Here is a 97028-nt window from a genome sequence, read left to right on the forward strand (position 1 = left end):
TCGAGCGGGAGGCGGCGGTGCTGCGGGTTTGATCGCGTCCCGTGTTAACGGCCGACGACGCACTCCTTCCCTTTCAGCCCCGGCGGGTTTCGTCGGGGCGGGTCCTTAGAACACACCTGCCGTGGAAGAGCCGCTCGTCTCCGACGAGATCGGCGACCGTTCCTCGCGCTGCATGGGGCCGATGTAGTTGCCCTTGCGCACGAACGGCCGCGGATTGAGAAGGGTGTGCTCGATCCGCTTGTACAGAACGTCCGCCGAGACCGGCTTTCCGAGGAACTCGTTGATGCCCGCGTTGCGGGCCTCCTTGACATGTCCGAGGTCCGAGTAGCCCGAAATCATGATGATCGGGATCTCGGGATTACGGATCGACGTGTCGCGCCGCACCATGCGGGCGAACTCGGCACCGTTCAGGGGCGTCATCTCGTAGTCCAGCAGGATCATGTGCAACGGATCCTGTTGAAGCCGCTTGAGCCCCTCGACCCCGTCGCCGCACTCGGTGACGTCCCGAATGCCATAGTTGGCGAGTTGCGTGACCAGCAATGATCGAGAGAACTTGTTGTCATCAATGATGAGAACACGCAACGCTTGAAGGCGGTCGCGCATTTTTTCAGTGATATGATCGTTCCTATCAACCAATGCACACCTCCGCGCGGTCGCTTCCATGTTGCCGTATCAGAGGATGTCCGACCTGGTCCGGCCGATCCCCCCCGCCGTCAAGCGTCGCGCACCATCACCGTCCGTCGAAGTCCGGCCTCCGGCGTGATGCACGACCCAAGCGCTCGCGGTCATGCGGGATACAACCACCCGCTACGTATCGAAGTATGCGCCTTCGACCGTCCGACTGTAAACGGGACAGAAGTTATGGTCGTGCAGCCCTTTCGCTGAAGCGGGTGGCCCCGGTGCCCGGACTTCTCTCTACGACAGGGTCAAAGTCTATGCCGTCTGTCGTATGTCGTATCTTCTTGAATTTTATGAAAAATAAGAATGCAGGACGATGAATCCGGTTGCGGATGACTGGGATCCGAATGGAGGGCGACTGGCTGTCGGTCAGCCGCCGCGCAGCCACAGGATCGTCGCACCTCAGGCAGCTGTCCTCCGGCCACCCGCCCGCCGGTCGAACACAGTGTCATGGGAACCGATCATCCTGATTCACACGCCTCTACTTTTGTTCGTCATGGCGAGGAGCGCAGCCCAAATTAAAACATGGGGCAATCCAGGGCGGGTACTTGCGTTTTGTGCCCTGGATTGCTCCACCCTCGTCTTGCGACGAGGGTTCGCAATGACGAGTCAAGATGTCGCGTGAGCGAAGAGCCGCCGCTTCGGCGGGACGACCTGTGAATATGATAGCCCCGACGGGGGGAGGAGTCCGAGCGGCGCTGTTCGGTCCTTGGTCGTCCAGCCAAAATGAGAGCTGCTGGCATCGCGGCGGTCGCGTTCACCCTCTACCGTGTTTCCGTGCCGACCCTCGCGGACCGTGGTGCCGCGTCAGCGGCGCCACCAACCGCGCCGATTGCTGGATGACACCTCCTCCGACACGTCGGGTTCGGACGGTGCCTCATCGGGGTCGGTTTCCGCGCTGGTATCAACATTGGCGTCAGCATTGACGTCAACGTCGGCGTCCCCGTCCCCGTTCCCGTCCGTATCCATGTCGCCTTCGGCCTGATCCGCTTCCGCAGCGGCCTCCGCGTCATCGGAGGCGGTCACCGCCTCCTCCTCCGTTGTGGTGTCGGTCGGAGCATCCGCGACGCCCGTGTCGTCGTCCCCGGAGCCAGAAGTGTTGGCGGTCTCGGCCTCGACGGCCGTGTTGTCGTTCGCCGTCCCGCCGGACTCCCTGTCTTCACCGGCCTCGCTGGCCTCACCGTCGTCTCCGTTCGCGGTGTCGCTGTCCGAGCGGCGCGTGCGGCGTCCGCCGCGCCGCCGCCGGGAGCGCCGCGAACGGCTGGACCGCGATCCGTCCTCGTCATCGGACGGCGCGCCCTCCTCACCGTCTTGCGCTGAATCCGGGCTTTCATCGTCGGAGGACTCCGGGGATTCGGTCTCCTCGGCGCCTTCGCCCTGGTCCTCGGCGCCGGATCGGTCGGAGTCCCGGCGCGGCTTGCGCCGCCGCCGCCGCTTCTTACGGCTGCTGCGGCCGTTGGCCTCCTCGTCGTCGCGGGTGTCGTCCGCGCGCGCCGTGTCGTCATCGTCGGCTTCGGCCGGCGCCTCCGCGACCTCCGGGGGCGGCACCACGGTCCGCTCGACCTCCCCGGACTCCGCCCGGGCGTCCGCGCGCACCCGGTCCATGGTGTAGGCGGGAATGATGAGATCATCATCGCCCTGGATCAGCACGCGGAAGTCGTACCGGGCCTCGATCGCCGTCAGCATGGCGCGCTTGTTGTTGAGGATGTACAGCGCCACCGGCGTCGGCACGGTCAGGGTCACCTCCGCCGAGCGGCGGCGCACGCCCTCCTCCTCGATCACTCGCAGCATCTGGATGGCGGTGGATTCGATGGAGCGCACCACGCCGGTGCCATGGCAGTGCTGGCAGGTGTGGAACGCGGTTTCCATCAGGCTGGGCCGCAACCGCTGGCGCGACATCTCCAGCAGGCCGAAGGGGCTGATCCGGCTCATCTGAATGCGGGCGCGATCCTGCTTCAGAGCCTCCTTCAGGCGCCGTTCGACGGCCGCGTTGTTGCGGTTTTCGTCCATGTCGATGAAGTCGATCACGATCAGCCCGGCCAGATCGCGCAGGCGCAACTGGCGGGCGATCTCGTCGGCGGCCTCAAGGTTGGTCTTGAGCGCCGTTTCCTCGATATGCCGCTCCTTGGTCGAACGGCCCGAGTTGACGTCGATGGCCACCAGCGCCTCAGTCTGGTTGATGACCACCGTGCCGCCGGAGCGAAGCTGCGCCGTCGGGCTGTGCATGGCGTCGAGCTGGCTTTCCACCTGGAAGCGGTGGAACAGCGGCATGTCCTGATCCCGGTACGGCTGCACCTTTCGCGCGTGCGACGGGGTCAGCATCTTCATGAAGTCCTTGGCGGCGCGGTAGCCGTCATCGCCGTCCACCAGGACTTCCTCGATGTCCCGGGTATAGATGTCGCGGATCGCCCGCTTGATCAGGTTGGCTTCCTCGTGGATCAGCGCGGGGGCGACGGAGGCCAGGGTGGTCTCCTTGATCTGCTCCCACTGCCGCATGAGGTATTCGAAGTCGCGCTTGATCTCGGCCTTGCTGCGCTCGCCGCCGGCCGTGCGCAGGATCACCGAGCCGCCGGGTGGCCCTTGCAGGTCGGCCAGGATGCCCTTCAGCCGGCGTCGGTCGGTTTGGCTGCTGATCTTGCGCGAAACCCCGCCGCCGCGCGCGGTGTTGGGCATGAACACGCAGTAGCGGCCGGCCAGCGACAGATAGGTGGTCAGGGCCGCGCCCTTGTTGCCGCGCTCTTCCTTGACCGCCTGGACCAGGAGGATCTGGCGACGCTTGATGACCTCCTGAATCTTGTAGTTGCGCAGGGCGTTGGCCTGAAGCTGGGGCGAGGCGGCCGCGACCGTCTCCTCGCCGCCGACGTCCTCGACATCGTTGCCGTCGCCATCGTCGCCATCATCGCCTTCGTTGCCCCGGCGGCGGCGCCTGTGGTCGGTCTCGCCCTCGTCGCTCTGGTCGCCGTCCCCCGGGTCCCCATCGGCCCGGCGCTCTTCCTCCGCCTCGGCCGCCTGCTCGCGTTCCCGCTGCTCGGCGATCAAGGCCTGACGGTCGGCGACGGGGATCTGATAGTAGTCGGGATGGATCTCGCTGAAGGCCAAGAAGCCGTGGCGGTTGCCTCCGTATTCGACGAAGGCCGCCTGAAGCGATGGTTCGACCCTGACCACCTTGGCCAGATAGACGTTGCCCTTGATCTGCTTCTTGGTGCTGGTCTCAACGTCGAATTCTTCAAGCCGGGTGCCATCCAGAACGACCACCCGGGTCTCTTCCGGGTGACCGGTGTCGATCAACATTCTCTTGGTCATGCAAAACTGCACTCCGTGGGGCCACCGGTGCCGCTCCCGCCTGGGTGGGAAGGGTGGGGCCTGATCTCGCCAAGAGGCCGGAGTCCGACAGGCCGGGACGGGTCGCGCGCGCGCCGCGCCACGCCGCGACAGCGGCACGGGCGGAACCGATCCCCCGGCCGACACCTCTGCCGCCAGCGGCGCGATGCGTCGCGGTCGGAACGGACCGCGGCACAAGCCGGAACGACAGCAAAGGGACGGCGAGGGACATGGCGACGGATCCTCTGGCCCGGGCCCGCCGGCCCGGCCTCGAATTCGGGTTGTAACCTTCGGCCGATCACCGGGCGGCCACGCGCGTTTTGGCGGCGTCGGCACCATGAGCCCGGAGCCGATACACCGCTCCGGGACTGCCGGGAGACGCCATCGCATCGCGGCGCCCCGACCAATCGGCCTTGGCGGAGCCGGATGCCGCGTGTTCAGTGTCTCGGCGGATCCAACCCCGGAGTCGCAGCCGCCCAAGCGGCGACTGAATTCCACTTGAGACAATAGTCATGCCGGCCCCCGGGGACAATACGTTATGCTGGAGGTCATATTGACGCCGTGGGGCGATCACGCCGATGTCCACCGCGCGGGACCGGATGGGTCGCCACGCGACGGGCGGTGATGATCCACCAGCGGCGTGGCGCGAGACGCAGGGGATGAAATCCAGAGTGCATCCCTGAAGTGCCGAAGCTCGTATGGGTGCGTAATTTTTCTTTTGTTCTTGTAGGCTTGCATGTATGGGCGTATATCTTGGTCGAAGACTGGGCGAACTGGGGATCGGGTCTTGCCATAGGACGGACGGAATGCGGAGTGGGATGCGCGACGACACCGGGCCTGATGTGCCGGCAGACGGCGGCGCAAACCCGCCGTCGCGCCGGCTCCTGTTGCGGGTCGGAACCGTGGCCGGCGCAACCGGCATGGCGTTCGGTCCGGGTCTGGCGGCGCGGGCGCTGGCCGCCAACCAGGCCACCGGCTTCCGCCTGGGCGAGCACAGCAGCAAGACCCGCGTGGTCGTCGATCTGGCCGAATCCCCCACCTACCGCGTCTTTACCCTGACCGACCCGATCCGGCTGGTCATCGACCTCGCGGAGTCCGACTGGCAGGTGCCGGCCGGCGCCCTGCCGGGCGCCACCGGCCACATCGCCGCCGTGCGCTACGGTCTGCTTGAGGGCGGGCTGACCCGGGTGGTCCTGGATCTGACCCAGCCGGCGCGTCTTGACGCCGTGTTCGCCCTGGAACCCAGCGACGGCCACGCTTGGCGCCTCGTCATCGATCTCGTGGACAGTTCCTCAAGCGCGTTCCGGGCCTCCGCCGGCCACGAGCATGCGCGTATGGGGGGCGCGCGCCGGGCCGTGGCCTCCGCGCCCGAACAGCCCAAGACGCCGGAACCGCTATCGTCCCCGCCCGCGGCGGTCGCCGAGCCCGCCCCGGTCCCGCCCGCCCCGCCGCCCGCGTCCCCGGTCGTCGCGGGGCCCGTCGAGCCGGCCCCCCAGGAGTTGCCGCGCCCGCTGCCCTCGATCTTCGCCGCGCCGGCGCCTCCGTCCGGTGTCGGCGGGGGCGGTGCCGCCAGCACGTCGAGCATGACGCAGGTTGCCTTCGCGCCCGTCCCGGCGCGCAAGCCGCCGCCGCCGCACAAGCCGCTCATTGCCCTCGATCCGGGGCACGGCGGCCGCGATCCCGGCGCCATCAGCGTCCACGGCATCTACGAAAAAGACATCACTCTGGCCATGGGCCGGGAATTGCGCCGCGTCCTGGTCGACACCGGACGCTATCGCGTCGTCATGACCCGCGAAAGCGACGTGTCCGTGCGCCTGCGCGAGCGGGTGCGGCGGGCGCGTCAGGCCGGGGCGGACCTGTTCCTGTCGATTCACGCCGACGCCATCGGGAATCCGAGCGTGCGTGGCCTGTCCGTCTACACGCTCTCGGAAAAGGCCTCCGACGCCGAGGCCGGCGCGTTGGCCGAGCGCGAGAACAAGGCCGACATCATCCTGGGCATGGACTTCAGCCACGAATCCCAGGACGTCACCAGTATTCTGATCGATCTGGCGCAGCGCGAGACCATGAACCGCTCGGTGTCTTTCGCCAACACGCTGCTGCGCGAACTGCCGCCTGACATCCGCACCCTGAACCACAGCCGACGGTTCGCCGGCTTCGCCGTTCTGAAGGCCCCCGACGTGCCGTCCGCCCTGCTGGAGATGGGATATCTGTCGAATGCGACGGACGAACGGCTGTTGCGCCAGCGGGCTTACCGGGTCAAGCTGAGTCAGGCCGTCGTCAGGGCGCTGGACCAGTTTTTCACCGTGGTGCAGGGCGCGCGGCTGCCGTGATGCCCGGTGGCCTTGACCGCGCCACATTCCATCCCTACCACGACGATGACGCGGCGCGAACGGCGCCGCCGCACGGTTCGGTCCCTTGATGGCAGACCGACCGGTCCTTTTCCTGGCGAACGCGCGACGGCCCCTATGCTGAAACTCTTCCGGCTGTTCCTGAGCAGTGTCATCGTGCTGTCGGTGGTGGGCTTTGCCGCCGCCGGGTACATGTTCTGGCACTTCAGCAAGGACCTTCCCGGCTACAGCCACCTCAAGACCTACGAGCCGCCGGTCACCACCCGGGTGTACGCCTCCGACGGCCGGCTGATGGCCGAGTATGCCATCGAAAGGCGCGTCTACCTGCCCATCGAGGCGATTCCGCAGACCGTGCGCAACGCCTTTCTCTCGGCCGAGGACAAATCGTTCTACACCCATCCCGGCATCGATGCGCAGGGGCTGGTCCGCGCCATCATCACCAACGTGCGCAACCTCAGCACCGGCCGCCGGCCCGAGGGGGCCTCCACCATCACCCAGCAGGTGGCCAAGAATTTCCTGCTGACCAACGAAGTCTCGATTGAGCGCAAGATCCGCGAAGCGCTGCTCGCCTTCCGGCTGGAGCAGGCGTTCAGCAAGGATCATATCCTCGAGCTGTACCTCAACGAGATCTACCTGGGCTTCGGGTCCTACGGGGTCGCCGCCGCCGCGCTGAACTACTTCAACAAGTCGGTGGACGAACTGACCATCGCCGAGGCCGCCTTCCTGGCCGCGCTGCCCAAGGCGCCCAACAACTATCATCCCATCCGCCGGCCGCGCGCCGCCTACGCCCGCCGCGACTGGGTCATTGGCCGCATGCTGGACGACGGACACATCACCCCGGAACAGGCCGAGAAAGCCCGCGCGGAATCGATCATGGTGCGCGAGCGTGACGAGACCCAGGCGGTCTACGGCGCCGGGTTTTTCTCCGAGGAAATCCGCCGCTCGCTGGCCGAGAGCTATGGCGAGGACGCCCTGTACAAGGGCGGTCTGGCCGTGCGCTCGACGCTCGATCCACGCCTGCAGAAAATCGCCGGCCGGGTGCTGCGCGAGGGACTGGTCGCCTATGACCAGCGCCACGGCTGGCGCGGACCGGTCGCCACCCTGCCGGACGAGCCGGGCTGGATGACCCCGCTGGAAGCCATGGAACGGCCGGCCGGCGCGCCCGACGACTGGCTGCTGGCGGCGGTGCTGGAGATCGGCGCCGACGCCGTGACCATCGGCCTGCCCGGCGGCAAGAAGGCGAGCATGCCGTTCGAGACCATGACCTGGGCCCGCCCGTGGCTGGAGGACCAGCGGGTCGGCCCGGAGCCGAGCCGTCCGGGCGATGTGCTGGCGGTCGGCGATGTGGTGTTCGTTGAAGAGGTCGTTGACGAGGACGGGGCGCCCACCGATACCTACGCTCTGCGCCAGATCCCCGACGTCGAGGGGGCCCTGGTGGCCCTCGATCCGCACACCGGCCGCGTGCTGGCCATGATGGGCGGGTTTTCCGCCGAGCGCTCGGAGTTCAACCGCGCCACCCAGGCGTTGCGTCAGCCCGGCTCGGCCTTCAAACCGTTCGTCTACATGGCGGCGCTGGAGAACGGCTACACGCCGGCCTCGATCATCCTGGACGCGCCGTTTGTGTACGATCAGGGGCCGGGGCTGCCGACCTGGAAGCCGAAGAACTACTCCAACCGCTTCTACGGTCCCTCGACCCTGCGCATGGGGGTGGAGAAGTCGCGCAACCTGATGACCGTGCGGCTCGCCCAGGCGGTCGGAATGGATCAGGTCGCCGATGTGTCGGAGCGCTTCGGCATTTCCGACGACATGCCGCGCAATCTGGCCGCCTCGCTGGGATCCACCGAGACCACGGTGCTGCGCCTGACCACCGCCTACGCCATGATCGCCAACGGCGGCAAGCGCATCGATCCCACCCTGATCGACCGCATCCAGGACCGCCACGGCCGCACCATCTATCGCCACGACGGCCGCCCCTGCGCCCGCTGCCGGGAAGTGGGCTGGACCGGGCAGTCGGTGCCGGACCTGCCGGACCCGCGCCCGCAGGTCACCGACCCGCTGACCGCCTATCAGATGATCTCCATCCTGGAGGGCGTCGTGCAGCGCGGCACCGGGGTGCGCGTCGGCCGCATCGTGGACAAGCCGGTGGCCGGGAAGACCGGCACCTCCAACGAGTCCGTCGACACCTGGTTTGTCGGCTCCTCGCCCGACCTGACCGTCGGCGTGTTCGTCGGCTTCGACAATCCGCGCACCCTGGGCAGCCGCGAGCAGGGCGCGCGCACCGCCGGCCCTATCTTCGGGCACTTCATGGCGGCCGCGCTGGAAGGCACACCGGGCCGGCCCTTCCCCGTGCCCCCCGGCATCCAGTTCGTCACTATCGACCGCCAGACCGGCGTGCGCGCCAGTGGCGGGGGCGAAGGCACCATCACCGAAGCCTTCAAGCCCGGGCAGGGGCCCGAACGCAATCCGACGGTCCTGGACGGATCGGCTATGGGCGCCTATGACGACGGAGGCGGCTATTCCGATTACGGCTCCGCCTATTCCGTGCCGTCCACCCAGGGTGTCGGCGTGGTGCCCATGCCCGGCACGGCGGGTGGCGTCTGGACGGCCCAGCCGGGCCAGCCGGTTCCCCCCGGTGGCGGTCAGACCGGCACCGGCACCGGCACCGGAGCGCTGCCCCCGCCGCCGCCCACCGGTGGCGGAGGCGGCGCCGCGCCCCAGGCGGGCGGGTTGTACTGAGGCCGCCTTGCCGTAGGTTGGGGTGAGGTGCGAGGCACCGAACCCCAACGGATCCGGCCCACAGATCCGAATGATGTTGGGGTTGGCTCCGCTCACCCCAACCTACGATCTTGTTCGCCGGACTGCGAACGATTCAACCGGTTTCCGTCTCAATCATCCTCCGCCAGCGCCGCCTTGGGGTCCGCGCGGGTGACCTCGCTGGGGAACGTCCGCATCATCCACAGCAGCAGCACCAGCCCGGGCACGGCGGCCAGAGTGGTGACCAGGAAATACGTCACCCAGTCCACCTGATCGGCCAGCCAGCCGCCGCCGGCCGAGAAGAACGTCCGCGCGAAGCTCATCAGGCTGGAGACCAGCGCGTACTGCGTCGCCGTATAGGCGATGTTGCACAGGGACGACAGGTAGGCCACGAACGCCGCCGTGCCCATGCCGCCGGTCAGGTTCTCCACGCTGATGGTCACCACCAGCCAGCCGATGTCCGCGCCCACGTACGCTTGCCAGGCGAACACGAGGTTTGACCCCGCCTGCGCCACGCCGCAGATCAGCAAGGCCTTCATGATCCCCAGCCGCGCCACCATCAGGCCGCCGAGCAGGCCGCCGACGATGGTCATCACGACCCCGTAGCCCTTTGAGATGACGCCGACCTCTGTCTTGGTGAAGCCGATCTCCTCATAGAACGGCATGGCCATGATACCCAGCAGCGCATCGCCGTACTTGTAGAGCGCGATGAACACCAGGATCCAGATCCAGTGCCGCCGTGTCATGAAGTCCACGAACGGGCACACGACCGCGCCGTACAGGAATCCCAGGGTCTCGCGCGCCCAGCCCGGCAAATGGGCCGTGCGCTCCAGCAGAGCCTCGACCCGCGATTCCTGCTCGCGCACGCTGGCGGTGGCGGCGGCGCGGTCGGGCTCCGGGCTCAGCAGGGCGGTCAGGATGCCGATCCCCATCAGTCCGGCCATGACGGCATAAGCCCAGAACCATCCCGCAAAGTCGGCGATGATCAGCGCCCCGCCGCTGGCCACCACCATGCCGAGGCGGTAGCCCAGAACGATGGTGCCGGCCCCGGCGCCCAATTGGTGCTCCTCCAGGCTTTCCACGCGGTAGGCGTCGATGACGATGTCCTGGGTGGCCGAGGCGAAGGCCAGAAGCACCGCCCACAGCGCCGTCCACCACAGGTCAACGGCCGGGTCGGTCGATCCCAGCCCGACCATGCAGCCCATGATGAGCACTTGCGCCAGCAGCAGCCAGCCGCGCCGCTGCCCGAACAGCGGGGTGAGCACGGGCAGCCGCAGGCGGTCCACCAGCGGAGACCACAGGAACTTGAAGCCGTAAGCGGTGCTGGCGAAGGCGAACAGGCCGATGGTCGCCTTGGAGACCTCGGACTCGGCCAGCCAGTACGACAGCGTCGAGAACACCAGCAGCAACGGCAGCCCGCTGGCGAAGCCCAGGAACAGCACCCGGATGACGCGGATATCGCGATAAACGGCGAGGCTGCGCCACCAGTCCGAAAGGCTGGGGAATGTGGTTGCCACGGGAGGGACTCACCTGTGTCGGAGGGACGGGCGGATGCGGAAACGCGGGGCCCATGATCGGGATCCCGGTTCCGCCATGCAAGCCCGCCGCGACGCAGGCCCCGCCCCGCCCCCCGTCAGTCCCGCCGGTCGGGGCCGGTGTGGAACTCCGGCCATTCGCGCGCCACGATGGGACCGTCCGAGCGCAGCGCGTAGCAGGTGTCCAGGATGGGCGGCCGCTCTCCGGTGTTGGCGGCCTTGCGCTTCTCCTCGCGGCGGAAGTGCAGGGTCTGGTACGCCGTCGCCGCCAGCGGCTTGAGCAGGTCCACCATGTGCGTGCAGCCCTCGCCCCGCCCCAGCGCCTGCTTGACCCGCCCGGAAAAGCCGGCGCCGATGCTCATGCCCACCAGCCGCTGGAAGTTGGGGGTGACGTCGCCGCAGATGGTGAAGGGCGACGATTCGGTCACCGCCTCCACCGCGCGGATCACCAGGTCATCGTCCACCGTCACCCGCAGGACCATGTCGTGCAGCGCCTCGCCGGCGGCGATGTGGCCGCGCTCGTGGTTGGAGAAGGTGTAGCTCTTGGTATCGACGATACGGGCCTCGATGTCCCACAGCCCATCGTCGCGCTGGTAGCCCTGGCAGTCGATGCGACGGGTGTGGATATGCGTGCGGGGCAGGGGCGGCGAGAGAGGCATGAGGGGGCACCGTCGCGGAAGGAGTGAGGACACGGTCATTAATATACGCAACCGTATGGCACGTGTCCAGCGTGGCCCGTCCGTCGGCCCTCAGCAGTTCTCAGTTTGGCTGGACGACCAAGGACCGAACAGTGCCGCTCGGACTCCTTCCCCCGTCGGAGGGAGGGTGGGAGATCCGCGCGTGGGGCTCCTGTCAGACACCCAGCGAAAGCCGGCTGAACGGTGACAGGTCCAAAATGAGAACGTCTGACCGGCCCTTGCCCGCCTTCCGGCGGCGCCCTATAACCCGCGCCATGGAGCAGAGTGGCCTGACCTTTCGCAAGATGCATGGCCTGGGCAACGACTTCGTGGTCGTTGATGCCCGGACCCGTCCGTTCGACCCCACACCGGCCCAGGCGCGGCGCCTCGCCGACCGGCGCGTCGGGGTGGGCTGCGACCAGATCATCACCATCGAGCCGCCGCGTCCCGAGCACCCGGGCAGCACGGCCTTCATGGGGATCCGCAACGCCGACGGCGGCACGGTCGAAGCCTGCGGCAACGCCACCCGCTGTGTGGCCCGCCTGCTGATGGACGAGGCCGGGACCGACCGCGTGGTTCTGGGCACCCTGGCCGGCCCGCTCATCGCCGAGCGTGCCGACGGCGACTCGGTGCGGGTGGACATGGGACGGGCGAGCACCGACGCGGCTGTCCTCGACCTCTCTCATCCGTGCGACCCGCTGCATCTAGACCTGCGCTTGCCGCCATTCAACGACGCCGTGGGAGTCTCGGTCGGCAACCCCCATGTGGTGGCCCTGGTGCCCGACGCGGAGTCGGTGGACCTGCGCGGCACCGGCCCGATCATCGAGCATCACGACCTGTTTCCCGACCGCGTGAATGCCGAGGTGGTCTCCGTCCGCCCCGACGGGTCCCTGCGCATGCGGGTGTGGGAACGCGGCGCCGGCATCACCCGGGCCTGCGGCACCGGCGCCTGTGCCGTGGTGGTGGCGGCGGTGATCCGGGGGGCGATCCCCAGGCAGCCGACGACCGTCATGCTGGACGGCGGCCCGCTGCGCATCGACTGGCGCGCCGGGGACGATCATGTGCTGATGACCGGCCCCGTGGCCACGGTGTTCACCGGCACCCTGCACGAAAGCCTGCTGTCATGACGGCGCGCGATCCCCAAGTGGTGACCTTCGGCTGCCGGCTGAACGGCTATGAAAGCGAGGTGATGCGTGAGCATGCCCGCGCCGCCGGGCTGGACGGCGCCATCATCGTCAACACCTGCGCGGTGACGGCCGAGGCCGAGCGTCAGGCCCGCCAGGCCATCCGCAAACTGCGGCGCGAGAACCCGGACGCCCGCTTGGTCGTCACCGGCTGCGCCGCGCAACTCGATCCGGCGCGCTACGCCGCCATGCCCGAGGTGGACCGCGTGCTCGGCAACACCGAGAAGCTGGAGGCCGAAAGCTACCGTGACGGCGCTGACGCCCTGCTGGTGACCGACATCATGGAGGCGCGCGAGACCGCCGGCCACCTGCTGTCGGGGTTCGACAGCCGGACGCGGGCCTTCGTTCAGGTGCAACAGGGCTGCGATCACCGCTGTACGTTCTGTGTCATCCCGTTCGCGCGCGGCCCCAACCGCTCGGTGCCGCTGGGGCGGCTGGTGGAGCAGGTGCGCATGCTGGTCACGGCCGGGCTCCGTGAGGTGGTGCTGAGCGGCGTGGACATCACCTCGTACGGCGGGGATCTGCCGGGACGGCCCTCTCTGGGACAGGCCGTCCGCCGGCTGCTGGAGCAGGTTCCCGACCTGCCGCGCCTGCGGCTGTCGTCGCTCGATCCGGCGGCGGTGGACGATGAGCTGTTGCGCCTGGTGGCGGAGGAGCCGCGCCTGCTGCCGCACCTGCACCTGTCGGTCCAGGCCGGTGACGACCTGATCCTGAAGCGCATGAAGCGACGCCACCTGCGCCGCGACGTGGTGGATCTGGCCCGGCGGCTGCGCGACCTGCGCCCTGGGGTGGCGCTGGGGGCCGACCTGATCGCCGGCTTTCCGACGGAGACGGATGAGCAGGCCGCGCGCGCGCTGGCCCTGGTGGACGAGGCCGACCTGACCCATCTGCACGTCTTCCCGTTTTCGCCGCGCCCGGGCACCCCGGCGGCGCGCATGCCGGCGGTCCCGGGTCCGGTCGCCAAGGCCCGCGCGGCGGCGCTGCGGGCGGCCGGTGACCAGCGCATGGGGGCGCGGTTGGCGCGGCGGGTCGGTGGCACGGCGGACGTGCTGGTGGAAACGCCCGGCTTCGGCCACAGCGAGGACTACCTTCCGGTCGATCTGGCGCCCGACCTTGACGCCGCCCCCGGGACCGTGGTTCGGGTGCGCCTGACCGGCGCGGGCGAGGGGCGCCTTGCCGCGACCACTGACGAAAGGATGTCGGCGTGATCTGGGGCTTCGGCAAGAAGAAGAAGGAACAGCAGGCGCGCGAGGAGGAAGAGCGCCGGATTCGGGAGGAAGACGAGGCCCGCGCTCGCGCCCGTGAGGAGCGCGCCCGCGCCGAGGCCGAGGCCCGTGCCCGCGAAGAGGCCGAGCGCCAGGCGCGGGAAGAAGCGGAGGCCCGCGCCCGGGCGGAGGCGGACGCCGAGGCGCGCGCCGAGGAGGAGGAGCGCGCCCGGATCGAGGCGGCCGCGCGCGAGGCCGAGGCTCAGGCGCTCGCCGAGAGCATGTTCGGCGGCAAGATCCCCCGGGTGGACGAGGAGGAGGAGCGCCGCCAGCGCGAGGAGGCCGCGCGTCTCGCCCGCGAGGAGGAGGAGCGCCGCCAGCAGGAAGAGGCCGCGCGCCTCGCCCGTGAGGAGGAGCGCGGCCAGCGCGAAGAAGAGGCCGCGCGTCTCGCCCGCGAGGAAGAAGAGCGCCGCCAGCGCGAGGAGGCCGCGCGTCTCGCCCGCGAGGAAGAAGAGCGCCGCCAGCGCGAAGAAGAGGCCGCGCGCCTCGCCCGTGAGGAGGAGGAGCGCCGCCAGCGCGAAGAAGAGGCCGCGCGTCTCGCCCGCGAGGAGGAGGAGCGCCGCCAGCGCGAGGAGGCCGCGCGTCTCGCCCGCGAGGAGGAGGAGCGCCGCCAGCGCGAGGAGGCCGCGCGTCTCGCCCGCGAGGAGGAGGAGCGCCGCCAGCGCGAGGAGGCCGCGCGTCTCGCCCGCGAGGAGGAGGAGCGCCGCCAGCAGGAAGAGGCCGAACGTCTCGCCCGTGAGGAGGAGGAGCGCCGCCAGCGCGAGGAGGCCGAACGTCTCGCCCGTGAGGAGGAGCGCGGCCAGCGCGAGGAGGCCGAACGTCTCGCCCGCGCGGAGGAGGAGCGCCGCCAGCGCGAGGAGGCCGAACGTCTCGCCCGCGCGGAGGAGGAGCGCCGCCAGCGCGAGGAGGCCGAACGTCTCGCCCGTGAGGAGGAGGAGCGCCGCCAGCGCGAGGAGGCCGCGCGTCTCGCCCGTGAGGAGGAGGAGCGCCGCCAGCGCGAGGAGGCCGAACGTCTCGCCCGCGAGGAGGAGGAGCGCCGCCAGCGCGAGGAGGCCGCGCGTCTCGCCCGCGAGGAGGAGCGCGGCCAGCGCGAGGAGGAGGAGCGCCGCCAGCGCGAGGAGGCCGCGCGTCTCGCCCGCGAGGAGGAGGAGCGCCGCCAGCGCGAGGAGGCCGAACGTCTCGCCCGCGAGGAGGAGGAGCGCCGCCAGCGCGAGGAGGCGGATCAAAAGGCCCACAAGAAGGATCGGGGCCGGGAAGAACCACCCCCCGAGGAACCGGCCCTCGACCCCAACCTCCACCACATCGAATGGGGCGAAAGCCCACGCAAGAAGAAGAAAGACGGCGGCGGCGGCTTCTTCGCCCGCCTGCGCCAGGGCCTGACGCGCTCATCGACCAAGATTTCGCGCGGCATCACCGAGCACATGGTGACCGCCCGCCTCGACGACGAGGCGCTGGAATACCTGGAGGACGTGCTCATCCAGTCCGACCTGGGCGTCAAGACGGCCAGCGACCTGATCCAGTCGCTGTCCCGCGCTCGCTTCGGCCCCAATCCGACCGAACAGGAGGTGCGCGAGCACTTCGCCGGCGAGCTGGCCACGCTGCTGGAACCGGTGGCCGTTCCGCTGGCGATCCAGAAACAGCCAAAGCCGCATGTGGTGCTGGTGGTCGGCGTCAACGGCTCCGGCAAGACCACGACCATCGGCAAGATGGCGCGGCAGTTGACCGACTGGGACATTCAGGTCTCGCTGGCGGCCGGCGACACCTTCCGCGCGGCGGCGGTGGAACAGCTCCGGATCTGGGGCGAACGCACCGACTGCCCCGTGGTCGCCCGCAAGACCGGGGCCGACGCCGCTGGACTGGCCTTCGACGCCATCCAAGAGGCCCGCGCGCGCAACGACGACGTGCTGCTGATCGACACCGCCGGCCGGTTGCAGAACCGCACCGAACTGATGGACGAACTGAAGAAGATCGTCCGCGTGATCAAGAAGCTGGACGAAACCGCGCCGCATACGGTGCTGTTGGTCATCGACGCCACCGTCGGCCAGAACGCCGTGCAGCAGGTCAAGGTGTTCCAGGAGATGATCGGTGTGACCGGCCTTGCGGTGACCAAGCTGGACGGCACGGCCAAGGGCGGCGTGGTGCTGTCGCTCGCCGAGCAGTTCGGCCTGCCCATCCACTTCGTCGGCATCGGCGAGGCGGTGGAGGACCTGCGCCCCTTCCGCGCCGACGAGTTCGCCAGCAGCCTGATGGGGCTGTGAATTTTCGCGAGCTTACGCCTTGGATGCGCTTTTCATCGTTGTGGCAAGCCGTCGCATTGCACAAAAAAAAGGTCAAGCAAGGCTTGTTCTGGTGTTGAAGGCGACATTATCGTTAGGAGGCGAACGTCCGTGCCGTGGCAATTCGCCCCATCCACGTGGAGCGGGGGCTGCCTGACCCAGCGTCCTCGCGGTCAAGGTGACCTCCGAATGCAATGGTTTCTCGGTCACGCCCCGTCAGTCTGAAAACCCGGCTCGCCATCGCCTTGGCCCTGGCGGCCATCGCGCCAGTCGCGTTCTACACCAGTATCGTCGAGCAGCGCACGGCGAACGCCCTTCAGACGAGCATCTCCCGGTCCCTGACCGCCACCGCGTCCCACATCGCCGACTCCCTGGACCGCTACATGCAGGCCCGCCAGGTCCAGATTTCGCTGTTGTCCCAGCTTGCCCCGCTCAAAACCCTCGATGATCCTGAAGGGGTGCGTGAACTTCTCGACTCCTTGCAGACCAGCGTCCCCAGTTTCGCCTGGATCGGACGATTGGATGCCGACGGTACGGTCGTCGCGGCCACCGGCGGCATTCTCGAAGGCGTCAACATCGCTCATCGCCCGGTCTTCTTCGGCGCCCAAACAGGGCCCTACGTTGGCGATGTCCACGAAGCGGTCATGCTCGCCAATCTGCTGCCCGACCCGTCCGGCGAACCGATGAAGTTCGTCGATGTCGGCATCCCCGTGATTCCTGGCGGCGACGGACCACCGAACGGCGTGCTGGCTGCTCATCTGAGTTGGACCTGGGCCGACGAGGTGTTGCAAACGGTTCTGAAGACAGAAGGCGGTTCGGAACTGGATCTTTTCGTGGTCAGCGGTTGGGGCGATACGGTCTTGTTGGGGCCGAAGGATGCCATCGGTCAGGTGTTCGCGCTCCCCGGCCTGCAACTGGCCAGAACCTACGGAACCTATGGCGGCATCGAAACCTGGCCCGACGGCAAAGCCTATCTGACTGGATATGCGGTCGGCTACGGCCACAAGGACTATCCGGGGCTGGGCTGGACGGTGGTGGCGCGCCAGCCCGTCGCGACGGCGCTTGCCCCGGTCGCGACCGTGCAGTGGATCCTGCTGGCGTGGGGGGCCGGGGTCGCGGCCGTGTTCGCGGTCTGTGGCCGGTGGATGGCGCTTTGGATCACTCGACCACTCAGCCGCATCGCGGCGGTGGCCGATCGTCTGCGCGAAGGCGAGGCCGCGGACATCCCCTGCAACAGCGGCGTCACCGAAATCGACAGCCTCTCGACGGCGCTGGACGCGTTGATCCGCAGCCGCACCCTAATGGAGACGGTCGCCCACCACGACACATTGACGGGACTGACCAATCGGGCCGGCCTTGACGGTCACCTTTCGCTGATGTCGGCCCGGGCCACACGCGAGGGCGCCGCGCTGGGGTTCCTTTGCCTCGATCTGGACGGGTTCAAGCCGGTCAATGACCAGTTCGGCCACGCCGCCGGCGACGAATTGCTTGTCGAGGTCGCCCAACGGCTGCGGCAGGTCGTCCGGGGCGGCGAGGTGGTGGCACGCCTCGGGGGCGACGAGTTCATCCTCGTGCTGCACATGGAGACGGACCAATGGAGAGCCCATGCCTCGATCGTGGCGGATCGGGTCCTGGCCAAGTTCGACCAGCCGTTCCTGGTCGGAGAGACCCCCTGCACGGTCGGTTGCAGCATCGGCATCGCCCGTTGGGACCCGTCGAGTGGCGGAACCACGGCGCAAGCCATGCACGAAGCCGATCAGGCGCTCTATGCGGCCAAACGGGCCGGCAAGCACCGCGCATGTTTCTTCGAGCAAGACGTTGCCACGATCGGCGGCACACCGGACGAGTCGGCGACATGACGTGGGCCTGTCGCCCTGCCCCGGCTGTCAGGTCGCCCCTCGGGTGCTGATCGTGCGGCACGTTGTCGCGGTACGGGAGCAGCTTGGAGTGCGACGCGGCCCGCGATTCAGACGTGCTGTACAAGACCACGCAGACCATTGGCGATGCGGCCGACTTTCGGGACTTCGACGGCATCCGAGCGCTTGGCGCCCGCTGGCCGTGCCTCAATGTCGCGATCTTGACCGATCGTGTTGCCCCGCAAGACCTGGACGTTCTGCCCAGCACGGACATCCATTGGCCTGAGTGGATTGATCGGATTCGGTTCCGCAGGGCATAACCGACGCCACACGGACGTCCGCCGTGAAACGCCGACGCCCGCCTTGTCATATTGACCGAGATCGCGCGTCAATGTGACGACCTGCCGGTCGAGGTGGCGGCGTTCTTCCAGAATGACACGATCAAAGAGGGCTTTGGGAAGTTTTGGCCCTTTCAGATGGCGGATCCCGTGCCCCGGTTTCCGCTCCACAGGGGTCGAAACCCGATCACCAGCGTTTGTTATAACACATAAAGGATCACAGCGAACGCCCGCGCGAAACATTATGACCCGGCCGGCGATTGTCGCCGGGCGCGGGCGGGATCTGGCACGGCGCTTGAAATCTTCGGGGCATCATCCCACCCGACAGCGCCGGCCCCGGCTTCCGCGCCCCGCCCTAGGAGACCCGTTCATGTTCATGCCCGTTCAGACTGATCGTGAGACTCCGATGGGCTCCGGCGGAGGCCAGCCGGCCGGCCCGGTCTTCTCCATCATCGTCGCGGGTCCGTCCGAGCCCGCCGCGCTGCACGAGACCCTGGCCTCCATGCTCACCCTGACCGCGCCGGCGCACGAGGTGATCGTGGTCGATACCGACACCGACGCGGAAACGACGCGGGTGCTGCGCGGTTTCACGGTCATCGATCCCTCCCTGCGGCCGCTGCGGGCGCCGGGCCTGACCGCCAAATCCGCCCGCAACGCGGGCGCTCTGCTCGCCCGCGGTCCGCTGCTGGCCTTCGTGACCCCGGGGACCCGGCTGCGGCCCGACGCGCTGACCGTCTGGCAGCAGCAGATGACGGCGCACGGGCAACCCGTGGCCGCAGTCCTTGGGTCGCCTGGATGCCCTGCGGACGACGGCGCCGCGCCCACCCCGCTGACGCCGACGGCGTTGATGCGCGAGGCCTCGCCGGATCCGACGGCGCCGCTGATCATCTCCCACGCCGCCTGGACCCGGATCGGCGGCTTCGACGAGACCATGCACCATGCCATGGTCGAGGACTGGCTGCTGCGGGCCATTTCCGGCAACGTGGGCATCACGCTGGGCGCCAGCGCCCCAGTGTCAGATGGACGCCCGGGCTCCGTGGCCGGGTCGCCACCCTCCCTGCAAACGTGGGACCGCCTCTGGACGCGCGCGGTCGCCGAGGACCCGGATCTGTGGACGCGGCGGCACGCGGTCCGGGCGCGTCACCGGCGCGCGCTGGCCGTCGCCGCGCGGCGCGACGGCGCGCCCCGGACCCTGGCGTTCGCCCTTCTGGCCCAGGCGGTGGCCGAATGGCCCGCCATGATGTCCCGGGAAACCCGCGCGACGTGGCGCGCCCTGCGGCGGGTGGTGGGGCGCGGGTAGGCGGCTACGGCTCGGCCGCCTCAGCGGTTTCCAGCGCCTCCTGAGCCTCCATCCAGGCCGTTTCGGCGGCCTCGATGTTTTTGGTGATGGCGCCCAGATCCTTCTGCAGCGCCGTCAACCGGTCGGTCGGGCCGTCGTAGAGCGCGGGGTCGGCCAGCTTGTCCTCGATCCGGGCCTTTTCGGCGGTCAGGCGCTCCAGGTTTTTTTCCGCCGCCTGGATGGCCTTGCGCAGCGGCGCGGTGCGCTGGCGCATCTCGGCGGCGGCGCGACGGTCGTCCTTGCGGTCGCGGGCCGTCGCGCCCTTCGGCGCCTCACTGTCGGTCTTGGCCTCGCGCCGCTCCTCGCGGGCACGCTCCAGCAGCAGGCGGCGATAGTCGCCCATGTCACCCTCGAACGGCGCCACCGTGCCGCCGTCCACCAGCCACAGCCGGTCGGCCGCCAGCTCCACCAGGTGCGGGTCGTGGGTGATGAGCACCACCGCGCCCGAGAACGCGTTCAGCGCCGCCACCAGGGCCTCGCGGGTGTCGATGTCCAGGTGGTTGGTGGGCTCGTCGAGGATCATCAGGTGCGGCGCCTCGCGGCTCATCAGGGCGATGAGCAGCCGCGCCTTCTCGCCGCCCGACAGGTTGCCAACCGTCGTATCGACGTGCCGGGCGGTGAAGTCGAACCGGCCCAGATGCGCCCGCAACTTGGTGTCGTTGGCGTCCGGCATGGCCCGGCGCAGATGCCACAGCGGCGTCTGCCCGAACACCAGTTCATCAAGCTGATGCTGGGCGAAGTAGCCCACCGTCAGCTTGTTCGACGCCTTCAGCGAGCCGGACATCAGGTCCATTCGCCCGGCCAGCACCTTGGCCAGCGTGGACTTGCCGTTGCCGTTGGCGCCCAGCAGGGCGACGCGGTCGTCCATGTCGAGGCGCAGGTTCAGCCGCCGCAGCACCGCCGTCTCGCCGTAACCCGCCACGCCGTCCTCAATGGCCACCAGCGGCGGGGCCAGCGGTTGCGGTTCCGGGAAGTCGAAGGAGATGGCGTGATCCTCGACCACCGGCGCCACCATCTCCATCTTTTCCAGCAGCTTGACGCGGCTTTGCGCCTGCCGGGCCTTGGTGGCCTTGGCGCGGAAGCGGTCGATGAACGACTGAATCTTCTGGCGCTGCGCCTGTTGTTTTTCGTAGGCGCGGGCCTGGAGGTCGAGTTGCTCGCGGCGCGTCTTCTCGAACGTGTCATAGGCGCCGCCGTAAGCGGTCAGCTTGCAGCCGTCCAGGTGCCAGATGCGGTTGACCGCCCGGTTCAACAGGGCGCGGTCGTGGCTGATGATCAGCACCGTGCCGGGATAGGTGGCCAGGTGCCCCTCCAGCCACAGTGTCGCCTCTAGGTCCAGGTGGTTGGTGGGCTCGTCCAGCAGCAGCAGGTCCGGCCGCGCGAACAGCACGGCGGCCAGGGCCACGCGCATGCGCCAGCCGCCCGAATAGTCGCCCACCGGCCGACCGTGGGCCTCGGCCGGAAAGCCCAGGCCGGACAGGATGCGCGCGGCGCGGGCCTCGGCGGTGTGGTGGTCGATGGTCGTCAGGCGCTCGTGGATCTCGGCGATGCGGTGGCCGTCGGTGGTGCGCTGTTCCTCTTCGAGGAGCGCGGCGCGTTCGGTGTCGGCGGCCAGCACGCAATGAATCAGCGGCGTGTCACCCTCCGGCGCCTCCTGCGCCAGCCGGCCGACGCGGGCGCGCGGGTGGACCTCGATGGCGCCACCGTCCGGCGCCGCCTCGCCCAGGATCAGGCGCAGAAGCGTCGATTTGCCGGTGCCGTTGCGGCCCACCAGCCCGACGCGGGCCCCGGCGGGCAGGGTCGCGCTGGCGCCGTCGAACAGCACCCGGCCGGCGATACGGTATGTGAGGTCCTTGATCTGAAGCATGACGGGGCGGGTGATAGCACGCGGCGGCGGGCGGGGACAGGGGCGACGGCGATCCGGTCGCCGTGCTCACCACACCAGGGCGGGGATGGCGGCGATGGGGGCCACGCCCTCGGCGGCGCACAGGGCGGCGACGCGCTCCGGGTCGGGCCGCTCGCCGTGGCGGGTCAGGCCCAGCGGTTCGGCGTACAGCCCGCCGGTGACGAACACCGCGTCGATGCCGGCGGCGGCCGCACCCCGGATGTCGGTGTGCAGCCCGTCGCCCACGGCCAGCACCCGGCGCCGGTCGGTCACGCCCAGACGTGCCAGCGCACGGTCATAGATGGCCGGATCGGGCTTGCCCCGGTCGATCACCGCGCCCCCCATCTCGGCATAGCGGGCGGCGAGTGCTCCGGCGCAGATCACCTTTCGGCCCTCGCGGATCACCACGTGGTCGGGGTTGGCGCACACCATGGGCAGGCCGGCCGCGCGGCAGCGGTCCAGGCGCGCCTGATAGTCGGCCACGGTCTCGTCGAACGACCACGGCCCGGTGTTGAGCACGAAGTCGGCGGCCTCGGGGACCTCGACCACATCAAGGTCCAGGCCCTCGAACACAGTGCGGTCGCGCTCCGGCCCCAGGTGCCAGAGCCGCCGGCCCAGCGCGGCGAAGGCCGGATCGGTTCGGTCGCGAAGCTCCTGGTGGACCGCGTCCCCAGACGACAGGATGCCGCCGTACAGGTCGCGGGGCAGGCCCATGCCTTCCATGGTCTCGACGATCGGTCCCGACAGGCGCGGCGCGTTGGTCAGCATCACGGTGGCCAGGCCGGCGTCGCGGATGCGGGCCAGCGCCTCGGCCACGCCTGGATAGGCGCTGTGGCCGTCGTGGATCACGCCCCACAGGTCGAGAATCAGGCCGTCGCGGCCGGCGCACAGCGTCTCCAGGCCCGGCAGCACCGGAACGGCGGGGGTGGTCATGCGGCGACCGCCTTCAGGTCGGTGCCGATGGCGTCCTGAAGCGAACCGATGCCCTGCTCTTCCATGAGGGCCAGCAGATCGGTCTTCAGCTTGGGGACAAGGCGCGGGCCGGCATAGACCAGCGCGGTGTAGATCTGGACCAGACTGGCCCCGGCGCGCAGCCGCGCCAGGATGTCCTCGGCGCTGTCGACGCCGCCGACCGACACCAGCGGCACTCGCCCATACAGGCGCGCCGCCATGAAGCGCAGCACCTCCATGGAGCGCGCCTTCAGGGGCACGCCGGACAGGCCCCCAGTTTCCTGACGGGCCGGATGGGTCAGGCTGTCCGGCCGCGCCGTGGTGGTGTTGACGCAGACCAGCCCGTCGAGCGGATTGTCGGCCTCCAGCGCGATGGCGGCCACGGCCTCCATCTCGGCGTCGGTCAGGTCGGGCGAGATCTTGGCCAGCAGGGGCACGGTGACCCGCGTCGGCAGGGCGGCCCGCACCCGGCGGATGACGCCGCGCAGCAGGTCGGGTTCCTGAAGCCGCCGCAGCCCCTCGGTGTTGGGCGAGGACAGGTTGAGCACCAGCAGATCGGCGTGCGGCCCCAACACGGCGGCGACGGTGGCGTAGTCGTCGGCGGCGTGTTCGATGGGCGTGTCGGCGTTCTTGGCCAGATTGACGGCGACCAGCCCCCGATTCTCCCAGCGCGGCCGGCGCGACAGGCGGTCATAGGCGACGATCATGCCCTCGTTGTTCAGGCCCATGCGGTTGATGATGGCGCCGTCGTCCGGCAGCCGGAACAGACGCGGACGCGGGTTGCCGGGCTGGGGCAGGGGGGTGATGCCGCCCACCTCGACGAAGCCGAAGCCCATGCGCAGGCAGGCATCCGGCACCAGGGCGTTCTTGTCGTAGCCCGCCGCCATGCCCAGCGGATTGTTGAAGCGCCGGCCGAAGACCTCCACCGCCAGGGCCGGGTTGTCCGGGGGCGGCAGGGTCGGCCCCAGCCCGCGCGCCAGCGTGCGAACGCTGAGGTCATGGGCCTTTTCCGGGTCCATGCCGTGCAGCAGGCTCAGGAACATGGGCTTCATGGGGCCAGATCTCCGAGTCTGTCGGACAGGGGCGGCAGCATCATTCGGTTCTCGCGATCATCCGGCAAAGGCAGGGCCGCCAGCACCGCCAGCATGGGAATCGTGCCGTAGAGGTGCGGGAACGGGGCACCGCCGCGCGCCGCCTCCCACCGCACCTCCCCGTCAAGCCGCGCGCCGTCCAGCGTGAGCAGGATCAGCGACGGCACCCCGGAATAATGGGTGGTCAGCGTCCGTTCGACCTGATCGGCGGCCGACAGGTGGATGAATCCGTCCGCCCGGTCGGTGTCCGAGCCGGTGAAGACGCCGGCCGAGACGGCCGCGCGCCAGTCCTGTATCTGGCACACCCGGTACAGCAGGCGGCGGGGTGGGGCCTGAGAGTCGGTGTCGATCATGGCGGAAGACTATCCCATTTCCCGCGCCGGATGAAACCTTTCCGGCGACCGTTGCGGAGCCGTGGCAGCGGGGGCGTCCGTCGCGCGATTATTCAGGGCAATCGGGTGGAAGAGGGTGTGGTCGCAAAGACGCGGCAATTAAGACGTGTGGATCCTATGCCTTGTGACGGAACGCCCCACCATCATTTATCCAGGTAGGGCGGATTCGGCCCGCGAAGCGGGGCAATCCGCCGCGTGGCGGTGATGCGGCGGGTTGCGCCTTCGGCGCGAACCCGCCCTACAAAGTCTCGCGTTTCGCCAAAGGTGCATTCACCCGATTGCCCTGCGCGATTATGGCTTGACGGTGCGGACATACCCACCTTGAATCGCATAATGGCTCACGCTCTGGAACAGTCGTCCGCGCCGGTCGCGGACTATGGCTATCTTGAAGCCCTCACCCGCCAGCATCGGCAGGTGGACGAGATTCGCGCGCTGTTCAAGGAACACACCGATCAAACGGCTGCGTTGATCCGCAACACATCCACGGACTTCAGGACAGTGGCGCAGTCGTGTCTGGAGCGGTGCAACGCAGGCGAGACCGTTGAAAGCGATGTTCTGGACGCGCTGGTCGATGGCATCACGACGTGGGAATCGACCCTGTCTCAGGATCAGGACGAACTGGCGCGGGCGCTGGATATCGCCGAGCAGGCAGCGCGGGAAGAGAATCCGGCCGTTCTGCCCGTCCTTGCCGAGGCCGGGCGCGAACTCGCCGGCATCAACACCGAGAATGCAGAAATCTGCCGCGACGCCCGATGGACCCTCATGGCCGTCAGGGCCCGGTGCCAGCCAGGCGCGCCGGTCGGACCCATCCAGGGACAGCCGATGGACCTGGACGCCTACGAGCGTTCGCTTGGCTGATGGCACGGTGGGTCAAGGGCGACAAATACGACAAGCGCGCCGCCAAACAGCTTCGGCCGGAGGATCGTTGCCGGGCTGACCGCTCCCTGGAAAAGCTGTCCAAAACACCGCCAGGCAGGTCTCTGAGCCTGAAGCCGATGGAAGGGCACAACGGCGAACTCTGGGAAATGAAAGCGGGCGGGCAGAACAGGTTCATCTTGAGGCGCGTGCGGGATGACGCAGGCGGATATTTCGTGGTCGAGGACGTCGGCCCGCACGACATCTACAAGGGATACAACAAGCGCCGGTGATCCCCTGCGGCCACCCTAGACCGACCCGGGGTGTCGGTGCGTCTGCGCTGCCGAGGCCACCGGCACCGAGCCCGCGTACAGGGTTTCCGGCGCCACATCGATCGCGCCGGGCTTGGCGACCGTGCCGTGTTCCGCCCGCACGGACTTGAAGAGCGATGGCCCGGGACCCCGGGAATTCTCCATTGACAGGGGGCCGTCGGATGGGTAGAAACCCGGCCTCCGGTGCGCGACCGCACCGCGCCCCTGCCCAGGTGGCGGAATTGGTAGACGCGCAGGTTTCAGGTACCTGTGGCCGCAAGGCCGTGGAAGTTCGAGTCTTCTCCTGGGCACCATCCCATCAGGCCGACGGCAGTTTTGCTCCCCTGTTCGCGCACGCGGAAGCCGGTGCGGACCATAGCGTTGGTCACGCATGGACCCAGTCGGCCATGCCGATCCGGGTTTGTTATCACGAACAAGGCGGTGCGGTGGTGCCCTATGGGCGGCGGCCCGCTGATCGGCACCCCCGCTGATCGGCACCGAAGGGCAGCGCGCCTCCGATTGCGGCGGATCGAGTCTGTCCGGATGCTGTCACGCATCACGCCCCACGTCTCAACCCGTGTCCTGCGGTGCCTGCGGCTCGTCGCTTCCGATCCGCGGGGCCTACACCCCCATCAGCGCGCGCACATGGGCGTTCACGCTGCCGGCCAGCGCCCGCAGATCATAGCCCCCCTCCAGGACCGAGATCACCCGGCTGTCGCAGAACTCATCCGCGATGGCCATCATGCGCTGCGTGGCCCAGACGAAATCCGCCACCTGAAGGCGCAGATGCGCCAGCGGATCGCGGGCGTGACCGTCGAACCCGGCTGAGATCATCACCAGTTGCGGCCGGAAGGCGCGCATCGCCGGTTCGATGGTCTGCTCCACGGCCGCCCGGAAGGCATCGCCGGTGGACCCGGGGGGCAGCGGGCAGTTGACGATGTTGCCGGCCACGCCGCGCTCGCTCGGAAAGCCGGAGTTGGGGAAGTTCCCGGCCTCGTGGGTCGAGGCATAGAACAGGCCCGGATCCGTCTGGAAAATGTCCTGGGTGCCGTTGCCGTGGTGAACGTCCCAGTCGAATACGGCGACGCGTTCCAGGCCGTATTCCGCGCGGGCGTGCAGGGCGCCGACGGCTACGTTGTTGAACAGGCAGAAGCCCATGGCGCGCTCCGCCTCGGCGTGGTGGCCCGGGGGGCGCACGGCGCAGAAGGCGTTGGTGACCTCACCGCGCATGATGGCATCCACGGCCACCACCACGGCGCCGGCGGAGCGCCGGGCGGCCTCTCCGGAGCCCGGCGAGACCAGGGTGTCACCGTCGATGTGGCGCAGGCCTTCCGCCGGGATGGTGCGGAACACACGGTCAAGATGCGCCTGGGGGTGGACACGCAGAAGCTGTTCGTCGGTGGCCGCCGGCGCCTCCTGCCGGTGCAGCAGCATGAAGTCCTCGGCTTCCAGAATCCGCTGCACGGCGCGGAGACGATCTCCGCTTTCCGGATGAAAGTCGCCCGTGTCGTGGTCGATGCAGGCGTGATGAGACACGTACAGCGTGGGCATGGTCCGCCTTCCTCCCTGGTTGATCGTTTTTGTCGCACCGGCCCCGCCGTCGTCGCAACGCCTTTTTCCGCCGGTCAAGGCCAGCCGGCGGTTTGTCACACTTTGTCACAGTCCTCGACCCGAACCGTCATCAACGGGTCACCAGAGCGATGTTGTGTTGCGCCCGACCGCAATCGACATCAAGGACCCCGACCATGTCCCCCCAAACCAAAACCGCGACCCGCGACATCGTCACGCCCGTCACCATCGTTCTGTTCGTCGTATCCACCGTCACCGGAATCATGCTGCTCTTTCACTGGCAGTCCGGTCTGGTGAAGTTTTCCCATGAATGGCTGAGCTTGGTTTTTTCCGCGATCGCCATTTGGCATCTGGTGAAGAACTGGCGGGCCTTTACGGCCTACCTGAAGCGGCGCCTGCCCCTGGCGGCCTTCGGCCTCAGCCTCGCCGTGTCCGTCATCGTCACCGGCATGACGGGTATGCCGGACGGGGGTGGCCCGCGCGCGGTGTTCGCGGCGCTGTCCGGCGCAACCGTCGCCGACGCGGCGCCGGCGTTCGGGCTGGCCCCCGATCAGGCGCTGGCGATCCTGGAAGCGCAAGGCGCCGCCGGCGCGGCCGACGAGACGCTGTCCGTGATCGCGGCCCGGGCCGGCATGCGCGGGGCCGAGGCCGTGATGCTGCTGGCGTCCCGCAGCGGCGAGGGCGCGCTCTGAGATGGTCATGCCGTCACGGCGCGACGTTCAAGGGCCTCGCGTCGCGCCCATGTGTTGACCCGGTCCGGCGGGCACTTGATATATGGTCGAGTGCTTCGCCGCGCGTTCGCGACCCCCTTCCCTGAGGAGACGACCCTTGCGCCATGAGACCCGCCCGTCGCTCCGGCGGGCCGCTGTTGTCGTGATGCTGTTTGCGGCGCTCGCCCTGGTGGCGTCACCGTCGGCGCGGGCGCAGCAGGGCGACGGATCGCCGGCCACGCCCGTGGGCGTCGCCGAGGTGGGTGAACGCGAGACCTCGCAGACGGTCCCCGTGGTCGGCCGCCTGGTGGCGCGTCGGGCCGGCGTGGTGGCGGCGAAGGGAACCGGCGCCGTGGAGCAGATGGCCGTCGATGTCGGCGATGTGGTCGAGGCCGGGGACCTGCTGGCCCGCCTCGATACGGAAAGCGTCAGCCTGGAGGTGGACCTGGCCGCCGCCGAGGTGGAACAGCGCGAGGCCGCGCTGGAAGAAGCCCGCTCCCGCTTGGCCCTGGCCCGGCAGGAACTGGAGCGCTTGTCCGACCTACGGCGCTCCGCCGCCTTCAGTCAGGCACGCTATGACGACAAGAGCGAGGAGGCCACCGGGCTGGGGCATGCCGTCTCCGTCGCCCAGGCCACCCTGACCATTGCCCGTGCCCGGCTGTCGCTGGCCGAGGTGGCTCTCCGCGATGCCGAGATTCGGGCGCCCTACCCGGGCGTGGTCACCGAACGGCATACCGAGGTGGGGGCATTCGTCACCAAGGGCGCGCCGGTCGTCGCCCTGCTGAACAACCGCGATCTGGAGGTGGAGGCCGACGTCCCCTTCGATTTGGTGGACGGGCTGACCGCAGGCGACAGCGTGGACGTGGTGCTTGACGACGACACCCGGAGCGTCGCCGTGCTGCGGGCCCTGGTCCCGGCGGAGGATGCCCGCACCCGCACCCGGCCGGCGCGCCTCACCCTGCCCGACGCGGCGGCCGCCGGGCACGATCTGGCGGCGGGGCAGAGTGTCACGCTGTTCCTGCCCGAGGGACCGGCGGAAACGGTGGTCGTCGTGCCCAAGGACGCGGTCATCAGCAACCCGTCCGGCGCCACCGTGTTCGTGGTCACGAACGGCGTGGCCCAACCGCGCCCGGTCACGCTGGGCAACGCCGTGGGCGACGCCTTCACGGTCGAGGGCGGATTGCGGCCCGGCGATGTGGTGGTGACACGCGGCAACGAGCGGCTGCGTCCCGGCCAGCCGGTGCGGGCCACGGTGCCGCCCAGCGCGCGCGGCGGCGACGCCGGTCCTCAAGGTTGATCGGCGGGAGCACACATCATGGATCCCATCCGGCTGGCCATCGCCCGCCCGACCGCCGTCATCGCCGCCGTTCTGATGGTGGTCCTGTTCGGCCTCGTCGCCCTGACCACGATTCCGATCCAGATGACGCCCGACGTGCGCCAGCCGGTCATTTCCGTCAACACCAGTTGGCCCGGCGCCGCCCCGGCCGAGGTTGAGCGCGAGATCGTCAACCGCCAGGAGGAGGCTCTCAAGGGCCTGGAGGGCCTGCGCGAGATGACCAGCCAATCGCGCACCGGCCAGTCCGAGATCACGCTGGAATTCGCCACCGGCCAGAACATGGACCGCGCGCTTCTCCTCGTGGCCAACCGGCTGGATCAGGTCTCCAACTATCCCGAGGAGGCCGACGAGCCGACGCTGGAGACCTCCGGCTCCGACGACCAGCCCATCGCCTGGTTCACGCTGCGCCGGGTGGAGGGCAACGACGAACCGATCCATCACTACGGCGATCTGCTGGACGATGTGGTGCGCGACCGGTTGGAGCGCGTCGAGGGGGTCTCCCGCATCAACTACTTCGGCGGCAGTGAGCGCGAACTGCGGGTCACCGTCGATCCGGTCAGCCTGTCCAAGTACCGCCTGACGGTGCCGGAGGTGGTGGGGGCACTTCGGGCGGCCAACGTCTCACTGTCGGCCGGCGACGTGGAGGAGGGCAAGCGCCGCTACGTGGTTCGCGTCGAGGGGCGGTTCTTGACCGCCGAGGATGTCGAGGCGGTGGTGGTGCGCTCCGCCCAGGGGGGCGGCCAGGGCGGGTTGGCGCGGGTCACGGTGGGCGATGTCGCCGACGTGGCCTTCGCCTACAAGGATCAGCGCGCCCGCATCCGCTATCGCGGCGAGGCGGCGCTGGCCATGAACGCCGTGCGCGACACCGGCGCCAACGTCATCGAGACCATGGAGGGCCTGCGCGCCGCCGTGGCCGAACTGAACCAGGGACCGCTGGCCGAGTCGGGACTGTACCTGGGGCAGGTCTATGACGAGACGGTCTACATCAACTCGGCCATCGATCTGGTGATTTCCAACATCTACGTCGGCGGCGTGCTGGCGGCCATCGTGCTTCTGGTGTTCCTGCGCGCGCTGGGGCCGACCGTCGTGGTGTCGCTGGGCATTCCCGTCTCGGTGATCGGCGCCTTTGTCGGCATGGCCGCCCTGGGCCGCTCGCTGAACGTCATTTCGCTGGCGGGCATCGCGTTCGCCGTCGGCATGGTGGTGGACGCCGCCATCGTCGTGCTGGAGAACATCTACCGTCTGCGCGAACAGGGCTACAGCCGCGCCGCCGCCGCCTATCAGGGCGCCAAGCAGGTCTGGGGCGCCATCCTGGTCTCGGCCCTGACCACGGTCATGGTGTTCATCCCCATCCTGACCATGGAGCAGGAGGTCGGCCAGCTCTTCCGCGACATCGCGGTGGCCATTTCCGTGGCCGTCATGCTGTCGCTGATCGTCGCCGTGACCGTCATTCCGGCGCTCGCGCGGCGGCTGTTGGGGCGCGTCAAGCGCAAGGACGAGGCGCACGCGGTGCCGCTGCCCGGCATCGACCAGTTCGGGCGCGGCTTCATGTGGCTGATGACCCGCCTGACCGATCTGATGATCAAGAGCAAGGCTCTGAGCCTGATCGTGGTGGTGACCATCACGCTGGCCGCCGGGGTGGCCACCTGGGTTTTCCTGCCCAAGCTGGAATACCTGCCCGAGGGCAACCGGAACCTCGTGTTCGGGATGATTCTGCCGCCGCCGGGCTACAACCTGGACACCACGACGGCCATCGGCCGGTCCATCGAGGACGCGGTGCGCCCGTTGTGGTCGGAGCGTGAGGGCGCCCGTCGCCACGGCCTGGAGTCGGAGGACGGCGGCGGGTCGGAGACCGCCGGGCCGCTGTCCGGTCTGATCGACGGGGTGACCGGCCTGTTCGCCGGCGACGGGTCGGAGGCGGAGACCGGCGAGCAAACCCGCCCCGCCATCAGCAACTTCTTCTTCGTCGCGTTGGAGACACGCGCCTTCGTCGGCGCCGCCGCCGAGGATCCGGCCCGGGCCAGCGAGTTGATTCCCATTCTGCGCGGCCCGGTGTTCTCGGAGCCGGGCACCTTCGGGTTCGTGTCCCAGCCGTCGCCGTTCGGTCGCTCGGTGGGGGGCGCGCGTGCCGTCAATCTGGACATCTCCGGCCCGGATCTGGAAACCATCCTGGGCGTGGCGCTGCGCGCCGCCGGTAAGGTCGGCGAGGTCCTGCCCCGGGAGCAGGGCAACCAGCTCCGCCCCATTCCCGGTCTGGAACTCGGCGCGCCCGAGGTGCGGGTCGTGCCGGACCTGCTGAAGCTGGCGGACAACGGCGTTTCCGTGCTGACCTTCGGCCAGACCGTGGACGCCTTCAACGACGGCCTGCGGGTCGATGAAATCACCGTCGGCGGCGAGCGCATCGACCTCACCCTCGCCGGCCGTGCCCAGGAGGTGACCCGTACCCAGGACATCGGATCCCTGCCGGTGGTGACCGGCTCGGGCACCATTCTGCCGGTGGCCGCGCTGGGCGACGTTCTGGTGACCGCCGGGCCGACGGAAATCCGCCACCTGGAGCGCGCGCGCACGGTCACGCTGCAAATCCGGCCCAGTCAGGCCATCGCCCTGGAACGGGCCATGGAGATCATCGAGGAGCAGGTCATCGCCCCCCTGAAGGACGAGGGCGTCCCGCCCGAGGTGTCGCTATCGCTGTCGGGCACCGCCGACAAGCTGACCGAGGCCTGGGACGCCATGGTCTGGCAGCTTCTGCTGGCGCTGATCATCGTCTATCTGGTGATGGCCGTTCTGTTCGAGAACTTCTTCTATCCCCTGGTCATCATGGTCACGGTGCCGCTGGCGTCGGCCGGCGCGGTCTTGGCGCTGGGTCTGCTGAACACGGTGAGCTATCAGCCGCTGGACATGCTCACCATGATGGGCTTCGTGATCCTGATCGGCATCGTCGTCAACAACGCCATCCTGCTCGTCGATCAGACCCTGTACGGCCGCCGTCAGGAGGGCCTGAGCCCCGGAGACGCCATCCGCCGGGCCACCGCCAACCGGGTGCGCCCGATCTTCATGTCCACGCTGACCAGCATCATGGGCATGTCGCCCCTGGTGCTGTTCCCCGGCGCCGGGTCGGAACTGTACCGGGGCCTGGGCACGGTGGTGCTGGGCGGGCTGGCCATGTCGGCGCTGCTGACGCTGATCATCATTCCGGCGCTGATGAGCTTGGTCATGGGCCTGATCGAGGGAGGATCCGCGCGGCAAAACCGAAAGGGCCGATCCGGCCGTGGTCGCCGCCTCGCCCGCGCCGGCCGGGCGTGATCCGGACACCGTCTGTCGCGGGCGCCCCGAGCCCGAAGGGCGCTGGCCTCAATTCTCGACCGGTTCCAGACGAAAGCCGTCCGGACAGGACGGCTCTCCGGACAGGCTCCACGCCGGCTCCCGCTTCGCGGCGGCACCGAACGGAATCACTGTGTCCTCGATGCAATGGCATTGCGTTGTCTGGCAATATAACGACAACCGCTCGGCCTCGTCGCCGCCGGAGCCGCAGCCGGTCAGCGCCGCGCCAGCCAGGACGATGGCCGAAGCATGGAATCGAGGCGGGATCATGTCTGGAGACTCCGAATGTTACGGGAGGGTGACCCAACGATCCATCATGGATGATCTGGACGGGCCGTGGGTGGGGTCCATCCCTGTCCGGACCCCCGAATACCATGGACACCGCTCAACCGCCACTGGCGCAACCGCCGCGGCATGTGGCCGTTTCGCAACACCTGACACACTTTGGGGCTTCACGCCCTGATCGCAAGCCTGCCCCGGATGACAGACCACGAACGAAAACGGTATGGTCGGACCGTCTTTGTCCAGACCCTGCAGACCAGTCGGGACACACGGACGCAGGCCTGCCTGTGGGCATCGGGGGGCTTTGTAGAGGCAAAGTGCCGTGGAGCGCGGCTCGCTCTCCGTCAGGGATCCGACAGCCTGGACGGATCGGAAGCGAATGTCGCCCGGCATTGAGACGTGATGGGTTGAGAGACGGCAAGCAAGGAACAGAGACAATGAACAGGCAAACACTGCACAGGGTCCTGCTGGGTACGGTGTCGATGGCGGTGGCCCTTGGCGCCTTTGGCACCACGGAAGCCTGGAGCCAAAGCTCGGAAAGTCACCACTACTCCGAAAACTCCGAACACTACGTGTCCCCGACGGACCAGGAGAAGGCGACCGAGTCTTCGGCGATGTCGAGCAACCGCATTTCGGGGCGGTACATCGTTCGCACCGTCGGTGCTCGCGCCGTGACCCTGAGTTCCGCCGGCGGCGCCCCCGAGACCACCCGTCTGCGAGCCAACGGCGACGGCGAAATTCGCGGCCTGTCCGGCGGCGACGGCGGGGACTGGACCACCGGTAAGCTCGCCATTTGGTCGGCCGCCACCGGCGACCTGTTCTACGATGAAAAGCCGGCGATTGACCTCTCCGGCCTCCAATACGCCGCCACGCTGGGTGCCGATTACCGCTTCTTCGACGCATTTCTGGCGGGTGTCGCCGTCGGATACGAGCGGCTCGACGTCACGTTCCACGGAAACGGCGACTTTCAACGCGACGCCGATTACTTCGTGACCACGCTTTACGGCGCCTACCAGTTTACCGACAACTGGTCGGTGAACATCCTCGGCTCCTATGGTCTCGGTCTGAACGACATCATTCCGGCCGGAGCCAATTCGGGCCAGGGCAACGGTCACCATTCGCATCGCTTCATCACGTCCGGCAACGTGGCCTATAGCAACGTGTACGACCGGATCACCGCCTACGGATCCGGCGGCATATCCTACGCCCACGAAGGGTTCGACGCGTACTACGACAGCGTCGGCGCCAAGGTGTCTCCCGACGCGGTCGAGTTGGGGCAACTCTACACCGAAGGCGATGTTGGCTACATTTTCCAGATGAGCGACGAGAACAACGATATTATTGAGCCGTACGTCTCCGCCCGGTTGGAGTACGACTTCATCAGCAACGGCATGAACGACCGCTTCGGCGCCGTTCTGGGGGGTGGTCTTCGGGCCTTCGTGAACGACAACCTGTCGCTGGAAATGTTCGGCAACACGGAAGTGGCGCGATCCGACGAGGCGACGACCAGCTTCGGCATGAACGCCCGCCTGCAGTTCTGATCACCGATCCGGGACCGGGCGGCCGTTCGTGGTCGCCCGGGTCCCACGTTCCCCCGGCCCATGTGTCGCCCGAAGGGGCTTGGCATGCTTTTGCGCGCCGACCGATCTGTTCTCATTGTCATCGACGTTCAGGAACGGCTGTGCCCGGTCATGGATAATCCACGCCGGGTTCTGTTCAACGGGGCCCGGCTGCTGCGGGGCGCCGCGCTGCTGGACGTGCCGGTGCTGTGTACGGAGCAGTACCCCAAGGGGCTGGGTCCCACCATGATCGACCTGCGGGACCTGTTGCCCGAAGGCGCGGTGATGGAGAAGACCGCCTTCGGCTCCATGGGCGAGCCCCGATTCCGCGCCGCCTTGGACGCGCTCGGCCGCCCCCAGGTGGTTCTGTGCGGGACCGAGGCCCATGTGTGCGTGCTTCAGACCGCGCTCGGCCTGCGCGAGGCATCGTATGACGTGTTCGTGGTGGCCGATGCCGTCGGCTCGCGCCATCCTGACAGCGAGCGCGCCGGACTGGAGCGCGCCCGCGACGCCGGATGCTCCATCGTGACCACCGAAATGGTTCTGTTCGAGTGGGTGGCGGACAAGGACCATCCGGCCTTCCGCGACATCAGCGCCCTGGTGAAATAATACGGTTTCCGCATCACACCGGCCGACGAAAAGGACTGTCTTTTCGTCGGCCGGCGTGAGTTCAGGCGTCTCGCGGGACGGAATGGCTTTCCGATCCCCTCACCCATTCTCCAGCATGGCCCGGCGGCGTTCGACCACCTGTTCGGCGTCACGCCCGCTCAGTTCCTGAAGGTGGTCGAAGGTCCACGAGAACGTGCCCACCCCCATGGTGGAGGAGCGGATCTCGACGATCAGGTCGTGCATTTCCGACTGCGGCAGCATGCCGTGGACCACGTCCCAGCCGTCCCAGCCCTCCTTCTGGTCGAAGCCCAGGATCTGACCGCGCCGCGTGGACAGGGCCCGCTGCGCCTTGCTGGTGGCGTCGTTGGGCACGCTGATCTCGACCTTGAGGATCGGTTCCAGAAGGACCGGGGCGCAGGCCTGAATGCCCTCGCGCATGGCCATCTGCGCGGCGGTCTTGAACGCCTGCTCGGAGCTGTCCACGGTGTGGAACGAGCCGTCGTAGAGCGTCACCTCGAAGTCCACCACCGGGAAGCCCAGCGGCCCCTGCCGCGACCATTCGCGCACGCCCTGCTCGACCGCCGGGATGTACTGGCGCGGCACCACACCGCCGGTGATCTTATCGTGGAAGGCGAAGCCGGCACCGCGCGACAACGGCCCGATCTCCAGGTGGACATCCCCGAACTGGCCATGGCCGCCGGTCTGACGCTTGAAGCGGCCCTGCTGCTGGGTGCGCTTCTTGATGGTTTCCTGATAGGGCACCAGCGGCTTTTCCGACTGAACCTCGACGTTGTACTGGCGCGCCAGCCGGGCCAGTGCGACCTGAAGGTGAATGTCGCCCTGCCCCCACAGCAGAAGTTCGTTGGTCTCGGCGTTCTGCTCCATCTTGAGGCCCCGGTCCTCCTCGCACAGGCGGGCGAGGGCGCCGGACAGCTTCACGTCGTCGCCGTGCTTGGCCGGCCGCACCGCCAGCGCCGCCAGAGGCGTCGGCGGGGTGGGCCAGTCGGTCTCGAGCGTGCCCTTGGCGTCGAGCAGATGGCCGGTGTTGATACCCTCCAGTTTGCCCAGGCCGACGACGGCGCCGGTGGGGGCCTCGCTGGCTTTGGCGGGCTGGCCGGGGGAGGTCAGCGTGAACAGGCCGGCAATCTTCTCGCCGCCGACCTGGGCGCCGTCCTTGACCGGGCCACGCCAGACGCGCGCCAGCGACATCTTGCCGGTGTGGGCGGCATGCACGGTCTTGAACACCTGGACCAGGGGCGCGCTGGCGCCGCTGTCCACCAGTCGCCGCTCCAGGGTCTCGTCTACCGACGGGGTTTCATGGCGCAGCGCCTTGAGCAGGCGGACGACGCCATTGTCCTCCAGCGCGCCGCCGAAGAAGACGGGCACGACACGGTCCTCGGCCAGATCCTTCGTGAGGGTGTCGTAGATCTCGTCCTTGGCCGGAACGATGTCCTCCAGTATTTCCTCAAGCATGGTGTCGTTGGTGTCGGCGAGGCTTTCCAGCAACTCCTGGCGGGCCTCCAACTCTCGGTCCTTCACCTGCTCCGGGAGGTGGATCAGGTCGGAGCGCTCGCCCGGCTTGTAGCGATAGGCTCGCTCGCTGACCAGATCGACATAGCCGGTCACCTTGCCGTCCTCGCGGATCGGGATTTCGCGCAGCACCAACGGCCGGTCGGAGACCTCCTGCATCGCCTCCATCAACTCGCGCAGGGTGACCTGGGCGGTCTCGACCTTGTTGATGAAGATCATGTGCGGGATGGCGCGCTGATCCAGGAATTTCAACAGCGGCATGGCCATGCGCACGCGGGCCGGATCGGGATCGCACACCACCACGGCAACGTCCGCGACCATCAGCGCATTGACCGCATCCTGCTGGAACTCGACCGAGCCGGGACAGTCCAGGAAGGTCCAGCGGTCGCCCAGATAGTCGGCCTCCACCACGTTGATTTCGATGGTCATGCTGCGTTCGCGCGCCTCCGGGCTGGCGTCGCCGACGGTGTTCTGATCCTCCACGCGCCCCTTGCGGTGGATCGCCCCGCAGGCCATCAGCAGGCTTTCGAGCAGGCTGGTCTTGCCGGACAGATAGGGGCCGACAAGGGCGGCGACCCGGGGCGACGCGACGCGGTCGGGCATGGTTCAGGTCCTCTTTGGTCTTGGTTCGATGGACGGACGGGAGCAATGGACGAGACACGGACGGCACGCCACATCGCGCGGGATCCCCGCGCGGGCGCGCCTTTGCATGGTCAGCAGGGAGAGGGAGTGTTTCAAGGGCAAAGCGACCCGGAACGGGCGGAGACTCCAAGGTCCAGACAGAATCGCACAGCCCGCGCATCGCCCTCAACCCCTTCAAAGGAGGGAGGTGTGATCCCTTCAGACGGGGGGATCCACCAGACGATGCAGGCGCTCCGCCGCCGTGTGGGCGAACCGCACCGTCAGCGCCCGCCGCCGCGCCGGGTGCAGCGGGGCCAGGGCCATCGGCCGTATGATCTCCGCCCCCCACGGATCGGCGATCATCAGGCCGCAATCGTCCGGTAACACCGTGATGGGAAAGGTCTCGGACACGGCGAAGGCGAAGGCATCGCAGTACCCCAGGTACTCGCGCCATTTGCCGTCGGCGCGGTAGTCGGCCAGCGCGCTCTTGACCTCGACGATCACCACCCGGCCATCCGCATCAAGCGCCGCCACGTCGGCGCGGCGTCGGTTGGGCAGCTTGAATTCGGTCAGGACGGCGTGCCCGGTCTCGGCCAGATGGCGGCACACCCCGCGTGTCAGGCCGCGCGTCATGGCGGCGGCGTCGCCCTCGGGCAAGCGGTGCCGTCCGGCCGCGGCGGGAGTCAGCAAGGACGGCGGCATGGCTCAAGCCCTCCGGCCTCCGGTTCCGGTGGTGGTCCACCGTTCACCGTAGGGCGCCGGCGCGGCCCCCGCAAGCGCGCGCCGGATCGGGGACCTCAAGGTGGCGCCGCTCACGGCGTCGGCAGCGGCGGCCGCCCCCAGCCGGCGGCGAGGGCCTCGTCGTCACTGCAATAGCGGGCTTCGACGGCGTCATCAGACACGGCGGCGTAGCCCGCATCCAGGGGCACCAGAAACACGCCGTCACCGCCCTCGGGGGTGTAGGCCTTGATCGGGCACGGCGGCGGATCGACGACCGGGTCGTCCGGCAACCGTCCGCCCCGGCGCCAGTCCCACGGACGCACGAAGTCGGTGCGCCACAGGCCCAGGCCGGCCGCCTTTGCTTTCTCCTGGGCCTCGCGATAGGCGCCGGGCGCATCGGGGGCGGTGATGGCGAGCCCTTGGGTGAGCAGTACCATCGCGATATCCTTGTGGCCGCTGATGGCGCAGGTGGACCTGTGCGCGCCGCCAGCCTCGACCGCCGCGCCATCCAGTGGTGTGCAGACAAGCGGCTCCAGCGACAGGCTCAGGACCCGGTGAAGCGCGAAGGCGGCATCCTTGCCGCAGTGAATCCAGCGCCCGGCCTGACGGCAGCGCTGGCCGAGTTCCGGCGCGTCGATGCCGGCGAGATGATGGATGCCTTCGGTCGTCTGGATCGTGTCACCGTCGATGACCGCCGGCATGACGGTCTCCGACAGGGCGGGAGCGGTCGGGAGGCCGAACAGCAGCGCGCCGACACAGAGCGCAAGGACGGCGGCGCGAACGGTCGCGCGGAACCAGAGCAGATTTCGGACCGGCGTGGACGGCACACTGAAACCAAACACAGACTCTTCCCCTCGCAAACCACCAAGACGCGATCCCCTCATCGCCCTTCACGGGGACGCGCGGACCCCGTGTCCGCGTCGCGCCAGCATTCTTTGCTTCCGATCATGGTCAAAATAGGTCGAAGCGGGACCGTCGTCCATCCTCGGCCGCCGGCCGTTCGGGGACGACACGAAAAGGGCCGGCGCCCCACGGCACCGGCCCCCTTCACGGTCGATTGAACCCTGGCGTTCAGCCGATTACTCGGCGGCCGCGCGGGCCTCTTCCAGCCAGCCGTTCCAGGCGTCCTGGTGACCGGCGATCCAGGCATCGGCATGACGCGCGATGTCCTCCTGGCTGTCCTCGCCGTCGCGCATCTTCAGGTTCTGCGCGCTGATGTCGTTGGCCGACACCTCCATGATCGCGAACAGCTTGGCCGCCGCCGGGTTGGCCTCGGCCCACTCCTTGTTGGCGACGATGCGCTGATCGTTGGCCTGGAAGCCGTAGTTGGAGCCGTCGGGCAGGGCGGTGTCCACGTCGGCGCGGGCCCCCGGCAGCGAGGAAAACGGCACCTGCAGCCAGACCACATCCTCGCCCGGCACCAGCACGCCGGACACCCAGTACGGGGTCCAGGTGTAGTACAGCACGGACTCACCCTGTTCGTAGCGGGTGATGGTGTCGGCGATGATGGCCGAATAGGAGCCCTGGTTATGGGTCACGGTGTCCCGCAGATCGAAGGCATCAAGCTGATGCTCGATGACCGCTTCACAGCCCCAGCCCGGGGTGCAGCCGGTCAGGTCCGCCTTGCCGTCGCCGTTGTTGTCGAACAGGGCGGCGATCTCGGGGTCCGACAACTGGCCCAGATTGGTGATGCCGTGCTCGTCGGCGGTCTTCTTGTCGATCAGATAGCCCTGCAGGGCACCCGGGGAGTACACGCCCTCGCGGTACAGCTTCTCCTCGCCGCCGGCTTCCGCGAAGAAGTCGGTGTGCAGCGGGAACCAGCCGTCGGCCAGGAAGGTGCCGTCGCCGTTGCCGATGGCCACATAGGCGGTGGCGTATTCCAGTTCCTTGATGTCCTGGACGTCGTAGCCGAGCTCCTCGAGCGCCTTCATGACCAGCACGGTCTGGAAGGTTTCTTCCGCGATGGAGGACTTCAGGGGGATGACCTCGACGCCCTCGCCGGGCATGTCGGCGGCGATGGCCGGCCCGGCCAGAAGGGCGGTGGACAGGCCGATGGCGGCGACAGTGCCGCGCAGGGTCTTGGGATCGAAGGGATGGGTCATGATGGGAACTCCCTTGGTGTGTTGATTGTGTCCCGATGGCCCCGGCGCCGTGAGGAACCGGGGGATCGGGGTACGCGACCAAACTCAGGTCTTGGCGGATGCGGCGGCCCCCTTCTCGGCCGGCCGGCCGTATCCCATGGCCCGCCGGACCAAGCCGACGGGGCCGGTCTCGAAGAAGCCGACGTTGCCGCGATCTCGCTTGGACACGCCCATGGCCTGGGTCATGCGGTCGATGATGATGGCCAGCAGCACGATACCGATGCCGCCGACGGTGGCCAAACCCATGTCCAGGCGGCCGATGCCACGCAGCACCATCTGCCCCAGGCCACCGACGGCGATCATGGAGGCGATCACCACCATCGACAGGGCCAGCATGAGCGTCTGATTGACGCCGGCCATGATGGTCGGCATGGCCAGCGGCAACTGGACCTTATAGAGAAGCTGGCGGCGCGACGCGCCGAAACTGGTGGCGGCCTCGATCAGGTCGCCGGGCACCTGCCGGATGCCCAGATTGGTCAGGCGGATGACCGGCGGCAGGGCGAAGATGATGGTCACCACCACGCCCGGCACGTTGCCGATGCCGAACAGCATCACGATGGGGACCAGATAGACGAAGGCCGGCGTGGTCTGCATGGCGTCCAGGATCGGCCGGACCACCTGTGCCGCGCGGTCGCTGCGCGCCAGCCAGATCCCTGTCGGCAAGCCCAGCAGAATGCAGAAGAACACCGAGGTGATGACCAGGGCCAGCGTCACCATGGTCTCGTCCCAGGCGCCGATCAGCCCGACGAAGACCATCGAGACCACGGCGCCCACGCCCAGGCGCCAGCCCGCCGCCTGCCACGCCAGCAAGCCGATCAGAACCAGCATCAAGAGCGCCGGCACCCCCAGAAAAGCGGCCTCCATGGTGCTCAGGACGCCGTCCACCGGCCAGCGGATGGCCTGGAAGATGAAGCGGAAGTTGGTGACCAACCAGTCCAGGAAGTGCTCAACCCAAAGTTCAAGAGGGATGGAGGCTTCCTCGAAAGGATGCAGGATGTCGAATGGGGCCTGTTCCGGGGCCGGGGCCGCCTGACTGAGCCAGTCGGTGCCGGCCGGCTGCTCGCCGCCCGTGCGGGCGTCTCCGCTTGCGGTGCCGGTGTTCGAACCCCAGGGGTTCGACTGGGCAATGACGATGCTGTCCTCAGTCATTCTCGGCGCCCTCCCTGTTCAAGGCTTCCAGGAGCAGGGCGCGCGAGACGACGCCCAGATATCGATTGTTGTCGTCCACCACCGGCAGGCCGCACGGGGACTGGGCCACCGTGCCGATGATCTCGCCGATGCTGGTGCTGGCCTTGAGTGGTTCGATGTCCGACAGGAAAGCGTTATGCAGCTCCGGCTTGGTGGTCTTGGCCTCGGCCTCCAGGGACGTGACGGAGACAACGCCGTGGAAGTGCTGCCGTTTGTCGACAATGTAGGCGAACTCGCGCCCGGCCTTGCCGACCCGTTGCAGGGCGGCCCGGACATTGCCGTCGCGTTCGTAAATCACGACATCCTGTTTCACGGCCACGTCGCCGGCGGTCAGGACGTTGGAGACGTCGACGCCCCGGAAGAACGACTTCACGTAGTCATCGGCCGGGTTGTTCAGGATCTCGTCCGGCGTGCCGACCTGGACGACGCGCCCGCCCTCCATGATGGCGATGCGGTCGCCGATGCGCATGGCCTCGTCGAGGTCGTGAGAAATGAAGACGATGGTGCGCGCCTGCTCCTCCTGGAGCGCGACCAATTCGTCCTGCATCTCGCTGCGGATCAGGGGGTCGAGGGCGCTGAACGCCTCGTCCATCAGCATGATCGTGGGATCGTTGGCCAGCGCGCGGGCCAGACCGACACGCTGCTGCATGCCGCCGGACAGCTCGTTCGGATAGCTGTTGCCCCAGGCCCCCAGCCCCACCTGCTCCAGCGCCGCCATGGCGCGCTGCTCGCGGTCGTCCTTCGCCACCGCCGACAGTTCCAGCCCGAAGGCCGTGTTCTGCAACACCGTCAGGTGCGGCATCAGCGCGAAGGACTGGAACACCATGCTGATGTGCTTGCGGCGGAACTCGATCAGTTCCTTTTCGGACATCCTGGCAATGTCCACGCCGTTCACCACGATCTCGCCGGCCGTCGGCTCGATCAGCCGGTTGAGCATGCGCACCAGTGTGGACTTGCCGGACCCGGACAGGCCCATGACGACGAAGATCTCGCCCTCGCGCACCGAGAACGAGGCGTCGCAGACGCCCAGCGTCAGACCCGTCTTCTCGAAGATGTCGGCTTTGCCCAGGCCGTCCCGGTACAGCCGGACGCCCTCCTGTGGATCGTCGCCGAACACCTTGAAGAGGTTTCGGACGACAAGCTTTTCCGTGTCGGTCAAATCGTGCGTTCCCTGTTGCTGACACCGCCCCCGTGGTTCCCCCGCCCCTCGGTGTCACCCGGGTCGGGCATCGCCCTGACGCGCCGGATTGCCGGTCGATCCTGTCGGCCAGCCACGATGTGACCGTGCGATCAGACATCGTGATCGCAAGACAATAATAGCGGACGTTTTGGACGATGTGCGAAAGGCTATCCACGCCATGGGGACAAGTCAAGCCACAATCCGGATTATCCGAGATGGAAACGATGTGCATCAGAAGATTTATTGTTACAGCCGAAGTCGTTTAATTGTTCTGTAAGTGGCGTCCCGTATTTCATTGCAGGTGAAATTTCCCTGCGAAGTGCCATTGAAATATTGAAGTCCAGCCTTTGTTGATCAGTTTACTCCACCTTTTCTGTGACCGCGTGCGTACCGTCCCGCCCGGCAAGTCATTCGCCCGAATCGCCGTGACGAGCGTCCGAACGGAGTCGAACGATGTCAAACGACGCCGACCAGACCGTCTTTCAGACCGATCCCGTTCTTCCGGTCGACTCGCCACGCGAAAGGCCGGGGGTGATCACGAACCGATGGCGGGCACCGATCCGTCGGTTTCGATGGCCCGCGCGGCCCAGAGTGCGGCGAGGCTCATGGCGGCGCCGATGTCGGCGCCCTCCAGCAGCCCGTGCAGCAGTCCGGCGGCGAACACGTCCCCGGCGCCCGTGGTGTCGACCACCCGGTCCACGGGATGGGCCGGCACGGCGAGGCGGGCGCCGTCCGGTCCCAGCGCCTCGGCCCCGGCGGCCCCCCGGGTGACGACCAGCCCTTGCAGCATTGGGCCGGCCCGGGCGCGGGCCGCGCCCCACGGATCGGAGCCGCCGGCCGCCGTGACCTCGCTTTCGGAGGTCACCCACACCGTCGCCGGCCAGTGGTCGAATGCGGTGGGTGGGGCATGCGCCACAACCGGCCCGCGCGCCGTCCGGTCGGCCATGAACGCGGCCAGTGCGGGGTTGAAGGTCTTGACCAGCACGCCGTCCGCCGCGATATCGCCGGGCGGCGGCCCGAGCGCGTCGGCCGCGATGGTCTTGCGGGCGATCAGGGTGCGCTCGCCGGTGGGATCAATCAGGATCAGCGGCCGGTTGGTGGCTCGTCCCGGCAGCACATGCAGGCCGGACACGTCCAGACCGTGATTCCGGCAGGCCTCGACGAGGTGGGCGCCGGCCTCGTCATCGCCCACTGCCGCCCGGATCGCGACGTCGTGCCCCGCCTGGGCTAGCGCCACCGCCGCGTTGGCGCCGCCACCACCCAGCCGAATCCCCTCCGGGCGGCCGCTCAGGTGCGCGCCGGGGACGGGCGGCGCGTCCAGGCGCACCACCTCGTCGGCGTTGACGTTGCCAATGACCAGAAGGCGGGCCATGACCGACGGCGCGCCCTACCAGGGGTCCAGTTCGGAATCCCAGTACAGGTAGTCGCGCCAGCTCTCATGAAGATAATTGGGCGGGAAAGCCCGCCCAATTTCCTGCAACATGTGATGCGACGGCACGTGCGGCGGCTGCCGCAAGGGCATGGACGCCGCGCGTGGGGTACGGTTGCTCTTGCGCAGGTTGCAGGCCCCGCAGGCGGTGACGACGTTGGCCCACGTCGTGCGTCCGCCCCAGGAGCGCGGCACCACATGATCGAACGTCAGGTCGTGCGTCGGGAACCGCTGGCCGCAATACTGGCAGGTGAAGCGGTCGCGCAGGAACACGTTGAAGCGGGTGAAGGCCGGGGTGCGCGCCGTGCGCACGAACTGCTTCAGCGAGATGACGCTGGGCAGGCGGATTTCCAGGCTGGGGGAATGGATGACCCGGTCGTATTCGCAGACCACGTTGACGCGGTCCAGGAATACCGCCTTGACCGCGTCCTGCCAGGGCACCAGGGACAGCGGGAAATAGCTGAGCGGCCGATAATCCGCGTTCAGGACCAGGGCCGGGGAACTTGGCGGTACCGCATCCACGTCAACAGTCCTCCGGACTTGATGGCGGGCCGTCCCTGTTTCCAGGGACGCGGCCGGCCTGTCAAGCTTGGCGCCGACGCCACCGAAACCGTTTGACCGGGGCAAGGCGCCGCTTCCATCGACAACACGACGATCCGGACTAGATATGGTAGCTTGTACCTCAACCATGACAAAAAGACCATCACGTTTTCATGACGGTTTCCCGACACAGCCCGGATCGAGGCCCCAGCCTAGGCCCAGCCCTTGGCCCAAGCCAAGACATCGTCACCCGGTTCGCGCCCAGTCCCACCGGCCTGCTGCACCTGGGGCACGCCCATTCCGCCCTGGTCTCCGCCCGGCTGGCCGAGGCGGCGGGGGGGCGGTTCCTGCTGCGACTCGAGGACATCGACGTTGGCCGCTGTCGACCCGAATTCGAGACCGCCATCCTGGAGGATCTGGCGTGGCTGGGCCTGTCTTGGCCGGCGCCGGTGTGGCGCCAGTCGGCGCGGATGGCGGCCTACCGGGCGGCGCTCGACCGGCTGGAGGCCATGGGCCTGCTCTATCCCTGCTTCTGCACCCGCAAGGACATCCAGGCCGAGATCGCCGCCAGTCCGTCGGCGCCGCACGGACCGGACGGGCCGCTGTACCCCGGCACCTGCCGCGCCCTGGATCCGGCCGAGCGGGCCGACCGCATCGCCGCCGGTCACCCGCACGCGCTGCGGCTGGACGTGGCGGCGGCGCTGGCGCGTATGCCGGGGCCGCTGCTCTGGCACGACCGCGCCGCCGGGGAACAGACGGCCCGGCCCGCGCTGTTCGGCGACGTGGTTCTGGCGCGCAAGGACATCCCGACCAGCTATCATCTTGCTGTCACCGTGGACGACGCCGCCCAGGGCGTGACCCTGGTGACGCGCGGACAGGACCTGTTCGCCGCCACCCATGTGCATCGGCTGTTGCAGGCGCTGCTCGACCTGCCCGTGCCGGCCTATCATCATCACGGCCTTCTGACCGATGAGGCCGGCCGCCGGCTGGCCAAGCGCGACAACGCCCGCGCGTTGCGCACCCTGCGCGAGGCCGGGGCTTCCCCCGCCGAGGCGCGCGCCATGGCGGGGGTGCCGGATGGGAATCCGCGAACCGCTTGATTGGTTTGCGTTCTTCGACCGGATTTCCGTAGGTTGGGGTGAGGTGCCGCGCGCCGAACCCCAACGTTTCGGCCCCCAGAACCGAATGGCGTTGGGGTTCGCCGCGCTCACCCCAACCGACACGTTTGCGAACGGATCAAACGGACTTCGTATGACGTGGCGAAAGCGTGTTCCGTGAATGCGGCAGGGCGCCGGCCAGAGCTACACCGCCAACGCCAACAGCGCGTCCAGGTCCAGGTTGGCCTCGATTTGGGCGGCCAGTTCGTCCAGCGTCCGTTCGACCCGGTGTTCGTAATTCAGCCGCGTCGCCTCGCCACCCATGCGGCCGATCCAGTGGGCGCGGAAGGCGTCGCCGCCGAACAGGCCGTGGACATACGCCCCCATGATGCAGCCGTCGGCGGAGACGGCGCCCTCGTCCCGCACCGGGCCGCCCGGCGTCTCGCTCAGCCGCAGCCACGGCCGCGCCAGCCCGGGGCCGGTGGTGCGGCCCATGTGCATCTCGTAGCCGGCGACCGGGCAGCCGCTGACCGCATCGTGCAGGGCCAGATCGATCAGGCGCTTGTCGCCGCCGATCTCGGTCTCGATGTCGAGCAGGCCGAGCCCCGGCGTCTCACCCGGCGGCCCCTCCAGCCCCTGCGGATCGCGCACCACCCGGCCCAGCATCTGGAAGCCGGCGCACAGCCCCACCACGCGCCCGCCGGCCCGGGCGTGGGCCAGGATGTCGATGTCCCAGCCCTCGCGGCGCATCACGTCCAGGTCGGACCGTGTGGCCTTGGACCCGGGCAGGATCACCACGTCGGTGTCCCGGGGGATGGGCGAGCCCGGCTGCACCCACGAGACCGACACCCCGGGCTCGGCGGCCAGGGGATCAATGTCGTCGAAGTTGGCGATGCGCGACAGGCGCGGCACGGCGATGCGCAGGTCGCCGGCGCCGGGTTCGGCCGGACGCTCCAGCGCCAGCGAGTCCTCCGCCGGCAGACGGGCGCCGTTCTCGAACCAGCGCACCACGCCCAGGAAGGGCCAGCCGGTGCGCTCGGTGATGGTCTCGCAGGCGGGCTCGAAGATGGTGAAATCGCCTCGGAACTTGTTGATCAGATAGCCCCGCACACGGGCGTTGTCCTCCGGGCGCAACAGGGCGTGGGTGCCGACCAGCGCGCCCATGGTGCCGCCCCGGTCGATGTCGGACAGGAAGACCACCGGCAGGTCGGCCAGCTCCGCCAAGCGCATGTTGGTGATGTCGGAGTCGCGCAGGTACATCTCCGCGCCCGAGCCGGCGCCTTCGACGACGATTAGGTCGGCGTCGGCGCGCAGCTTTTCGAGACTCCCGAGCACAGCCGGCATCAGGGCGTGGCGCATGCGGTGGTAGACCCGGGCCGGGCAGTTGCCCAGCACGCGGCCGCGCAGCACCACCTGGGCGCCGATCTCGGTTTGCGGCTTCAGCAGCACCGGGTTCATGTCGATGGACGGCGGCACCTTGCAGGCGCGCGCCTGGAGCGCCTGGGCACGGCCGATCTCGCCATGGGGATAGGTGCCGTCGGGGTTGGGCGGCGCGTCGCTGTCCACCGCCACGGCGGCGTTGTTGCTCATGTTCTGCGCCTTGAAGGGGCGCACGGCGAGCCCGCGTTTCTGGTAGGCCCGGCACAGCCCGGCCACCAGCAGGCTCTTGCCCACGTCGGAACTGGTGCCCTGGATCATCAGGGCGCGGGCGCGCTTGGTGGCACCCGGCGGCGGCGTCGGGATCGGCAGGTCGGCGGGGATCGCGGGGGGATCGGGCAGCGGGCGGGGAGAGGTTTCGGTCATGATATCCGGCACGGTGGAGGGAGCGAGCGGCGGACCATGACGGATCGGCGGGCCGGGATCAATCCGGCGCCGCGAAAAACCAGATTGGGCGCGATCATCCGCCGCCCGCGATCCCAACCAGCCGTTCTCATTTTGGCCGCGCGGCCTCCGAAGGGAACGGCTGTGAGCCCCAGGCACAAGCCGGACTCCCTCCCCTGGATAGGGGAGGGCTGGGGTGGGGTTGAAAAAAAGGCCAGTGGGGTTGATGCGACAGGCGAGATCCGTGTGGAAATCACCTCGCCCCCCTCCCAACCTCCCCCCGGAGGGGGGAGGCGTCAGGCAAGCACCGGCCGCAACCGGCATTCACCCTCCATCCTGAGACTTGCTGGATCCCAACCCGTGACATCGCCGGGTGGTCTGCTTAACATTCAGAGGCAAGGACTGTGTCGGGGTGCGCCCATAGCCTGCCGCAAGGCGATCCGAAGTCGGCCGACCCTTGGCTGCCGACCCGCGTCCACCGCCCTTCTGATTCGCGTCGCGGGCCGGCACATGTCGTGTCCACTGATCGGTTCCGATCGACCATCGACCGATCCGAGCAGACAGACCATAACCGGGAGAGCAGACTCATGCGCATTCCCGCCACCATCAATCCGCCGGTTTTCTTTGGATCGGCCGGCCTGACGCTGGCGTTCGTCGTCTTCGGCGTCGCTTTCCCCGAGACGGCGAACGCGACGTTTTCGGCGGTTCAGACGTGGATCGTGGAGACCTTCGGCTGGTTCTACATGCTCTCGGTGGCGGTCTTTGTTGTCTTCGCGCTGGGGTTGGCTCTGTCCGATCATGGTCAGGTGCGCCTTGGGCCGGACGATTCCCGGCCCGACTACAGTTACGGCTCCTGGTTTGCCATGCTGTTCAGCGCCGGCATGGGCATCGGGCTGATGTTCTTCGGCGTGGCCGAGCCGATGATGCACTTCATGTCGCCGCCGACCGGCATCGGCGGCGACATGGCGGCGGCCCGCGAGGCCATGAAGATCACCTTCTTCCACTGGGGCATCCACGCCTGGGCCATCTATGCGGTCATCGGGCTGGCGTTGGCCTACTATGCCTTTCGCCACGATCTGCCGCTGACCATTCGCTCCGCTCTTCATCCCCTGATCGGAGAGCGTATCCACGGCCCCATCGGCCATGCCGCCGACATCTTCGCCGTGCTGGGCACCATGTTCGGTGTGGCCACGTCGCTGGGGCTGGGCGTCCTTCAGGTCAACGCCGGGCTCGCCCACCTGTTCGATGTGCCGGAAACCACGACGGTTCAGCTTCTGCTGATCGCGGCCATCACCCTGATGGCGACGGCCTCGGTCGTCGCCGGCCTGGACGCCGGCATCAAGCGGCTGTCGAACCTGAACCTGTTTCTGGCGCTGGCGCTGTTGGTGTTCGTGCTGCTGGCCGGTCCGACCCTGTTCCTGCTGAAGGTCACGGTCCAGAACACGGGCGCCTATCTGTCGGAGGTCGTCAGCAAGACCTTCACCCTGTACGCCTATGAGCCGAACGAGTGGATCGGTGGCTGGACCCTGTTCTACTGGGCCTGGTGGATTGCCTGGTCGCCGTTCGTCGGCATGTTCATCGCGCGGGTTTCTCGCGGCCGCACCATCCGCGAATTCGTGGTTGGCGTGCTGCTGGTGCCGGTGGGCTTCACCTTCATCTGGCTCAGCTTCTTCGGCAACGGCGCGATCAGCCTGGATCAGGGCGCGGCCGGCGGCGCTATCGCGGCGGCGGTGGCGGACAACGTGCCCTTGGCCCTGTTCACCTTCCTGGAGCAGTTGCCGTTCGCCGAGATCTCTTCGGTGTTGGCCACGGTGCTGGTGGTGACGTTTTTCGTCACGTCGTCGGATTCCGGCTCCCTGGTGATCGACATCATCACCTCGGGCGGGGCCAGCCGGACGCCCGTCTGGCAGCGCACCATGTGGGCGCTGTCGGAAGGCTTGGTGGCAGCGGCCCTGCTGCTGGCCGGCGGACTGACCGCTCTTCAGACGGCCTCCATCACGGCCGCGCTGCCGTTCGCGTTCATCATGCTGTTGGTCTGTTTTGCGCTCTTGAAGAGCCTGCGCATCGAGGCGGCACGGCGCGAATCCCTGACCCTGTCGAGCAGCGTGCAGGTCAGCGGGGCGGACGTGGACTGGCGCCGCTGGCTGGCCAACATCGTCCATCAGCCCCGGCGCGGGCGGATCGAGGCCTTCCTGCATAACACCGTGCTGGGCGCCATGCAGGACGTCGCCCAGGAGGTGAGCAAGCTGGGACAGTTGGAGGCCGACGCTCGCCTGGAGGGACGGGAAGCGACCCTCACCATCCACCACGGCGTCGAACGGGCCTTTTTGTACGCCGTCAAGCCTCGGGCCTTCGATGCCTCGGAAGAATACGCCTTTTCCCAGGGGCTTGCAGAGGTCAACGACGAACACGACGACCAGTACTACCGCGCCGAAGTCTTCCTGTCGGAGGGCAGCCAGAACTACAATGTCTTCGGGTACACGCGCGAGCAGATCATCGGCGATATCCTGTCGCAGTACCAGAAGCACGTGCAGTTCCTGCACCTGACGCGGTGAGTGGGCTGCCGGACTCCGGTCAGTGCCGGGAATCCACCGTTGTCCGCCCATCGTCGGTGAACAACAGGGTCTCGTAGGGCGTGTCGTACCCCGGCACGCCCGCCAGCGCTTTCACCTGGGCCAGCACGGTGATCGGAGCCAGCACGAGGCCAGCGGCGAGGGCAAGGGTGGCGGGGCGCATGGGTGTGGATCCTCGACAGACAGACGATCCCGTTTTCGGTTGATCGATACACCGAATCGCCGAAGCGATGAATCGAACCCGTAAAAATTGCGCCGGCTCCGGCCGTGTCAATCCACAAACGGGGGCCGGCCCGGGGACACCTGGGCCGGCCGGCGCGGTTCTGTCGGTCCTGTGCGCTACTGCTGCCCCGGCGTCGTATGGCCGCGCAGCATGTCCTGCATACTCATGGGCGGAGCCGGCAGCTCGAACAGTTCGGCCGGCGGCGTGTCGCCGGAAATGGCCTGGATGCGGAACTGGCTGCCGCTGCTGAGCACGCCCAGCCCCAATTGCTCCAGCGCTTCGTTGCGCGGATCGTCCGGTTCGCCGACGGCGGCGCCGGTCGCCGCCATTGCCCGTGTCAGTTCAAGCACAAGCGGATCATCGGTCAGGACCACGGTGTCCGTGCGCGCCGTGCCGGTGCCGTCGGTCCATTGGACCTCGTAGACCTCGCCCTTGATGCCGGCGACGGTCTCGGTGGCGCCGGTGGCCGTGATGCTTTCCACCGAGGTCGCGCGGTGTTTCTCCAACTCGGCGCCCACGGCCTGACCCAGTCCCTCAGCCATGTCGCGCATACTATCGTCCATCTCCAGCACCATCAGCGATCCGCCCATGGTGCTGACGGTGTAGAACGTGCCGTCCCGCATCACGGAATAGCTGCCCTCCACCGGCGCGTCGATGCGCACCGTTCCCGGGTCCAGCCAGAACACATCCATCGTGTGATTTCGGCCGTTCCCCGAGGCTTCCAGGGTGGCGATGCCGCCGGCCAGGGCGGGGGTGGCGGCCAGCATCGCGGCCAGCGCGAGAATCATCGGTCTGAACATGAGGGTGCGTCCTTCCTTGAAAATGATGGGATGGCGGGGCCGTCGGCCGTGATCATTGCGCCGGTTGGCCTTGCCGCAGGTGCTCCATGATCTCCTCCAGGGTCATCGGCGGCCCCGGCAGCGTGAAGGTGCCAGGCCGGGGGTCGCGATCCGACAGCGAGGTCACGCGCACGCCCATGCCACTCAGCAGGCCGAGGCCGCGCCCGCGCACCGCCACGCCGCGCGCGTCCGGGGTATGCCCCAGCGCGCCCTCGAACGCTGTGATCGCGGCCGACAGATCAAGCACGCGCGGATCGTCACTCAGCACCAGACGATCCGTGCGGCGGCGCCCGGCGGTGTCGGTCCAGATCATCTCGAAGGTCTCGCCGACGATGCCGGCGACCGTCTCCTCCCGATCAAGGGACCGCAGGGCCTCGACCGAGGCGGCCCGGCGGTGCGTCGACACGAACCCGGGCAGAAGACCGGCGGCCTCGTCGCCCAGGCTGTCCAGCGATAGAACGACGAACTGGCGGTTCATCCGCCGCAGGGCATAGGGCGCGCCGTCCACCAACAGGAACGAGACGTCGCGATACGGCATGTTGACGCGCACGGTCTCGGCATCCTGCCAGACGACGGTGAACGGCTGGGCGGATCGGCCCGACCCGGCCTCCAGCATGGCGGCGCCGGCGGCATGGGCGCGGTTGGCGGCGGGGGCGGTGGCGATGACAGCGATCAGGGCCAGCAGAATCGCGGCTGACTTGATCATGACGAGCGGTCCTTCCTCCGGACTGAAAACAGATGGCGGCGCGCGGGCTACCGTGCCGGCCGGCCCATGACGTCGCGCATGCTCATGGGAGGCGCGGGCAGGTCGAACGTGCCGGCGGGGGGCGCCTGGGCCGACAGGGCCGTGATCCGGAAATCGTCGCCCTTGCGCAGCACGCCCAGGCCGCGCTCCCGCAGGGCCACGGCGCGGGCATCCGCCGCTTGCCCCAAGGCGTTTGGAAACGCCATGAACGCGGCCGTCATTTCCAGAACCAGGGGATTGTCGCTCAGCACCACGCGATCGACATGAGACCCGCCGGCCGCATCGGTCCAGGCCAGTTCGTATTCGTCCCCGGCAATGCCCGCCAGCGTTTCGTGCGCGCCGGTGGCCCGTAGCGCGTCAACGGATTCGGCCCGATGGGGCTCCGACATGGGGCCGAAACCGAGTCCCACATGCGGCGTCACGCCCTTCAGCGACACCACCATGGTCCGCCCGTCCATCCTGTTGACCGTGAACGGCTCGCCCTCCAGCACCAGGGTGTAGGACCCGGGGCGGGGCAGGTCGATCCGGGCGGTGTCCGCGTCCTGCCAGACGATGGTCATGGACCGCACACCGTTCGGTGTGGACGTTTGCAGGGTTGCGGTCCCGGCGGCCAGCGCGGCCGGGGCGGCCACCAGGGCCAGCAGGAACACCAGAGGCATAAGCCGCGTGGACATGACGATCAGGCCTTTCGCGCGGAAGGAACCAAGGGTCACACAGTGAACCGACGGCGCCGATCCGGCAACCCGCCGGTGCCGGCCGCCGCCCCCCTGTCGCGCAACCGTCACCTTTGTTCGCATTGACAACGGCGCGCGCGCCCGCCATGATCCTCGCTTCCCTGGGCCGTGCGTGGGCAGCGTGCGGCCCGTTGGTTTTTCATCCGGGTGCCTCCGGCCGGGATGCTGGCGAGACGCCGCGCCCCCACGGGCGCGGCGCGGGCAGCCCGTTCCGGATCGGCGGCGGTCCGGCTCCGACAGGTGGATCAGGCCCGATGACCACCCCCGCCCTGATGGGCACCTACGCCCGCACGGACATTGCCTTCGATCACGGCGAGGGCGCTTGGCTGACGTCCACCGACGGCCGCCGGTTCCTCGACTTCGGCGCCGGCATCGCGGTGAACGCCCTCGGCCACGCGCACCCGCGTCTGGTCTCCGTGCTGCGCGAGCAGGCCGGCAAGCTCTGGCACACCTCCAATCTGTACCGCGTTCCCGGTCAGGAGCGGGTGGCCGAGCGGCTGGTCGCCCACAGCTTCGCCGACGCTGTGTTCTTCTGCTCGACCGGGCTGGAGGCCAACGAGGCCGCGCTGAAGCTGGCGCGCAAGGTGGCTCACGAAGAGGGCCAGGGCGACAGGGTCCGCTTCATCGTCACCGACGGCGCCTTCCACGGGCGCTCGTTCGCCACCATGGCGGCCACCGGCAATCCCAAGCACATGGCGGGATACGGCCCGATGATGGACGGCTTCGACCGGGTGCCCTTCGGCGACCTGGACGCGACCCGCGCCGCCGTCACCGACCAGACCTGCGCCGTGATGATCGAGCCGGTCCAGGGCGAGGGTGGCATCCGCACGGCGCCCCAGGGCTATCTCGCCGGGCTGCGCGCGTTGTGCGACGAACACGGTCTGCTGCTGATCCTGGACGAGGTTCAGACCGGTATCGGCCGCACCGGCAGCCTGTTCGCCCATGAGCAGGCGGGCATCTCGCCCGACATCGTGACCGTGGCCAAGGGACTGGGCGGCGGCTTTCCGGTCGGCGCGCTGCTGACGACCGCGCGATGGGCCGGCGCCTTCACCCCGGGCAGCCACGGCACCACGTTCGGCGGCAACCCGCTGGCCATGGCCGTCGCCGAGGCGGTGCTGGACGAGGTGCTGGCGCCCGGGTTCCTGGAACGGGTCGACCGCGTCGGCGCCGAACTGGGCGAGGCGCTGCGGCGGGTGGCCGCCGATGCGCCGGGCGTGATCGCCGAGGTTCGCGGATGCGGGCTGATGTGGGGCCTTGTCTGTCGGGTTCCCAACGGCGATCTCATCGCCGCCTGCCGCGACCAGGGGTTGCTTCTGGTTCCGGCCTCCGACAACGTGGCGCGGCTGCTGCCGCCGCTCATCATTGACACCCCCGAGGTGGACGCCGCCGGTGCGATGCTGCGGGCCGCCTGCGGAGAACTGACAGCGTGACGCGACATGACCATGACCAGCCTCAAGCCCGTGCCGGATGACCCCCGGATCGGGACACCGCCCCGCCATTTCCTCGACCTGGACGATCTGGACAGCGCCACCCTGGACCGCATTCTCGGCATGGCCCGCGCCATCAAGGCGGACGGCCCCCGATCGGCGGTGGGCGGCGACAGACCGCTGGCCGGGAAGACCCTGGCCCTCATCTTCGAGAAGAACTCGACCCGCACGCGGGTGTCCTTCGAGGTGGCCATGCGCCAGCTCGGCGGCGACGTGATCATGCTCGACGGCGAGAAGAGCCAGCTCGGACGCGGCGAGACGGTGGCCGACACCGCCCGCGTGCTGTCGCGCTATGTCGATGTCATCATGCTGCGCACCACCTCCGCCGAAAAGCTGGGCGAGATGGCGCACCATGCCACGGTGCCGGTCATCAACGGCCTGACCGACAGGGCCCATCCCTGCCAGCTCATGGCCGATGTCATGACCTTGCGGGAATACAAGGGCGAGGACCTCGTCGGCCGCGTGGTGACGTGGTGCGGCGACGGCAACAACGTGGCCACCACCTGGGTCAAGGCGGCCGCCCGCTTTGGCTTCGAGTTGCGGCTGGCCTGCCCGGAGAGCCTGCGGGTGGACCGCGAGGTCATAGCCTGGGCGCGGGCCAACGGTGCCCGGCTGGTCGAGGGCGGTGATCCCGAAACACTGGTCGAGGGGGCGGACTGCGTCGTTACCGACACCTGGGTCTCGATGGGTGACAAAGACGCTGCCAACCGGCACAACCTGCTGCGGCCTTTTCAGGTCAACGACGCCCTGATGGCGCGCGCCAAGCCGGACGCCGTCTTCATGCACTGCCTGCCGGCGCATCGGGGCGAGGAGGTGACAGCGGACGTTATCGACGGCCCGCGCTCCGCCGTCTGGGACGAGGCCGAGAACCGCCTGCACGCGCAGAAGGGCATCCTGGCGTGGTGTCTGGGCGCGTGAGTCCGTTCGGGACGGAGACATGACCGACCAACAGACCCCTTGGGACGACACCGCCTACGGCTTTCATCTGGCCGGCGGCCTGATGCGCGGCCGGCTGGTGCGGCTGGGCGCCGCGCTCGACGATCTGCTGGGCCGCCATGACTGGCCGCCGGTCGTCAACGCGCTGCTGGCCGAGACGGCGGTGCTGGCGGTCGCGCTGGCCCGGGGCCTGAAGTACGAGGGCGTCTTCACGCTACAGACCAGTGGCGACGGCCCCGTCTCCACCCTGATGGCCGACGTCACCAGTCCCGGGGACGTGCGCGCCGTGGCCCGGCTCGACCGGGAGCGCCTGGACGCCCTGCTGGCCGAGCACGGCGCCGCGGCGGTCGGCCTGCCGCTGTTGCTGGGGCGCGGCCATCTGGCCTTCACCGTGGACCAGGGGCCGGGAACGGAGCGCTATCAGGGGATCACCGAACTGACCGGGGACAGCCTGGCCCGCAGCGTCGAACACTACTTCCGCCAGTCGGAGCAGTTGCCGACCGTCGTTCTGTCCGCCGCGCGGCAGGACCCCGCGTTGGGGTGGCGGGCCGGGTGTGTTCTGGTGCAGCGTATGCCGCCGGAGGCCGGGGGCCGCGACGGGGCCGAGGCCGCCGACGCGTGGGAGACGGCCGGCGTTCTGCTGGACACGCTGGGGGCCGACGAACTCCTCGATTCGGCGCTGACCCCGGAGCGCATCGTGCATCGCCTGTTTCACGGCGAATCCCTGGTTCCTGGCGAAACGTGGCCGTTGCGCTTCGGCTGCCGGTGTTCGCGCGAGAAGGTCATGGCCGCCCTGTCGCGCTTCTCCCGCGCCGAGATGGAGACCATGAAACAGGACGATGGCGTATTGACCGCATCTTGCCAATTCTGCGCCGCGCACTATACCTTTGACGACGGTGACCTGGATGCTCTGGCCGGCGACGGGCCGGCATAGGGGCGGGGCCCGAGTCGAGACATCGGAAAGAGGGGCGGCTTCCCCATGGCGCGTGACACGGCGGCAGGAACGCGAGCGCACGGTCCCTCGCGCCGGCACCTGTTGCGCGGTGCGGCGGGGGCCGGGGTGGGCGTGGCCCTGTCGCCCCTGCTTCTGGCCGGGTGCACCGAACCGCCGCGTCGCCCGATGTTCCCCACGCTTGGATTCTCGCACAAACAGCCGTTCCTGTTCCGCGCCCAGCGGGTCGACGTGCGCTCGGAATACAGCCGGCCGAACCGGCTTCCCAATGTCGAGCACCTGATGCCGCTGGCCCCCGACCGCGCCGCCGGCCAGTGGGCGGAGGATCGCCTTCAGACCAACGGCGACGAGGGCGCCGTCGTCCGCTTCACCGTGCACGACGCCAGCGTGGTCGAGAAAAAGCTGACGGTGGAACGCGGCCTCTCCGGCCTGCTCAAGAACGAGCAGGCGGAAAGCCACTACGCCCAGTTGGGCGGCACGGTGGAGGTGGTGGACGCGCTGACCGGCATCGCGCTCGGTGCGGCCACCGCGCAGGTCTGGCAGAGCCGGACCCTTCCGGAAAGCGCCACGCTGAACGAACGCGAGGAGATGTGGTTCGCCCTCGTCGAAGCTCTGATCGGCGATTTCGACCGCACCATGGAGGCTCGGATCGTCGAGCATCTGGGCTCCCACCTGGTGGGAGGGCCGGGAGTATGAGGCCGGCCCCACGGCGACCCGAGGCGGGACCGCTTCGTGCTTGATCGGCCGCTTTCGCCCGACTGGTCCGCCGTGGCTGCGGCGGCGTCACCCGCCATGGCCAGCCGCCTGTCCCTGTCGGTGCGGGTGCGCGAGGCGGGGCCGGACGGCCGCATGACCCTGCACGCTCTGGCGGACGTGTGCCAGGAGGCGGCGGCCGTCAACGCGGCCGGGTTTGGGCATGGCCTGACCGAGACCATGGGGCGCGGTGCCGTTTGGGTGCTCAATCGGGCGCGGTTCGCGGTGCGGCGATCCCCCCGTCTCGGTGAGACCGTGACCGTGGAGACGTGGCCGGCCGGCCTGGACCGCCGGGGCGCGGTGCGTGTCTACCGCGTCGGTGTCGAGGGCGACGGCGTTGTCGCCGCCGTGGTCACGGTCTGGTCGCTGTTCGATCTGGGGGCGCGCCGACCGGTCACCGATCCGGCGACGGTGCTGCGCGGCCTGCCGGAGCCCGGACCCCGCCTGCTGCCGACTCCGGTCATGCCGCCGCCCGCGCCGGACGCGGGCCCGTCGTGCGCCGTCTACCCCGTGCATGCCTCACAGATTGATGTCTACGGGCACGTCAACCACACCCACCTGATCGCCTGGAGCCTGGGCGAGAACGGTGACGCGGTGTCGGCGCCCTTCTGTCCGCGCGAGGTTCTGATCGGATTTCGGGGGGAGTGCCGCCCCGGCGACCGCGTGGGGGTGCGGCGCCTGCTCGGAGCCGACGGGCTGGCGTGGTCCTCACTCGTCACCGAGGCCGACACGCGCGAGATCGTCCGCGCGGCGGCGTGGTATGGGGACGAACCGGCCACCGCCGAGACCTGACGGGCGTCGCTTAATTCGCTTGCGTCATCGCCTAGGCACTCGCGATGATCGGCGGTTCGAGGGTCAAGGGGCGGGAGACGGGCCGGGTATGAAGGGCGTTGTGGCCTTGAACGACCTGCGCGGTTCCGTTCGGGTCGCCCGCGCGCTGTCGCGTCGGGAGCGGTTGGCGCGGGAACGCCGTCACGCCTTCGGGCGGGCGGGCGAGGCGCTCGGCCCCCTGTGGCCGCTGCTGGTGTATCTGCCGCTGGTGGCCGGCGGCGCCCTGCCCCAGCACGACACCATCCCGCCGCTGGCGTATGCCGCCCTGGGCTACTGGACCTGGAGCCTTCTCGTCGATGCCGCGCTGGCACCGACGCGCGGCCTGACGGGATATCGCGCGCCCGCCGTGGGACCGGCAGCGGCCGTGCTGGCAGGACTGCTCGACGCGGGCCGGCGCGCTCTCAGCCGAACGGTGGTGCTGTGGCCGCTGGCCCTGATCGCGGCCGGCGGTGTCGAGGGGCCGGGCCTGCCGGCGGCGCTGGCGGTGCTGTCGGCGGCGCTGGTCTTGGCGCTGGGCGTGGGCGTGATCCTGGCCCTGTGGGCGGCGCCGTGGCCGGACGTGCCGGCGGCGGCCGCGACGGCGGCGCGGTTGACCCTGCTGCCGAGTCTGGCCTTGTTCCCGCTGCCGGACGGCGCCTGGGCCTGGGCGGCGACGGTGATCAATCCACTGGCGCTGTTTACGGAGGCCGCGCGGGCACTGGCCCTGACCGGAACCCTGCCCCATGGCGGCGCCGTGGCGGCGTGGAGCGTGATCGGCGTCGCCCTGCTGGCGCTCGGGCTGCGCGGGTTCGTCCGGCTGGCGCCGCGCCTGCGGGAGGGGCTCGCGTGAGCGCGCCCGTGCTGGTCCTGGAGGGCGTGACCAAGTCCTTTGCCGCCGGTTCGCGCGCGGATCGCCGCGCCTGGACCCGGCAGGTATGGCGGGCGTTGGCCGGACGCCGCCCGGTGCCCGCCCCCGATGGTGGCCCCGGCACGGTGACGGCGCTGGAGGACGTCTCCCTGACCGTGCGGCGCGGCGAGGCCGTGGGCGTCGTCGGCCTTAACGGCGCCGGCAAGACCACCCTGCTGCGCCTCGCCGCTGGGCAGATTGCGCCCGATGCCGGCCGGGTGGCGCGCGCGGGACGGCTGGCCACCATGATCGACCTGACCGCCGGCTTCTCGCCGACCTTGACCGGCCGCGAGACGATTCCGCTGGTGGGCGCGCTGATGGGGCTGACGCCGGCGGAGCAGGCGGCCGCGTTGCCGCATGTGGTCGCTTTCTGTGGTTTGGGCGATGCCCTGGACCGGCCGGTCGGCGGCTATTCCAGCGGCATGGCGCTGCGGTTGGGCTTCGCCATCGCCGTCCATGGCGATCCGGACGTTCTGTTGGTGGACGAGATGCTGTCGGTGGGCGACTTCCCGTTCCGGCAGGCGTGCCTAGCCCGCATGATGGCGCTGCGCGAGCGGGCGGCGGTGGTCCTGGTTTCGCACAATCTGCCGGAGGTGGCGCGGTTCTGCGGCCGCGTGGTGGTGCTGGACCGGGGCCGGGTGGCGTTCGACGGCGCCACGGAAGCCGGATTGGCGCTGTACCGCCGGTTGGCGGAGGGCGGCGCGGCGGCGCCGGAGGCGGGAGCCGAATGCGACGACGACGGCATTCCGGGTTTTCTCAAGCCGCTGTTCCGCGACGACGGGCGCATCGATGCCCTGGACATGGCGTGGCTGGACGGGGCCGGCGCGTCGGTCTCGGCGGTGCCGTTCGGGGCGCCGCTGACCCTGCGGCTGCGGGCGCGGCTGTGGGCGCCGGCACGGGCGCTGAACATCGGCGTGCCGCTCTATGCGCCGGACGGCACGCGGGTGACCGGACTGGCCAGCGATCTGGCGCGGGCGCCGCTGGCGGCGGCGGCCGGCGAGACCGTGACGGCCACCCTGACGCTACCGGGGCCGCGCCTGAATCCCGGCCCGTGGCATGGCGTCGCCGTGGTGCACGACGGCCCCGGCACGCTGGCGCGCCAGCCGCTGCCGCCCCTGACCATCACCGGCGGCCCCAGCCGGCACTGGGGCCACTGGACCCCGGCGGCGGACTGGACCCTGCGCGTGGACAGGTCGTAACCGAACTCACCCCTCGCTTTCGGCCAGCGAGGGCAGGTCGATCAGGGCACCGTGATCCTGGCACTCCGGGCTGGCCAGCCGCACGAAAGCCTCGGCGTGCGCGTCGGGCAGCGGCAGCGTCTCCGGGTTCTCGCCCGGATAGGCCTCGCGGCGCATGTCGGTGCGGGTCCGCCCCGGGTTGATCAGGTTGACCTTGACGTTGGTCTTGAGCAACTCGGCGGCATAGACCCCGACCATCATCTCCAGCGCCGCCTTGGAGATGGCATAGGCGCCCCAGTACGCCCGCGCCTCGTGGCCGACGCCGGAGGTGACGAAGATGGCGCGGCCGGCCTCCGACTGGCGCAGCAAGGGGTCCAGCGAGCGGATCAGGCGCCAGTTGGCGGTCAGGTTGATGTCCATGACCTGCTGGAACATCTCCGGCGGTGTGTGCCCGACCGGCCCCAGCCGGCCCAGGTAGCCGGCGTTGCCCACCAGCACATCGAGGCGGCCGAAGCGCTGGAACAGGGCGGCGCCCATCTGGTCGATCTTCTCGTAGTCGGTCAGGTCCTCCGGTACCAGCATGAGCGGCTGGGCGCCGGCCGCCTGGACCTCGTCGTCCAGGTCTTCCAGCGCGGCCTGTGTGCGGGCCACGGCCACCACATGGGCGCCCTCGACCGCGAACCGTTTGGCCACGGCGCGGCCGATGCCGCGCGAGGCGCCGGTGACCACGGCGATGCGGCCGGCCATGCGGCCCGGGGTGGGGGAAGCCGGAGCGGAGTCGGACGGCGTCATGGGACGGGGACCTCATTCTCAGGTGGTGACGAGGGCGGCTCACGCCGGAGTATCGGCGGGCCGACGACGGGCGCGCAAGGGTCGCGCGCGTCAGGCCGTCACCCTACCCCATCAACGGGTCTTGGAAATGATCGTTGTCGTCCGGGATCGGGCGATGTTCCGCCCGGAAGGGCCTAGCAGGTTGCGGCAATATGATTGGATCCTCTCCAGCACCGCATGCGGATCGGGCCCGTCGTGCGCCTCCTCTCGAGGTCCCTCCGCCCCGTTTCGGGGCGTTCGGGATGACGTCTTTCTTTTATTTCAAACAATTGCGTCATCCCGAGCGCGCGAAGCGAGCCAAGGGATCTGGTGAGGTTGGGCACTTCGGCTACAGGGTATCCATTCGGAGACCGGTTTTTCCGCAACCTGTTACGCCGCCGCCGGCAGGCCGAGCAGCACGCGGGCCTCGGCGGGCGTCGCCGGGTGCCGGCCGTAGTCCGCGCACAGCTCGGCGGCGCGTTTCACCAGCGCGGCGTTGGACGGCGCCAGCGTCTCCTTATCCAGGCGGATGTTGTCCTCCAGCCCGGTGCGCAGGTGCCCGCCGTGCTCCAGCGCCCAATGATGCAGCGTCAACTGGTGCCGCCCGATGCCGGCGCCGGTCCAGGTCGCGTCCGGGGCCAGCCGTCGTAGCGTCTCGACATAGAAGTCAAAGGTCGGCCGGTCCACCGGCACGGCGTTCTTCACCCCCATGACGAACTGCACATGCAGGGGGCCGACGATGCGGCCGTCGCCGGCCATTTCGACGGCCTTGAACAGCATCGACAGGTCGAAGACCTCGATCTCCGGCTTGACCCCGTGCTCCTTGATGAGCGCGGCCAGCCAGTCCACGAACTGCGGGGCGTTTTCATAGATGCGGGTCGGGAAGTTACACGAGCCGGTGGACAGCGAGGCCATGTCCGGCTTCAGCGGGATCATGCCGCCGCGTTCCTCGCCCTTGCCGGAGCGGCCACCCGTGGACAGTTGCACGATCATCCCGGGGCAGTGCGCGCGGATGCCTTCGATCAGGCGGGCGAATCGATCCGGGTTCGACGTGGTGGTGCCGTCGTCGTTGCGCACATGCAGATGGGCGAGCGAGGCGCCGGTCTCGAACGCCTCATGGGTGGATTCGACCTGCTCGCTCACCGTCACCGGCACGGCCGGATTGTCCCGCTTGGTGGGCACGGACCCGGTGATGGCGACGGTGATGATGCAGGGCGTGGTCATGGCGGGGCGTCTCCTGTCGAGCGGCGGGTCTGAAACATTTAGATGACCCATGACGGACGCCGGCACAAGTGGGTCAATCCGCGCCGGCCGCCTCGGTCGGGGCCATCCAATCCGGCCGGCGGGGCGTCAGCCGGGCTTCACCGCACGCGCAGCGCAGCGGTTCGCCGGCGGACAGCGCCTCCAGCCGCACCACCGCCATGCCGAGCCCGTGCCCGGCGTCCAGCGCCAGCCCGGAGCGCATTTCGCCGGCGTCCTTGCCGGCCGGGGTCAGCAGCGGTGTGCCCGGCTCGGGAATCGGCCCCTCGACGGCCACGGGCATCAACCGCCGCTTGAGCAAGCCCCGGTATTTCGTGCGCGCGGTCAGTTCCTGGCCCATGTAGCAGCCCTTCTCGAAATCGACGCCGTTCAGGTCGTCGAGGCCGCAGTCCAGCGCCGTGCGCTTGTCGATGTCCATGTCGCGCGCGCCCTCCGGCAGGCCCAGCGTCAGGCGGTGCCGGTCATAGGCGGTCGGTTCCACCAGCCGCGCGCCAAGCCCGTCCAGAAGCGCGCCGGCCCGGTCCGCCGGCAGGAACAGACGCGCCCCGGCCTCTGCAAAACGCGGATCGATGAAGGCCACGCCGTCGTCCAGCGTTCGCGCCGCGCCCGGCTCGGCGGGTAATTCCAGGGCGTTGGAAGCGCCCTCGCCCCACAGCGCGGCGACGCTCCAGCCTTCCGCCGGGGCCAGCGCGATCTTCGCCCGCAGCTTGAAGCGGCTCAGCCGGCGCCGCAGGTCCTCCAGCCGGTCCGCGTCCGCCTCGATCAGCAGGGTCTCACCGTGCGCTGCCAGCATCAGGTCGAACAGGAGCTTGCCCTGGGGCGACAGCAGGGCGGCGAATGCGGCGCGGTCGTCCGTCACCCGGGTGACGTCGTTGGTCACCAGGCCCTGGAGAAAGTGGGCGCGATCCTCGCCGCTGAGCACGAGCAGGGCACGGGTTTCAAGAATCGTGGCATCAAGGGCGGTCATGCGGCGGGGTCCGGTTCTGAGGGGAGAGGACGGCCCGGCACACGTAATCCATTCCGCCGCCGGGGCAAGGGCCGACTTGGCAACGAAGGCGCCCGAGTCTATAAGGCCGGTCATGCGTATTCTGTTCGCCGACGATGGCGTGCCCTATGATGGGCGGACGCCGGCCGAGGCCCCGCTGGGCGGGGGCGAGCGGGCCGTAGCCGGTCTGGCGCGGGCCCTGGCCATGCGCGGCCATGTGGTGACCGTGGCCACGGCCATCATGGATCCGGTGCGGGTGGACGGCGTGGCCTGGGTGCCGCTGCCGATGGACGAGCACGAACGCTCCCTGCCGGATGACACCGACGTTCTGGTGGCGGTGCGGCGGCCGTCGCTGCTGTCCTCGCTGCCGGTGCGGGCGGGGCGCCGCGTGCTGTGGGTGCTGGGGCAGCCGGCGTCGCTGGTGCGCCCGGTGGTGCGGGCCCGCCTGTCCGCGTCGCGGCCCGATATCGTCTACCTCAGCAACAGCCAGCGTGCCGCCGGTCCCTCGTCCGGGGGGCAGGTGGCCCATGTGCTGGCGCCGGGCGCCGCCTGGCCGTTCCTGAACAGCGAGCCGGCCGCGCCCGCCGATCCCCCCGTCGCGGTGACCGCCGCCCACCCGTTGCACGGCGACCTTGACTGGCTGCTGGATCGTTGGGAGCACGGCATCGCTCCGGCGGTTCCGAACGCCCGCCTGCATCTGTATTCGGCGCTGCTGTCCGCCGGGCTCGCCGGGGAGCCGGTGCCGGAGCCCCTGACCCCCCTGGTGGCCCGGGTGCGCACCCTGGCCGAGAAGGGCGTCGAGGTCCGCGAACCTCAGCCCGAGGCCGCGCTGGCCGACGCCTGGCGCACGGCCCGGGTCTATCTGCATCCCGGACAATCCTGGGACCATGCCTGCTGGCCGCTGATCGACGCCCAGGCGGTCGGCCTGCCGGCGGTGGCCCGCCCGCTGGGCGGCGCGCCGGAGCGCATCGCCAACGGCGACAGCGGCATGCTGGTCCCGGACGACGACGCCTTCGTCAACGTGACCGTCCAAATCCTGACCGACGACGGCCTGCACAAGGGCATGGCGGACGAGGCGCGCGGCCCCACCCGCCTGCGGGCCTGGGAGGACGTCGCCGAGGATCTCGAAACCCACTGGTTCAGCTTCAGCCGATGACACAGCCCACGTCCCGTCAGATGACCCTGCTTTTCATCACCAACAGCCGGATTGGTGACGCCGTCCTGTCAACCGGCATGCTGGACCACGCCCTTGAACACTATCCAGGGATCGCCGTCACGGTGGCGTGCGGGCACATTGCCGCCCCGCTGTTCGAGGGCGTGCCCGGGCTGGAACACATCCACATCATCCGCAAGAAGCCCTGGGGCGGGCACTGGTGGGAGGCGTACCGCCAGTTGAAGGGAACGCGCTGGGATATCATCATAGACCTGCGTGGCTCGCCGCTGCCCATGCTGCTGCGCCCGCGCCAGACCCTGCGGCCGCGTGTTCACGCTGCGGCGCCGAATCACAGGGTTCGGCGCATCGGTTCGACCCTGGGGGACAAAGGGTTCAAGCACCCGCCGGAGCCGCGCCTGTGGATCCGGCCCGAGGACGAGGCGGCGGCTGACGCCGCGCTGGCCGGCACGGGCGAGGCCCCGCTCCTGGTGCTGGCGCCGACGGCCAACTGGATCGCCAAGGTGTGGCCCGCCGACCGGTTCGTCGAGCTGGCCCGGCGCCTGACCGCGCCGGACGGCGCGCTGCCTGGCGCCCGCATCGCCGTGGTGGCCGGCCCCGACGAGCGGGACGCCGCCGCACCGGTGCTGGAGGCCCTGGCGGGACCGGGAACACTCGATCTGATCGGCCGCCTGCACCTGCTGGCGGTGTCGGCGGTGTTTTCGCGCAGCGCCCTGGTCGTCGGCAATGATTCCGGCCTGATGCACATGGCGGCGGCTTCGGGGGCCCCCACCATCGGCCTGTTCGGCCCGTCGCGGGACGAGCATTACGCCCCCTGGGGACCGCGCGGACGGGCGGTGCGCACCGACAAGGCCTATGAGGAGCTGTACCCGCCGGGCCTGAAGCCCGGGACGGTGACGGCCAGCCTGATGGACACCCTGCCGGTGGAGCGGGTCGAGGAGGCGGCGCGGACCCTGCTTCAGGAGGTCGCGGCGGCGGAGACCCGGAGTTGATGATCGCGCGTCGCCGTTGACCCGATCCGGTCTTTGCCGCGAGGATGGAGTCGGATCGGCGCGTCGCCGGTCGGGTCCACGGTCACGATCTCGCCACCATCCGGGGGCTAAGCTGCGGGCGGTTCAGTCGGCTCCATCCCCACCCTGTATTCCGTCCCCGTTTTTCGCCGCGTCAAGGGAGCCCCGTTTCATGGATCCGCGCGTGTTGCAGGCCATCACCGGTGATGCCATCGGAGGGACCGAGCGCTTTTTCGAGCGGCTGGCCGTGGCGCTGCACGGCGACGGGATCCAGCAACTGGTCATGCTGCGGGACATTCCGGAGCGGGTCGCCCGTCTGCGCGCGTCGGGCCTGCACCCTGTGGCCATGAAGTACGAGGGCCTATCCTTCCTGGTGCGTCGGCGCATCCGCACTTATGTGCAGAACTTCCAGCCCGGCCTGGTGGTCGCCTGGACGCCGGATACCGTCCGTTTCGTCACCGGCATGGGCGTCCCGGTGCTGGGTCGGTGGGGATTGGGAAAACCGCTGGAGGCGTATCGCCAGTGCCAGCACCTTCTGGTCCATAGCGGCCATGAGCGCGACACCGTTCTGACCAAGGGCTGGTCGCCGGAGCGCGTGCATCTGTTGCCGCCGCTGGTGGAGCAGACGCCGCTGCCGCCGCTGCCGCGCAAGAGCGTGTTCACGCCGGAGCAGGCGCCGCTTCTCCTCGCCGCCGGGCAGATGACGGATCGGCGCGACTTCGCCACCGTGCTGCGTGTGCTGCAACGGCTGCCCGAGGTCTACCTGTGGATCGCCGGGGATGGTCCCGAACGCGACTCCCTGGAGGCCATCGCCTACGAACTCGGCATCAAGCCGCGAGTCCGCTTCCTGGGCTGGCGCGACGATCTGGGCGCGCTGTATGCGGCCAGCGATCTGGTGGTCTGCACCGGGCGCGACCATGTGCCCGATCATGCCGCGATCGAGGCCTGGGCGCACGGCAAGCCGGTGCTGGCCATCGGCCAGCCCGACCCGCATTCCGTCATCCGCGCCAATGAGAATGCCCTGGTCCTGCCCGCCGACGACATCGTCACCATCACCCAGGGTCTGAAATGGCTGCTGCTGGAGCCGGGGGCGCTCGATATCCTGGTGTCGAGCGGGCGTGAGACCTTCACTCAGGGCCACATGGCCGCCCAGGTTCTGGCCGGGTACCGGGGCCTTTTCGAGCATATCGCCCATTTCGACGGCGGTTGAGGGACGCGGAGAGGGAGGACGTCGCGTGGAGACGGCGGAGCCATTCGATCTTCTGTTGCGCGGCGGCACGGTGATGACGCCGTCCGGCGCCGTGGCGACCACGGTCGGCGTGCGCGGGGGCCGCATCGCCGCCCTGGGCGTGCCGGACACCGCGCCGGCCGCCGAGGTTCTCGATCTGCGCGGGCTGCATGTGCTGCCCGGCGTGATCGACAGTCAGGTGCATTTCCGCGAGCCCGGCCTGGAGCACAAGGAGGATCTGGAAAGCGGCACGCGCGGTGCTGTTCTGGGCGGCGTGACCACCATCTTCGAGATGCCCAACACCTCCCCGAACACCGACAGCCCCGATGCCCTGGCCGACAAGCTGGCGCGGGCGCGCGGCCGCGCGTGGTGCGACCATGCCTTCTTTCTCGGGGCCACCGACGCCAACGCCGACAGCCTGGGCGACTGGGAGGGGCTGCCCGGCTGCGCCGGGGTCAAGGTGTTCATGGGCTCGTCCACCGGCTCGCTTCTTGTCGAGGACGACACGGTGCTGCGCCGCGTGCTCGCCGGCGGCCGCCGCCGCGTGGCCGTGCATGCCGAGGACGAGGCCCGCCTGCGCGCGCGCAAGGCCGTCGCCGAGGAGGCCGCCGACCCCTCCGCCCATCCCGACTGGCGCGACGTGGAGACGGCGGTGACGGCGACGCGCCGGCTGCTGGCCCTGTCGCGGGAGACGGGGCGGCGCGTGCATGTGCTGCACATCACCACGGCCGAGGAACTGGAGATGCTGGTCGGGGCGCGCGCGCTGGCCACCGTCGAGGTCACGCCCCAGCACCTGACCCTGGCGGCGCCGGACTGCTACGACGGCCTGGGCAGTTTCGCCCAGATGAACCCGCCGATCCGCGAGGCCCGTCATCGCGCCGCCCTGTGGCGGGCGGTGGCCGACGGACTGGTGGACGTGATCGGCTCCGACCACGCCCCGCACACGCGGGAGGAAAAGTCCTGGCCCTACCCGCAGTGCCCCTCCGGCATGCCGGGCGTGCAGACCCTGGTGCCGGTGATGCTGGCCCATGTGCATGTGGGCCGGCTGAGCCTGGAGCGCTTCGTCGACCTCACCAGCGCCGGGCCGGCGCGGATCTACAACATCGCCGGCAAGGGACGCATCGCGCGCGGCTATGATGCCGACTTCACCATCGTCGATCTGGACGCCGAGCACACCATCGACAACGCCTGGATCGCCAGCACCTGCGGCTGGACGCCCTTTCACGGCATGCCGGTGACCGGCTGGCCGGTGATGACCGTCATTCGGGGCCATGTGGTGATGCGCGAGGGCGCCACCGTGGGCGAGCCCCTGGGCGAGCCGGCGCGGTTTCAGGGGGTGTGAGGCCGCGCCTCTATTGTCAACAGGTCCTAAAGCAGCCGCTGCCCCCCATCCACGAACACCTCATTGCCGGTGACGTAGCTGAAATCGGCGTCGCACAGCCGGTAGACCACCCCCGCCACGTCGGCCACGGTGCCCATGCGGTCCAGCGGGATGCGCGGGATCAGCGCCTCGTATTCCTCGCTGATCATCTCGGTGGCGATCTCGCCGGGCGCGACGGCGTTCACGCGCACGCCAAGCTGGGCGAACTCGGCGGCCATCTCGCGGGTCAGGCCGGACAGTCCGGCCTTGGAGGTGGAATAGGCCGAGCCCGCGAACGGATGGACGTAATGCCCGGCGATGGAGGTGATGTTGATGATCGTCCCCTTGCCGCGCGACAGCTTGACCCCCAGTGCCCGCGCTAGCCGCAACGGCGCAAAGAAGTTCAACTCGAACACCTCGTGCCAGCCGTCGATGGATCCGTTGAGAATGCCCAGCCGTTCGTTGTACGGCGTCTTGGGCGACACACCGGCGTTGTTGATCAGCGCGTGCAGGGGCTGGTCGCCCAGCGCCTCGACCACGCGGGCGGCAAAGCTGTCCAGGCTGTCCGACTGCGACAGGTCGGCGACGAAGTGATGCGTCCACAGCGGGTCGCGCCGACAGTGCGCCGGCACGTCGCGGCGCGCGCAGGTGATCACCTGCCAGCCCTCGGCCATGAAGCGCGCGGCGATGGCGTGGCCAATCCCCTGGCTGGCGCCGGTGATGACCACGGAGTGGCCGGTATGGCGGGGTTCGTCCGAGACGACCCGGTTCGTCGGTTCGGCGAGGGGATCGTTGGCGTCGGTCATGCGCGGCGGTCCTTTTCGGGCATCGGCGGTTGGCTTGTCCGCCAAGTGGACGATCCCCATTCTAAACGGCATGTGCTCGCGTTTCGAACTGAATGTGGCGCCGGCCGACCTGATGGCGCGGTTCGGTCTGACCGCGCCGCCGGATGCGGACGCCGCGACCCGGGCGGCGTTGGAGGGCTTGCCGCGCGCCGAGATCCGGCCCACCGACCGCGTCCCGGTGATTGGCCCGCGCCGGGTGCCGGTGGCCCTGGTCTGGGGATTCCATGTGGAGTGGGACGCCAAGCCCCTGATCAATGCCCGGGCGGAGACGCTGGCGACGAAACCCACGTTCCGGCGGCTTGTCGGCAACCGATGCCTTGTGCCGGCCACCGCATTCTTCGAATGGACGGCCGCGCCCGGCGCGCCGGCCCGTGCCCGCAAGCGGCGCCACCGCATCGGCCGGGCGGATGCCGGTCTTCATGCCATGGCGGGGCTGGTGGACGACCAGGGCCGTTTCACGGTCGTCACACGGCTGGCGACGGAGCAGATGGCGGCGATCCACCCCCGCATGCCCGCCGTCCTGTCCGGTCCCGAGGCAGAGGCGGCATGGCTCGACCCGGACCGGTCCTTTCCGGAGGTCGCCGGCCTGCTCAGCGCCTGGGACGGCACACTGACGGTCAGCGACGCGACCGAAAGGCCGTCACGCGCCGCTCAGACCGACCTGTTCGCCGCCGCCGGTCGAGCCGGGTAACTGACCGTGAAGGTCGTCCCCGCGTCCGGTTCCGTTGTGAACGCGATGGAACCGCCCAAATACTGCTCGGTGAGAAGGCGGGCGCTGTACGTGCCGATGCCACGGCCGCTTCCCTTGGTCGAGAAAAAGCGGGCGAAAATCCGGTGGGCGACCTGCTCCGGGATGACCGTCATGTTGTGGACGGAGAATGTGACCCACCCGTCCTTCACGTCGGTTCGGGCGGTGACCGTCATTCCAGGATCGCTGGCCTCCAGCGCGTTCTTGATCAGATTGACAAGGACGCGCGACAACAGGCCGCGATCGGTGTCCAGATTGGCATCTTCACTGTCCGGCGCGATGACAAGGGACCGATCCTGGCCGGCCCTGTGCCCATTGACGATCTGGACCATGGACTGAAGAAAGCCCAGCGAACGCACGGTGTGGACCTCGGGTTGCAGGGATCCGTCCTCGGCCTGCAACATGATGCGGTAGCTCTTGATTTCATTGACCAGTGTGTCGCAGGCCGACTGGATGAGATTGATGTAATCCTTTTGCTGGGCTCCGTTGAACTGCGGCAACGCCTCCGACGAAGTCTGGATCGCGCCGGCGATGTTCAGGATATCGTGGAGAAATGAGGTTTGGACATCGCGCTGCCACAGGCTGTCGCGAATATCCACCAGGGCACAAATGACAAAAATCTCGCCCCCAATGTCGACTCGCGTGGCCCGGAATTGGGCGTTCATGGCATTTCCACGAGTCAGCCTGAAAGCGCATTGCCGTTCGTCTTTGCCGTGGGCTTGGGCGTTCAGCACGGCCCGGATCGCCTCACACGTCCGGCAGGCGCTGCCGGTGCCGCATCCGCCGGTGGGCTTGGCGAGCTGGACGCCGATGCAGCCGAAAGCCTCGCCTTGGCGCAGACCCTGGACCGACTGGGGATCGTCGACGCCGATCAGCGCATAAAACGGTTCGTTGGCGTGAACGACCTGTCGATACCGATTGAGCACGAACACCGGGACGTTCACGGCATCCAGGATGGCCGCCACGTTTTCGGCGTTGCGAACGCGATGGGCCTGCGCGCTCACCGTGTCGCGATCAAAACGCTGGGCCGGCGCGAAGGCAGTGCGAGGGGTCAACATCATGCGGCGGCGATCCTGTCACTTGGTGTTCAGCGCATGAAGCTGGCCCGCTGGAACGCGGTCCAAGCCTCTCCACTCATGCCCGACGACTCTGTCATGAAACTGCCTCAGGAAGAACTCGCCATTCGCTATAGATTGCAGATGGAGCATAGAGGGTTGCGAAAATCACATGGCTGTTGGACCGGAACAGCGTGAGAAGCATCCGGACAGGTATGGCGGTCATAAAAAATTGTCAAAGCCGTCGCCAGTTCTACTGACATCGTACGTGGTTTATTTAGCGACCAGATCGGGGATATGTAACAGTAAATGTGGTTCCGGTGTCGACGGCGGTCGAGAAGCCAATTTTGCCGCCCAAATATTTTTCGGTCAGGAGTTTGGCGGCATACGTGCCGATGCCGCGAGACGCCCCTTTCGTCGAGAAGAATCGACGGAAGATTTTCGACGCCACGTCGTTCGGCATCGCTGTTTCATTATGAATCGAGAACCAAACCGCGTCATCCGTGTAGCCTGTGTTGGCCGTGACCGTGCCGCCGGGGTCGCTGGCCTCCAGGGCGTTCTTCAGCAGGTTGATGAGCACCCGCGACAGCAGACCGCGGTCGCTTTGAAACGGGACACCACGGGCATCCGGCGCCACCTCGATACGGCGGTCGCGGCTGACCGTGTGCTGGCCGATGATGACCGCCATGTCGGTCAGGAATGCGTGCGAATCCAGCGTTTCGTAGGCCGGTTCCAGCGCGCCGTCCTCGGCGTGGATCATGAGGCGATGGCTGTGGATCTCGGTGATCAGGGTGTCGCAGGCGACGACGATCCGCTCCATGTAGGCCTTCTGGGTCTCCGGATCGAAGTGGGCGATGGCTTCCGATGAACTGCGGATCGACCCGGCGATGTTCATCACGTCGTGCAGGAAGGCGCGCTCAATGTCGCGGTGCCACAGGGTGTCCTTGATGTCCACCAGGGCGACGATAACGAACGACTCGCTGTCCACCTCGATCCGGGTGGCGCGGATCATGGCGTTGACCGCGTCGCCGCCGTGCAACGCGAGCTGGAAGGTGCGCTCGTCCCGCCCCTTGGCCTGGGCGCGCAGCACGGAGGCGATGGCCTCGCAATCGCGGCAGGCCGGCGCCGTGCCGCACCCGCCGGGGGCCTCGTCCTCGTCGGCATGAATGCAGGCCACGGCCTCGCCGGCGCGCTGGCCTATGAAATCCAGGGTTTCGCCGTTGGGCACGAACTGGCGAAAGGCCGAGTTGGCGAACACGATCTGTCGGTTCGCGTTCAACACGAAGACGGGAATGCTGACACCGTCCAGAATGGCCGCCGGGTACTCGGCCCCGGCGACCTTGCGGGCCTGGGTCTTCAGCGTCTCGCGGTCCAGCCGTTCCGGCGGCGCGAAATGAGTCTCGTTTACGAAGGCCATGCGTGTATTCCTGTTAGTGTCAATCGCGAAGGCTCCCCTTTCGTCGATGCCAGTTTGAACGAAAGAGTACAAAGTCAATGCTTTTGGTTCTTTTTGTTTTTGGAATCATTCCGGATCATGCCATATTCTGAAACTGGCTGATAGCCCCGAGGCTCGCCGGCAGCCGGTCTCAGGATGGTGCGCGCCCTGACGTCGGGTGGGAGTTGCACTCCCGCCCGGACCCGGTCTTGAGTCGCGGTTGGGAGACGAAAACGGGTCCGGACGGGGCTACAAGCCCCGTCCGGCCGCGAACAGGCCGGCACCGACCGCAACCGGCGATCTCCCACCATCGTGAGACCTGCCGGCCACGGACGGCTTGAATTGGCTCCTGCGAACCAGATCTGCTAGGAGAGCGGACAACGCGCGCCGCCCGCGCGCCCCCCCTGTCCCGTCCAGATGCTCGATCACGCTGGGAGACCGTTTCCATGCCCCATGATGCCCAGGCCGAGGCCCTGTTCTTCGACCGCGCCGGTCTCGACCGGTCCCGGGTGGCCGCCATCGTCGATGACGCCCTGTCCGGCTGCGACGACGGCGCGCTGTTCCTGGAATACAAGCAGTCGGAGAGCTTCGGGCTGGACGACGGGCGCATCCGCACCGCGTCGTTCGACACCGCCCAGGGCTTCGGGCTGCACGCCGAGGCGGGCGAGACCGTGGGCTTTGCCCATGCGACGCTTCTGGACGACGCGGCCATCGCCCGCGCCGCCGAGACGGTTAAGGCGGTGCGGACGGGCTCCGGCGGCACGCTGGCGCTGCCGCCGCAACGCACCAACCGGCATCTGTACACCAACGACAACCCCATCGACGGGCTGGGCATGGACCGCAAGGTGGCCGTGCTGTCGGCCATCGACGCCTATGCGCGCGGCAAGGATCCGCGCGTCGTGCAGGTCATGGCCAGCCTGACGGCGTCGTGGCAGGCGGTGACGATCCTGCGTCCGGGCGGGGAGTCGGTGGCCGACATCCGCCCGCTGGTGCGCGTCAACGTGGCCCTGGTGATGCGCGACGGCGAGCGCATGGAAAGCGGCAGTTACGGCTGCGGCGGGCGCATGGCCTACGAGTCCTTCGTCACCGAGGCGCGCTGGCAAGGCGCCGTGGACGAGGCCCTGCGGCAGGCCATCGTGAACCTGGAGAGCATCGACGCCCCGGCGGGTGAAATGCCGGTGGTGCTGGGGCCGGGCTGGCCGGGGATTCTGCTGCACGAGGCGGTCGGCCACGGCCTGGAGGGGGACTTCAACCGAAAGAAGACCTCCGCCTTCTGCGGTCGGCTGGGCGAGCGCGTGGCCGCCCCCGGGGTGACGGTGGTGGACGACGGCACCCTTCCCGACCGGCGCGGCTCGCTGTCGGTGGACGACGAGGGCACGCCGACCTCGCGCACCGTGCTGATCGAGGACGGCATTCTGAAAGGCTACATGCAGGACCGCATGAACGCCCGCCTGATGGGGGTGGCGCCCACCGGCAACGGCCGGCGCGAGTCCCACGCCCATCCGGTGCTGCCGCGCATGACCAACACCACCATGGAAGCCGGCGACAGGGACCCCGAGGAGATCATCCGCTCGGTCAAGAAGGGCCTGTACGCCGTCAACTTCGGCGGCGGGCAGGTGGACATCACCTCCGGCAAGTTCGTCTTTTCGGCCTCCGAGGCGTACCTGATCGAGGACGGCAAGGTCGGCCCGGCGGTCAAGGGCGCCACCCTGATCGGCCACGGGCCGGAGGCGTTGACCCGCATCTCCATGATCGGCAACGACCTGGGGCTCGACCCCGGCATCGGCACCTGCGGCAAGGACGGCCAGGGCGTGCCGGTGGGCGTGGGCCAGCCGACGCTGTTGCTCGACCGCCTGACCGTCGGCGGCACGAGCGCATAAACACCCGGGGAGCGGGCTTCGATGATCGTGACCGTCGGCGACTCGCAGGCCATGGAAACCCTCGTGCTGTTGGCGCTGGCGTTTCTGGTCGGCGTGCAGGCGTTTCCCCTGTCGCCGACATGGCGGCGGCGCGGCCTGATCGTCGGTGCGGTCTGCCTGGGCGGTGCGATCCTGCTGGCGGTGGCCGCATATCTTTGGTGATCGGTCGATGACCGCCGGTTTCATTTGACCTGGACGGCCCGGTCGGCCTCAATCGGCTCATCGGAGGATCAGGGCGGTCACCGCACCGGCGGCCCACCGCGCCACGTCCCTCGATGTGGCGCCAACCAAGGCAGAACAGGGGAGGCCGTCATGGCAAGCGCCGTGGACGCGACCGCGAAAGACACACAGGCGCCCGCCAGTATCGGGGAAATCGTGGCGGCGACGGTCGAGCGCGGCATCGGGATGGATTCGCCGGAGCGCTTCATCAACCGAGAGCTGTCGTGGCTCGGCTTCAACTTCCGTGTTCTGGACGAGGCCCGCAACCAGCGCCATCCCCTGATGGAGCGGGTGCGCTTTCTGTCGATTTCCGGCTCCAACCTCGACGAGTTCTACATGGTCCGCGTCGCCGGCCTGAAAGGGCAGGTAACCGCGGGCGTCAACAAGACCAGCCAGGACGGGCGTACCCCGGCCCAGCAGCTTCAGGAGATCAACCGCACCGCGCGCGAACTTCTGGACGAGCAGCAGGAGATCTGGGTTGAGTTGCACGCCGAACTGCGCGAGGCCGGCGTGGCGGTGATCGGCGTCGGCGAACTGACCGCCGAGGACCGCGACTGGCTGGAACGGCACTTCGACGACCAGATCTTTCCCATCCTGACGCCGCTGGCCATCGATCCGGCGCACCCGTTCCCGTTCATTCCCAACCTGGGCCATGCCCTGGTGCTTCAGCTCAAGCGGGAGGGCAGCGACGAAAGCCTGCGCGCCCTGGTGCCCCTGCCCGGACAGGTGGACCGCCTGGTCCGCCTGCCGGGCGGCGGCCATCGCTACGTTCTGCTTGAGGACCTTGTCGAGCTGTTCCTGGGGCGCCTGTTCCCGGGGTTCCGCGTCGATCAGAGCGGCCATTTCCGCGTCATCCGCGATTCCGAAATGGAGATCGACGAAGAGGCCGAGGACTTGGTCCGCAGCTTCGAATCGGCGCTGAAGCGGCGGCGGCGCGGCCACTGCATCCGCCTGACCCTGAATGCCGACATGCCGGAGCCCCTGGTCCGCCTGATCTGCGAGGAACTCCACGTGGCGGAGGAGGACCTGTTCCGCCTGAACGGTCCCATCGGCATGGCCGACCTCAAGCAATTGATCGCCGACGACCGGCCCGACCTGCTGTTCGTCCCCTTCACCGCCCGCTTCCCGGAACGCATCCGCGACTTCGGCGGCGACTGTCTGGCCGCCATCCGGGAAAAGGACATCGTCGTCCACCACCCCTATGAGTCCTTCGATGTGGTGGTGCAGTTCCTGCGGCAGGCGGCGGCCGACCCCCAGGTGGTGTCGATCAAGCAGACGCTCTACCGCACCTCCAACAACTCGCCCATCGTCGCCGCCCTGATCGAGGCCGCCGAGTCCGGCAAGAGCGTCACCGCCATGGTGGAACTGAAGGCCCGCTTCGACGAGGAGGCCAATATCCGCTGGGCGCGCGACCTGGAACGGTCCGGCGCCAGTGTTGTCTACGGCTTCATGGACCTAAAGACGCACGCCAAGATCTCCCTGGTGGTGCGCCGGGAATCGGGCCAACTGCGATCCTACGTTCACTTCGGTACCGGCAACTACCACCCCATCACGGCCAAGATCTACACCGACCTGTCGTTCTTCACCGCCGACCCGGAACTGTGCCGCGACGCCGCCACCGCCTTCAACTACATGACTGGCTACGCGAAGCCGAAGGGGTTGGAAAAGCTCCACTTGGCACCGCTGACCCTCAAGGGGCGGTTGCTGGAGCTAATCGAGGCGGAGGAAGCCCATGCCCGCGCCGGCCGCCCCGCCTGCATCTGGGCGAAGATGAACAGCCTGGTGGACAAGGATGTCGTTGACGCGCTGTACCGGGCCTCCCAGGCCGGCGTGCAGGTTGATCTGGTGATCCGGGGGATCTGCTGCCTGCGTCCGGGCGTGCCCGGCCTATCCGACAACATCCGCGTCAAGAGCATCGTCGGCCGCTTCCTGGAGCACTCGCGCATCGCCTGCTTCGGCAACGGCCACGACCTGCCCTCCGACAAGGCCTTGATCTACATATCCTCAGCCGACTGGATGCCACGCAACCTTGAGATGCGGTGCGAAACCCTCGTGCCCATCGAGAACGAAACCGTGCGCACCCAGATCATGGAACAGATCATGGTCGCCAACCTGAACGACGAACAGCAAAGCTGGTACCTCATGGCGGACGGCACCTTCCAGCGTGTCGATTCCGCCGAGGACGCGTTCAATACGCACGAGTACTTCATGACCAACCCCAGCCTGTCGGGACGTGGCAAGGCGCTCGACCGGGCCAGCAAGAACCTTCCGCAACTGATCCTGAAACGGCGCACGCCGACCTGACCACCAGTCGCCGACGGAGGGGCGGGCCATGGACACCACGGAAGACCTTTTGTCGTCCGACAGGCGGCCGTTGGGCGTGGGCGAGGTCCCGCGCACCGGTCGGGGTCAGGACAACGCCCCCGTGGGCATCATCGACATCGGCTCCAATTCGGTGCGTCTGGTGGTCTACCGGGGCGGCGCGCGCGTTCCCGTGCCGCTGTTCAACGAAAAGGCCGTGTGCGCGCTGGGGCAGGGTCTGGGCGCCACCGGCCGCCTCAACCCCGAGGGCCGCGACCTCGCGCTGGCGGCGGTCGGGCGCTTCGTGGCGCTGAGCGAGGCGATGGGGGTGACGGACCTGCATGTGCTGGCCACCGCCGCCGCGCGCGATGCCGCGGACGGCGGCGCCTTCGTCAAGGAGTTGGAGTGCGCCAACGGCATCACCGTCACGGTGCTCGATGGCCCCGACGAGGCCCGCCGCGCCGCCCTGGGTGTGCAGTGCGCGGTGCCGGACGCCGAGGGCGTGGTTGCCGACCTGGGCGGCGGCAGCCTGGACCTGTGCCGGATCGACAACCGCGCGTTCACCGACGTGGCCAGCTTCCCGCTCGGCCTGCTCCGGCTGGCGGAGGACTCCGGGGGCGGGCAGCGCGACGCGGCCGAACGCATCCTGGACGAGGCCCTGGCCGGTCTTGGCTGGCTGGAGCGCGGCGCCGGACAGTCGCTGTACGCCGTCGGGGGCGCCTGGCGCGCGCTGGCGCGGGTGTGCATGGACCAGATGAACTATCCACTGCGGGTGCTGGACAACTTCACGGTCAGCGCCGCCGACGCGGCCACGCTGCTGGACGCCATCGGCGACGCGTCGCCAAAACAGTTTTCCGAGGTGTCCGGACTGAGCAAGAAGCGCATGGCCGCCCTGCCGCTGGCCGCGACCACGCTGGACCGGCTGGTGCGCGCCGTGCGGCCCCGGCGGGTCGTGTTCTCCGTTTACGGGGTGCGGGAAGGCCAGTTCATGTCCGGCCTTCCCGAAAGCCTGCGCAGTCAGGATCCGTTGCTGGCCTCGATGACCGTCATGGCCCGTCAGGCCGGACGCTTCCGGGTCCATGGCGACGAGGTCGCGGCGTGGATGGCGCCCCTGTTCCCGGCCGAGCCACCGGAACTGACGCGCCTGCGCCTCGCCGTGTGTATCATCGGCGACATTTTCTGGAGCGAGCACCCCGACTACCGCGCCGAACAGGCGTTCCACCGGGTGCTGCGGCTGCCGTTCATGGGGCTGGATCACCGCGACCGGGCCGGGCTGGCGCTGTCGATCTATCACCGCTACGGCGGCGATCCGAAGGCGGACTTCGTCGGTCAGGCGGAGGCGCTGTTGGACGACCCCGCCCGGGCCCGCCGCACTCGCATCATCGGCGCCGCGCTGCGTCTGGCGCACACCCTGAGCGGCGGGGCGCCCGGCGTGGTGAGCCGTACCCGCCTGGACCGCGCGCCCAACGGCACCCTGACCCTGAGTGTGCCGGCCGACACGCCCCTGTTCGATCCGGCGTTCATGCGGCGGCGCCTGGACAAGCTGGCCCGGGTCCTGGACCTGACCCCCGCCGTAGCGGAGGGTCGGCCCAAGCGCTGAGGGCGGTCATGATGATACGAAAACGGCTTGATTGGTTCGCTTGCGTCAGTCGCCGATCCGTAGGTTGGGGTGAGGGGCAACGCCCCGAACCCCAACGGATACGGTCAACGTTGGGGTTCGCGCCGCTCACCCCAACCTACGGGCCAGTTTGCGGGATTGCGAACGGTTCATCCGGTTTCCGTATGACAGGACCGGGGACCTCGACCACCGGCCGATCCGCTCACGGCCCGGTGGCGGCCGCACCGGCGTCAAGGGTCTTCAGCACCTCCCGGGCATTGAAGGCCTTTGGATTGTCTGACGGCGCCGGGCCGTCGCGCAGCGCGATCAGGGCCGATGCCGTGTAGCGCCGGTCGGTGCGGGCCGCATAGGAGCCGTACGGATAGCCCCAGGGGTCGTGCCAGGGGTCGTACCACGGGGAATGCCATCCGAAGTATCCGTGACGGTGGTAGCGGCGCCAGCCCCATGCAAACGACGCCCGGGGCACCGCCTGAACGGACGTGAACCGCTCGGTGTCCTTCTCGACGATGATGAAGTGGTCGTGGCCCCGATGCACCGTCACCTCGGCGGCGCGGCGCAACAGGGCGGTCTCCACCGTCTCCCGGGGCGTGCGCGCATTGCCGGCAAATTGGACCCGCACACGGTCTGACGTGATCTCCTGACCGCTGTAACCGAAGCCATTGTTCCCGGTGGCCGGCCCGTAGCGAGTCGACGGAGTGGACGACGCACAGCCGGCCAGACAGGCTAGAACGACGAGGATCGCCAGCCGCCGCGCCGGCACGGGCGGGCGAGTCGGGCGGGACCGAAGAGTCCAAGCGAGGGGCATGACCGACACTCCCCAGAAATGCCGCACGAACCCGGCCGTACCGCCCGGCGAAGGGCGCCGGGGTGATCCGCGCCGCCTCAGTATATCATGCCGCGCGGCCAAAATGAGAACAGCTGATGCCCCTGGCTAGGGCAATCGGGTGAAAGGGTGTGTGGTCGCAAAGACGTGGCCATAAAGACGTGGGGATCATGTGCCTTGGGGCGGAACGCTCGACCGTTTTTTTTGGTAGGGCGGATTCGCCCCGCGTAGCGGGGCAATCCGCCGCGTGGCGGCGACGCGGCGGGTTGCGTGACCGCCGGTCCATACAAACCCATGGAGGGCGGATTCGCCCCGCGCAGCGGGGCAATCCGCCGCGTGGCGGCGACGCGGCGGGCTGCGCCTTCGGCGCGAACCCGCCCTACGACGGTTCGCGTTTCGCCAACAGTGCAGTCACCCGATTGCCCTGTGCCCCCGCCGGTCTTCACTCGCCCGTCATGTAGTTGTATTCCCGGCAGGAGAACTCGACGTCGGGGCCGCAGTGGTAGAACTGCACGTACTGAAAGCGCCCCGCCTCGGCCTCATGCACCGCGCGGCCGGACGGCGTGGACACCGTCAGACTCAGGCGGGCGGAGTCGCTGCCGTTCATCGCCCGAACCGAGAAGTTGCGCGGCATGGTCAGGGTCATCGTTCCCTGGGACGGATCGCCCAGCGACGACAAATCCTCGGCGCGGTACTCGGTCTTGACGCCCTCGCGGCTGATCTCCAGCCGCGACTCCGTCAGGCAGGTGCGCAGATCGACGGGCTGGCCGTCCTGGTCACAGCGCAACTCGACCTGGGCGCCGTCGGCGGCCCGGGCGGCGACCGGCGCGAGGGTCAGCGCCGCCGCCAGGGCGATGGCGGTTCGATTCAGTGTCATGGGTGATCCCTTGGTTTCACGGTGCGCCGACGCCGCGGTTCGGCGCGGAACATCCAACGTGAACGGTTGGATAACAGGAACCGCGAATGAAAGTCATTGACGGGGCGCAATCACCCCGGCCCGACGAGGCGGTCAAGCCGGTGTGGGCACCAGCAGCGCGGCCACGGCGGCGCTCACATCGGGCTGGCGCATGAAGGATTCGCCGATCAGGAACCGCCTAGCGCCCGACTCGGCCATGCGCTCCAGGTCGGCGCGGGTGCGCAGACCGCTCTCGCACACCAGATGCCGGTCGGGCGGCACGTTGGGAGCCAGCGCCTCCGTGGTTGCCAGGTCGGTCATCAGGGTCTTGAGGTTGCGGTTGTTGATCCCGATCAGCGGACACGGCAGGGCCAGCGCGCGGTCTAGTTCGGCGGCGTCGTGGACCTCCACCAGCGCGTCCATGCCCCAGTCGGTGGCGGCCGCCGCCAACTCGCCGGCCAGCGTGTCGTCCACGGCGGCCATGATGATGAGGATGGCGTCGGCGCCCATGGCCCGCGCCTCCGTCACCATCCAGGGATCGACCATGAAGTCCTTGCGCAGCACCGGCAGCGCGCAGGCCGCCCGCGCCGCCCGCAGATAGGCGGGATCGCCCTGGAAGAACGGCGCGTCGGTCAGCACCGACAGGCAGGCCGCGCCCCCGTCCGCGTAGGCGCGGGCCAGCGCCGGCGGGTCGAAGTCGGGGCGGATCAGCCCGGCGGACGGCGAGGCCTTCTTGATCTCGCAGATCAGGCCGAAGCCACCGGCCTTGACCTTTGCCGTCAGGGCCGCGCCGAAGGGCCGCACCGGCGAGGCGGCGCGGGCCTCGGCGTCCAGGTCGGCCTGGGAGACGGCGGCCCGCCGGATCGCCATGTCCGCGCGAGTTTGCGCGCAGATGCGCTCCAGAACGTCGCTCACGCCTCCGCGTCCTCGACCGGCGGTTCGTGGGTGATGGCGGCCATCTTGGCCAGGGTGGCGCGGGCGGCGCCGCTGTCGATGGCCTCGGCGGCGCGTTGGGCGCCGTCCTTCAGGGTGTCGACCCGGCCGGCGACGATCAGCGAGGCGGCGGCGTTCATCACCACGATATCGCGGTACGGCCCCTTGGCGCCGTCCAGCATGGCGCGGATGACATCGGCGTTTTCCTCCGGCGTGCCGCCCTTGAGGTCGTCTGGCTTGGCGCGCGGCAACCCCGCGTCCTCGGGCGAGACGGTGAAGGTCTCCACCCGCGCGCCGTCCCAGGCGGCGACATGGGTGACGTCGGTCGTCGTCACCTCGTCGAGGCCGTCGGCACCGTGGACCACCCAGGCCCGGTCCGCCCCCAGACGCCCCAGAACATGGGCCAGGGGTTCCACCCAGTGAAGCGAGAACACGCCCATCATCTCCCGTTTCACACCGGCCGGATTGGACAAGGGTCCCAGCAGGTTGAAGATCGTCCGCGTGCCCATCTCGACGCGCACGGGGGCGACGTGCTTCATGGCGCCGTGGTGGCGCTGGGCGAACATGAAACCGATCCCGGCGTCCTGAATGGCGCGTTCGATGACCGGCATGGGGGCATCAAGGTTGACCCCCAGCGCGGCCAGCACGTCGGCGGACCCGGACTTGGACGAGGCGGCGCGGTTGCCGTGCTTGGCCACCGGCACGCCGCAAGCCGCCACCACCAGCGCGGCGCCGGTGGAGACGTTGTAGGTGCCGGCGGCATCGCCGCCGGTGCCCACGATGTCCATGGCGCCCTCGGGCGCGCTGATGCGGGTGGCCTTGGCGCGCATGGCGCGCGCCGCGCCGGTGATCTCCTCGACCGTTTCGCCGCGCACCCGCAGCCCCATCAGCAGGGCGCCCATCTGCGCCGGCGTGGCCTCGCCGGCCATCAGCAGGTCGAACACGGTCTCGGCCTGGGTTTCGTCCAGGGGCAGGCCGTCGGCGACGCGGCCGATCAGCGCGCGCAGGGGAGACGGGGCGGTCATGCGGCGGCCCTCCGGCGTTCGATGTCTTCAAGGGGCGTCAGGCCGGTCAGTCCGGCCAGATCGAGGAAATTGCGCAACAGGGCATGGCCGTTGGCCGACGCGATGCTTTCCGGATGGAACTGCACGCCGTGCAGCGGCAACGAGGTATGGGACAGGCCCATGACGAGGCCGTCCTCTGTCCAGGCGGTGACTTCCAGGCCGTGGGGCAGGCTGTCGCGCTCCACCACCAGCGAGTGGTAGCGGGTGGCCTCGAACGGGGACTCGAGGCCGGCGAACAGGCCGGTGCCGGTGTGGTGGATCCGGTCGGTCTTGCCGTGAACCGGCTCCGGCGCCCGGACCACCGTGCCACCCATGGCCTGCCCGATGGACTGGTGCCCCAGGCACACACCCATCACCGGCACGCGCCCGGCGGCGGCGGTGATCAATGCCAGGCAGATGCCGGCGCGGTCGGGATCGCACGGGCCGGGCGAGATGACGATGGCCTTCGGCTCCAGCGCCAAGGCCTCGTCCACGGTGACGGCATCATTGCGGCGCACCTCGACATCCGGCCCCAACTCGCCGAGATAATGCCAAAGGTTGTAGGTGAAGCTGTCGTAGTTATCGATCAGAAGCAGCATGACGGGAACGGCCCCCCTGGTCCGGCGAGGGCCGCAGAATCGCAGCGGGAACGAGGACGGTCAAGTCCGGCCGACGCATGGCAGGGCAATCGGGTGAAAGCACGCCCCACTATCTTTTATGAAGGTAGGGCGGATTAGACCCGCGAAGCGGGGCAATCCGCCGTTTGGCGGCGATGCGGCGGGTTGCGCCTTCGGCGCGAACCCGCCCTACAAAGTCTCGCGTTTCGCCAAAGGTGCCTTCATCCGATTGCCCTGCGACGCATGGGGGCGTGGTCTTTGGTGTGTTGACGGATGGGCCGGCCCGGACCACGTGAAAACCAGAAACAAGCCCGCCGCCCGTCCCGAAGGGAGCCGCATGGATACCGAGAGCCCCACCCATACGATTGATCTCGACATCACCGGCATGACCTGTGCCGCCTGTTCGGCACGAGTTGAGAAGGTGCTGGGCAAGCGCGATGGGGTGCGGGAGGTCCGCGTCAACCTCGCCACGGAACGCGCCCGCGTGGACGTGACCGAGGGCGGCGCTTCGCTCGAGGAACTCATCACCGCCGTGCGCAAGGCCGGCTACGAGGCGGCGGAGCATACGGAGGACGGGGCGGCGGCCCTGGACACCACCTGGGGCGGCGACGGCCGGGATCGGCGCGATTTGGCCATCGGGGTCATCTTCACGCTGCCGCTGCTGGTCGAGATGATCGCCATGTGGGTCGGCCTGCCGTTCCACCTGTCCCCCTGGTTGGCGCTGGCGCTGGCCACGCCGGTGCAGGTGGTGGCCGGGGCGCGCTTCTACGTCGGCGCCTGGAAAAGCCTGCGGGCCGGCACCGGCAACATGGACGTGCTGGTGGCCCTGGGCACGTCCGCCGCCTATCTGTTCAGCCTGTGGCGCGTGGTGACCGGCGCGGCCGATCAGGGGCTCTATTTCGAGGGCGCTGCGGTCGTCATCACCCTGGTGCTGCTCGGGAAAGGGTTGGAGGCGCGGGCCAAGGGCTCGGCGGCGGCGGCGATCCATGCCCTGATGCGCCTGCGGCCCGACGTGGCTCGGGTGGAACGGGAGGACGGCTCGACCGCCGAGGTGCCGCTAAGGCAGGTGGCGGTGGGCACCGTCGTGCTGGTGCGGCCCGGCGAACGGGTGCCGGTGGACGGCGAGATCCTGTCCGGCGAGAGCCAGCTCGACGAAAGCCTGATTACCGGCGAGAGCCTGCCGGTGGCGCGGAGTCCCGGCGACGCGGTGATCGGCGGCGCCGTCAACGGCGATGGGCTGCTGCGCGTGCGCGCGCGCAGGGCCGGCGGCGAGGGCCTGCTGAGTCGCATCATCCGGCTGGTGGAGGATGCCCAGGCCAGCAAGGCGCCGGTGCAGCGGCTGGTGGATCAGGTGGCGGCGGTGTTCGTTCCCGCCATCGTGGCGATCGCGGCCGTGACCTTCGGGCTCTGGCTGGCGCTGGGCGGCAGCGGCGAGGCGGCCTTCGTCGCCGCCGTGTCGGTGCTGGTGGTGGCGTGCCCCTGCGCGCTGGGGCTGGCGACGCCGACGGCGATCATGGTCGGCACCGGACTGGCGGCGAGGCGCGGCGTGCTCATCAAGGACGCGGCGGCGCTGGAAGGCGCGCACCGGGTGAACACCGTCGTGTTCGACAAGACCGGGACCCTGACCGAGGGGCGGCCGGTCCTGGACGCGGTCGCCGTGACCACCCCCGATCTGGACGCCGATGGTCTGGTGTCCCTGGCGGCCAGCGCGCAACAGGGCAGCGAGCATGTGCTTGCCCGCGCCATCCTGGAGGCCGCCGACGCCAAGCAACTGCCGCTCAGCGCCGTGGAAGAGTTCTCCGCCCTGCCGGGGCGCGGGCTGTCGGCGACCGTGAAGGGGCGGCCGCTGCTGATCGGGTCGCGCCGGCTGATCGCGGAGCAGGGACCGATCGACGACAGCGTCGAAACGCTGGCGCGCGACCTGGAACGCGGCGGGCGCACCGTCGTCTGGGTGGCGGCCCGGAGCGGCCCCGTGCTCGGCCTGATGGCCCTGGCCGATCCCGTGAAGGCGGGCGCGGCCGAGGCGGTCGCGGCCCTCAAGGCCCGGGGCCTGACGCCGGCGCTGCTGACCGGCGACTCGCGTGCCGTGGCCGAGACCGTGGCCGCTCAGGTCGGCATCGACGATGTGCGCGCCGAGGTTCTGCCCGCCGACAAGGCCGAGGTGGTCAAGGCCCTGCGGGCCGAGGGCCGCATCGTGGCCATGGTCGGCGACGGCATCAACGACGCGCCGGCGCTGGCGGCCGCCGACGTGGGCGTGGCCATGGGGTCGGGCACCGACGTGGCCATGGAGGCCGCCGGCCTGACCCTGATGCGCGGCGATCCACGGCTTCTGGTGACGGCGCTCGATCTCTCGCGCGCCACCTACGACCGCATCCGGCTGAACCTGGGCTGGGCCTTCCTCTACAACCTCGCCGCCGTGCCGGCCGCCGCGCTGGGATATCTGTCCCCGGCCGTCGCCGGCGCGGCCATGGCGCTGTCCAGCGTCAGTGTGGTGACAAGCTCCCTGATGCTGCGGACCGGAAAGGCGGCGCGGACGCACGGTGCGGGGGAGGAATCGAGCCCTTTGGTCCCGCCGACGCGTCGAGGGGGTCCTCTCGCGTGACCGCGACGGACCATCACAGGGTGCCTGCCGATCCCGGATCGGGACCTCTTGCAGCATGTTCGGCTTTTTCACGCGGCGCCACGACGGTCCTTGAGGGGGCAGCAATTCTCAGGATGGCGGGAGAACACCTGTTGCGACCCGTGCCGGCCCACAGGAATCCCCTCATTTCCGGAGTATGCAATTAAATCAACGGGTTAGCGAGCAGGCCGGTTCCGCGCAACCCATTGATTTTCCACCGTTTTTCGGAAATGAGGGGATTCTTGAGGTGCAGGCTTGGTCTCCTCCCCTCGTCGGGGGGAGGTTGGGAGGGGGCGAGTTGATAGACGCGCCGCTTTCTCCTTTCGCATCACCCCCCACCCCAGCCCTCGCCATTCCAGGGGAGGGAGGCCGATCCGCGCGTGGGGCTCCTGTCAGACACCCAGCGAAAGCCGGCTGGACAGTGACAGGTCCAAATTGAGAACGTCTGGTTGATCGCCCACATGCTTGCGGTTGGGCTGCTTCACGTCTAGGATTTTCCGCGAATGCAAGCCGGCCCGGGCGAACCGGGCGTTCGGGAGAAAGAAGGACACCCCATGACCACAGCGACCCTGACTCACGACACCCTGGCACAGGCCCTGTGGCCGACCCGCGCCAACGCCAGCCCCGTGTCGCCGGCCCTGCGCGCCCTTCTGCTGGTGCTCGCCGGCAGCGCACTGCTGACCGTGTCCGCCAAGGTGCAGGTGCCCATGTGGCCGGTCCCCATGACCATGCAGACCTTCGTCGTGCTGGTGATCGGCGCCGCCTATGGCTGGCGCCTGGGCGCGGCCACCGTACTGCTCTACCTCGCCGAGGGCGCCTTTGGCCTACCGGTGTTCGCCAACTCCCCCGAGCGCGGCATGGGCCTCGCCTACATGATGGGCCCCACCGGCGGCTATCTGGCCGGATTCGTGGTCTCCGCCGTCGCGCTGGGCTGGCTGGCCGAGCGCGGTTGGGACCGCTCGGTGGTCGGGACCCTGGGGGCCATGACCCTGGGCTCGGCCATCATCCTGGGCGGCGGATTCCTGTACCTGTCCACCCTGATCGGCCCCGAGGCCGCCTGGACCGCCGGCGTGCTGCCGTTCCTGCTTGGCGCGGCGCTGAAGGTTGCCCTGGCGGCGGCCGTGCTGCCGATGGCCTGGCGTCTGGTCAATCGACGCGGCGCCTGATCAGGCTCCCACCGCATATCCGATGGAATGAACCCCCCGCGCGGGGGTTCATTTCTTTGAGCCATCCGATAAGGCGAGGACCATCATGACCGACGCCCAGGTACCCGATTCGCATGCGACCGAGGACCAGACGCCGCGTCTCGTCGTCAGGCGGGCGGAAATCGCCGATATCGAGGCCATCCGCGCCCTGTGCGCCCAGGTCTATCCGGACGTCGCGCCCTACAGCAGCGCCCACCTGCGCGGCCAGATGCAGAATTTCCGCGACGGGCAGTTCGTCGCTGTGTTCGAGGGCCGCATCGTCGGTTACTGCGCCACCTTCCGCATCGCCGAGGCGCCGGCCTTCGCCCTTCACACCTGGATGGAGATCACGGGTGGTGGGCTGGCCTCGCGCCATGACCCGGACGGCGACTGGCTGTACGGCATGGAGGTGTTCGTCGATCCGGAATACCGGGGCTACCGCATCGGCCAGCGCCTGTACGGCGCCCGCAAGGGGCTGTGCCAGCGCCTGGGGCTGAAGGGAATCGTGTTCGGCGGGCGGTTGCCGGGACTGCACCGGCGCATCAAAAAGGTCGGCTCGGCCGAGGCCTATGTGCAGGCAGTGCGGGACCGCAGCCTGCGCGACCCGGTGCTGTCCTTCCAGATGCGCAACGGCTTCGAGCCCATTGGCGTGCTGCCGGCGTACCTGCCGTCGGACAAGGAATCGCTCGGCTACGCCGCGCATCTCGTCTGGCGCAATCCGAAGTACAGCGGCGATCAGGCCGGCGGCCGTCCGGCGCGTTCGCGCTACTCCCAGCGCACGGTGCGGGTTTCCATCGTGCAGTACCAGCAGCGCCGCGTGCGCTCGTTCGAGGAGTTCGGCCACAACGTCGAGTACTTCGTCGATGTGGTGGCCGATTACCGCGCCGATTTCGTGGTCTTCCCGGAGCTGTTCACGCTCCAGCTTCTGTCCATCGAGAACCAGCGCATCCCGGCGTCGGAGGCCATCGCCACCCTGACCCGCTACACCGAGCCCTTGAAGGAACTGCTCAGCCGGCTGGCCGTCAGCTACAACATCAACATCATCGGCGGCTCGCACCCAACCATGAGCGAATCCGGCGAGATCCTGAACATCTGCTATGTCTGCCTGCGCGACGGATCGGTGCACCAGCAGGTCAAGATCCATCCGACGCCGAACGAGCGCTTCTGGTGGAACATCGAGGGCGGCGACCGCGTCGACACCATCATGACCGACTGCGGCCCGATCGGCGTGCTGATCTGCTACGACAGCGAATTCCCCGAACTGCCCCGGCACCTGGTGGACCAGGGGGCGCAGATTCTGTTCGTGCCGTTCTGCACCGACGAGCGCCAGAGCTATCTGCGGGTGCGGTATTGCTGTCAGGCGCGGGCGGTGGAGAACCAGTGCTACGTCGTGCTGTCGGGCAACGTGGGCAACCTGCCCAACGTCGAGAACATGGACATCCAGTACGCCCAGAGCTGTATCCTGACGCCGTGCGACATGCCGTTCGCCCGCGACGGCATCGCCGCCGACACCTCCCCGAACGTGGAGATGGTGGCCTTCGCCGATCTGCGCATGGAAGACCTCGCCGCCGCCCGCCAGGGCGGCACGGTGCAGAACCTGCGAGATCGCCGCTTCGATCTGTATTCCGTGGCCTGGAACCGGAAGGGGTAGGGCGGGCCGGGCGCCGCGGTTTCGTCGTCGGCCCTCAGATGTGGTCCGCTCCCCGCGCGGGCGGAAAGACCATCTCGAAGGTCGACCCCTCGTTGGGGCGGCTTCTGACGTCCAGGCGCCCCCCGTGGATCTCCATGATCGCGTTGACGATGGAGAGGCCGATGCCGGAGCCCGCCAGGGTGCGTTCCTGATTGTTCACGCCTTGCCGAAAGCTGTTCAGAAGGAAGCGGACCTGCTCCTCACTCATGCCGACGCCCGTGTCCGACACCCCAACCACCACCGACGCGTCACGGGACCGGCGACAGTAGAGGTGGACGGTTCCCCCAGGCCGGGTGAACTTCAGCGCATTTGAGACAAGATTCAACAGGGCCGTGCGGAACAGGTCAGCGTCCCCAACAACCAGACCACCGGAGTTGGCGTTGCCGCATGAAACAGACAGGGAAACGTCCTTCAGGTGCGCCGTGTCGCGAAATCTAGTCAAACAGTACTTTATTTCGTCAGGAACCCAGATATCTGACACATAAAGATCCTGCGTCCCGCGATCAAGATCGAACAACAGGAACATGTTATCCACAAGCGTCCGCATTTTCTCGGCGCTCTTCAGAATATCTTCTCCGCATTGCTTGTACCGTTCATGTCCGACCGCGCCGAAGATCTCGGTCTGCACCATTTCGGCGGACACCATGATGCCGTTCAGCGGCGTGCGCAGTTCATGGCTCATGGAGGCCAGGAAGTTGCTCTCGGTCTTCAGCGCGGCTTGCGCGACCTTCAGGGCCTTGTCGCGCTGCCGTTCCGCCTCCCGCCGTTCCGTGATGTCATAAATGTGCGAAACGATCGCCTGGATATCATCCCGTATCAGAGGTGTCGTATATATTTCGACATCACGAAAGTCGCCGTTAGATTTTTTGTGGCGGGCCACAAAAAGCGTCTGTTTATTCTCAAGGGCTCGCATGCGTGCGATGTAATGAGCGCTCGGTTCAAAAAAAGGAGATATTAGATCAATGCAGCGTCCAACAATATTCTGTTTTTCATACATATAAAAAGACAAAGCAGATGCATTGACGTCAAGTATCGTGCCAGATGCCGCCTCGATCACGAGCATAACAGAGTTCGATTTTTCGAACAGGCTATCGTAAAGGGATTCGCTTTGTATCTCGCGCACCCAGGCCTCTGATCTTCATGGGGTGACGGAAGTGTTGAAGGCGCACTTTAGGTCCGGAGAGGCTCAGGCAGAAGTCCGATCCCGTAACGTCTGCTTGACATACACTCACGATCCGCCTCTGGCCGTCAACCCCCAAACGAGATTGGACGGGGTCGCGATGAATGGGAGGCCTCGAAAAACGGGCGATCCGGCCGGGTCGGCGACGTCGGCCCGGCCCGGGCCATCCTGGACCGGGCGGTCGCCCTGTCGGAGGAGACCGGACGGTTCATCGCGCCCAACCCCGACAAATCGTCAACACGAGGGAGGCTAAACCCGCCGGAATCCCGTATAAGGCCGGCGCGAGGCGAGCCATCGGCCAATGCCCACCGGCCCCGACGCTGGCGCCGGTCCGGCAGGCGCGGCAGACGGTGCGGATTCGGACGGTCGGGCCGCGCTGGCGCTGCCCCTGCCCCCCGTCTGGCCGGACAGAGATCAAGGGACGCAGCCTCACTCAAGGGACCGTGTCCGGAGGTGACCATGCTCAGCAATCTGATGATCCCCGCCGTGCTCTTTTTCGGTCTCGGGGTTGTGGCCCGGCTGATCAAGTCGGACCTGAAGTTCCCGCCGGATCTGGCGAAGGCACTGTCGATCTATCTGCTGATGGCCATCGGCCTGCACGGCGGCGTGGAACTGGCCAAGGCCGACATGGGCGCGGCCGTCAATGCCATCGTCTGGGCGCTGATCCTGGGCTTCGGCATGCCGATCCTGGGATACTGGCTGCTGATCGTCACCCGTCGGGTCGGCCCGCTGGACGCCGCCGCCATCGCCGCGCACTACGGCTCGGTCAGCGCCGGCACCTTCCTGACCGCGCTTGCCTTTCTGGACACCCAGGGGGTGGCTTACGAGACCTATCCGCTCATCATGCTGGCGGTGATGGAATCCCCGGCGATCGTGATCGGCCTGCTGCTGGCGGCGCAGGCCCGTCAGAAGATCAAGCGCAACGCCCAGGGCGACGGTTCGGGTGATGCGGGCACCGGCGGCGGCGACGGGCGGATGCGCCTGGGCGCCCTGCTGCACGAGGCGTTCACCAACGGCAGCGTCGTGATCCTGGTGGGATCGATGATCATCGGCGCGGTCTCGCTGCCGGGCGCGATGGAGAAGCTCAAGCCCTTCATCGACGACATCTTCATGGGCGTCCTGTGCCTGTTCCTGTTCGAGATGGGCATGGAGGCCGCGCGCCGCCTGGGCGACTTCAAGCGGGTCGGCGCCCTGCTGGCCGGTTACGGCATCCTGATGCCGCTGATCGGCGGCACCATCGGGGCTCTGATCGGCCATTCCGCACTGGGCTTCGGCGTCGGCGGCACCACCCTGGTCGCCGTGCTGGCCGCCAGCGCCTCCTACATCGCCGTGCCGCCGGCCATGCGGCTGGCGGTTCCGGAGGCCAACCCTTCCCTGTATCTTACCCTGTCTCTGGGCATCACCTTTCCCTTCAACGTGGTCGTGGGCATCCCATTGTACCACTGGATGGCCGGCCTGCTGGCGGCAGCCTGACCCATGAGCGACGCGGCGCGGAAGCTCGGACGGAGAGACGACATGGCGAACCTCTACCCGGAAAAGCTGATCACCATCATCACCACCAGCATGCTTGAGGAACGCCTTGTCCGCGTTTTCCACGAGCGCGGGACCAGCGGCTACACCATCGTGCCGGCACGGGGCGCGGGCTCGCGCGGCGAACAGACCGGCATGGATTTCGACGCCAACATTCTGGTCAAGGTGGTGCTGCCGGCTGATCGGATGGACCCGGTGCTGGGTGACCTGAAACGTCTGATTGGCCAGGGGCATCACCTGACCATCTACGTCGGTGATGTGGCGGTGATCCGCCCGGAGAAGTTCACCAAGCCGTTCGGGGCCTGAGCGCGGGCGCGACTTGTCGCCCGCGGCGGCTCTGCTGGCGTTCGCGCGCGGGTATGAAACCGTGCTGGCCGCGCAGGTGGACCGGCTGCTGGCGGCGTTCGGGAAGTGTTTCTTCATGTAGGCTGGGTTCTGCATGTACAGCCGGATCGCTTCGGCCATCTTTTCGGCGCGCACATCGTCGCCGCGATATCCACGGGTTTCGGGCGTGGTGCGCAGGCGCGGCCGCGTGGCCGGGTCTGTCCGCCGCCACGTCGCTGGCGACAGCCCTGTGCCGCTCGAACGCCAGGACCGCCTTGAGCGTTGGATCCGGGTCGCACGCCAAAAGGCGATCAGCCAGCCCGACGGCCTCATCGAAGCGACCGGCGCGGCGCAGAACGTCCGTCAGACGGGTCGCCGTGTGTTCCGCCTCCTCGGCCCCGGGGTCCAGTGTTTCCAGGGCCGCCGACATCAATTCCACGGCCTCGTTTCGACAGGTCCGGGCCTGATCAGAGTCGCCATCGTCGTCGGCGGCCCAGGCCGCGCCAAGGGTCAATTCTCCGGCAAGGCCAAGATCGCCTTGATGGCGGACGATCAGGGCCGCGCGGAGGAGCCGCCCCGCCAGCGTGTCCCCAAGAGGGCCTGTCCTGAGCGCTTGGAACGCTTCGGTGCGCACCGCCGCCCGCGCGCGGTCGTCTGCTCGGGCGATATCAAGGGCGGAATACCCGCAGGACGGGCATACCTGAACCGAGAACCGCAGCATTGAGCGTGCGTTTTTGGCCGGACGCAGGTCGAGGTCCGGTGGTCCCGAAACCTGGGTGCTGGCCACCCATCTTTGCGGACTCCGATGGCGGCACAAGGCGCAGCGCACTTTTTTGGTGAAGCGCGTCGTCATGGACGACATTCCAGGCATGGGTTCTCGTGTTTCCACGCTGGCGGACCGTGTCCGTGACCCACGTTCCGCCGGTCCTTGGCAGTGTGGCGGGACGGCGCGTCGTCCAGGACCCGACACCGCAAAGCGCCCACAAAGCCATGATGAATCATAGAGCTATTCCATGATTGCGGATGGTTCTTTCCGCGCGCCAACCTAATGACTAGCCTCCGTTTGCTCCAGGCGCCACCCTGGGGTGCTAGAATATCAGCGTTTGCCCTTTCATGCCTTCGAGTTCCGGCGCCGAGGTCTCCTCGCTCCCGCCTCTCCCCGTCAGGGCGAGCCAGGACGCCCCGATGGGCACACCGGCCTCGTTGAACTGGATGGTGCGGTTCAGTCTCGGATGGGTGTTGACGTATTCGCGGATGCGCCGCGCCGCGTTGGGGAAATGTTCCTTCATGTAGGCGGGGTTCTGCATGTACAGGCGGATGCCCTCGGCCACCTTCTCGGCACGGACGTCGTCTCGCCGGTACCCCAGGTGCTCTGGGCGGGTCTGCCGATACGCGGGGTCCGCCACGGACGTCCAGACCCCGGAGTCATTTTGCACATGATAGAGGGCGTTGAATTGGCGGACGGATCCGGTCAGGGGAATTCCCGTGCGCCCCTCGGCAATGTCATCAATCGCATGACCGACCTCGTGGGCAATGACGTTGTCCCGATGGACCCCTTCAAGTCTGTCATGAACCTGGATGTACCGTTCCGGGCCATCTATTCCCGGGCGCGTGATATACGCACCAAGAGCTCCCCGCGGGAGCGCGCGGCTCGTATCAGCCTTAATTCCACGGCCCAAGAGTCCCTCTCCGACTGTGACCACGTCTTCGGGTTGCAGCGCTTGATCCAGTCCGGTTGCGCTTCTTCTTCCGGCGATAAACGGCGCCGTAAGAGGCGTGCCTTCAATGCTTTCTCTGAGAGTTCCTGTGTCATCCGCCGGCACTCCCTTCGGATCGTCCGCCTCAATCGGGCGGGCGGGGACATCATCGATCCGCCGCATATGATACCGCCCGACGATAGGATTGACACGTCCGGCCTCCACGACGCCCAGCCGGTGTTGTTGAGTTTTTGTTTTTCTCGCCGCAGCGCCCCTTCGGGGCGCGCGGCTCCGCCGCTTCGCGGCGCCGGCGCAGTCGCGCCGGCCGGCCGTCGAATGAAGTCAGTTCATTCGACGGCCGGTATGACTTGTAACAGGAGGTCGTGCTTCAAGCAAGTTTCCGGGGTCTCCGATGCCCGCATTCCGTATGGGTTGCGCGACCACGTCGTCGGCGTGGGTCAGGGCGTCGACCAGGGACTCGGCCGCCTGACCGACTTTTTTCGCCCCGCGCGCGACCGTTCCCAGCACGGGAATCGCGCCGATCAGCGCCGTGGCCGCGTGTGCGGAGTGCGGCACCTTGGCCCACCCGTCCGCCCGGTTCGCCGCCACCATGGAGTCGAAATAGTTCGCGCCGAAGGCGCAACCCGCCGCATCGCCGCCACACGGCGGATTGCCCCGCTTCGCGGGTCTAATCCGCCCTACCTCCTCTCCTGGTCCGGGATCGGGTTCTTGTGGACGGCTGTCGGGGTCATGCTCGGCAGACCTGATGAAGAGAAGAGCGGGACAGGGTTGGACACGAGGCATCGTCCCGCGCGCCCCCTTGTCGGCGACGCAGCCTGATCGCAGAATGCGATGCTTGATCGTGCGTGACAAGGAGGCCCCATGTTACCCGACGATGCGCCGTACGTGGCGGACAAGCTGGAAGAACTCGGTATCACCGCCGCTGAACTCGCGTATTTGATCCGCGCCGACCTCGCCGACGTCGAGGCCTGGGCAGCGGGTACAGCCAACGTGCCAGGCCCCATCAAGTTCTTGCTCAAGTGCATCAGCCGCGATCTTGGGTCGCCGCTTGTCCTGATCCGCGATGAGTTCGGGCCGATTCTGAAAAACGGGGTCACGATGGCCTTGGCGCAACACGCGACCCCTGGCGGCGCGCGAATTGATGCTCGCGACAACCTGTGACGACGTCGGTTCGCGGTGCACTAAACAGCCCAGAAACAGGAGGCACCCATGTCGCTTCATCCCCTCGCCCGCCGATGGGGCACCCCTTACAACGGCACCGGCATTTTGCGCTTTGGATTTGTCCGTGATCGTGCCGTGGCCGCCATTGTCGATGCGCGAACCATTGAGGAAGCCGCCGCGACCTTGCCTCCAGGAACATACAGCGTTCGTGTCTTGCCCTTCGACTGGTCTACGGACACGAACCAGCCCGTCGAGGACATCGAATACTGGCCGGGGGCCGGTGAACCGATCATCGTCCCCTGATGTTTTTTCGGATGTCACGCATGTACCGCGCGACATCGGCGCGTGTGTGCTGACCTCCTTCACGACGAGGGCGCAGATCAAAAACCTGCCGTTCCATTGGTGCATTGTCGTCGTAAGTCATCCATCCTTTCCGTTCCAGATGATTTACCATTGGGCCGTGGTGGTCGGCCTTTAATCGGCGCCACGCGAACAAATCATCTCCGTGGCGAAAGAATGCAATGGCCTGCCCGCCTTCTGGATCGGCCAAAATATCCTCAATTTCTTGTTTGGTGGGCCAGTTGTACACGAGTGGTTCAGTCATGGCGTCCTGTGCCCACTTCGGACGTGGAACGGGTCCCTTCAGGACGCCTGCGACGCTGGGTATACCCGGCAACAAGCCGGCCGCCGACAGCCCATAGTTTACCGGCGTCCGGCTTTCGGGGTCGGTCGCGAACGTCCGCAGGTCGTTCGCGAACCCCACGGCATCGCCGACACCCGGAATCGGCGCGGTTGCGACCGTCGCGGCGTCATAAGGGTTCCGTGCGGCCCAGCGGCCGGTGGCCTCCAGGGCACGGCGATCCCCGGCAAAGGCCTGCGGGTCCCGGATATCCACGCCGCCGGCCTGATAGGTATCGGCCAGGGCCATCGGCATGCCCGGCGGGTATGGCGTCGGGGCACGTCGTGTCGTCGAATTTGGCACTGTCGTCTCGAATCCACCCATCGGTCATTCTCTTGGCGTTGGGGCTCAGGCCCTCACGGGCTCCAGTCGGTCTCGGCAGCGTCGAACGGACCCGCGCCCGGGCGCCAGTCGCCGGCGCGCGAGACCCCGCGCGGCCCCACCCCGCGCCCCAGCCGCACCGGCTCGCTGGCGAGACAGCCGGCGACCGCGTCCAGGCCGTCGTCACGGCCGCCGCCCAGCGGCCGCCACTCCCGCATTTCCGAAATGAACGGCGTGTCCCAGACCGAGCGGTGCGCCCACAGCGCGCGCTCGGCCAGCACGGGGTCGAAGGCATCGACGATGCGGCGGTCCTTGGCACGGGTGGAGACATGCTCGACCACCGCCGCCGCGACCCCCTGTTCGCGCAGGACCTTCCTCAACAGCCCGGGCAGGAAGCGGCCGATTCCGTTGGTCTCCACCGTCACGGCGGGCAGGTGCATCTCCTCCAGGATCGCCGCCACCTGCCGGCACAGGGCGCTGGCGGCGTCGTCGGGCGCGTCCTCCCCCGACGAGGCCGTCAGGTACGCCACCCGGTGCAGCCAGTAGGTGCCGTCCTCCGCGGTGAACAGAACCGCCAGGACGGAGCCGTCGCCGCCTTTTGCCGGGTCGCCCAGCGCCGGGTCCCACCAGCACGCGGCGGAGACCAGCCGGCGCTCGCCCAGACGCAGCACCGGCCGGCCGCGCACCTCTGAATAGCTGAGGTCATCGTCGTAGACGCGCAGGCGGTCGGGATCGAGACGGCTGTCGGCGATGTTCACCGGCCGCAGCTGCATCTGACTGGCGAACTTGTTCGGCCCCTGATGGCGCCGGATCTGGGCGATGGTCGCTGCCGTGAACTTGTCGGGCCACGCGCTCTTGCCGTCGGCGCCCAGAAGCGGGATTTCCAGGCGCGGAAAGCCGTGCAGGAACGGCCGCGTCTCGCCGGCCTCCGGCCGCGCCTCTGCCGCGTAGATCGAGTGGTGGGCGTGCGGCGTGCCGACGTAAACCTGGACGCCGCCCGGGGTGAGCACATAGTCCAGTTCGGACAGGCGGGCGCGCAGGTGGGCGCGCTTGATCACCGTGTCGGCGGTGTTGGGCACCTCGACGTCGTCGCAGATGATGACGTCGGCGCGGCTGCCGGTGATGTTGCCGGTGACCCCGCGCGCGACCATGGAGGGATCGCGGCTCTCGGTCGGCCGGACGACGGTGAACTGGTCCGCCGCCCACTGGTCGGCGCGCGGTGGCTTCAGGTCGGGGGTGGCCGGATGGCGCTCCAGGATGCGCTTGACGTTGCGGACCATGCGCGTGGCCAGCGCGTGCTCCGCCGCCAGAACGAGAATGCGGGTGTCCGGCCAGCCGGCCAGCAGCCAGGCGCAGAACAGCCCGACCACGGTGGACTTGCCGGAGCCGCGAAAGGCCATCAGCAGGCAGCCCCGGTCGCGCTCCGCCCAGCGCCGTTCCAGCCAGCGCGCCATGCGCAGGTGGTGGGCCGGGGTGTCGCGCTCCTGCACATGGTTCCAGATCCACAGGAATTCGGAGAACGACAGGCGCGGCTCAGTCATCCGGGGCGTCATCCTCGTCTTCGGTGCCGTCGCCCACGGCGGCGCGGGCGCGGGCCAATAGGTCGCTCAGGGCGTCCGGGTGGTCATCAGTTGGTCCGGACAGGTCGAGCCCGACCCGCCCGGCCAGCTTGAGAAGAAGGTCGATGTGCGCCAGCACGGCCTTGCAGCCGCTTTGCCAGGCGCCGAACTCCTTTGCGTCCTCGGGGACCGGACGGGCGGCGAAGGCGTCGTAGGCATCCAGCGCCCGGTGCAGGGTTTCGGGCAGCGAGGCACGCAGGCGCTCGCGCGCGGCCGACAGATCGGCCGCGGCGGTGGGGGTCGTGGTCATGCTGATCTCCACAGGGCGAATTCGCGAGGATCACACCGTGATGGTCTGCAGGTCCGGCTCGGCCATGCGGCGCGGGAACAGTCCGATCTGCCGCACCCAGCAGCGCGGGCCGACGGTGCCGTCCGCCGCGCCGCCCAGGGTGAGGGTGGTCAGCCCCGACGGCACCGCGCCGTCGGTATCGGCGACTTCCGCCGCGCCGGTCAGCACCAGGGCGAAGTCATCGGCGGCGAACCCGACCGCACACCGGACCTGGGCGCCGCCGGTCACGCCGCTAGCGCTGAACGAGGCGACCGTGGCGCCCCCCGAAATCACGGTGACGTCGGCGCTGCCGCCGCCGGAGGCGTCCAGGGTCACCGACAGGCTGTTGCTCGTGGTGCCGTCGTGCAGGTCCGCCAGGGTGGCGCTCTGTCCGGCGGGCACGGTCCCACGCACCAGAAAGCTGCCCTCGAAGGGATTGAACGCCCCGTCGGCCAGCGCCAGGGTGACCTGATCGGCGGCGCGGGTCGCCGTCGTCGCGGCCGTGGGGATGTAGCTTGTCGGGCCGGTTCCGGCCTCAAGCTGGGCGCCCCAGACATGAACGCCGCTGCTGCCGTCGCCGGTGTAGGTCGAGAAGCCCGTGGTGTCCCGCAGGCGGAAATGCACCGGTGCAAGGGCAACGGTGATGGTGGCCGTGGCGGTGATGGCGCAACGATACCAGCCGTCCGCGAGGGCTTCCATGGTCACGGACGGGGTGCCCTCGGTGGCATCGACGGTGCCGGCGACCAGATTGAAAACAGCCGATTGCACCGCGCCGAATGCGGTCGAGGGCAGAATGACCTGCAGGCGCTCGCGGCCGTTGCTCCGCGCGAAGATGGACAGCGCATAGGCCTGTCCGGCGGTGAAAGACAGGTCCTCCTGATACAGCGCGTGAATGGCGCTGGCCGAATTCTCTGTGATCAGATCGGCCGCGCCGACGCCGTCCGGGGCCGTCACCGATCCGGTCGCCACGCTGGCGGCATCCGTGACCCACAGCACGTCGCTAAAGGTCTCGGAATGCAGGATCGCGTTGGTGCGGGCCTCCTCCACCAGCCAGCCCCGATAGGCGCCGGTGTCGGGATCGAAATCGTGCCGCAGGGTGTCGGCGGGCACGGTTTCCACGCGGCCCAGGGCCGAAACGCAGGTGGCCGCGCTCGCCCGGGTCACCGAGAGCGATGACGGCGTGGCCGTCGGCCGAGCAAGCAGATGCAGGGTCGGATAGATGATGGACATGAACGGTCTCCATCGGGAACAGGCTCGGCCGGCGACCGCGCGTGACGCGACGCGCGATCGGATGCCGCGAGCGTTTTGAAGGGCTGCGGGAGGTTATCGGTTGGGACGGCGAAGGGGGGCCGCGCTCATACCGCCTCCGCCCAGATGTCGGACCACAGCCCGGCCGGGCAGGTCCATTCGGTGGTCTGGCCGGCGAACACCAGGGGCGCGCCGGCGGTATATTCGGTGCCGTCCGCCGCCGTGCCGATCAGTTTGATGTCCCGGGCGGCGGGCGGGGTGTCGCTCAGCACATCCGCCGCCCGCGTCGCGGCGGACCCGGACGTGGGGATGTAGGACGTCGCGGCGGCGCCGGCCTCGACCTGAAAGGCGCAGACCTCGACATC

General features: G+C 68.6%; 85 protein-coding genes and 1 tRNA gene (1 of these 86 only partly in view). 43 read left to right on the top strand and 43 right to left on the bottom strand.

The features are described from left to right. On the top strand, window positions 1-32 hold the final stretch of the coding sequence (locus BLS85_RS09745; RefSeq protein ID WP_092785699.1) for a tetratricopeptide repeat protein. It extends 859 nt beyond the left edge of the window; 32 of the gene's 891 nt are visible here — the last part of the coding sequence; the start codon falls outside the window, past its left edge; the stop codon is at window positions 30-32. A gap of 73 nt (window positions 33-105) precedes the next feature. Here BLS85_RS09745 and BLS85_RS09750 read toward each other — a convergent pair whose 3' ends face one another. Then, window positions 106-663: a response regulator gene (locus BLS85_RS09750; protein WP_092785701.1), complete on the bottom strand. Its 558-nt coding sequence runs from the start codon at window positions 661-663 to the stop codon at window positions 106-108. A gap of 822 nt (window positions 664-1485) precedes the next feature. Continuing rightward, window positions 1486-3981, bottom strand: coding sequence for an Rne/Rng family ribonuclease (locus tag BLS85_RS09755; RefSeq protein WP_092785703.1), 2496 nt, complete (start codon window positions 3979-3981; stop codon window positions 1486-1488). Between the two features lie 836 nt (window positions 3982-4817). Between BLS85_RS09755 and BLS85_RS09760 the strand changes: the two genes are divergently transcribed. Together BLS85_RS09760 and BLS85_RS09765 are read left to right on the top strand one after the other, a co-directional pair. Next, window positions 4818-6329 (top strand): N-acetylmuramoyl-L-alanine amidase, encoded by a 1512-nt coding sequence (locus BLS85_RS09760; RefSeq protein WP_176793557.1) that lies wholly within the window; start codon window positions 4818-4820, stop codon window positions 6327-6329. A 135-nt stretch (window positions 6330-6464) separates the two neighbouring features. Beyond that, window positions 6465-9083: a penicillin-binding protein 1A gene (locus tag BLS85_RS09765; protein ID WP_092785707.1), complete on the top strand. Its 2619-nt coding sequence runs from the start codon at window positions 6465-6467 to the stop codon at window positions 9081-9083. 149 nt (window positions 9084-9232) lie between these two features. On the opposite strand, the gene BLS85_RS09770 is transcribed toward BLS85_RS09765, so the two are convergent. Both BLS85_RS09770 and BLS85_RS09775 read right to left on the bottom strand, forming a co-directional pair. Further along, window positions 9233-10618 carry an AmpG family muropeptide MFS transporter gene (locus tag BLS85_RS09770; protein WP_092785709.1) on the bottom strand — a complete coding sequence of 462 codons (1386 nt, stop codon included), beginning with the start codon at window positions 10616-10618 and terminating at the stop codon, window positions 9233-9235. A 116-nt stretch (window positions 10619-10734) separates the two neighbouring features. Next, window positions 10735-11295: a DUF2889 domain-containing protein gene (locus BLS85_RS09775; RefSeq protein WP_092785711.1), complete on the bottom strand. Its 561-nt coding sequence runs from the start codon at window positions 11293-11295 to the stop codon at window positions 10735-10737. A 236-nt stretch (window positions 11296-11531) separates the two neighbouring features. Between BLS85_RS09775 and dapF the strand changes: the two genes are divergently transcribed. From dapF to BLS85_RS09795, 4 genes are all read left to right on the top strand, one after another. Beyond that, the gene (gene dapF / locus BLS85_RS09780; protein ID WP_342729452.1) at window positions 11532-12440 is read left to right on the top strand and encodes a diaminopimelate epimerase; all 909 of its coding nucleotides are present in this window, start codon (window positions 11532-11534) and stop codon (window positions 12438-12440) included. Then, entirely contained in the window at window positions 12437-13705 is a 1269-nt protein-coding gene (mtaB, locus tag BLS85_RS09785; protein ID WP_092785715.1) for a tRNA (N(6)-L-threonylcarbamoyladenosine(37)-C(2))-methylthiotransferase MtaB, read from the top strand. Before dapF ends, mtaB begins: the two co-directional genes overlap by 4 nt. Further along, on the top strand, window positions 13702-16020 hold the full coding sequence (gene ftsY, locus BLS85_RS19780; protein ID WP_425438476.1) for a signal recognition particle-docking protein FtsY: 2319 nt from the start codon (window positions 13702-13704) through the stop codon (window positions 16018-16020). Before mtaB ends, ftsY begins: the two co-directional genes overlap by 4 nt. A 401-nt stretch (window positions 16021-16421) precedes the next feature. Then, window positions 16422-17897 carry a diguanylate cyclase domain-containing protein gene (locus tag BLS85_RS09795; RefSeq protein ID WP_176793565.1) on the top strand — a complete coding sequence of 492 codons (1476 nt, stop codon included), beginning with the start codon at window positions 16422-16424 and terminating at the stop codon, window positions 17895-17897. A 107-nt stretch (window positions 17898-18004) separates the two neighbouring features. On the opposite strand, the gene BLS85_RS19090 is transcribed toward BLS85_RS09795, so the two are convergent. Further along, complete coding sequence (locus BLS85_RS19090) at window positions 18005-18403, bottom strand: hypothetical protein (protein ID WP_176793567.1); 399 nt, start codon at window positions 18401-18403, stop codon at window positions 18005-18007. A 199-nt stretch (window positions 18404-18602) separates the two neighbouring features. Between BLS85_RS19090 and BLS85_RS09805 the strand changes: the two genes are divergently transcribed. Further along, the gene (locus tag BLS85_RS09805; protein WP_176793569.1) at window positions 18603-19532 is read left to right on the top strand and encodes a glycosyltransferase family 2 protein; all 930 of its coding nucleotides are present in this window, start codon (window positions 18603-18605) and stop codon (window positions 19530-19532) included. A gap of 4 nt (window positions 19533-19536) precedes the next feature. Here the strand turns inward: BLS85_RS09805 and BLS85_RS09810 are convergent, their stop codons facing one another. The 4 genes from BLS85_RS09810 to BLS85_RS09825 form a co-directional block, all read right to left on the bottom strand. After that, entirely contained in the window at window positions 19537-21438 is a 1902-nt protein-coding gene (locus BLS85_RS09810; RefSeq protein ID WP_092785723.1) for an ABC-F family ATP-binding cassette domain-containing protein, read from the bottom strand. A gap of 66 nt (window positions 21439-21504) precedes the next feature. Then, complete coding sequence (locus tag BLS85_RS09815) at window positions 21505-22389, bottom strand: TIGR01459 family HAD-type hydrolase (RefSeq protein ID WP_092785725.1); 885 nt, start codon at window positions 22387-22389, stop codon at window positions 21505-21507. Next, on the bottom strand, window positions 22386-23459 hold the full coding sequence (locus BLS85_RS09820; protein ID WP_092785727.1) for a quinone-dependent dihydroorotate dehydrogenase: 1074 nt from the start codon (window positions 23457-23459) through the stop codon (window positions 22386-22388). The genes BLS85_RS09815 and BLS85_RS09820 overlap by 4 nt, the downstream gene beginning before the upstream one ends. Beyond that, complete coding sequence (locus tag BLS85_RS09825; RefSeq protein ID WP_245699168.1) at window positions 23456-23851, bottom strand: DUF952 domain-containing protein; 396 nt, start codon at window positions 23849-23851, stop codon at window positions 23456-23458. Before BLS85_RS09825 ends, BLS85_RS09820 begins: the two co-directional genes overlap by 4 nt. A 372-nt stretch (window positions 23852-24223) precedes the next feature. On the opposite strand from BLS85_RS09825, the gene BLS85_RS09830 reads away from it, so the two are divergent. From BLS85_RS09830 to BLS85_RS09840, 3 genes are all read left to right on the top strand, one after another. Next, on the top strand, window positions 24224-24748 hold the full coding sequence (locus BLS85_RS09830; RefSeq protein ID WP_092785729.1) for a hypothetical protein: 525 nt from the start codon (window positions 24224-24226) through the stop codon (window positions 24746-24748). Then, on the top strand, window positions 24748-25038 hold the full coding sequence (locus BLS85_RS09835) for a hypothetical protein (RefSeq protein ID WP_092785731.1): 291 nt from the start codon (window positions 24748-24750) through the stop codon (window positions 25036-25038). Before BLS85_RS09830 ends, BLS85_RS09835 begins: the two co-directional genes overlap by 1 nt. Before the next feature lie 245 nt (window positions 25039-25283). Next, a tRNA-Leu gene (locus BLS85_RS09840) sits at window positions 25284-25370 on the top strand. Window positions 25371-25677: 307 nt separating this feature from the next. On the opposite strand, the gene BLS85_RS09845 is transcribed toward BLS85_RS09840, so the two are convergent. After that, a complete protein-coding gene (locus BLS85_RS09845; RefSeq protein ID WP_092785733.1) occupies window positions 25678-26607 on the bottom strand; it encodes a histone deacetylase family protein in 930 nt (309 codons plus the stop codon). A gap of 194 nt (window positions 26608-26801) precedes the next feature. On the opposite strand from BLS85_RS09845, the gene BLS85_RS09850 reads away from it, so the two are divergent. From BLS85_RS09850 to BLS85_RS09860, 3 genes are all read left to right on the top strand, one after another. Continuing rightward, the gene (locus BLS85_RS09850) at window positions 26802-27317 is read left to right on the top strand and encodes a DUF4405 domain-containing protein (RefSeq protein WP_245699169.1); all 516 of its coding nucleotides are present in this window, start codon (window positions 26802-26804) and stop codon (window positions 27315-27317) included. 136 nt (window positions 27318-27453) lie between these two features. Beyond that, complete coding sequence (locus BLS85_RS09855) at window positions 27454-28632, top strand: efflux RND transporter periplasmic adaptor subunit (RefSeq protein WP_176793571.1); 1179 nt, start codon at window positions 27454-27456, stop codon at window positions 28630-28632. 18 nt (window positions 28633-28650) lie between these two features. Next, window positions 28651-31974: an efflux RND transporter permease subunit gene (locus BLS85_RS09860; protein ID WP_092785739.1), complete on the top strand. Its 3324-nt coding sequence runs from the start codon at window positions 28651-28653 to the stop codon at window positions 31972-31974. Between the two features lie 48 nt (window positions 31975-32022). Here the strand turns inward: BLS85_RS09860 and BLS85_RS09865 are convergent, their stop codons facing one another. Further along, entirely contained in the window at window positions 32023-32262 is a 240-nt protein-coding gene (locus tag BLS85_RS09865) for a hypothetical protein (protein ID WP_092785741.1), read from the bottom strand. Between the two features lie 449 nt (window positions 32263-32711). Here BLS85_RS09865 and BLS85_RS09870 point away from each other — a divergent pair, with 449 nt between their 5' ends. Together BLS85_RS09870 and BLS85_RS09875 are read left to right on the top strand one after the other, a co-directional pair. After that, the gene (locus BLS85_RS09870) at window positions 32712-33815 is read left to right on the top strand and encodes an autotransporter outer membrane beta-barrel domain-containing protein (RefSeq protein WP_092785743.1); all 1104 of its coding nucleotides are present in this window, start codon (window positions 32712-32714) and stop codon (window positions 33813-33815) included. Between the two features lie 84 nt (window positions 33816-33899). After that, on the top strand, window positions 33900-34442 hold the full coding sequence (locus tag BLS85_RS09875) for a hydrolase (protein WP_092785745.1): 543 nt from the start codon (window positions 33900-33902) through the stop codon (window positions 34440-34442). 99 nt (window positions 34443-34541) lie between these two features. Here the strand turns inward: BLS85_RS09875 and BLS85_RS09880 are convergent, their stop codons facing one another. The 8 genes from BLS85_RS09880 to BLS85_RS09915 form a co-directional block, all read right to left on the bottom strand. Then, window positions 34542-36575, bottom strand: a complete 2034-nt coding sequence (locus BLS85_RS09880) for an elongation factor G (protein WP_092785747.1) — start codon at window positions 36573-36575, stop codon at window positions 34542-34544. Between the two features lie 237 nt (window positions 36576-36812). Next, the gene (locus BLS85_RS09885) at window positions 36813-37295 is read right to left on the bottom strand and encodes an MmcB family DNA repair protein (RefSeq protein WP_245699170.1); all 483 of its coding nucleotides are present in this window, start codon (window positions 37293-37295) and stop codon (window positions 36813-36815) included. Window positions 37296-37405: 110 nt separating this feature from the next. Next, window positions 37406-38155: a thermonuclease family protein gene (locus BLS85_RS09890; protein ID WP_092785749.1), complete on the bottom strand. Its 750-nt coding sequence runs from the start codon at window positions 38153-38155 to the stop codon at window positions 37406-37408. A 237-nt stretch (window positions 38156-38392) separates the two neighbouring features. Next, a complete protein-coding gene (gene proX / locus BLS85_RS09895) occupies window positions 38393-39415 on the bottom strand; it encodes a glycine betaine/L-proline ABC transporter substrate-binding protein ProX (RefSeq protein WP_092785751.1) in 1023 nt (340 codons plus the stop codon). 84 nt (window positions 39416-39499) lie between these two features. Next, window positions 39500-40603, bottom strand: a complete 1104-nt coding sequence (gene proW, locus BLS85_RS09900) for a glycine betaine/L-proline ABC transporter permease ProW (RefSeq protein ID WP_092785753.1) — start codon at window positions 40601-40603, stop codon at window positions 39500-39502. Beyond that, complete coding sequence (gene proV, locus BLS85_RS09905) at window positions 40596-41801, bottom strand: glycine betaine/L-proline ABC transporter ATP-binding protein ProV (RefSeq protein WP_092785755.1); 1206 nt, start codon at window positions 41799-41801, stop codon at window positions 40596-40598. Before proV ends, proW begins: the two co-directional genes overlap by 8 nt. A gap of 556 nt (window positions 41802-42357) precedes the next feature. Beyond that, complete coding sequence (locus BLS85_RS09910; RefSeq protein WP_092785757.1) at window positions 42358-43194, bottom strand: carbohydrate kinase family protein; 837 nt, start codon at window positions 43192-43194, stop codon at window positions 42358-42360. A gap of 15 nt (window positions 43195-43209) precedes the next feature. Continuing rightward, window positions 43210-43773 carry an HNH endonuclease gene (locus tag BLS85_RS09915; RefSeq protein ID WP_245699171.1) on the bottom strand — a complete coding sequence of 188 codons (564 nt, stop codon included), beginning with the start codon at window positions 43771-43773 and terminating at the stop codon, window positions 43210-43212. 191 nt (window positions 43774-43964) lie between these two features. Between BLS85_RS09915 and gluQRS the strand changes: the two genes are divergently transcribed. After that, window positions 43965-44891, top strand: coding sequence for a tRNA glutamyl-Q(34) synthetase GluQRS (gluQRS, locus tag BLS85_RS09920; RefSeq protein WP_092785761.1), 927 nt, complete (start codon window positions 43965-43967; stop codon window positions 44889-44891). 201 nt (window positions 44892-45092) lie between these two features. Here gluQRS and BLS85_RS09925 read toward each other — a convergent pair whose 3' ends face one another. After that, on the bottom strand, window positions 45093-46691 hold the full coding sequence (locus tag BLS85_RS09925) for a cobyric acid synthase (protein WP_092785902.1): 1599 nt from the start codon (window positions 46689-46691) through the stop codon (window positions 45093-45095). Between the two features lie 605 nt (window positions 46692-47296). On the opposite strand from BLS85_RS09925, the gene BLS85_RS09930 reads away from it, so the two are divergent. Further along, window positions 47297-49264, top strand: a complete 1968-nt coding sequence (locus tag BLS85_RS09930) for a BCCT family transporter (RefSeq protein WP_092785763.1) — start codon at window positions 47297-47299, stop codon at window positions 49262-49264. Between the two features lie 19 nt (window positions 49265-49283). On the opposite strand, the gene BLS85_RS19095 is transcribed toward BLS85_RS09930, so the two are convergent. From BLS85_RS19095 to BLS85_RS09945, 4 genes are all read right to left on the bottom strand, one after another. After that, window positions 49284-49445, bottom strand: coding sequence for a hypothetical protein (locus tag BLS85_RS19095; protein WP_176793573.1), 162 nt, complete (start codon window positions 49443-49445; stop codon window positions 49284-49286). Between the two features lie 176 nt (window positions 49446-49621). Continuing rightward, a complete protein-coding gene (locus tag BLS85_RS09935) occupies window positions 49622-50305 on the bottom strand; it encodes a hypothetical protein (RefSeq protein WP_092785765.1) in 684 nt (227 codons plus the stop codon). Window positions 50306-50357: 52 nt separating this feature from the next. Continuing rightward, window positions 50358-51050, bottom strand: coding sequence for a hypothetical protein (locus BLS85_RS09940; protein ID WP_092785767.1), 693 nt, complete (start codon window positions 51048-51050; stop codon window positions 50358-50360). Between the two features lie 47 nt (window positions 51051-51097). Next, window positions 51098-51763, bottom strand: coding sequence for a hypothetical protein (locus BLS85_RS09945; RefSeq protein ID WP_143027150.1), 666 nt, complete (start codon window positions 51761-51763; stop codon window positions 51098-51100). Between the two features lie 314 nt (window positions 51764-52077). On the opposite strand from BLS85_RS09945, the gene BLS85_RS09950 reads away from it, so the two are divergent. The 7 genes from BLS85_RS09950 (at window position 52078) to BLS85_RS09975 (ending at window position 58867) form a co-directional block, all read left to right on the top strand. Further along, window positions 52078-53253, top strand: coding sequence for an aspartate aminotransferase family protein (locus BLS85_RS09950; RefSeq protein ID WP_092785771.1), 1176 nt, complete (start codon window positions 52078-52080; stop codon window positions 53251-53253). Between the two features lie 6 nt (window positions 53254-53259). Next, a complete protein-coding gene (argF, locus tag BLS85_RS09955) occupies window positions 53260-54228 on the top strand; it encodes an ornithine carbamoyltransferase (protein WP_245699172.1) in 969 nt (322 codons plus the stop codon). Window positions 54229-54247: 19 nt separating this feature from the next. Beyond that, window positions 54248-55180 carry an Hsp33 family molecular chaperone HslO gene (hslO, locus tag BLS85_RS09960; RefSeq protein WP_092785773.1) on the top strand — a complete coding sequence of 311 codons (933 nt, stop codon included), beginning with the start codon at window positions 54248-54250 and terminating at the stop codon, window positions 55178-55180. A 45-nt stretch (window positions 55181-55225) separates the two neighbouring features. After that, window positions 55226-55894: a hypothetical protein gene (locus tag BLS85_RS09965; RefSeq protein WP_143027151.1), complete on the top strand. Its 669-nt coding sequence runs from the start codon at window positions 55226-55228 to the stop codon at window positions 55892-55894. Window positions 55895-55930: 36 nt separating this feature from the next. Then, window positions 55931-56743: an acyl-[acyl-carrier-protein] thioesterase gene (locus BLS85_RS09970; RefSeq protein WP_092785789.1), complete on the top strand. Its 813-nt coding sequence runs from the start codon at window positions 55931-55933 to the stop codon at window positions 56741-56743. Between the two features lie 88 nt (window positions 56744-56831). Further along, window positions 56832-57611, top strand: coding sequence for a hypothetical protein (locus BLS85_RS19100; protein ID WP_176793575.1), 780 nt, complete (start codon window positions 56832-56834; stop codon window positions 57609-57611). After that, window positions 57608-58867 (top strand): ABC transporter ATP-binding protein, encoded by a 1260-nt coding sequence (locus tag BLS85_RS09975; protein ID WP_176793577.1) that lies wholly within the window; start codon window positions 57608-57610, stop codon window positions 58865-58867. The genes BLS85_RS19100 and BLS85_RS09975 overlap by 4 nt, the downstream gene beginning before the upstream one ends. A 6-nt stretch (window positions 58868-58873) precedes the next feature. Here BLS85_RS09975 and BLS85_RS09980 read toward each other — a convergent pair whose 3' ends face one another. From BLS85_RS09980 to ygfZ, 3 genes are all read right to left on the bottom strand, one after another. After that, window positions 58874-59638 carry an SDR family NAD(P)-dependent oxidoreductase gene (locus BLS85_RS09980; protein WP_092785793.1) on the bottom strand — a complete coding sequence of 255 codons (765 nt, stop codon included), beginning with the start codon at window positions 59636-59638 and terminating at the stop codon, window positions 58874-58876. A gap of 408 nt (window positions 59639-60046) precedes the next feature. Continuing rightward, window positions 60047-60880: a 3-oxoadipate:acetyl-CoA acetyltransferase gene (locus BLS85_RS09985; RefSeq protein WP_092785795.1), complete on the bottom strand. Its 834-nt coding sequence runs from the start codon at window positions 60878-60880 to the stop codon at window positions 60047-60049. Between the two features lie 73 nt (window positions 60881-60953). Further along, window positions 60954-61883 (bottom strand): CAF17-like 4Fe-4S cluster assembly/insertion protein YgfZ, encoded by a 930-nt coding sequence (ygfZ, locus tag BLS85_RS09990; RefSeq protein ID WP_092785797.1) that lies wholly within the window; start codon window positions 61881-61883, stop codon window positions 60954-60956. 112 nt (window positions 61884-61995) lie between these two features. Between ygfZ and BLS85_RS09995 the strand changes: the two genes are divergently transcribed. From BLS85_RS09995 to BLS85_RS10010, 4 genes are all read left to right on the top strand, one after another. After that, complete coding sequence (locus tag BLS85_RS09995; protein WP_092785799.1) at window positions 61996-63057, top strand: glycosyltransferase; 1062 nt, start codon at window positions 61996-61998, stop codon at window positions 63055-63057. 20 nt (window positions 63058-63077) lie between these two features. Beyond that, a complete protein-coding gene (locus BLS85_RS10000) occupies window positions 63078-64064 on the top strand; it encodes a glycosyltransferase family 9 protein (protein WP_092785906.1) in 987 nt (328 codons plus the stop codon). A 190-nt stretch (window positions 64065-64254) separates the two neighbouring features. Then, window positions 64255-65292, top strand: a complete 1038-nt coding sequence (locus BLS85_RS10005; RefSeq protein WP_092785801.1) for a glycosyltransferase — start codon at window positions 64255-64257, stop codon at window positions 65290-65292. A 25-nt stretch (window positions 65293-65317) separates the two neighbouring features. Beyond that, window positions 65318-66652 carry a dihydroorotase gene (locus BLS85_RS10010; protein ID WP_281242527.1) on the top strand — a complete coding sequence of 445 codons (1335 nt, stop codon included), beginning with the start codon at window positions 65318-65320 and terminating at the stop codon, window positions 66650-66652. Window positions 66653-66678: 26 nt separating this feature from the next. Here BLS85_RS10010 and BLS85_RS10015 read toward each other — a convergent pair whose 3' ends face one another. Further along, window positions 66679-67476 (bottom strand): SDR family NAD(P)-dependent oxidoreductase, encoded by a 798-nt coding sequence (locus BLS85_RS10015; RefSeq protein ID WP_092785803.1) that lies wholly within the window; start codon window positions 67474-67476, stop codon window positions 66679-66681. Window positions 67477-67510: 34 nt separating this feature from the next. On the opposite strand from BLS85_RS10015, the gene BLS85_RS10020 reads away from it, so the two are divergent. After that, entirely contained in the window at window positions 67511-68206 is a 696-nt protein-coding gene (locus BLS85_RS10020; protein ID WP_176793579.1) for an SOS response-associated peptidase, read from the top strand. Here the strand turns inward: BLS85_RS10020 and BLS85_RS10025 are convergent. After that, entirely contained in the window at window positions 68167-69207 is a 1041-nt protein-coding gene (locus tag BLS85_RS10025; RefSeq protein ID WP_425438477.1) for a sensor histidine kinase, read from the bottom strand. The genes BLS85_RS10020 and BLS85_RS10025 overlap by 40 nt on opposite strands. Between BLS85_RS10025 and BLS85_RS19430 the strand changes: the two genes are divergently transcribed. Continuing rightward, window positions 69094-69516: a hypothetical protein gene (locus tag BLS85_RS19430; RefSeq protein ID WP_245699174.1), complete on the top strand. Its 423-nt coding sequence runs from the start codon at window positions 69094-69096 to the stop codon at window positions 69514-69516. The two genes, BLS85_RS10025 and BLS85_RS19430, sit on opposite strands and share 114 nt — an antisense overlap. Before the next feature lie 79 nt (window positions 69517-69595). Here BLS85_RS19430 and BLS85_RS10030 read toward each other — a convergent pair whose 3' ends face one another. Next, entirely contained in the window at window positions 69596-70735 is a 1140-nt protein-coding gene (locus BLS85_RS10030; RefSeq protein WP_092785809.1) for a PAS domain-containing sensor histidine kinase, read from the bottom strand. 464 nt (window positions 70736-71199) lie between these two features. Between BLS85_RS10030 and tldD the strand changes: the two genes are divergently transcribed. The 4 genes from tldD (at window position 71200) to BLS85_RS10050 (ending at window position 76792) form a co-directional block, all read left to right on the top strand. Then, the gene (gene tldD / locus BLS85_RS10035) at window positions 71200-72633 is read left to right on the top strand and encodes a metalloprotease TldD (protein ID WP_092785811.1); all 1434 of its coding nucleotides are present in this window, start codon (window positions 71200-71202) and stop codon (window positions 72631-72633) included. A gap of 21 nt (window positions 72634-72654) precedes the next feature. After that, window positions 72655-72834, top strand: coding sequence for a hypothetical protein (locus BLS85_RS10040; protein WP_092785813.1), 180 nt, complete (start codon window positions 72655-72657; stop codon window positions 72832-72834). 243 nt (window positions 72835-73077) lie between these two features. Then, window positions 73078-75195, top strand: coding sequence for an RNA degradosome polyphosphate kinase (locus BLS85_RS10045; protein WP_245699177.1), 2118 nt, complete (start codon window positions 73078-73080; stop codon window positions 75193-75195). Between the two features lie 28 nt (window positions 75196-75223). After that, entirely contained in the window at window positions 75224-76792 is a 1569-nt protein-coding gene (locus BLS85_RS10050; RefSeq protein ID WP_092785817.1) for a Ppx/GppA phosphatase family protein, read from the top strand. A 220-nt stretch (window positions 76793-77012) separates the two neighbouring features. On the opposite strand, the gene BLS85_RS10055 is transcribed toward BLS85_RS10050, so the two are convergent. The 5 genes from BLS85_RS10055 to BLS85_RS10075 all read right to left on the bottom strand — a co-directional run bounded on the left by BLS85_RS10055 (window position 77013) and on the right by BLS85_RS10075 (window position 81103). After that, a complete protein-coding gene (locus BLS85_RS10055; protein WP_143027152.1) occupies window positions 77013-77615 on the bottom strand; it encodes a CC0125/CC1285 family lipoprotein in 603 nt (200 codons plus the stop codon). Window positions 77616-78075: 460 nt separating this feature from the next. Further along, entirely contained in the window at window positions 78076-78510 is a 435-nt protein-coding gene (locus BLS85_RS10060) for a hypothetical protein (RefSeq protein ID WP_092785821.1), read from the bottom strand. A 132-nt stretch (window positions 78511-78642) separates the two neighbouring features. Continuing rightward, on the bottom strand, window positions 78643-79443 hold the full coding sequence (gene trpC / locus BLS85_RS10065) for an indole-3-glycerol phosphate synthase TrpC (RefSeq protein WP_092785823.1): 801 nt from the start codon (window positions 79441-79443) through the stop codon (window positions 78643-78645). After that, window positions 79440-80486 (bottom strand): anthranilate phosphoribosyltransferase, encoded by a 1047-nt coding sequence (trpD, locus tag BLS85_RS10070; RefSeq protein ID WP_092785825.1) that lies wholly within the window; start codon window positions 80484-80486, stop codon window positions 79440-79442. The genes trpC and trpD overlap by 4 nt, the downstream gene beginning before the upstream one ends. Then, on the bottom strand, window positions 80483-81103 hold the full coding sequence (locus tag BLS85_RS10075; protein ID WP_092785827.1) for an anthranilate synthase component II: 621 nt from the start codon (window positions 81101-81103) through the stop codon (window positions 80483-80485). Before BLS85_RS10075 ends, trpD begins: the two co-directional genes overlap by 4 nt. Before the next feature lie 355 nt (window positions 81104-81458). Between BLS85_RS10075 and BLS85_RS10080 the strand changes: the two genes are divergently transcribed. The 3 genes from BLS85_RS10080 (at window position 81459) to BLS85_RS10090 (ending at window position 86576) form a co-directional block, all read left to right on the top strand. Next, window positions 81459-83723: a heavy metal translocating P-type ATPase gene (locus tag BLS85_RS10080; protein ID WP_092785829.1), complete on the top strand. Its 2265-nt coding sequence runs from the start codon at window positions 81459-81461 to the stop codon at window positions 83721-83723. Between the two features lie 572 nt (window positions 83724-84295). After that, window positions 84296-84907, top strand: a complete 612-nt coding sequence (locus BLS85_RS10085; protein ID WP_092785831.1) for a biotin transporter BioY — start codon at window positions 84296-84298, stop codon at window positions 84905-84907. 85 nt (window positions 84908-84992) lie between these two features. After that, window positions 84993-86576, top strand: a complete 1584-nt coding sequence (locus BLS85_RS10090; protein ID WP_092785833.1) for a carbon-nitrogen hydrolase family protein — start codon at window positions 84993-84995, stop codon at window positions 86574-86576. A 34-nt stretch (window positions 86577-86610) separates the two neighbouring features. Here the strand turns inward: BLS85_RS10090 and BLS85_RS10095 are convergent, their stop codons facing one another. Beyond that, window positions 86611-87738, bottom strand: a complete 1128-nt coding sequence (locus BLS85_RS10095) for a sensor histidine kinase (RefSeq protein WP_092785835.1) — start codon at window positions 87736-87738, stop codon at window positions 86611-86613. A gap of 516 nt (window positions 87739-88254) precedes the next feature. On the opposite strand from BLS85_RS10095, the gene BLS85_RS10100 reads away from it, so the two are divergent. The 3 genes from BLS85_RS10100 (at window position 88255) to BLS85_RS10110 (ending at window position 90373) form a co-directional block, all read left to right on the top strand. After that, on the top strand, window positions 88255-89268 hold the full coding sequence (locus BLS85_RS10100; protein WP_176793583.1) for a sodium-dependent bicarbonate transport family permease: 1014 nt from the start codon (window positions 88255-88257) through the stop codon (window positions 89266-89268). A gap of 42 nt (window positions 89269-89310) precedes the next feature. Further along, window positions 89311-89631 carry a P-II family nitrogen regulator gene (locus BLS85_RS10105; protein WP_092785839.1) on the top strand — a complete coding sequence of 107 codons (321 nt, stop codon included), beginning with the start codon at window positions 89311-89313 and terminating at the stop codon, window positions 89629-89631. 133 nt (window positions 89632-89764) lie between these two features. Beyond that, on the top strand, window positions 89765-90373 hold the full coding sequence (locus BLS85_RS10110; protein WP_092785841.1) for a hypothetical protein: 609 nt from the start codon (window positions 89765-89767) through the stop codon (window positions 90371-90373). A gap of 364 nt (window positions 90374-90737) precedes the next feature. Here BLS85_RS10110 and BLS85_RS18700 read toward each other — a convergent pair whose 3' ends face one another. Both BLS85_RS18700 and BLS85_RS18705 read right to left on the bottom strand, forming a co-directional pair. After that, window positions 90738-91529 carry a hypothetical protein gene (locus tag BLS85_RS18700; protein WP_143027153.1) on the bottom strand — a complete coding sequence of 264 codons (792 nt, stop codon included), beginning with the start codon at window positions 91527-91529 and terminating at the stop codon, window positions 90738-90740. Between the two features lie 159 nt (window positions 91530-91688). Further along, the gene (locus tag BLS85_RS18705) at window positions 91689-92219 is read right to left on the bottom strand and encodes a hypothetical protein (RefSeq protein WP_143027154.1); all 531 of its coding nucleotides are present in this window, start codon (window positions 92217-92219) and stop codon (window positions 91689-91691) included. A gap of 9 nt (window positions 92220-92228) precedes the next feature. Here BLS85_RS18705 and BLS85_RS10125 point away from each other — a divergent pair, with 9 nt between their 5' ends. Further along, on the top strand, window positions 92229-92528 hold the full coding sequence (locus BLS85_RS10125) for a hypothetical protein (protein ID WP_092785846.1): 300 nt from the start codon (window positions 92229-92231) through the stop codon (window positions 92526-92528). A 48-nt stretch (window positions 92529-92576) separates the two neighbouring features. Next, window positions 92577-92831, top strand: a complete 255-nt coding sequence (locus BLS85_RS10130) for a hypothetical protein (RefSeq protein WP_092785848.1) — start codon at window positions 92577-92579, stop codon at window positions 92829-92831. Here the strand turns inward: BLS85_RS10130 and BLS85_RS10135 are convergent. From BLS85_RS10135 to BLS85_RS19105, 5 genes are all read right to left on the bottom strand, one after another. Continuing rightward, complete coding sequence (locus BLS85_RS10135) at window positions 92818-93456, bottom strand: hypothetical protein (protein WP_143027155.1); 639 nt, start codon at window positions 93454-93456, stop codon at window positions 92818-92820. The genes BLS85_RS10130 and BLS85_RS10135 overlap by 14 nt on opposite strands. A 107-nt stretch (window positions 93457-93563) precedes the next feature. Then, window positions 93564-95069 carry a phage terminase large subunit gene (gene terL / locus BLS85_RS10140; RefSeq protein ID WP_176793585.1) on the bottom strand — a complete coding sequence of 502 codons (1506 nt, stop codon included), beginning with the start codon at window positions 95067-95069 and terminating at the stop codon, window positions 93564-93566. Beyond that, window positions 95062-95397, bottom strand: coding sequence for a hypothetical protein (locus tag BLS85_RS10145; RefSeq protein ID WP_092785852.1), 336 nt, complete (start codon window positions 95395-95397; stop codon window positions 95062-95064). Before BLS85_RS10145 ends, terL begins: the two co-directional genes overlap by 8 nt. 30 nt (window positions 95398-95427) lie before the next feature. Then, on the bottom strand, window positions 95428-96645 hold the full coding sequence (locus tag BLS85_RS10150) for a phage head spike fiber domain-containing protein (protein ID WP_092785854.1): 1218 nt from the start codon (window positions 96643-96645) through the stop codon (window positions 95428-95430). Window positions 96646-96770: 125 nt separating this feature from the next. Further along, window positions 96771-97028: phage head spike fiber domain-containing protein (locus tag BLS85_RS19105; protein ID WP_218128363.1), on the bottom strand; the 258-nt coding region annotated here is incomplete at its 5' end.

The sequence above is a fragment of the Rhodospira trueperi genome, assembly GCF_900101965.1.
Lineage (GTDB): Bacteria > Pseudomonadota > Alphaproteobacteria > Rhodospirillales > Rhodospirillaceae > Rhodospira > Rhodospira trueperi.

What these genes read in the sequence shown, in the direction of transcription:
- BLS85_RS09750 (WP_092785701.1), bottom strand. Translation starts at nt 663, where the DNA reads ATGGAAGCGACCGCGCGGAGGTGTGCATTGGTTGATAGGAACGATCAT.
- BLS85_RS09755 (WP_092785703.1), bottom strand. Translation starts at nt 3,981, where the DNA reads ATGACCAAGAGAATGTTGATCGACACCGGTCACCCGGAAGAGACCCGG.
- BLS85_RS09760 (WP_176793557.1), top strand. Translation starts at nt 4,818, where the DNA reads ATGCGCGACGACACCGGGCCTGATGTGCCGGCAGACGGCGGCGCAAAC.
- BLS85_RS09765 (WP_092785707.1), top strand. Translation starts at nt 6,465, where the DNA reads ATGCTGAAACTCTTCCGGCTGTTCCTGAGCAGTGTCATCGTGCTGTCG.
- BLS85_RS09775 (WP_092785711.1), bottom strand. Translation starts at nt 11,295, where the DNA reads ATGCCTCTCTCGCCGCCCCTGCCCCGCACGCATATCCACACCCGTCGC.
- dapF (WP_342729452.1), top strand. Translation starts at nt 11,532, where the DNA reads ATGAGAACGTCTGACCGGCCCTTGCCCGCCTTCCGGCGGCGCCCTATA.
- mtaB (WP_092785715.1), top strand. Translation starts at nt 12,437, where the DNA reads ATGACGGCGCGCGATCCCCAAGTGGTGACCTTCGGCTGCCGGCTGAAC.
- BLS85_RS09795 (WP_176793565.1), top strand. Translation starts at nt 16,422, where the DNA reads ATGCAGGCCCGCCAGGTCCAGATTTCGCTGTTGTCCCAGCTTGCCCCG.
- BLS85_RS09805 (WP_176793569.1), top strand. Translation starts at nt 18,603, where the DNA reads ATGTTCATGCCCGTTCAGACTGATCGTGAGACTCCGATGGGCTCCGGC.
- BLS85_RS09810 (WP_092785723.1), bottom strand. Translation starts at nt 21,438, where the DNA reads ATGCTTCAGATCAAGGACCTCACATACCGTATCGCCGGCCGGGTGCTG.
- BLS85_RS09815 (WP_092785725.1), bottom strand. Translation starts at nt 22,389, where the DNA reads ATGACCACCCCCGCCGTTCCGGTGCTGCCGGGCCTGGAGACGCTGTGC.
- BLS85_RS09820 (WP_092785727.1), bottom strand. Translation starts at nt 23,459, where the DNA reads ATGAAGCCCATGTTCCTGAGCCTGCTGCACGGCATGGACCCGGAAAAG.
- BLS85_RS09825 (WP_245699168.1), bottom strand. Translation starts at nt 23,851, where the DNA reads ATGATCGACACCGACTCTCAGGCCCCACCCCGCCGCCTGCTGTACCGG.
- BLS85_RS09830 (WP_092785729.1), top strand. Translation starts at nt 24,224, where the DNA reads ATGGCTCACGCTCTGGAACAGTCGTCCGCGCCGGTCGCGGACTATGGC.
- BLS85_RS09835 (WP_092785731.1), top strand. Translation starts at nt 24,748, where the DNA reads ATGGCACGGTGGGTCAAGGGCGACAAATACGACAAGCGCGCCGCCAAA.
- BLS85_RS09845 (WP_092785733.1), bottom strand. Translation starts at nt 26,607, where the DNA reads ATGCCCACGCTGTACGTGTCTCATCACGCCTGCATCGACCACGACACG.
- BLS85_RS09850 (WP_245699169.1), top strand. Translation starts at nt 26,802, where the DNA reads ATGTCCCCCCAAACCAAAACCGCGACCCGCGACATCGTCACGCCCGTC.
- BLS85_RS09860 (WP_092785739.1), top strand. Translation starts at nt 28,651, where the DNA reads ATGGATCCCATCCGGCTGGCCATCGCCCGCCCGACCGCCGTCATCGCC.
- BLS85_RS09865 (WP_092785741.1), bottom strand. Translation starts at nt 32,262, where the DNA reads ATGATCCCGCCTCGATTCCATGCTTCGGCCATCGTCCTGGCTGGCGCG.
- BLS85_RS09870 (WP_092785743.1), top strand. Translation starts at nt 32,712, where the DNA reads ATGAACAGGCAAACACTGCACAGGGTCCTGCTGGGTACGGTGTCGATG.
- BLS85_RS09875 (WP_092785745.1), top strand. Translation starts at nt 33,900, where the DNA reads ATGCTTTTGCGCGCCGACCGATCTGTTCTCATTGTCATCGACGTTCAG.
- BLS85_RS09880 (WP_092785747.1), bottom strand. Translation starts at nt 36,575, where the DNA reads ATGCCCGACCGCGTCGCGTCGCCCCGGGTCGCCGCCCTTGTCGGCCCC.
- BLS85_RS09885 (WP_245699170.1), bottom strand. Translation starts at nt 37,295, where the DNA reads ATGCCGCCGTCCTTGCTGACTCCCGCCGCGGCCGGACGGCACCGCTTG.
- proX (WP_092785751.1), bottom strand. Translation starts at nt 39,415, where the DNA reads ATGACCCATCCCTTCGATCCCAAGACCCTGCGCGGCACTGTCGCCGCC.
- proW (WP_092785753.1), bottom strand. Translation starts at nt 40,603, where the DNA reads ATGACTGAGGACAGCATCGTCATTGCCCAGTCGAACCCCTGGGGTTCG.
- BLS85_RS09910 (WP_092785757.1), bottom strand. Translation starts at nt 43,194, where the DNA reads ATGGCCCGCCTTCTGGTCATTGGCAACGTCAACGCCGACGAGGTGGTG.
- gluQRS (WP_092785761.1), top strand. Translation starts at nt 43,965, where the DNA reads ATGACGGTTTCCCGACACAGCCCGGATCGAGGCCCCAGCCTAGGCCCA.
- BLS85_RS09925 (WP_092785902.1), bottom strand. Translation starts at nt 46,691, where the DNA reads ATGACCGAAACCTCTCCCCGCCCGCTGCCCGATCCCCCCGCGATCCCC.
- BLS85_RS09930 (WP_092785763.1), top strand. Translation starts at nt 47,297, where the DNA reads ATGCGCATTCCCGCCACCATCAATCCGCCGGTTTTCTTTGGATCGGCC.
- BLS85_RS19095 (WP_176793573.1), bottom strand. Translation starts at nt 49,445, where the DNA reads ATGCGCCCCGCCACCCTTGCCCTCGCCGCTGGCCTCGTGCTGGCTCCG.
- BLS85_RS09935 (WP_092785765.1), bottom strand. Translation starts at nt 50,305, where the DNA reads ATGTTCAGACCGATGATTCTCGCGCTGGCCGCGATGCTGGCCGCCACC.
- BLS85_RS09940 (WP_092785767.1), bottom strand. Translation starts at nt 51,050, where the DNA reads ATGATCAAGTCAGCCGCGATTCTGCTGGCCCTGATCGCTGTCATCGCC.
- BLS85_RS09945 (WP_143027150.1), bottom strand. Translation starts at nt 51,763, where the DNA reads ATGTCCACGCGGCTTATGCCTCTGGTGTTCCTGCTGGCCCTGGTGGCC.
- BLS85_RS09950 (WP_092785771.1), top strand. Translation starts at nt 52,078, where the DNA reads ATGACCACCCCCGCCCTGATGGGCACCTACGCCCGCACGGACATTGCC.
- argF (WP_245699172.1), top strand. Translation starts at nt 53,260, where the DNA reads ATGACCATGACCAGCCTCAAGCCCGTGCCGGATGACCCCCGGATCGGG.
- hslO (WP_092785773.1), top strand. Translation starts at nt 54,248, where the DNA reads ATGACCGACCAACAGACCCCTTGGGACGACACCGCCTACGGCTTTCAT.
- BLS85_RS09965 (WP_143027151.1), top strand. Translation starts at nt 55,226, where the DNA reads ATGGCGCGTGACACGGCGGCAGGAACGCGAGCGCACGGTCCCTCGCGC.
- BLS85_RS19100 (WP_176793575.1), top strand. Translation starts at nt 56,832, where the DNA reads ATGAAGGGCGTTGTGGCCTTGAACGACCTGCGCGGTTCCGTTCGGGTC.
- BLS85_RS09980 (WP_092785793.1), bottom strand. Translation starts at nt 59,638, where the DNA reads ATGACGCCGTCCGACTCCGCTCCGGCTTCCCCCACCCCGGGCCGCATG.
- BLS85_RS09985 (WP_092785795.1), bottom strand. Translation starts at nt 60,880, where the DNA reads ATGACCACGCCCTGCATCATCACCGTCGCCATCACCGGGTCCGTGCCC.
- ygfZ (WP_092785797.1), bottom strand. Translation starts at nt 61,883, where the DNA reads ATGACCGCCCTTGATGCCACGATTCTTGAAACCCGTGCCCTGCTCGTG.
- BLS85_RS09995 (WP_092785799.1), top strand. Translation starts at nt 61,996, where the DNA reads ATGCGTATTCTGTTCGCCGACGATGGCGTGCCCTATGATGGGCGGACG.
- BLS85_RS10000 (WP_092785906.1), top strand. Translation starts at nt 63,078, where the DNA reads ATGACCCTGCTTTTCATCACCAACAGCCGGATTGGTGACGCCGTCCTG.
- BLS85_RS10005 (WP_092785801.1), top strand. Translation starts at nt 64,255, where the DNA reads ATGGATCCGCGCGTGTTGCAGGCCATCACCGGTGATGCCATCGGAGGG.
- BLS85_RS10015 (WP_092785803.1), bottom strand. Translation starts at nt 67,476, where the DNA reads ATGACCGACGCCAACGATCCCCTCGCCGAACCGACGAACCGGGTCGTC.
- BLS85_RS10030 (WP_092785809.1), bottom strand. Translation starts at nt 70,735, where the DNA reads ATGGCCTTCGTAAACGAGACTCATTTCGCGCCGCCGGAACGGCTGGAC.
- tldD (WP_092785811.1), top strand. Translation starts at nt 71,200, where the DNA reads ATGCCCCATGATGCCCAGGCCGAGGCCCTGTTCTTCGACCGCGCCGGT.
- BLS85_RS10040 (WP_092785813.1), top strand. Translation starts at nt 72,655, where the DNA reads ATGATCGTGACCGTCGGCGACTCGCAGGCCATGGAAACCCTCGTGCTG.
- BLS85_RS10045 (WP_245699177.1), top strand. Translation starts at nt 73,078, where the DNA reads ATGGATTCGCCGGAGCGCTTCATCAACCGAGAGCTGTCGTGGCTCGGC.
- BLS85_RS10050 (WP_092785817.1), top strand. Translation starts at nt 75,224, where the DNA reads ATGGACACCACGGAAGACCTTTTGTCGTCCGACAGGCGGCCGTTGGGC.
- BLS85_RS10055 (WP_143027152.1), bottom strand. Translation starts at nt 77,615, where the DNA reads ATGCCCCTCGCTTGGACTCTTCGGTCCCGCCCGACTCGCCCGCCCGTG.
- BLS85_RS10060 (WP_092785821.1), bottom strand. Translation starts at nt 78,510, where the DNA reads ATGACACTGAATCGAACCGCCATCGCCCTGGCGGCGGCGCTGACCCTC.
- trpD (WP_092785825.1), bottom strand. Translation starts at nt 80,486, where the DNA reads ATGACCGCCCCGTCTCCCCTGCGCGCGCTGATCGGCCGCGTCGCCGAC.
- BLS85_RS10075 (WP_092785827.1), bottom strand. Translation starts at nt 81,103, where the DNA reads ATGCTGCTTCTGATCGATAACTACGACAGCTTCACCTACAACCTTTGG.
- BLS85_RS10080 (WP_092785829.1), top strand. Translation starts at nt 81,459, where the DNA reads ATGGATACCGAGAGCCCCACCCATACGATTGATCTCGACATCACCGGC.
- BLS85_RS10085 (WP_092785831.1), top strand. Translation starts at nt 84,296, where the DNA reads ATGACCACAGCGACCCTGACTCACGACACCCTGGCACAGGCCCTGTGG.
- BLS85_RS10090 (WP_092785833.1), top strand. Translation starts at nt 84,993, where the DNA reads ATGACCGACGCCCAGGTACCCGATTCGCATGCGACCGAGGACCAGACG.
- BLS85_RS10100 (WP_176793583.1), top strand. Translation starts at nt 88,255, where the DNA reads ATGCTCAGCAATCTGATGATCCCCGCCGTGCTCTTTTTCGGTCTCGGG.
- BLS85_RS10105 (WP_092785839.1), top strand. Translation starts at nt 89,311, where the DNA reads ATGGCGAACCTCTACCCGGAAAAGCTGATCACCATCATCACCACCAGC.
- BLS85_RS10110 (WP_092785841.1), top strand. Translation starts at nt 89,765, where the DNA reads ATGTACAGCCGGATCGCTTCGGCCATCTTTTCGGCGCGCACATCGTCG.
- BLS85_RS18700 (WP_143027153.1), bottom strand. Translation starts at nt 91,529, where the DNA reads ATGCGGCGGATCGATGATGTCCCCGCCCGCCCGATTGAGGCGGACGAT.
- BLS85_RS10125 (WP_092785846.1), top strand. Translation starts at nt 92,229, where the DNA reads ATGTTACCCGACGATGCGCCGTACGTGGCGGACAAGCTGGAAGAACTC.
- BLS85_RS10130 (WP_092785848.1), top strand. Translation starts at nt 92,577, where the DNA reads ATGTCGCTTCATCCCCTCGCCCGCCGATGGGGCACCCCTTACAACGGC.
- BLS85_RS10135 (WP_143027155.1), bottom strand. Translation starts at nt 93,456, where the DNA reads ATGGCCCTGGCCGATACCTATCAGGCCGGCGGCGTGGATATCCGGGAC.
- terL (WP_176793585.1), bottom strand. Translation starts at nt 95,069, where the DNA reads ATGACTGAGCCGCGCCTGTCGTTCTCCGAATTCCTGTGGATCTGGAAC.
- BLS85_RS10145 (WP_092785852.1), bottom strand. Translation starts at nt 95,397, where the DNA reads ATGACCACGACCCCCACCGCCGCGGCCGATCTGTCGGCCGCGCGCGAG.
- BLS85_RS10150 (WP_092785854.1), bottom strand. Translation starts at nt 96,645, where the DNA reads ATGTCCATCATCTATCCGACCCTGCATCTGCTTGCTCGGCCGACGGCC.